This window comes from Granulicella sp. L60, assembly GCF_009765825.1.
Taxonomy (GTDB): domain Bacteria; phylum Acidobacteriota; class Terriglobia; order Terriglobales; family Acidobacteriaceae; genus Edaphobacter.
In genome coordinates, this window is record NZ_LMUR01000001.1 from 56,919 (window position 1) to 144,990 (window position 88,072).

78 protein-coding genes and 1 pseudogene (1 of these 79 running past the window's edge) are annotated in these 88,072 nt (G+C 57.4%); 39 read left to right on the forward strand and 40 right to left on the reverse strand.

The window, feature by feature from the left end:
- From GSQ82_RS00295 to GSQ82_RS00365, 15 genes are all read right to left on the reverse strand, one after another.
- Positions 1 to 271, reverse strand: the 5' portion of a protein-coding gene (locus tag GSQ82_RS00295; RefSeq protein ID WP_158790039.1) for a hypothetical protein. 32 nt of this gene lie to the left of the window's left edge; 271 of the gene's 303 nt are visible here — the first part of the coding sequence; it begins with the start codon at positions 269 to 271; the stop codon falls past the left edge of the window.
- Entirely contained in the window at positions 271 to 981 is a 711-nt protein-coding gene (locus GSQ82_RS00300) for a hypothetical protein (protein ID WP_158790040.1), read from the reverse strand. The genes GSQ82_RS00295 and GSQ82_RS00300 overlap by 1 nt, the downstream gene beginning before the upstream one ends.
- Positions 982 to 1,008: 27 nt before the next feature.
- Complete coding sequence (locus GSQ82_RS00305; protein ID WP_158790041.1) at positions 1,009 to 2,748, reverse strand: type IV secretion system protein; 1,740 nt, start codon at positions 2,746 to 2,748, stop codon at positions 1,009 to 1,011.
- Between the two features lie 7 nt (positions 2,749 to 2,755).
- Positions 2,756 to 3,658, reverse strand: coding sequence for a hypothetical protein (locus GSQ82_RS00310; RefSeq protein WP_158790042.1), 903 nt, complete (start codon positions 3,656 to 3,658; stop codon positions 2,756 to 2,758).
- 11 nt (positions 3,659 to 3,669) lie between these two features.
- Positions 3,670 to 4,521, reverse strand: coding sequence for a hypothetical protein (locus GSQ82_RS00315; RefSeq protein WP_158790043.1), 852 nt, complete (start codon positions 4,519 to 4,521; stop codon positions 3,670 to 3,672).
- Positions 4,518 to 7,166, reverse strand: coding sequence for a VirB4 family type IV secretion system protein (locus GSQ82_RS00320; RefSeq protein ID WP_158790044.1), 2,649 nt, complete (start codon positions 7,164 to 7,166; stop codon positions 4,518 to 4,520). Before GSQ82_RS00320 ends, GSQ82_RS00315 begins: the two co-directional genes overlap by 4 nt.
- Positions 7,167 to 7,357: 191 nt before the next feature.
- Positions 7,358 to 7,702 carry a hypothetical protein gene (locus GSQ82_RS00325; RefSeq protein WP_158790045.1) on the reverse strand — a complete coding sequence of 115 codons (345 nt, stop codon included), beginning with the start codon at positions 7,700 to 7,702 and terminating at the stop codon, positions 7,358 to 7,360.
- Between the two features lie 3 nt (positions 7,703 to 7,705).
- On the reverse strand, positions 7,706 to 8,161 hold the full coding sequence (locus GSQ82_RS00330; RefSeq protein ID WP_158790046.1) for a hypothetical protein: 456 nt from the start codon (positions 8,159 to 8,161) through the stop codon (positions 7,706 to 7,708).
- A 9-nt stretch (positions 8,162 to 8,170) separates the two neighbouring features.
- Positions 8,171 to 8,833, reverse strand: a complete 663-nt coding sequence (locus GSQ82_RS00335; RefSeq protein WP_158790047.1) for a hypothetical protein — start codon at positions 8,831 to 8,833, stop codon at positions 8,171 to 8,173.
- A gap of 11 nt (positions 8,834 to 8,844) precedes the next feature.
- On the reverse strand, positions 8,845 to 9,276 hold the full coding sequence (locus GSQ82_RS00340) for a hypothetical protein (RefSeq protein ID WP_158790048.1): 432 nt from the start codon (positions 9,274 to 9,276) through the stop codon (positions 8,845 to 8,847).
- Between the two features lie 766 nt (positions 9,277 to 10,042).
- A complete protein-coding gene (locus GSQ82_RS00345) occupies positions 10,043 to 11,320 on the reverse strand; it encodes a hypothetical protein (RefSeq protein ID WP_158790049.1) in 1,278 nt (425 codons plus the stop codon).
- 15 nt (positions 11,321 to 11,335) lie between these two features.
- Entirely contained in the window at positions 11,336 to 12,277 is a 942-nt protein-coding gene (locus tag GSQ82_RS00350; RefSeq protein WP_158790050.1) for a hypothetical protein, read from the reverse strand.
- 5 nt (positions 12,278 to 12,282) lie between these two features.
- Complete coding sequence (locus tag GSQ82_RS00355) at positions 12,283 to 12,756, reverse strand: lytic transglycosylase domain-containing protein (RefSeq protein WP_158790051.1); 474 nt, start codon at positions 12,754 to 12,756, stop codon at positions 12,283 to 12,285.
- Positions 12,753 to 13,673, reverse strand: a complete 921-nt coding sequence (locus tag GSQ82_RS00360) for a MoxR family ATPase (protein ID WP_158790052.1) — start codon at positions 13,671 to 13,673, stop codon at positions 12,753 to 12,755. Before GSQ82_RS00360 ends, GSQ82_RS00355 begins: the two co-directional genes overlap by 4 nt.
- A 1,146-nt stretch (positions 13,674 to 14,819) precedes the next feature.
- On the reverse strand, positions 14,820 to 15,893 hold the full coding sequence (locus tag GSQ82_RS00365) for a tyrosine-type recombinase/integrase (RefSeq protein ID WP_158790053.1): 1,074 nt from the start codon (positions 15,891 to 15,893) through the stop codon (positions 14,820 to 14,822).
- Between the two features lie 365 nt (positions 15,894 to 16,258).
- Between GSQ82_RS00365 and carA the strand changes: the two genes are divergently transcribed.
- Together carA and carB are read left to right on the forward strand one after the other, a co-directional pair.
- A complete protein-coding gene (gene carA / locus GSQ82_RS00370) occupies positions 16,259 to 17,395 on the forward strand; it encodes a glutamine-hydrolyzing carbamoyl-phosphate synthase small subunit (RefSeq protein WP_158790054.1) in 1,137 nt (378 codons plus the stop codon).
- 69 nt (positions 17,396 to 17,464) lie between these two features.
- Complete coding sequence (gene carB, locus GSQ82_RS00375; protein ID WP_158790055.1) at positions 17,465 to 20,758, forward strand: carbamoyl-phosphate synthase large subunit; 3,294 nt, start codon at positions 17,465 to 17,467, stop codon at positions 20,756 to 20,758.
- Between the two features lie 47 nt (positions 20,759 to 20,805).
- Here carB and GSQ82_RS00380 read toward each other — a convergent pair whose 3' ends face one another.
- Positions 20,806 to 21,288: a hypothetical protein gene (locus tag GSQ82_RS00380; protein WP_158790056.1), complete on the reverse strand. Its 483-nt coding sequence runs from the start codon at positions 21,286 to 21,288 to the stop codon at positions 20,806 to 20,808.
- Between the two features lie 137 nt (positions 21,289 to 21,425).
- Here GSQ82_RS00380 and GSQ82_RS00385 point away from each other — a divergent pair, with 137 nt between their 5' ends.
- Positions 21,426 to 22,481, forward strand: a complete 1,056-nt coding sequence (locus GSQ82_RS00385; protein ID WP_158790057.1) for a dihydrodipicolinate synthase family protein — start codon at positions 21,426 to 21,428, stop codon at positions 22,479 to 22,481.
- Between the two features lie 15 nt (positions 22,482 to 22,496).
- Here the strand turns inward: GSQ82_RS00385 and GSQ82_RS00390 are convergent, their stop codons facing one another.
- The 6 genes from GSQ82_RS00390 to GSQ82_RS00415 form a co-directional block, all read right to left on the reverse strand.
- On the reverse strand, positions 22,497 to 23,510 hold the full coding sequence (locus GSQ82_RS00390; protein WP_158790058.1) for a tol-pal system YbgF family protein: 1,014 nt from the start codon (positions 23,508 to 23,510) through the stop codon (positions 22,497 to 22,499).
- An 84-nt stretch (positions 23,511 to 23,594) separates the two neighbouring features.
- On the reverse strand, positions 23,595 to 24,365 hold the full coding sequence (locus tag GSQ82_RS00395; protein ID WP_158790059.1) for an OmpA family protein: 771 nt from the start codon (positions 24,363 to 24,365) through the stop codon (positions 23,595 to 23,597).
- Between the two features lie 75 nt (positions 24,366 to 24,440).
- Positions 24,441 to 25,823 carry a Tol-Pal system beta propeller repeat protein TolB gene (gene tolB, locus GSQ82_RS00400; protein ID WP_158790060.1) on the reverse strand — a complete coding sequence of 461 codons (1,383 nt, stop codon included), beginning with the start codon at positions 25,821 to 25,823 and terminating at the stop codon, positions 24,441 to 24,443.
- A 91-nt stretch (positions 25,824 to 25,914) separates the two neighbouring features.
- Positions 25,915 to 26,526 (reverse strand): TonB family protein, encoded by a 612-nt coding sequence (locus GSQ82_RS25480; RefSeq protein WP_371417144.1) that lies wholly within the window; start codon positions 26,524 to 26,526, stop codon positions 25,915 to 25,917.
- Positions 26,527 to 26,716: 190 nt separating this feature from the next.
- Positions 26,717 to 27,130: a biopolymer transporter ExbD gene (locus GSQ82_RS00410; RefSeq protein ID WP_158790062.1), complete on the reverse strand. Its 414-nt coding sequence runs from the start codon at positions 27,128 to 27,130 to the stop codon at positions 26,717 to 26,719.
- 2 nt (positions 27,131 to 27,132) lie between these two features.
- Positions 27,133 to 27,912, reverse strand: coding sequence for a MotA/TolQ/ExbB proton channel family protein (locus GSQ82_RS00415; protein ID WP_158790105.1), 780 nt, complete (start codon positions 27,910 to 27,912; stop codon positions 27,133 to 27,135).
- A gap of 155 nt (positions 27,913 to 28,067) precedes the next feature.
- On the opposite strand from GSQ82_RS00415, the gene recN reads away from it, so the two are divergent.
- The 8 genes from recN (at position 28,068) to GSQ82_RS00455 (ending at position 37,741) form a co-directional block, all read left to right on the forward strand.
- On the forward strand, positions 28,068 to 29,762 hold the full coding sequence (recN, locus tag GSQ82_RS00420) for a DNA repair protein RecN (RefSeq protein WP_158790063.1): 1,695 nt from the start codon (positions 28,068 to 28,070) through the stop codon (positions 29,760 to 29,762).
- Positions 29,763 to 30,133: 371 nt separating this feature from the next.
- Positions 30,134 to 31,147, forward strand: a complete 1,014-nt coding sequence (locus tag GSQ82_RS00425) for a 4-hydroxy-3-methylbut-2-enyl diphosphate reductase (protein ID WP_158790064.1) — start codon at positions 30,134 to 30,136, stop codon at positions 31,145 to 31,147.
- 29 nt (positions 31,148 to 31,176) lie between these two features.
- Positions 31,177 to 33,210 carry a squalene--hopene cyclase gene (gene shc, locus GSQ82_RS00430; protein ID WP_158790065.1) on the forward strand — a complete coding sequence of 678 codons (2,034 nt, stop codon included), beginning with the start codon at positions 31,177 to 31,179 and terminating at the stop codon, positions 33,208 to 33,210.
- A gap of 60 nt (positions 33,211 to 33,270) precedes the next feature.
- Positions 33,271 to 34,410: an adenosyl-hopene transferase HpnH gene (gene hpnH / locus GSQ82_RS00435; protein ID WP_158790066.1), complete on the forward strand. Its 1,140-nt coding sequence runs from the start codon at positions 33,271 to 33,273 to the stop codon at positions 34,408 to 34,410.
- A 5-nt stretch (positions 34,411 to 34,415) separates the two neighbouring features.
- The gene (locus GSQ82_RS00440) at positions 34,416 to 34,862 is read left to right on the forward strand and encodes a hypothetical protein (RefSeq protein WP_158790067.1); all 447 of its coding nucleotides are present in this window, start codon (positions 34,416 to 34,418) and stop codon (positions 34,860 to 34,862) included.
- Positions 34,863 to 34,949: 87 nt separating this feature from the next.
- A complete protein-coding gene (gene hpnA / locus GSQ82_RS00445; protein WP_158790068.1) occupies positions 34,950 to 35,960 on the forward strand; it encodes a hopanoid-associated sugar epimerase in 1,011 nt (336 codons plus the stop codon).
- Positions 35,957 to 36,637, forward strand: a complete 681-nt coding sequence (locus GSQ82_RS00450; RefSeq protein WP_158790069.1) for a phosphorylase — start codon at positions 35,957 to 35,959, stop codon at positions 36,635 to 36,637. Before hpnA ends, GSQ82_RS00450 begins: the two co-directional genes overlap by 4 nt.
- 3 nt (positions 36,638 to 36,640) lie before the next feature.
- On the forward strand, positions 36,641 to 37,741 hold the full coding sequence (locus GSQ82_RS00455) for a zinc-dependent dehydrogenase (protein WP_158790106.1): 1,101 nt from the start codon (positions 36,641 to 36,643) through the stop codon (positions 37,739 to 37,741).
- Positions 37,742 to 38,127: 386 nt separating this feature from the next.
- Here the strand turns inward: GSQ82_RS00455 and GSQ82_RS00460 are convergent, their stop codons facing one another.
- The 3 genes from GSQ82_RS00460 to GSQ82_RS00470 all read right to left on the reverse strand — a co-directional run bounded on the left by GSQ82_RS00460 (position 38,128) and on the right by GSQ82_RS00470 (position 43,217).
- On the reverse strand, positions 38,128 to 38,586 hold the full coding sequence (locus tag GSQ82_RS00460; protein ID WP_158790070.1) for a hypothetical protein: 459 nt from the start codon (positions 38,584 to 38,586) through the stop codon (positions 38,128 to 38,130).
- A gap of 205 nt (positions 38,587 to 38,791) precedes the next feature.
- Positions 38,792 to 40,180 carry a sigma-54 dependent transcriptional regulator gene (locus GSQ82_RS00465; RefSeq protein ID WP_158790107.1) on the reverse strand — a complete coding sequence of 463 codons (1,389 nt, stop codon included), beginning with the start codon at positions 40,178 to 40,180 and terminating at the stop codon, positions 38,792 to 38,794.
- Positions 40,181 to 40,232: 52 nt separating this feature from the next.
- Positions 40,233 to 43,217, reverse strand: coding sequence for an ATP-binding protein (locus GSQ82_RS00470; protein ID WP_158790071.1), 2,985 nt, complete (start codon positions 43,215 to 43,217; stop codon positions 40,233 to 40,235).
- Positions 43,218 to 43,595: 378 nt separating this feature from the next.
- On the opposite strand from GSQ82_RS00470, the gene GSQ82_RS00475 reads away from it, so the two are divergent.
- On the forward strand, positions 43,596 to 44,474 hold the full coding sequence (locus GSQ82_RS00475) for an alpha/beta fold hydrolase (protein WP_158790072.1): 879 nt from the start codon (positions 43,596 to 43,598) through the stop codon (positions 44,472 to 44,474).
- A gap of 229 nt (positions 44,475 to 44,703) precedes the next feature.
- Here the strand turns inward: GSQ82_RS00475 and GSQ82_RS00480 are convergent, their stop codons facing one another.
- Positions 44,704 to 45,405, reverse strand: coding sequence for an alpha/beta hydrolase (locus tag GSQ82_RS00480; protein ID WP_158790073.1), 702 nt, complete (start codon positions 45,403 to 45,405; stop codon positions 44,704 to 44,706).
- 64 nt (positions 45,406 to 45,469) lie between these two features.
- Between GSQ82_RS00480 and GSQ82_RS00485 the strand changes: the two genes are divergently transcribed.
- Together GSQ82_RS00485 and GSQ82_RS00490 are read left to right on the forward strand one after the other, a co-directional pair.
- Positions 45,470 to 46,510 carry a M20/M25/M40 family metallo-hydrolase gene (locus GSQ82_RS00485; RefSeq protein ID WP_158790074.1) on the forward strand — a complete coding sequence of 347 codons (1,041 nt, stop codon included), beginning with the start codon at positions 45,470 to 45,472 and terminating at the stop codon, positions 46,508 to 46,510.
- Positions 46,511 to 46,519: 9 nt separating this feature from the next.
- Positions 46,520 to 47,137, forward strand: coding sequence for a YdcF family protein (locus GSQ82_RS00490; RefSeq protein ID WP_254061314.1), 618 nt, complete (start codon positions 46,520 to 46,522; stop codon positions 47,135 to 47,137).
- Between the two features lie 12 nt (positions 47,138 to 47,149).
- Here the strand turns inward: GSQ82_RS00490 and GSQ82_RS00495 are convergent, their stop codons facing one another.
- Entirely contained in the window at positions 47,150 to 47,524 is a 375-nt protein-coding gene (locus GSQ82_RS00495; protein WP_158790075.1) for a DUF3592 domain-containing protein, read from the reverse strand.
- Positions 47,525 to 47,593: 69 nt separating this feature from the next.
- Here GSQ82_RS00495 and dnaE point away from each other — a divergent pair, with 69 nt between their 5' ends.
- Positions 47,594 to 51,136: a DNA polymerase III subunit alpha gene (gene dnaE, locus GSQ82_RS00500; protein WP_158790076.1), complete on the forward strand. Its 3,543-nt coding sequence runs from the start codon at positions 47,594 to 47,596 to the stop codon at positions 51,134 to 51,136.
- A gap of 58 nt (positions 51,137 to 51,194) precedes the next feature.
- Here dnaE and def read toward each other — a convergent pair whose 3' ends face one another.
- Positions 51,195 to 51,791, reverse strand: coding sequence for a peptide deformylase (gene def / locus GSQ82_RS00505; protein ID WP_158790077.1), 597 nt, complete (start codon positions 51,789 to 51,791; stop codon positions 51,195 to 51,197).
- 196 nt (positions 51,792 to 51,987) lie between these two features.
- Here def and GSQ82_RS00510 point away from each other — a divergent pair, with 196 nt between their 5' ends.
- The 5 genes from GSQ82_RS00510 (at position 51,988) to GSQ82_RS00530 (ending at position 56,667) form a co-directional block, all read left to right on the forward strand.
- The gene (locus GSQ82_RS00510) at positions 51,988 to 52,842 is read left to right on the forward strand and encodes an acetyl-CoA carboxylase carboxyltransferase subunit alpha (RefSeq protein ID WP_158790078.1); all 855 of its coding nucleotides are present in this window, start codon (positions 51,988 to 51,990) and stop codon (positions 52,840 to 52,842) included.
- Between the two features lie 35 nt (positions 52,843 to 52,877).
- Entirely contained in the window at positions 52,878 to 53,915 is a 1,038-nt protein-coding gene (locus tag GSQ82_RS00515; RefSeq protein ID WP_158790079.1) for a CPBP family intramembrane glutamic endopeptidase, read from the forward strand.
- Positions 53,916 to 54,041: 126 nt separating this feature from the next.
- The gene (locus GSQ82_RS00520) at positions 54,042 to 55,175 is read left to right on the forward strand and encodes a hypothetical protein (RefSeq protein ID WP_216846974.1); all 1,134 of its coding nucleotides are present in this window, start codon (positions 54,042 to 54,044) and stop codon (positions 55,173 to 55,175) included.
- Positions 55,176 to 55,381: 206 nt separating this feature from the next.
- On the forward strand, positions 55,382 to 55,561 hold the full coding sequence (locus tag GSQ82_RS00525; RefSeq protein ID WP_158790080.1) for a hypothetical protein: 180 nt from the start codon (positions 55,382 to 55,384) through the stop codon (positions 55,559 to 55,561).
- A 194-nt stretch (positions 55,562 to 55,755) separates the two neighbouring features.
- Positions 55,756 to 56,667 (forward strand): dimethylarginine dimethylaminohydrolase family protein, encoded by a 912-nt coding sequence (locus GSQ82_RS00530; RefSeq protein WP_158790081.1) that lies wholly within the window; start codon positions 55,756 to 55,758, stop codon positions 56,665 to 56,667.
- Positions 56,668 to 56,856: 189 nt separating this feature from the next.
- On the opposite strand, the gene pyrF is transcribed toward GSQ82_RS00530, so the two are convergent.
- From pyrF to GSQ82_RS24830, 4 genes are all read right to left on the reverse strand, one after another.
- A complete protein-coding gene (gene pyrF / locus GSQ82_RS00535) occupies positions 56,857 to 57,600 on the reverse strand; it encodes an orotidine-5'-phosphate decarboxylase (RefSeq protein ID WP_254061315.1) in 744 nt (247 codons plus the stop codon).
- A gap of 22 nt (positions 57,601 to 57,622) precedes the next feature.
- The gene (locus tag GSQ82_RS00540) at positions 57,623 to 58,036 is read right to left on the reverse strand and encodes a hypothetical protein (protein WP_158790082.1); all 414 of its coding nucleotides are present in this window, start codon (positions 58,034 to 58,036) and stop codon (positions 57,623 to 57,625) included.
- A gap of 37 nt (positions 58,037 to 58,073) precedes the next feature.
- A complete protein-coding gene (locus tag GSQ82_RS00545; RefSeq protein ID WP_371417145.1) occupies positions 58,074 to 59,504 on the reverse strand; it encodes a PAS domain S-box protein in 1,431 nt (476 codons plus the stop codon).
- A gap of 65 nt (positions 59,505 to 59,569) precedes the next feature.
- The gene (locus GSQ82_RS24830) at positions 59,570 to 60,058 is read right to left on the reverse strand and encodes a hypothetical protein (protein ID WP_254061317.1); all 489 of its coding nucleotides are present in this window, start codon (positions 60,056 to 60,058) and stop codon (positions 59,570 to 59,572) included.
- A gap of 194 nt (positions 60,059 to 60,252) precedes the next feature.
- On the opposite strand from GSQ82_RS24830, the gene GSQ82_RS00550 reads away from it, so the two are divergent.
- From GSQ82_RS00550 to thiS, 4 genes are all read left to right on the forward strand, one after another.
- A complete protein-coding gene (locus tag GSQ82_RS00550) occupies positions 60,253 to 61,134 on the forward strand; it encodes a sugar phosphate isomerase/epimerase (RefSeq protein ID WP_254061321.1) in 882 nt (293 codons plus the stop codon).
- A gap of 168 nt (positions 61,135 to 61,302) precedes the next feature.
- Positions 61,303 to 62,094 (forward strand): bifunctional hydroxymethylpyrimidine kinase/phosphomethylpyrimidine kinase, encoded by a 792-nt coding sequence (thiD, locus tag GSQ82_RS00555; protein WP_158790084.1) that lies wholly within the window; start codon positions 61,303 to 61,305, stop codon positions 62,092 to 62,094.
- Between the two features lie 223 nt (positions 62,095 to 62,317).
- Positions 62,318 to 62,668 carry a hypothetical protein gene (locus GSQ82_RS00560; RefSeq protein WP_158790085.1) on the forward strand — a complete coding sequence of 117 codons (351 nt, stop codon included), beginning with the start codon at positions 62,318 to 62,320 and terminating at the stop codon, positions 62,666 to 62,668.
- A 43-nt stretch (positions 62,669 to 62,711) separates the two neighbouring features.
- A complete protein-coding gene (gene thiS / locus GSQ82_RS00565; protein WP_158790086.1) occupies positions 62,712 to 62,939 on the forward strand; it encodes a sulfur carrier protein ThiS in 228 nt (75 codons plus the stop codon).
- A 22-nt stretch (positions 62,940 to 62,961) separates the two neighbouring features.
- Here the strand turns inward: thiS and GSQ82_RS00570 are convergent, their stop codons facing one another.
- Positions 62,962 to 64,158: a glycosyltransferase family 4 protein gene (locus tag GSQ82_RS00570; RefSeq protein WP_158790087.1), complete on the reverse strand. Its 1,197-nt coding sequence runs from the start codon at positions 64,156 to 64,158 to the stop codon at positions 62,962 to 62,964.
- A 188-nt stretch (positions 64,159 to 64,346) separates the two neighbouring features.
- Between GSQ82_RS00570 and GSQ82_RS00575 the strand changes: the two genes are divergently transcribed.
- On the forward strand, positions 64,347 to 64,859 hold the full coding sequence (locus GSQ82_RS00575) for a YceI family protein (RefSeq protein WP_158790088.1): 513 nt from the start codon (positions 64,347 to 64,349) through the stop codon (positions 64,857 to 64,859).
- 26 nt (positions 64,860 to 64,885) lie between these two features.
- Here the strand turns inward: GSQ82_RS00575 and GSQ82_RS00580 are convergent, their stop codons facing one another.
- Complete coding sequence (locus GSQ82_RS00580) at positions 64,886 to 66,172, reverse strand: ROK family transcriptional regulator (protein WP_158790089.1); 1,287 nt, start codon at positions 66,170 to 66,172, stop codon at positions 64,886 to 64,888.
- Positions 66,173 to 66,335: 163 nt separating this feature from the next.
- Between GSQ82_RS00580 and GSQ82_RS00585 the strand changes: the two genes are divergently transcribed.
- Positions 66,336 to 67,694: a DegT/DnrJ/EryC1/StrS aminotransferase family protein gene (locus GSQ82_RS00585; RefSeq protein WP_158790090.1), complete on the forward strand. Its 1,359-nt coding sequence runs from the start codon at positions 66,336 to 66,338 to the stop codon at positions 67,692 to 67,694.
- Positions 67,695 to 67,719: 25 nt separating this feature from the next.
- On the opposite strand, the gene GSQ82_RS00590 is transcribed toward GSQ82_RS00585, so the two are convergent.
- Together GSQ82_RS00590 and GSQ82_RS00595 are read right to left on the reverse strand one after the other, a co-directional pair.
- A complete protein-coding gene (locus tag GSQ82_RS00590; RefSeq protein ID WP_158790091.1) occupies positions 67,720 to 68,619 on the reverse strand; it encodes a sugar phosphate isomerase/epimerase in 900 nt (299 codons plus the stop codon).
- 95 nt (positions 68,620 to 68,714) lie between these two features.
- Positions 68,715 to 69,872: a Gfo/Idh/MocA family protein gene (locus GSQ82_RS00595; protein WP_158790092.1), complete on the reverse strand. Its 1,158-nt coding sequence runs from the start codon at positions 69,870 to 69,872 to the stop codon at positions 68,715 to 68,717.
- Between the two features lie 293 nt (positions 69,873 to 70,165).
- Between GSQ82_RS00595 and GSQ82_RS00600 the strand changes: the two genes are divergently transcribed.
- From GSQ82_RS00600 to GSQ82_RS00625, 7 genes are all read left to right on the forward strand, one after another.
- Positions 70,166 to 73,543 (forward strand): TonB-dependent receptor, encoded by a 3,378-nt coding sequence (locus tag GSQ82_RS00600; RefSeq protein WP_158790093.1) that lies wholly within the window; start codon positions 70,166 to 70,168, stop codon positions 73,541 to 73,543.
- A 153-nt stretch (positions 73,544 to 73,696) separates the two neighbouring features.
- Positions 73,697 to 74,476 carry a biopolymer transporter Tol gene (locus tag GSQ82_RS24625; protein WP_254061318.1) on the forward strand — a complete coding sequence of 260 codons (780 nt, stop codon included), beginning with the start codon at positions 73,697 to 73,699 and terminating at the stop codon, positions 74,474 to 74,476.
- 71 nt (positions 74,477 to 74,547) lie between these two features.
- Positions 74,548 to 75,540, forward strand: coding sequence for a PD40 domain-containing protein (locus tag GSQ82_RS00610; protein ID WP_158790094.1), 993 nt, complete (start codon positions 74,548 to 74,550; stop codon positions 75,538 to 75,540).
- 72 nt (positions 75,541 to 75,612) lie between these two features.
- Positions 75,613 to 75,771: a hypothetical protein gene (locus tag GSQ82_RS00615; protein ID WP_158790095.1), complete on the forward strand. Its 159-nt coding sequence runs from the start codon at positions 75,613 to 75,615 to the stop codon at positions 75,769 to 75,771.
- A 532-nt stretch (positions 75,772 to 76,303) separates the two neighbouring features.
- Complete coding sequence (locus tag GSQ82_RS25320; protein ID WP_256370025.1) at positions 76,304 to 76,438, forward strand: hypothetical protein; 135 nt, start codon at positions 76,304 to 76,306, stop codon at positions 76,436 to 76,438.
- A gap of 367 nt (positions 76,439 to 76,805) precedes the next feature.
- Positions 76,806 to 78,734 (forward strand): PDZ domain-containing protein, encoded by a 1,929-nt coding sequence (locus tag GSQ82_RS00620; protein WP_158790096.1) that lies wholly within the window; start codon positions 76,806 to 76,808, stop codon positions 78,732 to 78,734.
- Positions 78,735 to 78,744: 10 nt separating this feature from the next.
- Complete coding sequence (locus GSQ82_RS00625) at positions 78,745 to 78,903, forward strand: hypothetical protein (protein WP_158790097.1); 159 nt, start codon at positions 78,745 to 78,747, stop codon at positions 78,901 to 78,903.
- Between the two features lie 121 nt (positions 78,904 to 79,024).
- On the opposite strand, the gene GSQ82_RS25485 is transcribed toward GSQ82_RS00625, so the two are convergent.
- On the reverse strand, positions 79,025 to 79,318 hold the full coding sequence (locus GSQ82_RS25485; RefSeq protein WP_174243012.1) for a hypothetical protein: 294 nt from the start codon (positions 79,316 to 79,318) through the stop codon (positions 79,025 to 79,027).
- Here GSQ82_RS25485 and GSQ82_RS25490 point away from each other — a divergent pair.
- Positions 79,312 to 79,497, forward strand: coding sequence for a hypothetical protein (locus GSQ82_RS25490; RefSeq protein WP_158790111.1), 186 nt, complete (start codon positions 79,312 to 79,314; stop codon positions 79,495 to 79,497). The two genes, GSQ82_RS25485 and GSQ82_RS25490, sit on opposite strands and share 7 nt — an antisense overlap.
- A 68-nt stretch (positions 79,498 to 79,565) precedes the next feature.
- Here the strand turns inward: GSQ82_RS25490 and GSQ82_RS24470 are convergent, their stop codons facing one another.
- Positions 79,566 to 80,054, reverse strand: coding sequence for a hypothetical protein (locus tag GSQ82_RS24470; protein WP_174243013.1), 489 nt, complete (start codon positions 80,052 to 80,054; stop codon positions 79,566 to 79,568).
- A 332-nt stretch (positions 80,055 to 80,386) separates the two neighbouring features.
- Positions 80,387 to 80,743: pseudogene (locus tag GSQ82_RS00640) on the reverse strand (SDR family oxidoreductase); the annotation flags it as partial.
- A 561-nt stretch (positions 80,744 to 81,304) separates the two neighbouring features.
- Between GSQ82_RS00640 and GSQ82_RS00645 the strand changes: the two are divergent.
- The 5 genes from GSQ82_RS00645 to GSQ82_RS00665 are packed head-to-tail and all read left to right on the forward strand — an operon-like array spanning position 81,305 to position 87,197.
- Positions 81,305 to 81,724, forward strand: a complete 420-nt coding sequence (locus GSQ82_RS00645; RefSeq protein WP_158790098.1) for a hypothetical protein — start codon at positions 81,305 to 81,307, stop codon at positions 81,722 to 81,724.
- Positions 81,721 to 83,226 carry an ATPase domain-containing protein gene (locus GSQ82_RS00650; RefSeq protein WP_158790099.1) on the forward strand — a complete coding sequence of 502 codons (1,506 nt, stop codon included), beginning with the start codon at positions 81,721 to 81,723 and terminating at the stop codon, positions 83,224 to 83,226. The genes GSQ82_RS00645 and GSQ82_RS00650 overlap by 4 nt, the downstream gene beginning before the upstream one ends.
- A 14-nt stretch (positions 83,227 to 83,240) precedes the next feature.
- Complete coding sequence (locus GSQ82_RS00655; protein ID WP_158790100.1) at positions 83,241 to 85,556, forward strand: EAL domain-containing protein; 2,316 nt, start codon at positions 83,241 to 83,243, stop codon at positions 85,554 to 85,556.
- Positions 85,534 to 86,811 carry an ATP-binding protein gene (locus GSQ82_RS00660; RefSeq protein ID WP_371417143.1) on the forward strand — a complete coding sequence of 426 codons (1,278 nt, stop codon included), beginning with the start codon at positions 85,534 to 85,536 and terminating at the stop codon, positions 86,809 to 86,811. Before GSQ82_RS00655 ends, GSQ82_RS00660 begins: the two co-directional genes overlap by 23 nt.
- A complete protein-coding gene (locus GSQ82_RS00665) occupies positions 86,808 to 87,197 on the forward strand; it encodes a response regulator (RefSeq protein WP_158790102.1) in 390 nt (129 codons plus the stop codon). Before GSQ82_RS00660 ends, GSQ82_RS00665 begins: the two co-directional genes overlap by 4 nt.
- Positions 87,198 to 87,530: 333 nt before the next feature.
- Here the strand turns inward: GSQ82_RS00665 and GSQ82_RS00670 are convergent, their stop codons facing one another.
- Positions 87,531 to 87,767, reverse strand: coding sequence for a hypothetical protein (locus GSQ82_RS00670; RefSeq protein WP_158790103.1), 237 nt, complete (start codon positions 87,765 to 87,767; stop codon positions 87,531 to 87,533).
- Positions 87,768 to 88,072 lie beyond the last annotated feature (305 nt).

Consider the following 88,072-nt stretch of genomic DNA (forward strand, 5'->3'; position numbering starts at 1 on the left):
GGTTTCCTCCTTGAATTTCTGCTTCAGCGCGGAAGGCGTTCACCACGTAGATGACACCGGCTTTCTGCTGAAAGGCTTTGATCAGCGCATCGCTCTCCGTCTGAGCTTCCTCTCCCAGCTCTGGTTTCTGGGGCGACGAGCCTTCCTTTGCCAGGAAAAACCGGGCGATCTCTTCTGAGCCGCGCGACTTCCGTCCTTTTCGACTGCTGGCGTTTGCGGGCAGTTGTTGTGGCGACCGCGGCTCTACTGTCTTTTGCTGGACTGTTTCCATCAGTGTCCCTCCTCACTTGTTTCCGTCTGGTCCGAAGCCGACAGGACGGCGTTCCTCCGTTCCCCATCGATGGGGTGCTCGCTGTATTCCGCGATCCAAAGGCCATCTGGATTGACGTCACTTCGTTTGTCCGCGACCAGCCGAATGCGGTACTCGTTCACGAAGTGGTCTGTGACCTCACTCCCCTTGCTGACGTGATGCACGTCCTTCACCCCATAGATCAGGTAAGTGAGAGGCTCGCCAGCTACAGGGGCGATCTCGCGGAGATGGAATACCGACTGAATTTGGTCGTCGTCGATCTTGCCGCGCACATTGTCGTCGGACATTGCCTTAATCGTGATGCCGCGCAGATTACGCGTCATCCGATTCAACGCCGCCGCCCAGTGATCATCCACGTTGGCTGGACTGTAGTTGAGGTAGTCCGCGAGGAAGCGTTTGACGAAGACCTCCGTGAGGTAAGGATCGCCAGCGGAACTCATGGTCAACGGGGAGGACTGCCCAAGTACGGCAGCTTCGCCGTTCGCTATTCGGATCACAGTAGGGGGCTTGATACGCACCACAACGGCAAAGCCCACCGCAACGATTGCGAGTGCGGCCATGAGAAAAGCGAGCACCCACGCTCGGTTGGCATTGGCAAGGCGCGCACCATCCATCTCGTAGTACTTCGGACGGGCATCCAGGTCCTTCGTTGTCACTTCTGTAGCGGACATAACTGTTCTCCTTCTCTCATGCGAGGTCTACGCGGATTCGTTGTTGTTAGGACTTTCCCTCGAGTGTGTCTTCTCGTACGCCTCTGAGAAGTTCGCACCGACAGCCTTGGCGCTCTGGCGAATCGTGGAAGCGGTGTTTGCGACAGCGGCACTCGCCGCACTGCTTACGGCCTGCACCCCTGCTCCTACGGTCTCTCGAGGATGCGTGACCGCACTCGCGACCTTCGCTGCTGTTGTCGCTGTCTTCACCGCAGCATTCGTCGCAGTACCTGCGATTTGCCCTGCTTTGGCGCCGATCCTACCGGCTGTTTCCACAGGGTTCGCTACTCCGGTCGCGATTGCTCCAGCGGCTCGGGCTCCGCCAACTACGCCCTGTGTTGCGAGCCGGGCCCCATGGAATGCACCCCATGTGGCTAAACCGTGCGGACGCATCAACGCGGGCGACGGACCGTGGCCACCATGGGTAGGTTGGCTTTGTGCGGACGCCCTGGCTGACGTGGCTGGTTGAGTCATTCGACCGGAAGCCGCCTGGGAGTCCGAGCTCTGCTGACTATTAATACCGCCTTGAACGCTCTTGTCCCCCTCGCTACTCTCGGATACATGTCCGTTATTTAATGCTTCGCTGAAGCTTCCTCGGATGTTGTCTGCCACATGTTCTCCTTGAGAAGTCGGAGAAGATGACGGCGACGTCGACTGCCTCACCTGCGCAGCGGGAGCAGTTCTCTGGGGAGCCGTTGGCTGATTGTTTCCTCTGCCTGGAGAAGTACTGGCCGACGAAGTTGACGATCCGTTGGTGGAGCCTTGGGCCCCAGAACTTGCGCCGGTGGAACTAGCGGCAACACCAGCACCAATCCCTTCCGCTGCAGCGATCCCTGCGGTCAAGGCAGTAGCGGCGGCTCCGAGTAATGTTCCAGCAGTCGCGCCTACTTCACCACTGACGATTCTCTTCGCAATGAATGGGATCACCGCAATCGCAAGCGAGTAGATGATGCTTGCGGCGCCGATCAGGAAGGACCCCTCAAGATTTCCCAGCCCACCGAGAAAGTTGTTCTGGCTCAGCATCTGCCCAACCTGTCCCATCTGGACTGCGCTGAGCAAGGCACCGAAACCTCCATACAAGATCGGCCAAGCGTTCCAGATGAAGACATTCTCGACATACGCCTTGGCAAGACGGTTGGTCGCTCCAAGCGGCATGAGCGCAATCACGATCGGGCCGAAGATATACAGTACCGACCCATAAAATATGTAGAAGAATCCGAAGATCGCGATTACGAACGGATAGAGGATATAGGCCACAAGGATCAATAGCCCGTCGATCAGACCAGCCATAGACCCCGTGACCAGACCCCACATCTGCTGAACTCCATCCTGACTGTATTGGGTGCTGATGTCGTTCTTCCAATTGTCCAAAAGATTGCCGACGCCTGTTGCGTTGCCAATCCAATTGCCGGCATTGACGAAGCCTTGGTTGACCGTGGTGAAGATCGCGCTGTAGTTCATGACGACGACTGCCGTAACGACATACTTGATCAGGCTGACGCCGAGCCCCCGAACATCGCCGCCATGCAGGGAAGCCTGATACACCTGCCAAAGGAACCCGATCAGCAGGACCACATAAGCTACGTTTTGCATCCCCGACGTAATGCTGGTCGAATTAATCCCAGATATGGCCTGAGTCAGGAAGCTCTCAAATAAGCTCAACTGCGTTCCCTGAAAGAATGCAAGAGCCGCTATGCCGGGATGAACGTGAATGGTCGCAAACATCATGATGACTTCACCTGTTGGTCAGTGTTCCGGTGACGACGCTGTTATGGTTTGTGCTGTCCGAGGTCGCGAGTTTCGCGATCCCGCTCTGGTTGGCAAGATCGAGGCCGCGTGTTCTCATCAACTCGGCAAGAGCTTCCTGGGTATAGGCATTGGCGCGCACAACCCACACATCTGCCTCCGCCTCAATGATTGGAGCGCTTCCGGGAGCGGCCTGCTGGATCTGCTGGCCCATCTGGGTCGCCTCGGTCAGTTCGGTCTCCGCGAGGTTGTCAATCTGGAGCGCTCGCTTCATCGCGTCCTGAGCTTGGGCGTCCGTCATGTCGGTCATGGTTCGCACTTGAGGAGATGCGGTGTTCTGAGCCATCACCACGCCGTATACCGATTGATACTGGGAAGACACGGTCGGCACATTGTTGGCATTACGGGAGAGTAAAGTTGTCTCGAAGCTTTGCGACTGAGGCAAGGTGGCACTCGACACATTCACGTGGAACATATTGTTAATGTTGGTGAATTGGCTTTCGAACTGCGTCACCATGCTCTTGGCTTGGTTGATTGGGGTCAGCGGATACATGACCTGCTGTTCGTAACTTGCAATACTTTGCTCGGATTGATTGATGGTCTTGAGCGGAGCCGCCATGTAGGTGCTCATGAGCGACTGCATCTTTTGCAGTGCTGCGATGATTGCAGCGGTGTCGATGCCAAATTGTCCGTTCGCATGCTTCGGCAGGATGATCAAAAGGCCGAGAGCTACTACCGCAGTCTTCAGTAGAGTCGGCCGATACCAGCGATGCTGAGGCAGGGTGCCGCCGAAACTGGAAGCCGTCTTCGCGGCTTCTAGAGATGCGTGCTCCCGACGCATCCAGAAGAATGGCTTGCGCCGCTTGGTTGGGTTTTTCTTCAAATCCGTCATACAGGTTCTCCTCAGTGATTGGTGAGTGCTCCGGTGACCATGCTGTTGACGCTCCCTGATGCTGTGGCCCTGCTTTTCACGAGGGCGTTATCGTGGGCGATCCGTCCTGCCTCCTGGCGTAGTTGAGCTGCCAGCATCTTTTGCATGTAGGCTTGGCACCTTAGGTTGGCTATTTGGGCTTCGGCCGTCAGAAACGGGTTGGAGCCAGGGGTACTCGTGGCAACCTGGTTCTCCATAAGGTTTGTTGCCTGCAGGGTGACGTCTTGGGCCTGATCCGCAATAAGCGTGGTCTTTAGATTTTGCTGGCTCAGCGCGTCATCCATGTCCATCATCACGCGGTCCTGGGGCCTCGCGGCATTTGCCGGAGGGACGGCTCCGTAGTTCGTCGTGAAGCTTGTCTGCAGGGACGGAATCTGTGTCGACAGACGGCTATGCAGGAGCGTTTCAAACTGCTGCGGTCCGGGCAGAACTGCACTGCTGAACTTTGTCGTAAAGATCTGGTTCATCTGATTGCGGTAGGTATTGATAGAGTTCGAAACGAATCCGCGCGCTTGATTCAGAGCGGCCAGAGGCCACATCGTGGTTTGGTAGAGCTGCTGAACCTGCTGCTTGATCTGGTTGATAGCCTTAAGCGCACTACCCATATCCGTCTGGATGGAACTGAAGATGGAGTCGAAGACACTGAGGAACTGTCCGTGAGCCAGACGCGGGACCGCGAAACATACCTCCACAACGAGAATGGTTACCGCAAGTCGCTTCTTCCACCAGGACGATCTGGATATTTTGCTGGCACCCGCCGTCTCCCCGGCGCACCCAGCCCTATTGAGGGTCAACTCGGTCGTGGTCATCGTTTCGTCATTCATCGGATTAGTCCCTCCAGTACTTCACCCGAGCGCTCTTCGGGAAGAGGAGCGAGCTCTGCCAGGCCGCGCGGGTAGGATTGGGCCAGGGCTTCATATGCAGACAGCAATGGCATATCGTCGTGTTTCCTCATCCACCACTTTCGATAGGTGCGTTCCCGCGGATAGGTGGTGGTGATCCAGTAGTCCACGGGAGTCGGGGCAATTCGAATGACATGCGTGGACTCGGCCTTTTCTCCGATGGCAATGAGGAACTCAGCGCTGTGGCCTTTCTTCGGCTGTGCGAATCCTTTGATCTGATTGATGGCCGTCTCATTCAAGTGCATGTGTTCGCGATGAGCGGTCATGTCGCCAGGCTGTTTGCCTATGATCTTCGTGCTGGCGTTCTTGGCGATGCCGATGCCATATGGATTGGGCTTAGCGGGCGTGCCAACAATCTGTTCCGGGGTCTGGCCGATTGCCCAAACGCTTGCGTATCGTTTGCGCGCCGTAAGAAAGTCTCGCTCGACGGTCGCCGCCAGAATGGGAGTGTCGAAAACAACCTTGCACTCATCGATCATGCTCAAGCTCGGATGGCCGCTCACGCCAGAAGTTCGATGGATTGAAGTGTGAGCAATCTGGAGGCTCATCGCGCCTTCGAGCCTGGGGTCGTTCTTCAGCTTGTCGATGTTGAAGTAGAGCCAGGGACTGTCGAGAGGGACTGTGGTAGGCCGATCAAAGAGCTTCGCATAAGGTCCCTCGTCCACCCAGGCCCGAAGTTTCGTCGCTGCTAAGCGTGCCATTTCGTTGATCTTCTGATTGCGATCCCGGTCTTGCCAATGAGCTAGTTCTGCAGCGAAATCCCCAAAGAGTGGAATGGGGTTGGAGGACTTTGAACTGCAACGCTTGTATGTCGACGTAATCGCGGCGAGTAACACGCTGTCCAATAGATCGATGTCCAGGTCCGGAGGTGTGTTCTCTCCCAACATGTGGCGGGTCAGGTTCTTTATGTATGAGACCTGGTCATTCGATGGTCTGAGTTCTCCCTTCGGGAGATCCCAGGAATTGATAGTTGCATCGCTATCCAGGGATACTTCGATCATTTGGCTGCCCATCAACTCGATCAAAGGGCGATAGGAATCCCCGCTCTCGATAATGGAGATCAACGCATTGCTCCGGGCCGCCATCAGCAATAGTTGTTGGGCCAAGAGGGTCTTGCCTCCTCCGGTTGTGGCCATAAGCAAACCATTCGCATCCGATAAGCTGGGATCGAACATGGAATATGGAATGAGCTGACGATAGGGTGTTTCGAACAGGATGAGTGGACTGCGACGGGTTCCTGTCCAAGGCATTTCTACCGGGACGAGATCGGCGACGTTCGACGTGAGCATGTCCTGATCGCGCTTATCTGGGTCACCCATTCCGGGCAGCGTTCCGAGAAAGATGCGACGCTTCGCGATCGTCTCGGTGACGGCTTTACCTCCGTTCATATGCGTAAAGCCGTTCAGCACCTCTTGGGTCCGGTTCGCTAACTCACGTTCCGCCTGCTCAAGCTCACCGAAAGTCGCTGCGTGCCGCGATGTCCGGACGATTACCGACAGGCTCAGTTTTGCCGTTTTGAGGGAACTCGAAATGATGTCGCGCTGAACCTGGAGAAGTTGCGCCTGCGCGACTTCGGCCTCGGGATTTACCTTGAAATTGCCATTCGCATCCTTCTGCGCAGCGGTCATCTTCTGTAGCCGCTTCTTGTATCCCTTGAGAACCTTCACCTGATCGGGGATGACAACCTGTGCATTGACGACCACCGGGAAGCCAAGCGTGGAGAATTTTTGCAACATTCCGGGGAAGGTAGCGTCTGGGAGTTCCTTGAGGCTAATCACGGAGTAGAGATAACCGTCGATGTTGAGGTAAGTTTCGGTCTCATTGAGGATGCTCGACTGAGTTACTTGTTCTCGAGCGCTGCGATAGACCAACATCTCTTCGCCCGGAACATAAGCGCGATGATCACGGCGGGTGGGATGCTGGGAATGTTTCAGCTCCTCGAATAACTCCTGGGTCGAAAGCCGGCCGGGACCCAGAGCCGCGACCTCCATCGAGGCTTCGACACCCCGGAGAATCGACTCAAACTCGGCCAGATAGGTCTCGTGCTCTTTGCGGGTGCGCTGAATCGCCTTCTTCTGGCTGACAGTGAAACCGCCGAGCTTCCTGTTTTGTTGCGCTGAGTGATACAGCTTAGCGTGAATCCGAGGGTCCCAGATGAAATAGATATGAAGCCGCGGCTCGAAGTAATAACCGCTTTGTTCCTTTTGCCGCCACATCCGAAGTCGATGCGCATCGAGGGCCATGACGTCCGCCCTGTCCATCCGTCGTTGGTCGACGTAACTGTCCAGCAGTTCTCCAAGGTGCTCGGAGATTTCATATCGGAACTGAACGCGCATGCTGACGTCAGGAACACCACGAAACAAAGCTTCGAGCTTCATTTTGGATTCGTTACGGTCTCTGTCCGTGGCAAAGTAGGAGAGCACTCCTGTCAGTTCATAACCGGCGACAAACGCCCCATTGGTCCGCACCATGACGTTGTCGCCCGCAGGCAGGTCGCGCAGGGGCAGCAATTCACAAACCGCAGGGGATCTGAGCTTCTTGTCGTGTTGTTCGTAGGTCATTGGCATGATCTTGATCCTCCTTGCGCCGTCCGTTCAACGCCGCGCATTCCTTCTTCTGCAATGGGAGCCAGTGGAGCGATGCCTTCGTGGAACCGGGCTGCGAACAGAAGGCTCGCGAAGACTGCTCGTGCGGCCTCCGGGTCGAGATGGATGGCGACAGATCCACTTCGTGTCATTTCGATCGAGGCTTGCATGATTCACTCCTCCTCACCGGCGACATAACTCTGAGTCAAATCCGAATCTCGTTCAAGTGCGCACCACGCCTTCGGAGAGAAGAGCGAGCGGACCAAGTCGGTGAGATAGCCCCGCGGCCGCCCGTACTTGAACAGCATCAGGAACGGGACGGCCAACGCTGGCACGACAAACTCCATGAAGACGTTGAGCGGCATTCCAAGGACATGCGAGTTGTCTCCGACGAAGTGGGCCAGCAGATTCATCAGCGCTGCCAGGGCAAGGACGAGAATCAAATCCTCGAACTCAAGACCCAAAAACGATACCTTCGTATTGAGGTTGCGATGGACTGGCGTCAAATCAAGACTCATGGACTAACCTCCTACCCCGTGTGCTTGCGTTACGAGCGACTCGGCAAGCCGCATCATTCCCGAAACCATGAGCGCTGCGACCGCGGCGACGAACTTCCTGATCCAGATCGATCCTGGATATATTTCTGAAACCACACCGGCCATGTGGAGTGCCATCGCAGCGAGTTGAGTCAGAGCGAACATGGGCAGAATTACGTTGGCCGTCCAGTTCACCAGGCTCATGCTCGCCATCCAGAAGGCGTCGGCATTGGTAGGGCCGGCATGCTGGACGAAGCCTTCCAGTGCGCGAAGCATTCCCGAACACATCAACGAGGCGAACCCGCCGTACAGTAGGTGTTCAAACGGGCTGCTCTTGCTGTAGCGATACACCGCGCCTGCGAAGAACATTCCGGCCATCGTCGGCATCATGGTGTTTCCGGCCCAGGAGGCGAGATTTGTGATTGCTCCGTTGAAACTCATCGTCAGCTCCTATGCCGCCATGGCTTGAAAGAGTGCGAGGAGACCACTCACACTCAGGAAAGAAATTGCGGCAAAGACCAAACGAGTCCAGGGTCTGTGCCTGACAAAATTGATGACCGCTCCCACGCAGGCGAGCCCAGCGGCCGCCGGCATAATCTGTCCGACCAGGTAGTTCCATAGGGAGGTCAGCATGTCGGTCGTGGCGTACTGACTTCCGTCGTTCCATCCCTGCATGAGCTGCATCGTGGCCGAAAGAGACATCAGGAAGAGAGCGGCTACGATCGAGGCGAGCGGGTTCTCGCCCGCAGCCCCATCTAAGCAAGCCTTGAGGACGTAGTACGCGGCGAGGATAGGCACGAACTTCGCGACGACAATCTGGTTGACGAAGTTGGTAAAGATCGTCTGCATGCTGGCGAGCCAACTTGTTCCGATCGATCCGCTTCCCGATGGGACCGTAATGCCTTGTGCCGCAATCCATGACAGAAGTTGTGGGAGCGTCAGGAATACGACGGTCCACAACACCCACTTTCCAGTTCGTCCATTGACATGAAAGTTGGTTCCTCCTTCGTGCCGCAGGCTCACTCCCGCTGCGGCCAGCGTGCAGAACGCAGCCGGCACGGCAAGACTGAGCAACAACTGAAGAAGGTCGGAAAGGAATTGCGGCACAGGCATCTCGGGCTCCTTTACTGAATGCCTTGCGCTTGAGTGATGAAGCCCTCAGCCATGCGTCCGAGACCGGAGATGACCATGAGTGCAACGCCTGACACTCCCCAGCCCATGTAGCCGCGGCCGCTCTTGAAGTGCCAACCCGCGACACCGAGACACGCAACCGCGATTACCGGAGCAATTACGTTGCAGCCCCAGTTCACGATGTTGAGAACTGTGCCTTCGACCGTGGTTGCTTGTTGGCCTTGTACGGCTTGTCCAAACTGGGGCGAGGTGCCGAGGTTCTGTGCGTTGGCGACGACCGGAACGAGGTCGCCGAGGAATATGGCTGCGAGCGCGAACTTGAGGGCGATATGCACCCAGTTCGGTTGCTTGGGGCGGTCAATGACGGTGTGAGTTGATGTGGCGGACGCTCGAGCAGGCCGCCAGAAGGCCAATGCGGTAGTCATACGTTTCTCTCCTGTACGCGGTTGCTCGGGGCATCCGTGTGTGAGAGAAAGTGCATCGGGTCCAGAACTCGGTCAAATCAATGGGCGCGATAAATTGGTTAGAAACCTATGTATCCCGTCGCTCGATAAAGCATTAGGAAAGAAGAATTAAACTGGAAGCGAATTATCGAAGCGGCATCGGGAGCTCGCATTGGCTCTTAACACTGTGAAATGCGTTGAAATCAAAAACTGCCGCATTCGACAATTGGGCGTCGTGCTTACTGACACACCTAGTCTGTCGTCGGGGCAAATATCACAGTGACACAATGAATGCGATGATGGGGCAACGCAAGCGTTGACACATTCGATCGATCAATGTGGCGTTTGGAGTACTAACCAATAAGATTCGATGATTCGTCGAATGCGATAAACACGCTTCATTGAATAGATAAGGCCTCTGGTATTCCATGCTGCTCCGTGACTAGCGGAGGATTGACTGCCCGCAATGAGTCCGGTGCCCAGGCTTGCAGCGGGGATAGAGCTATCCGATAAGTGCCGCACGCATCCGCTCCGCCACCTTGAGCAACTAGGCCCAGGCGAGATTGGGCATCCTGTGCAGTGACACAAATAGAACGATGATAGGGCGGATCCGGGTGGCGGCTCTGTCCCGATCTGCCATGCGCACGATACCCGAAGTCATCTGATGCTCGGCGTGCGCAGCAACGACAATAAGAAACCCCGGCAAGAATCGCCGGGGTCCACGGTCCAATGATTCTGATCAAGTATTTCAGGGGGTTTTCGTGTCGATCGGATGCAGCGCGGCCGTATTTTGCTCGCGCCTGGTGAAGACAACGTAGATCTTCGTATCTGCCGGCACCGAGACGACAACCTTGTTCGTGACCGCGAGATTCATCAGTTCTGTGTCTCCAGCGTTCCCGGCATTTTCAGCAATCCTCTCCCGGATGAGGTCATCCTCGGAGAAGCTGGAACTGGTGTTATTGCCAACGATCATCGCAGCTACGGAGCCGATGCCGGAGGCTGTTCGAACGAGGAAGTTTCGGCCTGTATTTTTTCCCGAGACGATCCCCTTGATCGGCGCAAGATCGAGGCCTATGCCTAACGCTTCGATCTTCTCCTTGTCGTCGTCCTTCAGGTCAATCTCGTCGAATTTGACGCTAACGAGGCCGCTGCGATCAGCCTGCTCCAAGTGACCGATAAACTTCGCGCCTGCCGGTATAACGACTCGGTCACCCACTGCGTACGTATACTGCGCTTCAGCGATAACAGGGGTCTGTACTGCGCTCGATATCTCAGTTGTGAGCTTCGCCAGGATTCGGGTTCCTGGGGCGAAATCTAGGACTGGCGTTGCCCCTTCCGACGTTCCGGCTCGGGAAGGTGAAGAGGAACTCTGGGTAAGATTCCTCACAAATACTAGCGAGGGCTCCTTCAAGGCATTCCGTTGTTGGGTTTGTGGCGCAGACGCCGAGCTTGTCTCGCCATAGGGTCTAGGCTCTTCCCAATGCTGTTGCGTATCGGCGAAGGATGGCACACTGCCGAGGTTCCCAGTCCCCGTAGAACCAGATGGACCTACATTCTGGGTGGTGGCTGAGAACTTGTTGCCCGGTGATCCCCCAGTGCTCGTTTTGGTGCGGTTAATGTCGTCCGGACTCAACTGGCCGCTTGAGTTGCTTTGCGTCGCACTGTGCACGGCGTCCATGAGCGGCGTCACGCTGCCCTTTGGGGATGTGCTCTGTTGCGTCGTGTGAGCGTTCCCTGGTGCTGTCGTTTTCTTTCCAGACGGTTTTCCAAGGAACATGGTCATGACAAAGAACATGACTGCCGCAAGCAGTCCGCCACCGATGAGCAGCATTTTGTTCTTGCCCAGTCCTGAAAGCTTTTCTACGTTCGCCCGGGTTGCGAACTGCGCGACAGGGCCAGTGGTCTGTTGAGCTTTCGTGGAAGTCCGGTCATGGTCAGGAATCTCTTCCCATGCGGGTTCTTTTGCCTGATCAAGGCCGAGCGGCTCTAGCCGAGGACCGTTTCCGTTGGTCGTATTCGATTGCATAGTAAATCGTCCTTTCTATCGTCCGTTGAGCGAGATGGGAGGGGTGAAGGGGAGTTGAACCAGAATCGGTTTGTCGACCTGATCGGCCTGCGCGATCTGCAGGAAAAGCTTCTCCGTCGATTGCTTGAAATTCGGGCGATCGAAGACGACCACTCCGTCGGCGCGGCCGCCCGGCTCTAAGCGCGTCGCGCTCAAGCGGTACTCGCTGATTTCGAGTTGGTCCGCGAGGATACCTTTCTTCTTTTTCTTCTTCTTCTTGTCGGCTGGCTCCCCCGTGATTTGGATCTGTGGAGGCACGATCTCGACCGGCTTATCGCTCGCATTGAAGATGGAGTAAGAAATCGCCGTCTGATTGCTCCATTGCCGTATGTCCCCAACCGAGGTTTTGATCTGTTGGCCCTCCCAGGATCTCCAGTCGGGAGCATTGACCAACTTTTGCAGTTCAAATTCTTCGTCGATTGCCGATAGTCCTTTGGGTGAATGACCTGGCTGGGATGTAGAAGCTGCTTCAGCCGAGGCGGCGTGCACGGCTTCAGGAGCGGAACCTGCTGCGATCAAGAAGCTTCGCGGGGCGTGATATTCAATCAGGAAATCTACAGGCTGAGCTGAGCTCGTGGCTCCATCGCTGACAAGTTCGAGCACGATATGCCGACCGGACTTCGTCGCGATGAGCAGATCGCTCTGAGAAGGCGTTCGAGCCAGCGGTTTCACGTACACGTACTCAGGCTCCCCCTCGCTGTGTTCGACCTTGAATGACCCTGGGCTGCCGACCACGACTGAGGTCACCTCTTCGGGCAGATGGATGATGGACTCAAACTCCGGGCGGAGGTGGAGCGTTGTAATCGAATCCTGTTGAAGGGTGAGTGTAATGACCCGGCCCGAGGTATCGCCACTGAGTGAGGCTGCTGCCTGGAGCGGAATAAGAAGTGAGATCGGAATAAGCCAACGAAGTTTCATTTATTTCATCTCCTTTGAAGTTGATTTGTCAGGGACTTTCGTCTGACATATTGCCGTCGCACTGCTTCCACATAAGCGACCACATCCGGATTGCGATATTCGAGGAGGCGTTTTCCGACCCACTTGTCGCCGGCGTAGTAGGCCGCGGCGACCAGACGCATCTCCCCGTGAAACTCCCACATCAACGTGGTCACGTAGCGAGTACCAGCCGCGATATTCTGCTCCGGATCGAATGGTTGTAACGCGCCGTAGCGTCGTGCGGTGGACGGCATCAGCTGCATGACCCCCATCGCACCTTTGTTCGAAAGAGCATGCGGATTCCAGTTCGATTCCACGTCGATAAAGGCACCGATGAGCTCCGGCGGTACACGGTACTGACGCGCATACCGCCCAACACATTGCTCTTCAAAGGCCTTCGGGGTCTGCGCGAGACCAACGCCCGGGAAAATAAGTGCGGCGAGGAGAGCAAGAAGCTTCATTTGACGACCTCCGGCCGCGTAGCCATGCGCTCGGCAAACCGTGCGCCGTCGTCGAGCAGGCTCTTGAAGCCTTCTCGCAACAACAGGTGTCGCCTATCCTTTTCTGTCTTCGCCAGAAACGGCAGCAAGACGTCGCGATGCTCTTCAGTAACTCGATCGGCCCCGAGAAGCTCAAGCGCGCGGGCGAAGTCGATCATCTCGGAGACCGATGGCGGTTTCTCGAGCGAATAGTTGCGAAACGATAGAGCGATGCCAGCCATCTCGCGGTGGAATGCCTCAGCCGCTTGGGGAGTGCGGCTCGCGATGATCTCGGCCTCCCTTTCGGGTGTCGGGTGTTCCACACGCACATACAGGCTGCGCCTGCGGATCGGGTCGCCTAATCTACGCTCCTCATTGCTTGTCAGCACAACGAAGGGGATGCTGCGCGCGTGAACGGTGCCGAATTCCGGAATGGAAAGCTGCCAAACGGAGAGGATCTCTAACAACAATGCTTCGAAGCCGTCGTCCACTTTGTCTAATTCATCAATCAGAAGGACACACGGCCGCTCACACTCGAGGGCCCGCATCAGCGGTCCGGCGCGAAAAAAATCTCGGCCAACGAGGCTGCTTTGTACGGATTTCCAGTCCTCGTGCTGCCCTTTCGAGAACTCCATATAAAGTCTCTGGAGACCCGAGTCGAAGCTCCCAATGGCCTGAGCCTCTGTTACACCTCGATAACATTGCAGCCGCTCGACGTGTGTACCTGCAGCCGCCGCGACCGACAGGGCGAGCTGCGTTTTACCCGAACCGGCTGGTCCCTCAAGTAGGAGCGGCTTCTTCAGCTTCGCGGCCAAGAAGACGACCTGGGTCATTACGGGATCGATGAAATAGCCGGTTGATGTGAGGTTGGTGGATAATTCTTCGAGCGAGTCAAACATTGCTGGTTCTCCTCGGCTCGTTGGGATCATGTGCAGGGTCTGGCGAGAAAACCGGTTTTTGTTCGCAGAAGGTCGCGCGTATGTCCTTCGAGATGTGACCCCAGATGACTGCCGCGGAGGAAACCCATAGGGCAAGTAGAGCGAAGAGGCCTACTCTAGCCCAGGGATCCCGACCCAAGGCCCGCCAGATGACGTTGGAATATCTGTTGAATACTGCAATATCTACAACCGTTAGCACGAACACGATCGCCAGCCTCATTGCCCGTTCTCGCATACTGTCCTCCTTAGAACGCGGGGCAAGAATGAGGTCGATTCAAAACTCGGTCAAATTTACGAATTCGATCTGTACGGAAGATGCGCGCAACGGTTCCTGAAGAAAAATCACTCGGCGTCTCACAGAGATGTGGTGAGGGCACTGGAGAATCTGTTTCGGAATTCTCAGAGCTGACTTATCTGTTGAGGTTTGTACCAAGTGAACAAATGGCTGCTCCGGTAGTTAGGCATGGCCAGAACCCGTGAAGACGAAATTTCGATTAGCAGAAATAACGATTTGAGTTACAAACAGGGCTTACGCTAGGCCTGTAGTCGTAGATAGACTCGTTGGGCCACCCGCGCGGGAATTCTTATCGAGGTGTAACGCCTCTTCTTTATGGTCTCTGGGCGATCAATCCTAATCACGCCTGGTTCGGTGTAGAAAAGCCGCCTAATCGTCCGATCGCTAAAGCCCCAGAGATTCGACAGCTCAAAAACGGTATAGTGCGTTTCCAGGACACCGCTGCTTTCTGGCGGAGTCTTGTCGGTTGGGAAGTTATTGCTTTGTCCTTGGTAGATTTGCACGGGAACCTCGAAGTTTCGCGACGGAGTCAGTTGAGGCAGGGCAGACGACCCAGCTTAAAACAGCATGTACGTCAGTTCCGCTTTTCGGTCAATTTGAGATCCTTTGAGGGTGGGAAGTCACCCTGGTGAAGCAGACCGAGAGGAAGGTAGGCCCGCCAGACGCGCCAAGTGAACCAGAGTGGACAGACTAAGCTGCCGCGCCTTATCGCACTCCGATTAGCAGCGTGCTCGGGCCGCAAACGGGAACTTAAACAATATCTATAAGGATCAAGCCTAAAAATTGATTCGAAATCGCAAATCGCATCGGCTTCAATGAATGTACGCCGTGGCCGGAAGCCGCACCTTACTCCTCAACTGAGCCGGCTGAACATTCGTGAACGTCGCGCCCATCCTTTGCATTGCCAACATCGCCTCATCTTCAAGCTGCTGCCTGCGAGCTCGCGTCCATTTTGCGTAATAGCGTTCCGTAGTCGCAACGGACTCATGGGTGAGCAGCTTACTCACTTTCGCTAGCTCCATTCCCGCCAGCAGCATCTCTACCGCAAATGTGTCCCGGAGCATATGGGAGCGAAAGTCGAGCGGTTCGCCGTCTTCATCTTTAAAATCCAGATAATTGTTGAGCCGATCTATTTTGCGCACCCACTTGTTGGTATTGACGCAAGGGGAGCACCTCCGAGACCAGAACCAATAATCAGGATGCTCTTCAGGTCGGCGCGGTAAGGCATTCAAAACGGCGACGACATGATCCGGCAGTATGAAATCAACCAGAGATTCCGAAGGCTTCCGGTTCATCTTTTTGCGAATCACTGCTCGCAGGCGATTGCCCGCGAGCGCTGATTTTGGGCAGTAGAGGACGTCCCCGACGCGGAGCCCTGTCCAGCGTTGAACCAGGAAGATCGCCCGGAGCCATTGCCCGATTTTTCCTGTCCTGTGTCGCGCCTCCTCGTCGAACTTGTACGTTGCGGCGAGCAATTGAACAAACTGATCCGGAGTCAGCGGCCATGTCTGGCTATGGTTCGGCGTGATTGACCTGAGCAGCAACGTCGGGTCGCGAGTGGTGTATTCCATTGCTGTAGCCCAGTAGAAGAAAGACTTCAGTCGGATCAGAAGGCTGGCTTGTGTGGCCAAAGCTAAGCGATTGTCCGCAACTTCGGCATCAGGGGTCCAGGAGGCACGCCATGCGTCCAACTGTGCGGGCGTCACATCGCTTACGTAAACGACGCCGGCTCTGTCGGCCCAGCGTTCGATTCGCCGACTGGTCGAACGGTAGGCGTCGATCGATGTTTCCGCAGGTCCTTTCATCCCGTTGATCCACAGCTTCAGAGCATCTTTCATAGGAGTGAGCAGGGGTTTCCGTTGGTCTGCTATTTTCTGCAATTCCATCTTTACCGGATCCCTCTTGTCCCGTTCACGCGCGGCGACGCGCTCGGCCTGCTCCCACGAGCGCGTCTTCGCCGATATATAGACCGTCTTTCCGTGCTCGCGAATGTAGAGGGATTTCCTACACTGGCACCGCTTCCAATGCGGGTCGCGCCGCTTCGGGCAGTCACCAGAATGGCGGGTGAAGACTGATATAGTGAACGATGAGATCGGTTCCATCGGGTTCATAGGCGCGGTCATTGTCGGGGTGAATCTGTTTTCATGCAAATTTTCAGCAAAATGATTTAGCGAAAAGCCAACCTGTTGATAATGAACGAGATGGAAGACTTCTGATAGAATCGATTAAATCCACTCCAACAGGAGAGGCAATGCAGGCAATACTGGCGCTGGAAGACGGGCGCATCTTTCGTGGTAAGAGTTTTGGCGCGCGAGCGGAGTGCTCGGGCGAAGTGGTCTTCAATACATCACTGACTGGCTATCAGGAGATCTTCACCGATCCTTCCTATGCAGGCCAGATTGTGGTTCTGACAAACCCACATATTGGAAACTATGGGACGACACCAAGCGATGCGGAGGCCTCACGGCCTTACATCGAAGGCCTGGTGACGCGCGAGTTTTCGCCGATGAGTTCGAACTGGCGATCGACCCAGGTGGCCGATGAGTATCTCGAACGCTATGGCGTGCCGGTGATCGGGGAGATCGATACGCGCGCGGTGGTACGGCATCTGCGGGCGAATGGCGTGATGCGCGGCGTGATTGCTTCGGGCGAGAGTCTTGATGTGGACGCTCTGGTAGCGACGGCGCGGGCGATCAAAAAGATGGATGGCACCGACCTTGCCAGCGGCGTGAGCACAAAGGTTGCGTACGAGTGGGACGCGAACGAGCCGAAGAATCAGACGGGCGACTCGCTTTTGACGGAGAACGAGGGCGGCGCGAAGCAGATGCATGTAGTCGCGTATGACTTCGGGATCAAAGAAAATATTCTGCGGATGTTGACGCGGGAGAACTGCAGGGTAACGGTGGTTCCAGCGAAGACCTCTGCAGCAGATGTCATGGCGATGAAGCCGGATGGAGTGTTCTTCTCGAATGGGCCGGGCGATCCGGAGCCGCTGGAGTATGCGGTCGAGAACGTGAGACAGCTACAGGGGAAGGCTCCGATCTTTGGCATCTGTCTTGGACACCAGATCTTCGGTCTGGCGCTGGGCGGCAAGACGTACAAGCTGAAGTTCGGACATCACGGCGGCAATCATCCGATCATGAACCACCAGACGGGGAAGGTTGAGATTACGGCGCAGAATCATAACTTCAACGTCGATCCGGACTCGCTGCCTGCGGATGTGGAACGGACGCATACGAATTTGAACGATCAGACGCTGGCCGGGTTGAAGCATAAGACGGACCCGATGTTCAGCGTGCAGTATCACCCGGAGGCTAGTCCGGGACCACATGACTCGCATTATCTCTTCAAGGATTTTCGGAAGATGATGGAAGAGTTCAAAAAATAGAGATTAAATGGCGCGGCTTTGGTCGCGCATTTTTTCGGCACAAGAGATTGTAAGAGGAAGAAAAAGAAGATGCCGCGTAGAAATGACATTGCGAAGATTATGGTGATCGGCTCGGGGCCGATTGTGATTGGGCAGTCGGCGGAGTTCGATTACTCGGGGACGCAGGCTTGTAAGGCGCTGAAGGCCGAGGGATATGAGGTGGTGCTGGTGAACTCGAACCCGGCGTCGATCATGACCGATCCTGAGGTGGCGGACCGGACCTATATTGAGCCGTTGAATGCGGCGTATGTGGAGGAGATTCTTCGCGTCGAGAAGGAGATGCTCGATCCGGATGTGTTGGGCACTAAAGGCAAGTTTGCGCTGCTACCTACGGTGGGTGGACAGACGGCGCTGAACCTTGCGGTGGATCTGGCGGATTCGGGTGTGCTGGACAAGCTGGGGATCGAGTTGATCGGGGCGAAGCTGGAGGCGATCAAGAAGGCGGAGGACCGGCTGCTCTTCAAGGACGCGATGGTAAAGATCGGACTGGACATGCCGCGGTCTGCGCTAATCAATAACATTCGCGATGGGTTGGAGTTTGCGGCGAAGCTCGGATTTCCGGTTGTGATTCGGCCTTCGTTCACGCTGGGTGGTTCGGGCGGCGGGATTGCGTACAACCGCGAGGAGTTGATGGAGATTCTTGCGCGCGGTCTGGACCTTTCGCCGGTGCATGAGTGCCTGCTGGAAGAGAGCGTGCTGGGGTGGAAGGAGTATGAGCTGGAGGTGGTGAGGGACCTGAAGGACAACGTCATCATCATCTGCTCGATTGAAAACTTCGATCCGATGGGCGTGCATACGGGCGACTCGATCACGGTGGCTCCGGCGCAGACGCTGACGGACCGCGAGTATCAGCGGATGCGGGACGCGGCGATTCGGGTGATTCGCGAGATCGGCGTGGAGACGGGTGGAAGTAATGTGCAGTTCGCGGTGAATCCGCTGAATGGGCGCATGACGGTGATCGAGATGAATCCGCGGGTTTCGCGGTCGAGCGCGCTGGCCAGTAAGGCGACGGGATTTCCGATTGCGAAGATTGCGGCGCGGCTGGCGGTGGGTTATACGCTCGATGAGATTCAGAACGATATTACGAAGGCGACTCCGGCGTGTTTCGAACCTACGATTGATTATGTCGTGGTGAAGATTCCGAAGTGGCAGTTTGAGAAGTTTCCCGGAGCGGATGAGAGCCTGGGGCCGCAGATGAAGTCTGTGGGCGAGGTGATGGCGATCGGCAGGACCTTCAAGGAAGCGATGATGAAGGCGGTGCGGTCGCTGGAGACGGGCAAGAAGGCTACGGCGAAGGATATTGAACCGCGGCGGCTGACGCAGAGGCTGGTGACGCCGCATCCGGAGCGGCTGAATTATATTCGCTATGCGTTTGAACAGGGAATGACGGTGCGTGAGGTTGCGCGCATGACGTCGATGGATCCGTGGTTTCTGTATCAGATGAAGCAGATTACGGATGAGATCAAAGCTATCGGTGGCGTGGCGATGGCTGACGTGACAGCAGAGCAGCTGAGGACGGCGAAGCGGATGGGAATCTCCGATGAGCGGCTGGCAGCGAGCTGGGGACTTGTAGGCGCGGAGGGTACGGCAGCGGTGCGTGCGCTGCGGAAGAAACTGAACGTGATGCCGGTGTACAAGATGGTAGATACGTGCGCTGGTGAGTTTGAGAGCTACACGCCTTATCTCTATAGTTGCTACGACGAAGAAGATGAAGCAGCGCCGACGAAGAAGAAGAAGATTCTGATTCTGGGTAGCGGACCGAATCGGATTGGGCAGGGAATCGAGTTCGACTACTGTTGCTGCCATGCGGCGTTTGCGCTGCGCGAGGATGGCTACGAGACGATCATGGTGAACTGCAATCCTGAGACGGTGTCGACCGACTATGACACGAGCGACCGGCTCTACTTCGAGCCGCTAACGCTGGAGGATGTGCTTGGCGTGTATGAGCATGAGGCTTCGTCGGGTGCAGAGATTGGAATGATTGTGCAGTTCGGCGGACAGACTCCGCTGAATCTTTCGCTGCCGTTGAAGAAGGCTGGGGTGCCGATTATCGGGACTTCGCCGGAGTCGATTGATCTTGCGGAGGATCGGAAGCGATTTGGAAAGCTGATTGAAGAGTTGAAGATCCCGCAGCCTGAGGGAGCGATGGCGACCAGCGTGAATGAGGCTGTGGCCGGGGCGAATCGGGTTGGGTATCCAGTGCTGGTGCGGCCTTCGTATGTACTGGGCGGGCGGGCGATGGTGATTGCCTATGACGACGAGGCGATTGTGAGGTACATGTCTACGGCGATTGAGTACTCGCAGGAGCGGCCGGTGCTGATCGACCACTTTCTGGAAGATGCGATCGAGTGCGATGTGGACGCTCTGTGCGACGGCGACGATGTGGTGATCGCCGGCATTATGCAGCACATCGAAGAGGCGGGAATTCACTCGGGCGATTCTTCGTGCGTACTGCCTGCGGTCGATCTTAGCGAGGATGTGCTGCAGACGATTCGGGAGTACACACGTAAGCTGGCGATGGCACTGAGTGTTCGGGGACTGGTGAATATCCAGTTTGCGATTCAACGTGGAACGGTGTTCGTCATCGAGGTGAATCCACGGGCCTCGCGCACAGTGCCTTATGTCTCCAAGGCGACGGGGATTCCGCTGGCGAAGATTGCATCACGCGTTATGGTGGGGCGGAAGCTGAAGGAGCTGCTGCCGGAGCAGGTGGCGAGTGGTAAGGATCTGGAGACTGGATCGCACTACTTTGTGAAGTCGCCGGTGTTTCCGTGGGGTAAGTTTCCGGGAGTGGACACGATACTTGGTCCGGAGATGAAGTCGACGGGCGAGGTGATGGGTGTGGCGGATAACTTTGGCGAGGCGTTTGCCAAGGCGCAGAGTGCGGCCGGGCAGGCACTCCCGCTGCAGGGTACGGTGTTTCTCAGTGTGAACGACCACGACAAGGAAGGCGCGGTCTCGCTGGCGAAACAGTTTGTGGAGATGGGATTCCACCTGGTAGCGACGCATGGGACGGCCATAGTTCTGGAGCAGGCAGGCTTGCATCCGGAGCGTGTGTACAAGGTGAAAGAAGGACGACCGAATGTCGTCGATCTGATCAAGGGCGACAGGATTCAGCTGATTGTGAATACGCCTCGTGGCCAGGATACATTCTTCGATGAGCAGGCGATTCGACGGGCTGCGGTGCTGGCGCGCATCCCTACGATTACGACTCTGGCTGCGGCTCGCGCGGCGGCGGAGGGGATCTCTTCGCTGCAGGATGGCGAGCTGAGTGTGATCGCGCTACAGACGCTGCATGCGGAACGGGTTGCTGCTGCGGTCTGAGGCGCTGGCGATCGCTTCAGCAGAGTTGTGCGGGTTGCCGTTGGAGCTTAGGGTTCGTACGCGAACTTCGCTCCGACGGCGTAGCCGATCATGGAGAGTGGGATCCATGCACCGACAAGCAGGCCATCTCCGCCCATGAGACCGCTGCCGTTGCTGATGGTGAAGAAGGTTCGCCAAAGCTTTTCGACGGCGCCGCAGGTCTCGCAGAGCCCGTTGCCGGTGGGGAGATCGAGCACCCAGACGCAGACGACTGAGAAGATAACGAGGCCGGAGATCCAGATGTAGCCTGCGATGTCGTTGTGATGAAGGCGGGCGAGAAGGAAGCCTCCGACCATAGGCACAAGCAGGGCAAGGATGGTTCCCACGAGCTTCGGTATCGGGGAGTCGGGGTCGGGATGGTTGAGAGACATGACGCAGATGGTGAGGGCGAGAAGCAGGAAGGCGATAAGGGTGTGGGCGAGAAACCAGAGGGCTTCGCGGCCCAGGTCGCCGAGCGACTTGTCTTGTGAGGTGTCTTGTGCGTTGGTCATGACTGTCTTAGCAGAGATTATCCCAAATGGATGAAGATGCGGCGGGGGAGTTTTACGTCTTTTGTGGCAGGGCGCTGTGTTGCCAACTTTGGCTGCGTGGGTTCGCATGGATTTGGGATCGCTCTTAGAATAGGAAGATGCTGCTTGAAGGGCTTCAACTACCACTGACCACACCGTTTTATTCTGACGGACGAGTTCACTTACTCAAGCTTGAACATAATGCGGAACGATACTCGAAGACACCGGCAGCCGGATTGGTGGTGCTGAGCGAGTCGGGTGAGCCGGGGATGCTGTCGGATGAGGAGACGCGCCTGGTGCTGCAGAGTGCGAGGGATGCGGCGGCAGCGGAGAAGGTGCTGATGGCCGGAGTGTCGCGCGACAGTGTTCTGGGTACGCTTGATTTGGCGGAGACGGCGGCGCGGTCTGGGTATGATGCTGTGCTGGTGAAGTTGCCGTCGGTTCTTCGTGCGGATGGACGAGGTGATCGGACGCTGGAGATGATGACTTACTTTCAGATGATCGCGGATCGGTCGGCGCTGCCTGTGGTGCTGGATAGCTCGGCTGCGATGGGGGCTTTGCCTGCTGAGGTCTTGATTGAGCTTGCGGGGCACCCTGGAGTGATTGGGGTGATTGACGGTGGCGGCACAGGGGAACGGGTAAGGCGGCTGAGGGCAGGAACCGCTATGGTGAAGCGCGACGTTGCCGTCACGATGGTTTTTGCGGCGGTGACTGGAAGGATGCAGGCGCGGGGCGAGGGTGAGGGTGGATTGATCTCGGCGAATAAGTTGACGGGTGGGGGCGCTGCGCTGGCGGTCGCTCCGGCGAAGATGGGTTTGAAGACGCGGAGCAAGGCTGTCGGATTTCAGATACTGGCTGGCTTGACGAATGGAATGCTGGAAGGGCTAAGGGCAGGAGCCGTGGGAGCTGTGCCGGGGTTTGCGGCGTCTGCTCCACAGGCGTGCTATGAGGTTCTGGCGGCGTGGAAGGATGGGGACGAGGGGCTGGCCGAGGAGAAGCAGACGAGACTGCTCAACGTGGCGAGAAGAGTGGAGGAGCAGTTGGGCGTGTCGGGGATTAAATTTGGGTGTGACTTGAATGGATATGCTGGAGGGGTGCCGCGAATGCCTTTGCTGCCTCTGACCGGGGAGGAACGGGCAGAGATTGAGGCGTTGATGCAGGGGTTGCGGAACTGAGGGTTCCACGAAGATCTAGTGTTTGGGTGTGACCGTGACGCCCATGCCGCTGAGTTTGCTGCGGGCCTGCATGGCCTCAGGCGAGTTGGGGAAGCGCTGGATGAGGGTGCGGAACTCGCGAATGCCGCCGTCGTTGTCTTTGAGGGCGATGAGTGCCATGCCTTTGTGGAGATGGGCTACGGGGACCTTGTTGCTGTCGGGGTACTGCTGGAGGACGCTGTCGTAGGCCTTGACGGCGGCGGGGTAACGGCCTCCGCGGTAGTCGATCTCCGCCTGGTAGTAAAAGGAGTTTCCTGAGAGAGGGTTATCGGGGTAGAACTTGGTCACGTCCGCGAACTCGGAGGCGGAGAGCGCGTACTTCGCGGACATGTAATCGCCGAGCGCGGTCTTGTATAGCTCGTCGGCGGGAGGAACGGCAGGGCCTTGGGTGGCAGCAGGGGCAGGGGCTGCGGCCATCGGGACGTCAGCGGAGGGTTTTCCTCTGCGAACGATCGGGGCCGGGGTGGGTGCGGGAGCGGCGGTTGGTGGATTGTCGGGAAGAGCAGCCGATGGCGCGGGTGTGGCGGAACTGCCGCCTGGTTGAGGCTGATTCTGAATGTTCTGCTGCTGGTTCTGAACGTCCTGCATGAGTTTTTGAATCGATGCGAGACGCGCCTTGAGTTCGTCCACTGAATCGTTAAGCGACTGGATCTGACCGGAGACCTGGTCGATCTTTCCGTTCTGGGCCTCCTGCTGCGTCTGCATCTGCTTTTGCATGGTGTCGATGCTGACGGCGATCTTGTTGACGGAGTCTGCACTCTGCTGGACGAGATCCTTCATGACGCCCATGCGTTCGTCGTTCGACTGCTGAAGGCGGGCGACGGCGTCCTGGAGCTGCTGGATCTGAGTCTGAAGCTGAATCATGTCCTTGCTGACGGCAAAGGCTGGCGCAGAGCAGAACACAACAGCGGCTAAGAGGGCGGCGGAGAGGAGACGAGCCGGCCTACGAATGAGGGCGGATGGGGAGGATTGATTGGATTGAGTGATCATAGGCGGCTGCGCTCGGCTTTCTAGAGTGAGACAGCCCCCGCATTGAGGAACTATGCGGGGGCTGGGCTCGAGTGAATGACAGGACTAGCGGTCCAAGGAGAACTGCGCGCGGCGATTCTGCTGCCAGCAAGTCTCGTTCTCTTCGGTGCAGAACTGCTTTTCCTTGCCGTAGCTGATGACGCGGAGACGGCTCGCCGGTACGCCCGCGGAGACCAGAGCGGTACGGGCGGCGTTGGCGCGATTCTCGCCGAGGGCCAGGTTGTACTCTGCAGAACCACGATCGTCGCAGTAGCCGCCGATGACGACCTTGATGGCAGGATGCGCGGCCAGATAGGACGCAGCCTGAGCCGTGGAGGTGGCGGCATCGGGACGGAGGTCGTAGCTGTCGTAGTCGAAGAAGATGTCCTGAACGTTCTGGTGGAAGGCGGCTTCGCTACCCATGTCACCTTCGGTCGGGGCAGGCGGAGCAGATGGTGCAACGGGCACGCGGACGGTTACACGAACGTTGGCTTCGGTGGTGCCACCATCGCCCTTCGCGGTGAGATGGAAGTTGGTGGAGTTCGAGGGGGAGACGGTCTGGGTGCCGTTGGAGTTGACCTCGCCGATACCGTCGATGGTCACGACGGTGGCGTTCTGGGTGCGCCAGTTCAGCACGACGGACTGGCCGAGATCGATGGCGAGAGGATCTGCCGTAATGGAGGCGGTGGGCGGCGCGGCGGGTGCTGCGGGCGCGGGCCCGAGAGCGTTAGGATCGACGCCGCTGGCTTTTTTGTGGCATCCGGTTGCTGCTGCGATTGCGATGAGTGCGGTGGTAATGACCAAGGTCTTGCGAATTTTTAACTGCGTGATGTTCATTCGATATGCTCCTGCAAACGGTAGTGATTCAAGGATCAAGGTTGCCTGCGAGATGTAGCCGCAGAGAAGGTGAAGTTACTTCCAGCTCCAGTTTGGCATGTCGCCACCGGCGCCGGTGAGTGCGCGTTTCTGGGTGCCGTCTGCGAGCATGGTCCAGATCTTCATGTGGGCTGCTTTACCGTCGGCGGTGTTCGCGTAGACGATGTGGCGGCCGTCGGGAGACCAGGAAGGGAAGTCGCAGCGGCCGGTGTCGTGGGTAAGTTGAATCCAGCGCTTGGTGGCGATCTCCATGACGTAGATATCCTGTCCGCCGGGCGCGCCGGGTCCGTACTTGCGGTCCCATGCAAAGGCGAGAAACTGTCCGTTGGGAGACCACGAGGGTGAGGTGGCATAACCGCCATCGGTCATGCGCTGCACGGCGGAGCCATCGGTGTCCATGATGTAAAGCTGGGGCAGACCGGTTCGTCCGCTGATCCAGGCAATCTGCGATCCGGTTCGCGGATTGAAGACGGGGGAGACGTCGGGACCGCGGAAGCTTGTGATGCGGCGCGCTAGACTGCCGTTGACGTCGGTGATCCAGATCTCGGGGTCGCCGGTGCGGGAGGAGGAGAAGGCGAGATCTTTACCGTTGGGCGCCCAGGCTGGGGAAAGGTTAGTGCCGCCGGTGGAAGAGAAGTTGACCATACGCCCGAGGATGAGCGAGTACATGCGGATCTGGAAGCCATCGCGTCCGAGAGAGGAGAAGGCCAGACGGCTGTTATCGGGTGCGATGCGCGGAGAGAGAGAGACGGTGCCGAGGTGGGTGATGGCGTGCTGATTGGCGCCGTCGTAGTCCATCTCCCAGATCTCTTTGTCAGGGCCTGCGATCTTGACGTAGTAGATCTTGGTCTCGGCGATGCCCTGACTGCCTCCGCTGAGACGGAAGATGATCTCATCGGCGAAGCGGTGGGCGATCTGACGGGCTGCATCTTCGGTGACGACGTCGGTGTATTGCTTGGCGAGAACCTGGGGATACTGGAGGTTCTTGGCGTCGAAAAGGTAGCCGCTGCAGACGATCTTGTCCGATTGGATGGCGAAGCTGCCGAAGGCCACCATGGCTGCCGAGGATGGCGGTGCAGCCCATTGCTGGAGGCTAATGTCTGCGGGTGAGCCGGGAGTGGACTGGGGAAGCAGGCTCTTAGAAACAATGTCAAATATGCCTGCGTTGGCCAAGTCGGAGTACAGGGTGGCGTCGAAGGTGGTTTTGAGACTGGCGGTCTGCGGATCTGTAGAGAGAGGCTTGAAGTCGGCCACCGCGATGCGGATGTTGGTGACGCCGCTTGAGGTCTCAGTCTTGAACCCTTCCTGAGCATGCAGTGTGGAGACCATGGCGAACAGGACGGTGAACAGGACGGGGATAGGTCCAAAACAATACAAACCGGCGCGCCGAATAAGGGACGTTCTTTTAAGACTAGACATTCTTTTCCATGTTAGACGCAAAAGGATGATGTGGGGGTGTATGAGCGGTGCTAAGGGTGGTAATCAAGGGAATACTCCGGTTGGGTGGGAATTACTGTGGATGGAGGTGGAAGGTGTACTCCACAGTGATGCGGTTGCCCTGCGGGAGTGGGCCGAAGCCGTCGACACGCTGGACGGCGCGCATGGCGGAGAGGTCTAGGGTAGGGGAGCCGCTGCGGGTCTCGACACGGACGTTCTCAGGGACGCCTTCGCGGTTGATGTCAAAGACGATGGTTGTGCTCTTGCCGAGTGAGGCTTTGGGGTCGGCTTCGGCGGTGTACCAGTTCTGAGCGACCTTGCTATTGACGATATTTACGTAGTAGGCGAAGCGTTCGCCGAAGGTGCGATCTTCGACGGAGACGCTGGCGGTGCCATTTTTGAGCTCCATCGTGGCCTGCGCGATGCGGATGCCGGCGGTCTCCCCCGTGACTGCCTTTGTTGGGGGAGGCGTGACTGGCTGGACGTGCTTGGGCGGAGTGGGCGTTGGCTTGTCGGCGGTCTTGATGGGTTTGGTGATCTTCTCAGGGATCGCGATCTCTTTAGGGCTTGGTGGAGGCTCGGTTCTCTCTTTGGAGATGACGGGAGCGGGGCTTGGCGCTTCGGAGGTAAGTACTCCGGTGTCCAGGGTGCGCTGGGTGGGTGGGAGCGGAAGCGAGGAGACCATGGTGGCCTGGATGGCTCCGGCGTTGGAGGAGTGTTCGCCCCAGTTAGGGCCGTGGGAGTGGAAGATAAACGCCCAGCCGAAGATGGTTGCGGCGACGAGGCCGTGCAGGACGATAGAACCGGCAAAGTTTCCGCCGAGGTTGTCGCCGTAGCTGCCGTTGGATTTGAGTGGAGTGGCTATGGCTCCGTCCTCATTTCTGTATCGGCTGGGTGACGATGCTGATGTTGGTGATGCCGGCCTGTTTGACGGCGTCCATGACCGAGGCGAAGGCTCCGAAGGGAACGCGCTCGTCGGCTCGAAGATAGATGATGCGCTTGGCGGGATCACCCTTGCCGGTGGTGCGCAGGAGGGTGGGAAGCTCGTTGACGTTGACGGGCTTGTCCTGCAGGAAGACGTTCTGCTGTCGGTCGATGGTGACGACCATCCGCTCCTCGGTGAGCTGATTGACGGTGCGTGTCTTGGGGATGGCGACCTCAACCCCGGACTGAAGCACCGGCGCCGTGAGCATGAAGATGAGCAGAAGCACGAGGACGACGTCGACCAGAGGGGTGATGTTGATCTCGGCGAGTGCGGTCTGGGTGCGTCCCTTGGCGGAGAAGGCCATTGCTAGAAAGACCTCCGTCTTGCCTCTTCCGGCTGCTGCTGCGCTGGAGGCGGCGAGACCATGGCTGCGTTTTCGATGGCGTTGAGAAGCTCGCGGCCGAAGTCGTCCATGCGTGAACCGAACTCGCGCAGACGTGCGGTGAGCTGGTTGTATCCGATGACGGCGGGGATGGCGACGACGAGGCCGGCTGCGGTGGTGATGAGAGCCTCGGAGATGCCGGGTGCGACGGCGCGGAGGGTGGCTGCGCCAGCGGTGCCGAGGCCGTGGAAGGCGTCGATGATGCCCATGACGGTGCCGAAGAGGCCGATGAACGGTGCGATGGCGGCGATGGTGGCGAGCCAGGTCATGCGGCTCTCCATTGCGGTGAGGGCTTCGCTGGAGGCGGTCTGGGCGGCGCGTTCGAGCGCTACGGGGTTGCGGGGAAGGCCGCGTCCGCCGTTCTGGCGCTGATACTCGTCGTAGATCTCGGCAAAGACGGCGACCAGAGGGCTGGGTTTGAACTGATCGGCGACGGTGGCGATCTCGCTAAGGCGGGTCGATTTACGAAAGGCGCGGATGAAGCGCTGGCTCTGGGTCTGGGCTTTGCCGAAGCTGGACCACTTGGAGAGCATGATGGTCCAGGAGAAGATACTGGCAAGGAGAAGGATGAGGAGCACCGCGAAGGCGACGGGCCCGCTGTTGTGAATCATCTCCACGAGGGCGCTGCTGTTGGCCGCCGCGGGTGGCGCGGCAGTTGGATCTTCCTGAAGGAAGTGCAGAGCGAGGGCGAGGGTCGAGAGCATAGTTGTTGTCCACCAGAGCTTAGTGTAAATCGTCAGTGCGCGAAATCCGGTGGGGAGCATCTGTCGTGGTGCGGGTTTCCGGTGTGCAGGATGGTTCATGACGAGAATCCGGTAAGGTTTGTTATTCTCGCGATACGTCTTTGCCTGGGGACCTTATGCTTTTGGAGTTGCGCGCGGAAAACTATGCGGTGATCGACCGTACCGTTGCTACGTTTGGGCTTGGGTTGAATCTCCTGACGGGGGAGACGGGCGCCGGAAAGTCGATTTTGATCGATGCGCTGGTGTTGCTGCTGGGTGGGAAAGCGTCTGCGGACTTTGTTCGCCATGGGGAAGAGAAGGCGGTGGTGGGGTGTGTCTTCGAGTTGACGCCGGGAGCAGCTTCGATCCTGGAGGCGAATGGCATCGACTCTGAGTCGGACCATATCCTGCTGCGTCGCGAGATTCTGGCGAGCGGCAAGGGGCGAGTCTTCATCAATAACCAGCCGGCGACCGTGGGTGTGTTACGGCAGCTTGCCCCTGAGCTGGCGCTGGTGCATTCGCAGGGAGAGACGCTGAGTTCGTTCGATCAGGCTCAACAACGGAGCCTGCTGGATCGCTTTGGCGGTTTGAGTACGGAGAGTGTGGCTGAGGCGTTTGCGGTGTGGCGAACGACTACGGACAAGTTGAACGAACTGCAGTCGGCGGAGCAGGACCGGCTTCGGATGGCGGACCTTTGGCGATTTCAGAGTAAAGAGATCGATCAGGCAGGACTGACGACGGAGGACGAGGATGTTCAGCTTGAGGCGGAGAAGCGTGTGCTGGGGAACGCCGAGAAGCTATACACCGCGGCGATGAGTGCGCATGAGTTGCTGTATGAGTCTGAGGGTGCGGCGGAGACGACCCTGGGTGCGGCGCTGAAGCATCTGGAGGAGCTGGCGCGGTACGATGCGCGGTTTCAGGAGCCGGCACAGCAGTTGAGTGCGGCGAAGGCGATTGTAGAGGACGTGGACGCCGAGGTACGGGACTTTGCGGATAATATCAACGCGGCGCCTGGGCGACTGGAGGAGATTGAAGACAGGCTGGCGGCGCTTGACCGGTTGAAGCGAAAGTATGGGCAGACGCTGGGGGATGTGATCGCGTTTGGAGCTGACGCTGCGAGACAGTTGGCCGAGGTTGAGAACCGGGATGCGCTGCTGGTTGAGTTGAAGGCCAAAGAGGCACAGGATGCGGCGGCGTATGAGGTAGTGGCAGGACAGATTACTACCGGACGGCTGGAGGCGGCGAAGCGTCTGGAGAAGCTGGCGGAGGCCCAGATCAATGACCTGGCGATGAGTACTCGCTTTCATGTTCGCGTGACGGCAGAGAAAGAAGCGCCGCACTGGACCGCACATGGGTGGGATCAGGTGGAGTGCCTGATTGCGACCAATGCCGGAGAGCCTTTGAAGCCGTTGCATGAGATCGCCTCGGGAGGCGAGATGTCGCGTGTGATGCTGGCGTTGAAGGTAACCGTCGAAGAGGCGGTATCGGGCGGGTCGGGGCGAAAGAAGAGGTCGATTCTGCCACGAACGCTGGTCTTCGATGAGATCGATATTGGCATTGGCGGTCGAGCGGCGGAGGCGGTGGGACGAAAGTTGAAGACACTCTCCAGGGGGCAGCAGGTGCTTTGTATTACGCATCTGCCTCAGATTGCTGCGTTCGGGGATCAGCACTTCCTGATCGAGAAGACAGAGAAGGGCGGACGCACCCAGACGAACGTTCGTCGGATGGAGGATGCTGAACGGACTCAGGAGATCGCGAGGATGTTGAGTGGGGCCAAGTTGACCGAGACGAGCCTGAAGCACGCGGAGCATCTTCTACAAGCCAGCCGATAACTCTCCTACACTACATCTCGCGGGATCGCCTTGGCATCCGACAGAGAGAAGTACGGAGGGAATGTTATGTCGAATGATTCCAAGAAGTGCGCGATGGATGGATGTGTCTGTATGGCGCCTGCGGGCGAGAAGTATTGTTCCGCGTATTGTGAGACGGCAAAGGGTGAGACCAAACTGGAGTGCGATTGCGGACATCCTGCGTGTGCCGGGCAGAAGCTCTAACAGGATCACTACTTGTTTAGGCGATGCAGCTTAGCCTCAAAAGTTCTACTTATTTCGGAACTTTTGGGGCTTTCCTCGTTTGTAGAGATGCACCTCGAATGGTTCAATTTGGGTTACGGTTTGAAGGTAGACGCGGTATACTGGAAGGCGTGACTACTACCACCCTTGACCATGCTGCAATAGACCAGAGCGGCACTAAAACGAAAACTAAGCGGGTTCTCCTTCTAAAGCCTCGCGGCTTCTGTGCAGGCGTTGTGCGTGCTATTGATATCGTGCAGATTGCGCTGGAGACCTTTGGTGCGCCGATCTATGTGCGCAAGGAGATCGTGCATAACAGCTATGTCGTAACTGACCTGGCGAAAAAAGGCGCGATCTTTGTCAACGAGTTGGATGAGGTTCCTGAAGGAGCACGGGTTATCTACTCTGCGCATGGGGTTTCTCCGGCTGTGCGCGATCGGGCGAAGGAGCGTGGGTTGAAGGTGATCGATGCGACATGCCCGCTAGTTACCAAGGTGCATGTCGAGGCGATTAAGTTTGCAAAGCAGGGATATTCGCTCGTGCTGATCGGCCATCGCGACCATGATGAGATTGAAGGAACGCAGGGCGAGGCGCCGGATGTGACCCAGGTTGTATCGACAGTACAGGAGGTTGCGGATCTGGTGGTGCCAGACCCCAATCGCGTCGCTTATCTGACGCAGACGACTCTGTCGCTGGACGAGGCGCGGGACATGATTCAGGCGCTCAAGAACAAGTTTCCGAACATCGTTGGACCGCACTCGCAGGACATCTGCTATGCGACGGAGAACCGCCAGGTCGCGGTGAAGAATGTTGCGCACGGAGCCGATCTTGTTCTGGTGGTCGGTTCGACGAATAGCTCGAACTCCAACCGTCTCGTCGAGGTTTCGAAGAATCTTGATACGAACTCTTACCTGATCGACACAGCGGATGCTATCCGACCAGAGTGGCTGGACGGAGTCGACACGGTAGCGGTAACGGCGGGCGCATCGGCTCCCGAGGTGCTGGTAAAGGACGTTGTCGAATACCTGCAGACGATGGGCTATGGCTCAGTAGACGAGGTGGAAGTGATGCCTGAGAATGTTCGCTTCGGTTTGCCGCCCGAGATTGTTCAGGCCATTGCATCGGCACCACCTGTTTCTAGATAACGGAAGACGCAGATAGAGAGTTTGTTTTCATGGGTACATTTTCAAGTAATCCGAATGGCGTTAAGCAGTCGGCGCAACCACGCTTTGGACGGATGGATCTGAGCCTGGAGCATGTCGCTGAAGGCATAGAGCGCGCGAAGGATTGGCTACTGAGCCTGCAGCATCCGGATGGATACTGGTGTGGAGAACTGGAAGCGGACAGCATGCTCGAATCCGACTACATCTTCATGCATGTTCTTCTGGGTACAGGCGACCGAGGCCGGATGGAACGGGCGGTCAATGAGATTCTTCGCCATCAGAACGAAGATGGCGGTTGGAGTATCTACCCGAACGGGCCTTCGAATATCTCGCTTGGGGTGAAGGCTTACTTTGCGTTGAAGTTGATGGGATGGTCGCCTGACCATCCCGTTCTCGTGAAGGCGCGTACCTGGATTCTTGCAAATGGTGGCGTGACCGAGGTCAATACCTTCACTAAGATCTACCTTTGTTTCATGGGACAGTATGAGTACGACGCGGTTCCCGCTGTGCCGCCTGAGCTCATCTTGTTTCCGAATTGGTGGTACTTCAATATCTATGAGATTTCGGCCTGGTCTCGTGCCATCGTTGTGCCGCTGTCGATCGCTTACGCGAAGAAGCCGTTCAAGAAGATCTCTCAGGAGCAGGGAATTGACGAGCTCTTCGTGGGTGGTCGTGCAAACGCAGATCTCCATCTGAAGTGGGATAAGAAGAAGATCTTTGGCTGGAGAAATATCTTTCTTGCGGCCGATCGTATCTTCCATTGGGCAGAACGTGTTCATATCCGTCCACTCCGCAAAGCAGCGCTGAAAAAGGCTGAGAAGTGGATGTTGGAGCGGTTTGAGAAATCAGATGGCCTCGGAGCGATTTACCCGGCCATGCTGAACGCTTTGATTGCGTTGGCGTGCCTCGGCTATACGTCGGACGACCCTCAGTTCATTCGCGCGATGGATGAGTTCGAAAAGCTTGGGATTGATAATCCGGAGGGTGAGCCTCACTATCCGACACCGACATTCCGCATGCAGCCCTGCGTCTCTCCCGTGTGGGATACCGCACAGGCGGTGTATGCATTGGGCGAGGCGGGTATCGCGAAGAACGATCCGCGCATGGTCAAAGCAGCGGATTGGCTTATGTCGAAGGAGGTTCGCAATAAGGGTGACTGGGCGATGAATATGCCTAATGTCCAGCCTGGCGGATGGTACTTCGAGTTTAACAATGAATTCTATCCGGATGTAGATGATTCCGCGCAGGTTCTGCTTGCGCTGAACTGCGTTACCCATCCGCGGGAGCGCAACCAGCACGACGTGTCGCAGCGAGCGCTGGAGTGGATCTTTGCAATGCAGTGCAGGAATGGTGGCTGGGCGAGCTTCGATAAAGACAATACGAAGATGATCTTCCAGTACATTCCCTTTGCAGACCATAATGCGATGCTGGATCCGCCGACGGTTGATATTACCGGCCGCATTCTGGAAATGCTCGCCAACTATGGATACACCCGGCGCGACAAGCGGGTGGAGAAGGCCATTCAGTTTGTTCTCGACGAGCAGGAGACCGACGGGAGTTGGTTTGGGCGCTGGGGAGTCAACTACCTGTATGGGACATTCCTGGTATTGCGTGGATTAGAGGCGATTGGCGTGTGGAATCACGAGCCTCCGGTTCAGCAGGCGGCGGAGTGGATTCGCATGATGCAGAACGCGGACGGCGGTTGGGGCGAGACTTGCACCAGCTATGACGATCCGACGCTACGAGGGATTGGACCGAGCACACCATCGCAGACTGCGTGGGCAGTTCTTGGACTGCTTGCTGCTGGAGATACACGAAGCGACTCGGTAGCCAAGGGTATCCGCTGGCTGGTGTCGAAGCAGACGGAGACCGGGACCTGGGACGAATCTGCGGCAGGCCGCAACAATGAAGCGATCTATACCGGTACGGGTTTTCCGCGCGTGTTTTATCTTGCTTACCACCTGTACCGTGACTACTTCCCGCTGCTTGCGTTAACGACGTACAAGCGCGCCATGGAAAAGGAAGCGGCAGCAACCGCAGCGTAGTTCAGTAACTTTCAGTAAAGCGCGATGGCTGCGCAAACTTTTTGATGGAGGAGACACCGGATGGCAGTGCCAGTCTCGCAAGCTTGGACGGTTGCAACTTATGTTTTGAAGCAGAAGCTCATGGGCCGGAAGAGGTATCCGCTCGTGCTGATGCTGGAGCCATTGTTCCGCTGCAATCTGGCGTGTGCCGGCTGCGGGAAGATCCAGTATCCTGCCCACATTCTGAAGACGGATCTGTCGCCCGAAGAGTGCTTCAAAGCAGTCGAAGAGTGCGGCACGCCTATGGTCTCGATTCCTGGTGGAGAGCCCCTGCTTCATCCCCAGATGCCAGAGATTGTCGCCGGCCTAGTAGCGCGCAAGAAGTACGTCTACATGTGCACTAACGCTCTTTTGCTGAAAGAGAAGCTGCACCTGTTCAAGCCGAGCAAGTATCTTTCGTTCTCTGTCCATGTTGACGGTCAGCGCGAGCATCATGACTTTTCCGTCTGCCGCGAGGGCGGCTATGACATCGCGATGGAAGGTGTTCGTGCCGCGGTTGCGGCTGGCTTTCGCGTAACCACGAACACCACCTTGTTCGACGGTGCGGATCCGAACTCGGTGCGCGCGCACTTTGATGAGTTGATGGAAGTGGGTGTGGAGAGCATGATGGTCTCTCCCGGCTACACCTACGACAAGGCGCCGGATCAGAATCATTTTCTGGGCAAGGCAAAGTCTCGCAGAATGTTTCGCGCGATTCTCTCCAACCGCAAGAAGACCTGGCGCTTCAACACGCATCCACTGTTCTCGGAATTTCTGATGGGCAAGCAGAACTTCGAATGCACACCGTGGGGCATGCCGACGTTTTCGATCTTTGGCTGGCAGAAGCCGTGCTATCTGCTGCAGGATGGCTACGCCGACACGTTCAAGGAACTGATGGAGACGACGGAGTGGCAGAATTACGGCGCAAAGAGCGGCAATCCGCAGTGCGCGAACTGCATGGTGCACTCTGGACACGAAGCTTCCGCGGTGGACTATAACTTCAGTTCGCTAAAAGGCTTCTTGATTACGGCGTCGAAGTATGTGTTCCCTTCAACGTATCCGGATGAGGGCGCGCAGAAGCTGTTGAACGAATGGCGGCCAGAGCACACCGGTCCGCTGGTTCAGATTCAATCCCCGTCCGCTGCGACCAACAGCGAACTGCAGTCGGTTTCAGGAGATTAGGCGTTATGGCGACAGAGCAACAGGAGCACCTAAAGATCGAACAGCTGCGGCACCAAAGTGCGGATGAGCTAGATCATATCGAAGGCCGCGAGCGGGAGAACCTTGAGGGCTGGGTTCCGGCGCTGGCCACAGACGCGGAGGTTCGTGAGGCGCTCGAGAAGGCCTTTGACTATCGCGGCGATATCACGATCACGCGGAAGGACGGATCGCAGATCACCGGCTATCTCTTTGATCGCCGTTCCGGTTCATCACTCGTAGATTCCTTCGTCCGCATCATTCCATCGAATGCACCGACGAAGGTGAACGTCGCCTACTCAGATATTGCTGCGCTTGCATTCAGCGGCAGAGACACAGCTGCGGGTAAGACCTTCGAGGCCTGGGTAAAGAAGTACTGGGACAAGAAGGCAGCAGGCGAGAAGAATATTCAGATTGAACCCGAGAAGCTGGACTAAAACTGGACTTAGATGGATCTCGCAGAGTAGCTTTAGCGGGCCATCGATTTAAGTACAATCGCGGGATGGGTGGGGAAAGAGCAAGCAGTGCGCGTATTTATTACGGGAGCGACGGGCTTCGTGGGGGGCCACGTTGCGAAGGCTTATGCGGCAGAGGGCGCGAGTCTTCGGCTCTTGACGCGGCAGACAAGCCGGTTGGACTCGCTTGCAGGTGTCGATGCCGAGATGGTGACCGGGGATCTGCGTGAGCCGGAGAAGCTGAGGTCGGCACTGACGGGATGCGATGCGCTGGTTCACGTTGCAGCGGACTATCGTCTTTGGGTGCGCGATCCGGACCAGATGTATGCGGCAAATGTGGCTGGAACGCGAGAGCTGCTGAAGCTGGCTCGTGAGGTCGGCGTGCAGCGAGTGGTGTATACGTCGAGCGTTGCGACGATGGGCTTCAAGGCGGACGGCTCTATCGTGAATGAGGACTCTCCGGTGGCGCTTGGAGAGATGATTGGTCATTACAAACGATCGAAGTTTCTTGGAGAGGTGGAAGCGATACAGGCTGCCAAAGCGGGCCAGCATGTGATGATTCTGAATCCGACGACACCAATCGGCGCGGGAGATGCGAAGCCTACGCCAACGGGCCGGATCATCGTTGACTTTCTGAACAAGAAGTTTCCTGCGTATGTTGATACCGGATTGAACCTTGTCGATGTGGATGAGGTTGCTCGTATGCATGTTGTGGCGCTTGAGCGCGGGACTCCCGGAGAAAGGTACATTCTGGGGGGAGAGAATCTGACACTGAAGCAGATTCTCGACCGCATGTCGACGATTACTGGTCTGCCGTCGCCTACGATGAAGGTGCCTCATAGCGTGGCGATGGCGTTTGCGTTCTTCGATGAGACCATTACCGGTAAGCTGCTGGGTAAGGAACCTCGCGCGACGGTGGAGGCTGTGCGGATGGGTAAGAAGATGATGTTCGCTTCTTCGCTGAAGGCAGAGCGTGAGCTTGGCTTTCGTGTGCTGCCGGTTTACCACTCGATGCGGGCGGCGATTGATTGGTTTGTCACACACGGTTATGCGCCTGCCTTCGATGCGCGCCAGTCATGAGAGAGTGCCCGGCTATCATTGCGGCTTTGCCGAGAGAGGTGGAGCACCTGGTTCGCGGCTGGCAGGTGCAGAAGCTTCCGGGCAGGGTCACGGTGTATACGAATGATTTTGCGGTTACCGTCTGTGCCGGCATGGGGGCTGCGCGGGCGTCGCTGGCGGTGCAGGCGGCTCTGTCGGTAAGGCAGGTTACGGCGTTGGTTTCGGTGGGTTTGGCTGGGGCTTGTGATCCTGGGCTTCGGGGGGGGGATATTGTGCGTGCGGGTGTGGTGATCGATTCCCAGTCGGGCGAGCGCTTTATGGACTCGCGGTACAAACAGGTGCTGGTAAGCGCACCTGTGATTGCCAGTGTTCAGGAGAAGCGGCGGTTGTATGCGTCGTACTCCGCCAGCGCGGTGGACATGGAGGCTGCGACTGTCGCTCGCATGGCGGAAGCGCATGGTCTGCAGTTTCAGGCGATCAAGGCGATCTCGGATGATGCTTCGTTTGAGCTTGAGGAGCTTGGCCGCTTTGCTACGCACGATGGACAGTTTCGAGAGGCGGCGTTCGCAATGTACTCGGTTGCGCGTCCTCGTCTTTGGGGGAAGTTGGTTGGGCTTGCAGGAAATAGCAAGGCTGCGGTGCAGGCTTTGACGGCGGAGTTGGAGACGCAGATAAACTGGTACAGACAGAGAGATTAAATGATGCAGACCGAAGAAGTGCGGGGAGTTGAGGCAGTGCAGCGTGTTCCGGCGACGATGCGGGCGGCGGTGTACCGGGGCGTCGACGATGTTCGGGTGGAGACGGTTGCGGTTCCGGAGATCGGGGCGGGTGAAGTCCTGGTGAAGATTCATACCTGCGGGATCTGCGGGACCGATTTGAAGAAGATTCATACGGGATCGCACGATGCGCCTCGCGTCTTCGGGCATGAGATGGCTGGGACAATTGTGCGGGTGGGTGATGGAGTAGAGGGCTTTGCGGTGGGCGACCGGGTGATGGCGTACCACCATATTCCTTGCGGCGAGTGCTACTACTGCAGGAAGAAGACATTCGCGCAGTGCGAGGTTTATAAGAAGGTTGGGTGTACGGCGGGGTTCGCTCCTTCGGGTGGTGGATTTGCGGAGTACATCCGGGTGATGGACTGGATTGTGCAGCGCGGCCTGGTGAAGATTCCGGATGAGATTCCGTTCGAGCAGGCGGCGTTTCTCGAGCCGGTGAATACTTGTTACAAGGCGGTTCAGTTGCTCGATCTTCAGCCGGATGAAACGGTGTTGGTGATTGGGCAGGGGCCGATTGGGGTGCTGCTGGCGGCGCTGGCTCGGAAGACCGGGGCTACGGTGTTGACGAGCGATCTTTATCCAGAGCGACATGCGATTGCGGCTAAGTTTGGGCTTGACCGTCCGCTGGATGCGCGGGGGGATGTGGTGGCGGCGGCGAAGGCTGCGACCGAGGGGCGAGGGGCCGATGTTGCGCTGGTCGCGGTGGGAAGCGATGCGCTGATCCGGGTGGCGATGGATGCGGTGCGGCCGGGTGGGCGCGTGATGCTGTTTGCTTCGACGCAGCATGGTGAGGCTCCCTTCGATCCGGCGGCGGTTTGTATGGACGAGAAGACGTTGATGGGGTCGTACAGTGCTTCGGTGGCGATTCAGGATGATGTGACTCGGCTGGTGTTTGAGGGATATCGGGATGGCTTCGATCTGACCAACCTGATCTCGCATCGGTTTTCGCTGGAGGATGCGGTTGCGGCTATCGATCTGGCGTCGCATCCGCAGGCGGATTCGATGAAGATCGTGATTCAGCCTTAGGGTTATCCGTTCCGCGCAAGTACCCCTCCCACCTACCTATATGGTGCAAAGTCTTGTATCTATTAGGTTTAGCTTCGGACTTTGAGGGCAAACTATTCATTATAAAGGGGTCACTTTTGCAAAGTATTCATTATTCAATGTTTAGTAGATAACGCTTTAAACAGAAGAGCCCCAGCTACCAGCTGGGGCTCTTCTGTTTGTTCTATATACAGTATAACTCTACGGTGGAAACTAATGCGTATCTCGGATACTACTGAGTTGGAATGAGATAGATGGATCGTATAGTTGACAGGATTTTTTGTGCTGGCCTCGGCCAATCTTCCACAGATAGAGGCCCGCTAGTTAGAGCGGACCTCTATCTGTGGAAGACGACCTCTTAACTACTTCTAGCGATGACCGCCGCCACCGTGGGCACCACCGCCGCCAGGTCCGCCGTGGCCCGAAAATCCGGCGCTGTGTTCGCCGCCTGGATCGTGGCCTGCGTTGCCTACGTGGCCCTGACCATCCCGAGCTTCGTTACCCTGGAAGTGGCTGAAGGGCTGTGCTCCGCGTCCCGGCATGGGTCCTGCGTAACCGTGGTGAGGATCGTAGCGGTTATCGACGTGGCCATAGAAGCCGTGCGGGCCGTGGAACCACGGACCTGCTCCGATGAATAGGCCGCCAGTAAACCAGTCCGGCCCGTAGTAGCCGTAGGGAGCGCAGTCGTACGGGGCGTAGTCAAAGTATCCATAAGGGCACGCCGGTGCTGCTCCGATACTGACGGCTATCTGAGCGGGTGCCACGGACACGCTGCTCACCAGTGCCACAGTGAGAACAGAGAAAGCAAACCACTTCCATCGGGACATAGAGATCTCCTTGATTCTGTTAGTTAGAGGACCAAGGAGAGCTGGGAGTTGTTTGTTTGGAGTGATTTGGTTGGATCGTTATGGGAGGGAAGTTCCCAATCGGGCTAAGCCATCTTTCTGCGAGGCTGCGTGAGAAGACAACAGCAGATCCCTGCGGGGATGACAAGTAATTGGGCAAAAAAGGAGTACGCACAAGGAGAGGGATTCAGTCGCGGGTGCGTTTTTTGACTTCGACGCTGAGGCGTTTGATCTTCTGGTTGAGTGTGGAGAGGGGGATCTTGAAGTACTCGGCGGCTTCGGTCTGGTTCCAGTGGCAGCGCTCGAGGCGGTCGGAGATGATGCGGCGCTCGATCTCTTCCATTAGGTCGAAGAGGCTGGCGTTGGGCTGGTGGTCGAGCAGGCTGGCCGAGTAGGTGCTGCCGGTGAGCTGGGTGGGAAGCAGGTCGGGCGTGATGGTGCCGGAGGTGGAGAGGACGACGCCGCGCTCCATGGCGTTTTCGAGCTCGCGGACGTTACCGGGCCACTCGTAGTCCATCATGATGCGCATGGCTTCGGGCGAGAGGGCGCGGTCGCTGGTGCCGTTCTCTTCGGCGTAGAACTTGAGGAAGTGGGCGGCGAGCAGGGGGACGTCCTGGCGGCGGGAGCGGAGGGGCGGGAGTTCGAGGCTGATGACGTTGAGGCGATAGAAGAGGTCTTCGCGGAAGCGGCCTTCGCGGACGGCGTCCTGGAGGTTGACGTTGGTGGCGGCGATGATGCGGACGTCGACCTGAATCTCCTGTACGCCGCCGAGGTGCATGAAGCGGCGGTCCTGAAGGACGCGAAGGATCTTGGCCTGCATGTCCATGCCCATGGTGCCGATCTCGTCGAGGAAGAGTGTGCCGCCGTTGGCGACTTCGAAGAGGCCTTTTTTGGCGGTGACGGCGGAGGTGAAGGCGCCGCGGACGTGGCCAAAGAGGGTGGATTCGAGCAGCTCTGAGGGGACGGCGCCGGTATTGACGGGGACGAAGGGACGGTCGCGACGGGGCGAGTTGGCGTGGAGGGCTTTGGCGATGAGTTCTTTGCCGGTGCCGCTTTCTCCTTGAATGAGGACGGTGGAACGGCTGGGAGCGACCTGGGCTACGAGGTCGAAGAGGCGCAGCATGGGTTCGCTTTTGCCGACGATGTTCTCGAAGTTGTAGCGCTGCTTGAGGGTGCGTTTGAGCTGGACGACTTCTTCTTCGGCGCGATGGCGGGCGACGGCGGCGCGGATGTCTGCGAGAAGTTTTTCGTTGTCCCAAGGCTTCTGGACGAAGTTTTCGGCGCCGGCGCGGATGGCGTCCACCACGTTGCCCACGGTGCCGAAGGCGGTGATCATGATGACGGGAAGGTTGGGCTGCATCTCGACGATGCGGGGCAGGAGTTCCATGCCACTCTCGCCAGGGAGGGCGAGGTCGAGGAGGAGAAGGTCGTACTCGTTGGTGGCGAGAAGATCCATGCCGGAGGGGCCGTCGGCGGCCATGCTGATAGTGAAGCCTTCGAGGGTGAGGAGGGTTTCGAGCGATTCGCGGATGGCGGCTTCGTCGTCGATGATGAGGATGCGAGGATCGCCGACCATGCGGGCGGGGCGCTGGAGATGATGCGGTTGTTCGACGGTGGCTGCGGGTGTTTCAGACATGAAGCGTCTTTCTTTCGGCATCTTCGGCCGCGGTGCGGGAGGCGGTGGGAGGATCGGCGATCAGCGCGGGGCGAGTTCCTGAAGAGGGGAACTCAAGCTGGAAGGCGGTGCCGACGCCGGGCTCGCTTTCGACGTGGATCTTGCCGGCATGCTCCTGCATGATGCCGTAGCTGACGGCGAGGCCGAGGCCGGTGCCTTTGTGCTCGCCCTCCTGCGGCTTGGTCTTGGTGGTGAAGAATGGGTCGTAGATGCGATGGAGATGCTCGCGCTCGATGCCGCTGCCTGAGTCCTGAATGCGGACGAGGACGCGGCCGGAGCCGTTGAAGGTGGCGATCTTGAGGGTGGCGTTGGGGAGGCCGAACATGGCGTCCTTGGCGTTGAGCATGAGATTGAGGATGACCTGCTGGAGCTTGCCCTGGTTGCCGTGGATACGGGCGAGATGCGGATCGAAGTTGGTTTCGACGCGGATCTGCGAGGTCTTGAACTGATGCTCGAGGAGGGTGACGGTGTCGCGGAGCAGGGCGTTGAGGTCGAGCGGGGTGAACTCGGTGCCGCTGGTGCGGGAGAAGTTGAGCAGGCCGTTGACGATCTCGGAGGCGCGGAAGGTCTGCTGGGTGATCTTTTCGAGGACCGGGGCGAGGCGCTCGTCGTCGCGCATGTGCTTGGTGAGCATCTGGGTATAGCTGGAGATGACGGCGAGGGGAGTGTTGACCTCGTGGGCGACGCCGGCGGCGAGGAGGCCGATGGAGGAGAGTTTTTCTGCCTGGGTGAGCTGGGCTTCGAGGTGGATGCGGTCGGTGATGTCGTCGACCAGGATGATGCGGCCTACGGCGATGAGGTCGCGGGTGACGAGCGGGGCGATGGCGATGTTGGCGATGCGGGCCTGGCCGTTGGGGAGGGTGAGGCGGAACTTGTAGAGGGTGTGGGTGCCCTGTTCGTTGCGCACGGAGTTGAAGCGGGAGACGAAGTCCGCGGGCAGGATGGCGGAGAGCGGCTGGTGGAGGACTTCGCCGCGAGGCCTGGAGTACATGCCCTCCATCTGGGTGTTCCAGCTCTCGATGCGGTCTTCGAGGTCTACGGCGAAGACGCCGATGTTGATGGACTCGACGATGTTCTCGTGGAACTCCTTGAGGCTCTCGAACTCGGTGATTTTTTGTTCGAGGCGGCGGTAGAGCTGGGCGTTCTGGATGGCGATGCCGATATAGCCGGCGAGGGATTCGAGCAGCTCCATATCTTCGCTGGAGAGGAAGTCGCCGTCGTCGGTGCGGCCGAGGCCGATGACGGCGACGGTGCGGGTGCCTCCGCCTTCGCGGTTGGCGACGCGGCAGGGGAGGTAGTAGTTGAGGTCGAGGCGGCCGGCGCTGTGACGCTGGGCTTCGGGAAGGCGAAGGACCTGCTGGGGGTTCTCGAGGAAGATGTGGTTGTTGGCGTCGGGGCGGTCGAAGTCGAGGAAGCGGACGTCGAGGGCGCGGAGGTCGGCGGACTGGAGGTTGGTGAGGCCGTGGGAGGCGGCGAGATCGAAGTGGCGTGCGCTGGAGTGGGCTTCGCCTTCGGAGGCGAGGAAGACGGCGACGCGGGTGACGAGGAGGGTCTGGGGGAGACGCTCGACGATGGAGTCGAGGAGGGCGCGGAGGTCGGTCTGGGAGTTGATGCCGCGGCCGAACTCGACGAGTGTCTCGCGGTAGTCGAAGCGCTTCTGGTCGAAGACGCGGTCTACGCGGGCCTGGATGGCGCGCTTGAGCGGCTCGAAGACGATGCCGGTGATGATGATGCCGGCCATGAGGCCGTAGATGCGAAGGCCGGGCAGGCGGGTGTGGACGAGCTCCGCGGTGACGGCGACGATGCCGAAGTAGAGGCCGACGAGCGAGGCGGTGGCGAGGGTGTAGGTGACGCCGCGCTTGAAGATGAGGTCGACGTCCATGAGGCGGTAGCGGACGATAGCCCAGCTGAAGGTGAGCGGGATGATGACGAGCGAGAGTCCGGCCAGCCGGGTGAGGTAGGTGGGGACGTACCAGTCGGCGAGGTAGGGGATGACGTTGAGCAGGGTGAAGGGAATGACCGCGATGAGGGTGCCGCGGGTGAGCCACTTGAGCTGCTGGCGCTCGAGGGCGGACTCTGCCCAGCGGTAGCGGAGACGGAAGACGATGGCGGCGATGACGTAGTAGAGGGCCAGGTAGCCGAGGTCGATCTGGTCGAGACGGTGGAGCAGGACTTCGGTGGCCGACCAGAAGTGGATGGCGGTGTACTGCAGGCCGATGAGGAAGATTCCCGGGATGTAGAGGAGGCCGCTGAGGAGGCGTCGGCCTAGGCGGTTGCGCTGGTGGGAGGCGAAGTTATCCGAGAAGCTGACGGCAAAGTGGAGGAAAAGGGCTGGCTGGAGGGCCTGCGCGCCCATGTTGCCCCAGTAGATGAACCAGTCGAAGGTGCCTGGCTGGCCGGTCGCTCGGAAGCTATAGAGGACGAACGAGGCGAGGCAGAAGATGTAAAAGTGGATGGACTTGGGCGCGGTCCAGCGTCGGAAGAGGACGTAGATGCCGATGCAGAGGTAGACGAGCGCGATGAAACGGAAGCCCTGGTTGATGGAGCGATCTTTGGGCTCCAGGATGACCTGAATGTCGAGGCGGGTAGCTCCGTTGAGGTCGATGGAGTGGGGAACGGGGCGGAGGATGGAGTAGGTGGCGTGGGCCCAGATGCCGCTGCGGAACATCTCCCGGGTGAGAGGGGCTACGCGGGGGGTGGGCTGGTCGTCTATGCTGACGAGGATGTCGCCGGTGCGGATGCCGGCGCGGTGGCCGGGGGAGTCTGCGGGGACGCGTTCGGCTCGGAGGCCACCCGAGGCTTCAATCCACCAGATACCGTCGGTCGGGACGTCGAAGCTGTTTTCCTGCTGAAAGTTAAAAGCTGCGAGAACGCATGCCGCAACCGTGGCTAAGGCAAGGACGATGGCCAAGACACGGGTTTGAACGGCATTCTTCATGGGGAGAAGTGCATTAGGTTATTAGCTTAACGTTAAGCATCTGGACAACCAAACCCAAAATGGGCCTGAATGCACCAATTCGAGGTCAATTTGGTGTTTCTTTATACAGAAAATCATATCCCATTCCGCAATTTTACGAGTGAGGATAAGTTAACCGTACGGAACTTCAGGTGATTCGGTTCGAAGTTGCGTCGTTTCGTGGCGTGAATCATGTTGGCGATGCAGATTTCTCGGAGAGAGAATCAACGGTTTCTACGATCCACGTATTTATTTTGAATTTTATTTTTTTTATTCTTTTCATGATTCTGTAACATAAAAATCTGGCTATGGTTCGGGAATTGCGCGGGACCGTAGCTAAATCAGAAGAGGTGGCAGCAGGTGAACGGACGTACTGAGATCGAAGAGGCTTACGTGTTGGTGGACGGGGTGAAGGTCCATTACGAGCGCGCCGGTTCGGGTCGTCCTCTGATTCTGCTGCACGGTTTAGTAGGTTCGGCGCGGAACTGGCGGCGCAATATCGATTTCCTCTCTCGTGATTCGAGCGTGTACGCTCTCGATCTTTGCAATATGGGTGAGTCGGAGCGGGTTCCGGGGCTGGATGCTGGGCTTGCGGCGACGGCTGACCGACTGGCCGCCTACATGGATGCGCTGGAGATTCCTGAAGCAGATATCGCGGCGCACTCTCATGGCGGTGCGGTGGCGATGATGTTGGCGGCGCGGCATCCGGACAGGGCGCGGAGCTTGATTCTGTTTGCTCCGGCAAATCCGTTCTGCGATCTTGGGCATCAGTTGATCCGGTTCTATCAGACTCGCTTCGGGGTGTGGTTTGCGCGGAAGATTCCGGCGTTGCCACGACGACTGAAGGCGACGGCGTTGAGCAGGATGTATGGCGATCCTTCGCGGGTGTATGAGGGTGCTCTCGAGGGCTATATCGAGGGGCTGCATATTCCGGGGACGATGGACCACGTGATGCAGATTGTGCAGCGCTGGTTTGTGGATATGGGGCTGCTGCGTTCGGCGTTGAGCGAGCTGGCGGCGAAGCCTACGCTGCTGATCTGGGGCGATCGCGATCGGGCTGTGGGGTTGCCGTCGGGACGTGAGTTGCAGAAGATGTTGACACAGTCGAGGCTGATGGTGCTTCAGGGCGTCGGGCATATTGCGTTTGAAGAGATGCCGGAGATCTGCAACCAGGCGATGAGGGAGTGGCTGTCGAATCCTGTGTTGGCTGATCTGAAAATGCCAATTAAAGCGGCTTAAAAGATTAAACAGATAGGTCCTGCCGGACGGGCCTACTGCTCGTGGGGAGGTCACTTCGTGACTTGTATACCTGTCGTGGCAGGATCATCTTCTATGAGCCTTGCGTTGCTCGGCAATGATCATTCCGACCAGCGGGAGGACCTTTGCTGATGATGACTGCGTGACCGGTATACGCGTCACGAAGTGACCTCCCCACGAGTAGTGGGCCCGTCCGGCAGGACCTATCTTTCTAGAGATTGAACTGATTGTGTAGCCAGTCGCAGATGTGCTCCTGCATGACGTTGAGCTTGGCACCGAGTGAGTTCGGCGATGGCTGAAAGAAGTGGTCGGCTCCTTCGACCCAGAAGAGTTCTTTTGGCTGGGGTGCTCGCTCGAATACACCCTCCATGACATCGCGTGGGCCGTACTCGTCGTGATCGCCGCTGATGAAGAGCTTGGGCTGAGTGCACTGGGGAAGGAAGCCGTAGGTGTAGTCGCGGCCTGCGGTGCGGACGGGGACACCGAGACCGATGAGGCCTTTGACGCGTGGATCTCCGCAGCAGGCGCGGAGTCCTACATTGGAACCGAAGGAGAAGCCAGCGAAGAGGATGGGCAGGTGAAGATTTTGCTCGAGCCAATCGAGGGCGGCTTTGACGTCATCCTGTTCGCCTCGGCCCTCATCGTGCGCGCCTTCGCTGAGGCCGGTGCCGCGAAAGTTGAAGCGAAGGACGGGAAGGCCGAAGGAGGAGAAGGCCTTCATGGCGTGATAGACGACCTTGTTGTGCATGGTGCCGCCGCCAGCGGGGTGCGGGTGGCAGACGATGGCGGCGTAGGGTGCGTCGTCGCGGCCGGTGTTGAGGAGCGCTTCGAGGTGGCCGGCAGGGCCGCGAAGATCGTCGATGGATCGGATCTGTGAGGATGTGTTTTGCGGTGTCGGGATTGCTTGGGTCATCGTCTTTAGTTTATCGGGTGCAGTATTACTTTTTATTTATATGCGATCACGTATGCTGGAATTCATGGCAATTGACCCGATTCAACTGACGAAAGAGCTTGTCGATATTGAGTCCACGACGTATGGCGAAGGCGCTGCGGGAGCGTTTCTGTATGAGTATCTGTCGGCGCAGCGGTATGCGGTAGAACGGATGGATGTGGCGCAGCCGGATCGGACGCTGACGCCGGGAGCGGGGACGGGGGAGCGCTTCAATGTGTATGCTGCGCTGCCGGGAGTGACTCCGGATGTGGTGCTTTCGACGCACATGGATACGGTGCCTCCGTTCTTCGGTTGTACGGAGGATGATGAGTTTTTGTATGGCCGCGGAACGTGCGATGCGAAGGGGATTATCGCGGCGCAGGTGGCGGCTGCGGACCGACTGCGCGAGAGCGGCGTGAAGGTTGGGCTGCTGTTTGTGGTAGGCGAGGAACGCGACTCGGCGGGTGCGGCGGTGGCGAATACACGGCCGAAGGGGTCGCGATTTTTGATCAACGGCGAGCCGACGGATAATCGGCTGGCGCTGGCGTCGAAGGGTGCGCTGAGGGTGGAGCTTCGCGCGAAGGGACGGATGGCGCACTCGGCTTATCCGGAGCTGGGCGAGTCTGCGATCGATAAGCTGGTGGAGGCGCTGCATGATGTGCTGGCGCTGCCGCTGCCGGTCGAGCCGGAGATTGGGCCATCGACGTTGAACATTGGATTGATCGAGGGTGGACGTGCTCCGAATGTGATTGCAGATAAGGCGGAGGCACATATTCTGGTTAGGCTGGTGGGGCCGTCGGAGGGGATCAAGCGATCGATCATTGAGGTGGTGGGGGATCGGGCGGATGTGATGTTCAGCCTGGATCTGCCGTTTGTACGGATGCGGAAGGTGGGGGCTCTGCCGACGATGGTGGCGAAGTTTACGACGGATATTCCGAAGCTGACGGCGTGGGGCGAGCCGTTTCTGCTGGGTCCGGGGTCGATCCATGTAGCGCATACCCCGAAGGAGAAGATCGCGAAGAAGGAGCTACTGGAGTGCGTGGATCTGTATGTCGATCTGGCGACGGATCTGGTGGCGAAGGGCTAGGCGGCGCGGATGAGGCTTGGGGGGAAGCTACTGGTTGGTGTGATTGCGATGATGACGATCGCGGTCGTCTGTGCTGCGTTTGTCTATCGAACGATTCCGAATCACAACGCTGATTTGAATCACTTCGATACGTTGATTGTGCTGGGAACTCCGGCTAACGCGGATGGGACGGCGTCGGCGGAGCAGCGGGAGCGCACGTTGGAGGGGGTTCGCGAGTTTCAGGCGGGCGTTGCACCGTATGTGATCTTCACTGGAGGGGCGGCGCATAACCGGTTCGTCGAGGCTCATGTGATGGCGGCGCTGGCGATGGAGCGGGGCGTTCCGGCGAGTGCGATCTTTGAGGAAGGCCGGGCGCAGAATACGATCCAAAACATTTTTTATAGTGAACAGATCATGGCGGCTCATCACTGGGCGAGCGCGGAGGTTATTAGTTCGCCGAGCCATCTGCCTCGGACCGGGCTGATTCTGCAGCACTATACGTTTGCGTGGCGGACTCATGCTGCGCCGTGGCCAGCGGAGTATACGTGGTGGGAGCGTGGGGCGAGGTTTTGTCTGGAGGCTGAGTACTGCCTGAAGCTTCGTGTGTTTGGTTTTCCGCGGACGCCTTATCTGCCGCGTCATGTCTGATTTGCGTAATGGCTAGCTGGAGATGATGCGGAAGGGAAGTGTGGATGCGTTGTCTTCGGCGAAGACGGCGGTCTCGTCGGGGTTGGCGGGGTTGTAGCGGATGTTGATGGTGGGGTTGCCCTTGGCGTTGGTCTCGGCTTCGCGGTGGACGAGGGCGATGCTGCGGAGGTAGCCGCCGAAGTACTCTCCGTTGACCTTGAAGTGGAAGCCGGCTTCGATCTGGTAGGGGGCGCCCGTGGTGGCGACGTCATCGTCGGCGGTGAGGACCTGCCAGTGGTTGATCTCGGCCTGGATGATGGGCCACTGCGCGGCGCGGGCGAGTCTCTGTTCGCGTTTGCGGCGGAGGAGGGTGCGACGGATCGCATCGATGGGGAAGATGCCAGCCATGGTTCATGATTCTAATACGAAGGTTTGTACCACGTTTTCCTAGGGGTGTAACGGAACTAAACTAGGGGTATGGCAGCAGAGTTTACCCACCTCCATCTTCATACCGATTATTCCCTTCTTGACGGCGCGTGCGATGTCGACAAGCTGGCTGGGCATTTGAGCAAGCTCGGACAGAAGGCAGCGGCGATGACCGACCATGGAAATATGTATGGCGCGGTGCACTTCTTCGACGCAATGCAGAAGAAGGGAGTGAAGCCGATTCTCGGGTGCGAGCTTTATCTGTCCGAGGCGGCAGATCATCGCGAGATGAGTGGAGGGTACAAGCACTTTCTGGTGCTGGCTGAGAATGAGATCGGGTATCGCAACCTCGTGAGGCTGACGAGCGAGGCGGCACTACATGGGTTTTATCGCAAGCCGCGGGTGTCGAAGGAGTTTCTTGCGAAGCATACGGAGGGGTTGATCGGTTTCTCCGGGTGCTTGGCGGGTGAGGTGAATCAGCACCTGATGGCCGGGAAGTATGAGGAGGCCAAACGGACGGCGGGTGAGTTCGAGACGATGTTTGGGAAGGGTAACTTCTTTCTTGAGATTCAAGATCATGGGCTGGAGCCGGATAAGGGCGTCTGCGATGCGCTGTTCAAGCTGGAGCGCGATCTGAATATTCCGCTGATCGCGACGAACGATAGCCACTATGTCGAGGCGGATGATTCGCGCGCGCATGAGATTTTGCTGTGCGTGCAGACTGCGGGCAGCATGAACGACCCGAAGCGGTTCAAGTTCGACACGCAGGAGTTTTACATCAAGAGCGCGGAGGAGATGCTGCGGACGTTCGCGCAGAATCCCGAGGTGTGTTCGCGGACGATGCAGTTTGTCGATCGCTGCAATCTGAAGATGACGAAGGTGGACAATCCTTTTCCGGACTTTGCGGTTCCGGAGGGCGAGACGCTGGATAGTTATTTTGAGCAGGTGTGCCGCGATGGGTTGCAGATGCGGCTGGATACGGCGGTGTCGCATCTTCGCAGCAGGGGGCTGTTGCGAAAGACGATTCCGGAGTATCACGCTCGGTTGGATCGCGAGCTTGGCATCATCAAACAGATGAAGTTTCCGGGCTATTTCATGATTACCTGGGACTTTATCCGTTATGCGCGGGAGCAGAAGATTCCGGTGGGACCGGGGCGTGGATCGGCGGCGGGTTCGCTGGTGGCATATGTGATGCAGATTACGGATATCGATCCGCTGCAGAACGAGTTGCTGTTTGAGCGGTTCCTAAACCCGGAGCGGATCTCGATGCCGGATATCGATATCGACTTCTGCATGAATCGCCGGGGCGAGGTGATCGAGTATGTGACGCGGAAGTATGGACGCGACCAGGTGGCTCAGATCATCACGTTCAATACGATGGCGGCGAAGGCGGCGATCAAGGACGTTGGACGCGCGCTGGATATGCCGTACGGCGAGGTGGACCGGATTGCGAAGATGATTCCGACGACGATTGGAATCACGATCGATCAGGCGATGAAGGATTCACCGACGCTGATGGGCGCGTATGAGAGCGATCCGAAGGTGAAAGAGGTGATCGACGCGGCGCTGCGACTGGAGGGTCTGGTGCGCGGTGCGGGCGTGCATGCGGCGGGTGTGGTGATTGCGCCGAAGCCACTGACAGAGCTGGTTCCGGTGACGCGGGCGAAGAACGACGATATCGTGACGGCGTATGACATGAAGGCGGTTGAGAAGATGGGTCTTCTCAAGATGGACTTCCTGGGGCTGACGACGCTGACGGTGATCGACGATGCGCTGAAGCTGATTAAGCAGACGACGGGCAAGGATGTCGATATGGCGACGGTGCCGCTGGACGATGTGACGACGTATGAGCGGGTGTTTCATAGGGCTCTGACGTCGGGGGTGTTTCAGTTTGAGTCGGGCGGGATGCGGGATGTGCTGCGGCGGTACAAACCGAATACGGTGGAGGACCTGACGGCGTTGAATGCGCTGTATCGTCCGGGGCCGATTCAGGGCGGGATGATCGATGAGTTCATCGAGCGCAAATGGGGACGTAGGGCTGTTGCCTACGAGCTCCCGGAGCTTGAACCGATCCTCTCCGAGACTCTCGGGGTGATGCTCTACCAGGAGCAGGTGATGCAGATCTCGAACCGGCTGGCGGGCTTCTCGCTCAGTCAGGCCGACATGCTGCGTCGCGCGATGGGTAAAAAAGATGCCGCCGAGATGGCCAAGCAGAAGATCAAGTTCATGGAGGGGGCGGCCGAGAACAAACATCCCAAAGCGATTGCCGGAAACATCTTCGACCTGATGGCGAAGTTTGCCGAGTATGGATTTAACAAGTCGCACTCGGCGGCGTATGCGTTGCTGGCGTATCACACGGCGTGGCTGAAGACCCACTATCCAGTGGAGTTTATGGCTGCGCTGCTGACGAGCGAAACTTCGAAGCCGGAGAATGTGGTGAAGTATATCTCCGAGTGCAAGGAGATAAATATTCCGGTGGTGCCTCCGAATGTGCAGATGTCGGATGCGAACTTTACGCCGATTCAGATGGAGACGGGCAACGCAATTGGGTTTGGATTGGCGGCGATTAAGAACGTCGGGCATAACGCGATTGAGTCGATCATCACGGCGCGTGTGGCGTTGCAGGCGGAAGGGAAGAGCGGGTTCTCGAGTCTGTGGGATTTCTGCGAGAAGATAGATCTGCGGCTGCTGAATAAGCGGGTGCTGGAGTCGCTGATCAAAGCCGGGGCGATGGATGCGTTCGGGGGACGGGCACAGTTGTGCGGTGCGTTGGATAAGGCGATGGAGCGGGCGCAGAAGTCACAGCGCGACGAGGCTGCGGGACAGCATGGGTTGTTCGGAATCTTCGACGATGGAGCGAATCAGTCTGCGGGTAACAGTCGTGAGGATGATCTGCCGAGTGTTGCGGAGTGGGATGAGCATACGCGTCTACAGAACGAGAAGGAGGTTCTGGGATTCTTTGTCTCGGGGCATCCGATGGATAAGTATCGCGAGAAGCTGCGGAATATGAAGGTGGTGGATACAGCGACGGCGTGCGAGATGAAGCCGGAGCCGCAGACCTTTCGGCGTGGACGCAATGAAGAGCCACAGAATGAGATCTCGATTGCGGGTGTGATTACGGGGTTGAAGGTGGCGAAGTCTAAGAAGTCAGGCGAACTGTATGCGCAGGCCTGCCTGGAGGACACGGTGGGGAAGATCGATCTGATCGTGTTTCCACAGTCGTACGAGAAGCTGGCGGAGAAGTTGAAGATCGATGTTCCGGTGGTGATACGCGGGGTTCTACGTGGTGAAGAGGACTCGGCGCCGAAGCTGGCGATCTCGAATATACAGGCGCTGGAGGATGTGAAGATCAAGCTGCCGGAGTCGCTGCGGATCAAGGTGCCGCTACATAATCCGGACGCGGCGTTGCTGGAGAAGCTACACGCGGTGTTGCTGGGAGCGCCGGGGAAGGGCAAACTGCTGTTGGATCTTGAGGAGCCGGGAGAGTTTTGCGCGGTACTGGAGCCGCATAATTGTTTGGTGGCCGCTGACCGATTATTTATCGATCAGGTGGAGGAGTTGGTGGGGCGCGGGGGAGTTCGCATCATGGATTGAGCGGCGCGAAGGACTCCCGTTACAGATGGAGAGAGCCCTTCGTGCGAATCCAGTTTGTCTACGCGGGACGTTGGAGTTCTTTGGTAGCCTCCGTCTTCGAGGCCGGGCTCAACGTGTGGCGCTGGTAGTTCTCAAGGGTTGTGAGGCTGGCGGGTTGCATTAGATCGGTGTAGAGCCTGCCATGCAGATGGTCGATCTCATGCTGGAGGATGCGTGCATACCAACCCTCCGCGTGGATGACGCATGGTTCGGCACGCTCGTTGAGGCAGTTGACTCGCACGGATAACGACCTTGGGACTGCGGCCACCAATCTTGGAATGCTAAGACAGCCCTCGAAGAATATAGTCTCAGGGGGCGTAAGAAGCTCTATCTGAGGATTGATGATGACATGGAAGTCAACCGGCTTTCGCTGCCTCTCCTGCAGTTGGGCCTCTGTTATTCCTTTGAAATATTCGATTTTGTCTTCGATGACCGCGATCTGCAACGACTCGCCGATCTGAGGAGCCGCGAGACCGACTCCCGGTGCATCCCGCATTGTCTCCCGCATATAACCGATCAGATTTTGGATGGTATCGCTGGCGACCTCTTCGGATGTCAGCTGCCGCGCCACCTTTCGCAGCACGGGATTTCCTACTTCGTAGATTTTTAAAAGCACCTTTGTGAACTACCTCCACTTCGCGGTTCTGTTGCTTTGATCTCCGACTACGGATCAGTTGAGCAGCTTCGTACACTTAGAGATTTTACGCGATGGCTTGAAAGTAAAGGGTCCGCCGTAATTACGTCACTGCAGACACGATTATGCCGTTCATCGCATACAATCGATAGAGAATAACGAAGCATCAATTAATACAATGGCAGAACACGAAACAGTCAGATCGGCGCACGCCCCGGCAGTCGTACCAACTCCCGAAGCGTGGACGAAGACGGAGCTTGCGCGACATCCTCAGCGCCCCTATCCGATGGACTTCATCGAAGCACTCTTTACCGACTTCAGCGAGATCCACGGCGACCGCGCCTTTGGCGACGATGCGGCGATGAGCTGCGGGATGGCCAACTTCCACGGCGAACCTGTGCTGGTGGTTGGGAATCTGAAGGGCCGCACGCTGAAGGAGCGAGTGGCACGGAAGTTCGGCAGCCCCGATCCTGAGGGATACCGGAAGGCGCTGCGTGCGATGAAGATCGCGGAGAAGTTTGGACGGCCGATCTTCACGTTCATCGACCTTGCCGGTGCGAATCCCGGTATCGGCGCGGAGGAGCGCGGACAGGGCGAGGCGATCGCAAGGAATCTGCTGGAGATGTCGAGGCTGCGTGTGCCGACGATCGCGACGATTACGGGCGAGGGCGGCTCGGGCGGGGCGCTTGCGCTGGCTGTGGCGGATCGCGTGCTGATGCTGGAGAATGCGATCTACTCCGTGATATCACCGGAGGGATGCGCGTCGATTATGTGGAAGGACGCGACCAAGAAACAGCAGGCGGCGGCAGCTCTCAAGTACACGGCGATCGACGTCAAACTGCTGGGATGTGTGGACGATGTGTTGCCGGAGCCGGAGGGTGGGACGCAAAACGATCCTGCTGCGGCGATGGCGATGGTGGACGAGAAGTTGCGGTATCACCTTGCGGGCCTTCGTGCGCTGCCGGTGGAAGAGTTGCTGGAGCAGCGGTACCTGAAGTTTCGCAATATTGCGCAGTTTTACACGACCGCTTAGCATCGGCGGTACCGAGCACCCTGGAGTAGCTAGAGTTGCATGCGTTGGATATGACATCGTCAGGCCGCCGCTCGGAGCGCACGCTTCAGCTTGCACTCTTTTTTACGTCGGGTATCTGGTTTCTTGCGTCGGATGCGCTTGCAGGACGCGCGGCGCGGGGGATATGCGAACGGTTTTCGGTACCGCTTGCGCGGCCTCTGCTTACTTCGCTGTTCCTGCTCTTTTTGCTGGCCGTCGGATTTTCGATGCTGCAAGCGATTGGGAAGCAACAGGCTTCTCTGCGCGAGACGCTTGGACTGCCTAAACGAGCGACAGCCGGGCAGGAGTGGTCGGTGGGCGCGGCGTTGGGCTGGGGCATGGTGGTGCTGGCGGTTATTCCAATGGCGCTGGCGGGGGCGTTCTCCATTCAATTGTGGTTGCAGCCGCGTGCGTTTGGGCTGCTGCTGTTGAACCTGGCGACGCTTTTGGTTGCGGCACTGGCGGAGGAGATTGCGTTTCGCGGATATCCTTACCGCCGTTTGATTGAGGCGGTTGGGCCGGTGGGAGCGACGGTTGGCCTGTCGCTACTGTTCGGATTTGGACATGCGTTCAATCCGAATGCGACGTGGACGAGCGTGGTGGTGACGGTGCTGGCTGGGCTGGTGCTTTCGCTAGGATGGCTGCGGACGCATGGGCTTTGGCTTCCGTGGGGGCTGCACTTCGCGTGGAATGCGAGCATCGGCGTCTTGTTTGGGCTGCCGGTGAGCGGTATGAATGATTTTTCCAGCGTCATCCAGACACGGACCTTTGGGCGGTTGTGGCTGACTGGCGGCGATTATGGGCCGGAGAACGCGGTGTTTACGGCGGTCGCGCTGGTGATTGGGATTGCCGTGTTGGTTCGCGTCACGCGCGGCTATGCGTGGGATTACACGTTCAAGCCGATAGTGCCGGGCGGATATCCTACGGAGGTTCAACCACCTGCGGCGCATGTTGCGATGGAGCAGGAGGCGAGGACGGCGTCGGCGGGGGCGCTGGTGCAGATTATGCCGACGACCTCGCAGAGCAGATCGCTGAACGATGAGCCGAAGTCCTGACCGGAACCTCTGGTCCAGGTCTCTTTACAAACTCTGTAAATATCTTTCGTTTCGTGGAACGGGCGCAGATGGGCCTTGTCAAATGCGAAGAGAAGGCGCAATCTGTTCTGTATCTGAGGTGCTCCCATGGCACTGCATCCATACAGATCGATCTTGCTTGCGGGTAGTTTGACGCTGCTCTCTTGCTCGGCCCTGCACAGCCAGGTGTTTGTTGTTGGAGAGAAGTCTGCAACGGCGGATATTAAGACGGACTTTACTCCTACGAGTCTTCCACTTCCGGATCAACCGATGACCGAGAGGGGACGACGCGAGTTGGTTCGCAATCTTGAGGCAGAGCAGGGCTTTGCGCATCGTGCGCTTCCGATGGGCGCTGGACTGACGCTGCGTGCGAATGGGCCGCTGGCTCCGGGGCCTGCGGAGTACAGGAAGATGATCTTCGAGAAGGGTCAGTCGGCTGGGCCTGGAGATCGCGTGATTATTACGGCGATGGAGATCAAGCCGGATCGGATCGTGCTGGATTTGAACGGCGGGCCTTATCTGAAGCATCGATTTCTGCGGCATGTGCAGTTGAATGACGCTCCGGTGACTTCGGGCGATATGAACGACAGGGCTACAGGTTCGCGGATTACGCTGGTGTTTGAGGGACATGTGCCGGAGATCTCGGCGCCGGAGGTGAAGGCGTTGCTGGAGCCGGTGGTCGATTTCGGGGTTAAGTCTTCGGAGCAGGCGTATGCGGATACGCTGACGCCGGTTTTGAAGGATGCGATTGCGGCGCATGACGTCCTGGTGGGGATGAACCATCGGATGGTGCTGGCTGCGTTGGGTGCGCCGGAGAATAAGATGAGGGATCAGCCGAGCGGAGATGCGAGTGGGGGCCGCTACGAAGAGTGGATCTATGGGCATGTGCCGCAGACGATTCGGTTTGTGCGCTTTGTTGGGGACCGTGTGACGTTGGTGGAGATCGCTGCCCTGGGTAAGCCGATTGAGATTCATGATAAGGACGAGATGGGTGGTTTTGAGCAGCCGGTGCCGACGCGGGAGATTGCGTTGGGCGACCGGAAGTCGGAGGGAGGGGAGAATAGTGCTTCCTCGCCTCCTACGCTGTTGAAGCCGGGTGAGGCTCCGGCTGCGGGTGCTCAGAATAACAAAGTGCAGTTCCCGACGGACAGTCAGTCGGGGGCGACGCCTGCAGCGCCTGCGACGGCTCCGAAGATGACGACGCCGGCGAGTGAATATGCGTCGGCTGTTCCTCCCTTGTAAAGGCCGCAGTCGTGTAGAATTACAGGAGAGCCTCGATCGCAGTTCTTCTCCTCCGATTCCCGCCGCGGCAAGTCCCGGACAATCTTTACGAGAAGTTTCGGATGGTTCGACTTTGTCTGCCCGCAGGTTGGCAGGTGGTCGAGACACCCAGCGCGCGAGCCAACCTATCTGTAACAACGTTCGTATTATTAGGGAGAGCAAGCATTATGGCGAAGATTGCCAAGACCGGCGACCGTAAGAAGGTCATGGACCCGAACAAGAGCACGGATTGTCCGAAGTGCTCCAAACCGACACGTATTGTAAAGCGCGTCAAAGACCGCGAGCGCGGCACCCCTGGCGGTGTCTATATCTCGTGCTCGGCGTGCGATTTCTTCGAGAAGCTCTAAGAGTATCGTAAATTCCTAACCGCAGATTCTAAAGCGCACTGATTTCTAAAACACACGATCGAGGGCCCTTCGGGGCTCTTTGTCGTGTGCGTTGGCGTGCACCAAAGTTGTACCCATAATTTACGCTGCAGCACTTGACGATCGTTAGTTAGGAGGGGCAGACTCTACGCTGGAAAGTAGGAAAACACGTTTTTATGATTACTGGCTCACTCTCTTCCCCCTCCGTCTCAGGTTTTTCTCCCCTCCCTCACTTCAATCGCCCCACCTATCTGATGTGTCCACCGGAGTGGTATGACGTGGACTATGTGATCAACCCGTGGATGGCGGGGAATCTGCATCGGCCGTCGCGGGATACGGCGTTTATGCAGTGGAAGGGGCTTTATCAAGAGCTTCGGCGGATTGCGGATGTGAGGTTGCTGCATGCGCGGGAGGGGTCGCCGGATATGGTGTTTGTGGCTCATGCGGCGTTGGTACAGCATGGGTTAGCGGCGGTATCGAGCTTCGCGCATCCGCAGCGGCAGACGGAGGAACAGCCTCTGCGGCAGTGGCTGCAGGAGGCGGGCTTCCTGCTTTGGGAGACGCCTCGGGAGACGTCGTTTGAGGGCGAAGGGGATGCGCTTTTTGATGCGAATGGCGGGCATCTGTGGGCTGCGCATGGGGTTCGGACGTGCCAGATCAGCCATCGGCATGTGGCGGATGCTTGGCATGTTCCGGTGATCTCGCTGCACCTGGTGGATCCGCGGTTTTATCATCTGGATCTTTGCTTCGCACCGTTGAGCGGTGGGTATCTGATGTACTTTCCGGGGGCGTTCGATGCGGCTTCACTTGATAAGATCAAAGCGGCGTACGCGGCGGATAAGCGTATTGTTGTTAGTGAGTTAGAGGCTACACAGTTTGGCTGCAATGTGATCAACGTGGGGCGGAATATCCTGATGGGAACGGTGGGAACGGACCTGGCGGAGCGGCTGCGGGGACGGGGCTTTGAGGTGACCGAGCTGCAGCTTGGCGAGTTTGAGCGCGGGGGCGGGTCGGCTAAGTCGCTGGCGCTTCGACTGAGCGATATGGGTGTGACCCATGGGGTTTCGGCGGGTGAGCCGGCGGTCTAGTTTCGGAGATTATGTGCAGTTTTTTCTGACGCGGTGGATGGGCGTTTTTGCAGGGGTTTTTGCGAAGATTGCCGTCCGCCGCGTGATTTTTTGCTGGTGAGTTGGTGGTGCTTGGTGTGGTGAAGCTGGTGGGTTAGCGGACGTGTTTTTGGGGTGCGTGGGGTACGACAGGTTTTCGGACTTTATTTTTTAGGCGGTCGTCTTTGGGGCTTGCTCGATCTCGGTGAGGATGGCGCGAGCGGCGGCGGCGGGGTCGTGTGCCTGGGTGATGGGGCGGCCTACGACGAGCATGGAGGCTCCGTGGGCGATGGCCTGAGCGGGGGTGGCGGTACGCTTCTGGTCCTGGGTGTCGGCGCCGGTGGGGCGGATGCCGGGGATGACGAGCAGGGTGGAGGGATGGAGTTCGGCGCGGAGGGTACCGACTTCTTCGGCGGAGCAGACCATGCCGGTGATGCCGCAGGACTGGGACAGCTTGGCGAGGCGGAGGACCTGATCGGCGGGGGTGGTGGAGATGCCGATGCCGGTGAGCTGGGTGGAGTCCATGCTGGTGAGGACGGTGACGGCGAGGAGGCGTGGAGAGCCGGGGCGGGTGGCGGCTTCGGCGGCGGCCTGCATCATGGCGGCTCCGCCGAGGGCGTGGATGGTGAGGAGGGAGGCTCCGGCCTGGGTGACGGAGCGGACGGCTCCGGCGACGGTGTTGGGGATGTCGTGGAGCTTGAGGTCGAGGAAGACGTTGAAGCCTCGGTCGCGGAGCTGGTGGACGATGCGGTTGCCGGCGGCGTAGTAGAGCTCCATGCCGACCTTGAACCATTGGCAGGTGTTGTCGAGGCGGTCTACGAGGGCGAGGGCTTGTTCGGCGTCGGGGAGATCGAGGGCGACGGCGAGGCGTTGGCGTGGGGTGTCGGTCTGGATTGAGGTTTGGTTGGGGTCCACGGATTTAGTTTAGCTGTTCTTGTTAGGTGATGATCGGAATGTGCACGTGTAGTGCAGCGGCGAATACGGGAGCAACAGCAACGACAAGAGCAAAGGCAATATTTAGTCGCTTTGGCTTCGCCTTTTGCTCCGGCCTTCGGCAGAGCGGAAACCGCTTTGCGGTTGGCTTATACGCGGGGCTAAAGCCCCGCTCTATCCCAAAGGCAACGACAACGATAGATGCAACGACAATGACAATTGCAACGATAACAGCAATTGCAGGAGCAAAAGCAATAGCAACAACAACAGCATGCAAGGGCAAACAATTGCAACGACCAACGACAACGACAAAAAGCAATTGCAACAGCAACAGCAATTGCAACAACGAAAGCAATTGCGATGACGAAGGCAATTGCAACGGCAAAGGCAATTGCAATGACAAACGCAACGGCAACATTTGGTTGCTTCGGCTTTGCTTTTGTTTCGGCTGCGGATTAGGGGGTTGAGGGGGTGTCGTACGTCGTGGATAGCGGCAGGAAGACGCTCACTGTTGTTCCATGACGCGATGGGTCAGTCTGGCTTTCGATCGTGATGTGGCCGCCATGAGCTTCCACGAATTGCTTTGCGACGAAGAGTCCGATGCCGGTGCCGATCGTACTGCGGGTGGTAAAGAACGCTTCGAAGACTTTGGGTAGATGATGAGGTTCGATTCCGACGCCGTCATCCTGAATTGTCAGAACGATGCCGTGAGGGAAGCTCTGAACATCTTCCACTGAGACAGACAGTACGCCACCTGCAGGCATCGCATAGATCGCGTTCATCAAGAGGTTCGAGATGACCTGCATCATCTCGCCGCGACGGAGCACGATCTTTGGGAGCACGGGAAACGATGTTCTGAGCTCGATATTGGCTGCGACACAACGAGGCTCGTAGATAGAGATGGCATGTTGCACGATCTCTGTGAGCGAGGTGCTTCTTGCAGAGGCGTGTTCCCGGTAGTAGCCGAGGGTCTGTTTGGCGATGTGCGAGACGCGGGAGAGTTCGCTTTCGGCGGTGTTGAGGTAATCGGCTCCCTCCGGATCGGTGACTTTTGGCCGGAGGAGGTAGAGCAGGTTCATCACCGACTCCAACGGATTATTAATCTCGTGCGCGATGGTCGCCGCCATTCGACCTGTCGCCGCAATCTTTTCGGCCTGTAGGAGAGATTGCTCGAGCCGCTTTCGTTCAGAGATCTCGCGCAGAATCTTGGATGCGCCGATAACTTGTCCATCTTCGTCCTTTACAGGCGAGACGGTGAGAGAGACTTCGATGAGTTGACCGCTCTTGGTGAGACGTACGGTCTCGAAGTGCTCGACCCGCCGCCCGGCCCGAACCTGTTCGATGATCGTCTTCTCGTCGGAGTGAAACTCTTTCGGAATGAGTTTGAGAATGGACTGACCGATCATCTCGTCCGCGGAGTATCCAAAGACACGAGTTGCCGCGGCGTTCCAGCTGGTAATGATGCCGTTTAAATCCTTGCTCAAGATGACGTCATCGGAGGATTCGACGATGGCCGCGAGTTCAGCGAGTCGTTTGGAGCTGTCTCGTAGTATCTCCGCGTCTCGCCTGCCGTGGGTGATGTCCCGTATTGTGCCGAGGATGACTCCGGGCGATCCGCCTATATCCGACTGAAGCTGCCCTTTGACCTCAATCCAGCGCAGAGTTTTGTCGGGAAGATGGATCCTGCCTTGAAAGTAGAGTGCCTCGCCGTTCTGCAGGGTCGCTTGTACGGCGTGTTGGAATTCTTCTCGATAGTCGGTGTGGACCACGCTGTTTAAGAAGGCCGCACCATTGACCAGGCCATCTCCCGGCGTCCGTCCGAAGATCTCGTACATGCGGTCATTTTCCCAAGTGCCGCGGTCTGCCACGGTGTCCCACACGAACACCCCCAACTTTGCGACCTCAGTTGCGAGCTTCAGCCTCGTCTCACTTTCGTGAAGCCTTCGGGCTCCTATGACGATATCCGTCGTGTTGCGGAAGGCATCGTAGACGCCGGCGATTCGCCATTTTCATAGACGGGTATGAGGGAGTAGCTGAAGTAATGGTCCTCGATGATTCCGTTGAGCAGGATGGGGATAAACATGTTGTCCCGTACTGTGGTCCCGCCACGGTAGAAGCACGCTGCGAGGTCGGCGCTGACCAGACTCCATGCCTCGTGGAAGATATCGCGGTAGAGGCCGCCGAGTGCGGTGGGGTGCTTTCCCGTCAGGGTGGGGATGGCGGCGTCGTTGTAGAGGAAGACCATCTCCTCGCCCCAGGAGAGGATGGTCGGGAAAGGGGAGTGCAACATGAGATTGACAGTTGCGACGAGGGTCTCGGACCAGTCTTCGATGAAGCCTAGTGGTGTCGCAGCCCAGTTGTGGATACGGATGCGGTCGGCCATCTCGGAGTTTCCGGTAATCAGGCTGTTCGCGTGTGCTGTCAGTGTGGATGCATTCATGGAGTTAACGGACCGACGGCGGTCGATGGCTCTACTCATCCTAAAGCAATTCCCAGATGGACATACTGGTGTTTGAAGGGATGCTCGATTCGGACTCAGAGGCGTGCTGCGGTAGGGCTTGCAGGAAGCTTGTTTTAGAATGATCGGGCTGTGTGGCGGGATGAGTTTGTTGTTGCGAGGAGAGCAGAGTGAAGATGGATCGTCGTGAGTTTGCGCGTCTGGGTGCTTTGGCTGTGGCGGCTGGAGTGCAGGTTGGGGGCGTTGGTTCTGCTTTGGCTGCGGCTTCTTTGTCGCCTTCGTCATCTGCTTCGCCTGCGTATGGGGTGCAGCTTTATTCGGTGAGGGAGATTTTGGGGAAGGATACGGCGGGGGTGCTTCGGGCTATTCGGAAGATCGGATATACGGAGGTGGAGCTCTTCTGGGAGGTGTATGGACACTCGGCGAAGGAGCTTCGGGCGATGGTGTCGGATGCGGGGCTGACGGCTCCGTCGGGGCTGTTTCACTTTGAGGGGCTGGAGTCTCGCATCGAGTTTGCGGCGGAGATTGGGATGAAGTACATGGTGTGTCCCGATATTCCGAAGATGTATACGGGTTCGCTGGATGGGATGAAGAGGGCGGGTGCGGAGTTCAATCGCCTGGGGGAGCGGGTTGCGGCGGGTGGGCTGCGGCTTGCGTACCATAACGCGAATCCGGAGTTTCGTCCGTGGGAGGGGACGAATCTATTTACCGCGCTGATGGATCATACGAATCCGCAGCTGGTGGGTTTGGAGATTGATTGCTACTGGGCGGTGCAGGGTGGGCAGGATATGAATGCAATGCTGGAGAAGTATAGGGACAGGGTTCATCTGCTGCACTTGAAGGATCGGACGGCGAATGCGACGGTGTCGTATGTGCAGGAGACGCCGCCGGGGCACTTTACGGATGTGGGGAAGGGAACGATCGATTGGCCGTCGATTTTGCGGAAGGCGCGGGCGCAGGGGATTCAGTACTTCTTTGTGGATCAGGATGGGTCTTCGCTGCCGGAGTTGGAGAGCTTGAAGGTGAGCTTCGATTATTTGAAGACGCTGCGGGCTTAGGGGCTTTGTAGAGGATGATGTCCTGCCGGGCGGGCCGCCTGCTCGGCGGGAGGTCACTTCGTGACTTTTGTGCCTTGTCGTGGTGGGGTGATTGGCTCGGCCTCGCCGAGGCTCGGCAATTGGCGGGATCGTTATGGTCTCGCTCTTCTTTTTTGAGAGGATGGGTGGATGCGGACGGTTTTGGCTATTGCGGGGTTCGATCCCTCGTCGGGTGCGGGTGTAACGGCGGACCTGATGGTGTTTGCGGCGCATGGGATGTTTGGGACGTCGTGTGTGACGAGCCTGACGGTGCAGTCGACGGTGGGGGTGATGGGAGCTTCGACGGTGGCGGCGGGGCTGGTGCGGGAGACGCTGGATTGTCTGCAGGAGGATCTGCCGGCGGCGGGGATCAAGATCGGGATGCTGGCCACGGCAGAGACGGTGGGGGTGGTGGCGGACTTTCTGGCTGGGCTGCGGGTGCGGGTGCCGGTGGTGCTGGACCCGGTGGTGCGGTCGAGCTCGGGCAGGGAGCTGCTGGATGCGGAGGGTGTGGCGGTGATGCGGGAGAGGCTGCTGCCGCTGGTGGATTGGGTGACTCCGAATATGGATGAGCTGGGGGTGTTGACCGGGAGGGTGGTGGGGCGGCGGGAGGAGATGGAGGAGGCTGCGGTTGCGTTGCAGGGGATGGGACGGGGGTTGAGTGTGGTGGCTACGGGTGGGCATCTGGAGGGGCCGGATGACCTGGTGGTGGTGGGTGGCGAGATGCGGTGGTTGGCGGGAGAGAGGGTTGCGGGAAGGGCGACGCATGGGACAGGATGTGCGTTCTCGAGTGCGCTGCTTTGTGGGGTTGTGGAGGGGGTGGAGGCCTTTGAGGCGGCGCTGGGTGCAAAAAAATATGTGGCGGAGGCGATGCGAACGGCGTCGCCGATGGGGCGCGGACGAGGACCGCTGAATCACCTTTGGACGCTCAACCGAACGTAGGGGTTGAGTTAGCGTTGGGGGCTCTGCATCTTTGGTTTTGGTCACGTTCCGGATGGGGGATGGACTTGGTGTAGACGTGGCACATCCGTGTTATGGCGTGGGGGTGGCATGAGAAGTTTTACTTGGACCGAATCCGGCTGTGTGATCTTTTTGGTCTTCAAATCCTGGGTAAAGCCTATGGAGTGAAGCGCCGATAGGGAAGTGGACGGAGGAATTAAGTTCTATGTCTACAGCAGCTTTTCCGGGGTCAATTAACCCCATCGCGATGCAACGAAGAATGCGCTCGGTGCCCAGCCTGTCGAAGGCGGATGCGGCGGCGAGTGTCGATCTGACGATTCACCGGATTACGAAGACGCACCATGGGCGGACGTTGCTGACGCTTGGCCATGCCGCGGAGTACCTTGCTCACTCACGCCGATTTCAGATTGATGAGACGGAGGATTCGAGCGCGGAGGCGATTCATATTCTGATGGAGCTTAGCCGTAGCGTGTTCGATGAGTTTGCGGAACAGATTCCGGTGAGCCGGAGGGTGGAACGATGGTTGACGCAAAGTGTAGTTGGGTTGTTCTGCTGATCCGGTAACGGTGACGGGCGGTACCTGCTAGGCTTGAAGTGGTATGTCACTGACACTGATGATGAACGGCCAGGCTCGTACGTTTGCGACGCTGGCAGAGGATTCGAACCTGGAGCAGCTGGTTGCTGAGCTTGGATTGAAGGGCGACCGGGTAGCGGTGGAACATAATGGAGAGATCGCTCCGCGTGCGAGTTGGGGACAGACGGCTCTGCATGAAGGGGACCGGCTGGAGGTGGTTCACTTTGTCGGTGGCGGGTGTGGGAGCGAGTGAGCTAACAGGTTCGTTAGGTAGATTATTGAGCTGGATGGGCGGCGGCTAGTTGGTGGAGGAGAGTCTCCCAACGGTCGCCGTAGTCGTTCCAGCCGCCGAGGAGATGGACTCGGCGCAGGGCGGCTTGGCTCATGTTTTGTTGGAGGGCGGGGTCGTCGGCTAGCTGCTGCATGCGTTCGGTGAGGGCGGCGGGGTCGCGTATGGGGACGATGAAGCCTTCGACGCCGTCGGTGAAGAGGTCTTCGCCGCCGGTGTTGGCGGAGCAGAGGACGGGACATCCGCAGGCGAGGGCCTGGCCCTGGACGAGGGCTAAACCTTCCTCGATGCTGGGGAGGACCATAACTTGGCTGGAGCTCATGAGCTGGGCGAGGCGGCTTTGCGGGACGGGACCGAGGAAGTCGACTTGATCCTGTGGGAGGCTGCGGAGGACGGTCTTGATGTCGGGGTGGATGGAGCCGGCGATGCGCAGGCGTTTGTGGCTGTGACGGAGCTGGGCGAAGGCCTGGAGCAGGTAGGGGACGCCTTTGCGCAAGGAGACGGAGCCGGCGAAGAGGACGTTGAATTCATTGTTGAGATTGGTCGGGCTGATGGGTTCGCTGCGTTGGAATTGTTCGAGGCGAACGCCGTAGGGGATGACGTGGACTTTGCCGGCGGGGACGCCCATCTGGAGGAAGGAGCGGGCGGCGAAGCTGGAGGGTACTGTGATAGCGTCGGCGATGGCGTAGATCTGTTCTTCGCGGAGGGTGTCGCGTGGGTCGGAGACGCGGCGGGATACGTTCCAGCGGCGGTACTCTTCGGAGACGATGGTCTCCTGAAAGAGGTGGTGGGAGGAGCCACGGTCGCAGATGAAGCGGCCTCCTCGTGCTTGTAGCTCGCGTCCGGCTTTTAGGCTTGAGCCGGAGATGCCGATGAGGATGTCGGGAGACTCGGGCGCGGGGATGCGGCGGAGACGGCGGGAGGTCCAGGAGTCGAAGGTGAGAGCATTGGCATAACTCATTTGGTCTAAAGACCATGAATGAGAGATGCCGAAGCGCTGCATGAGAGTTTCGGAGGTGTGGATCCAAGGGAAGGTTTCGATGAGGTCGCGGGGCAAGCCTTCGCGTTTGAGGCGCATCCAGGGCCAGGTGGAGTAGATGCGCTGGAGGTGTCCGCGACGGTGGAGCTGGCGAGCTAGCTCGAAGTGGTGGAAGACGCCAAAGACCGTCTGTACGATGCGCATGGCAGCCCGGGTGGGCGAGTCACCTCAAGGCTCATCGTAACAAACGGCGGTGGCGCTTCTTTTAATACGCGGTAGCTTTTTCTTGACAAGGGGCGTGGGAGCGTTCAAACTCGGGCACCATGCGACCAGCGATTCTATGCCTTCTGGCACTTGCCTTGATCCCGCGCCCGAGCCAGGCGCAGGTTCCTGTGTTCACGACGACTCCGGACCAGAGCAGCATCAAGTTTTTTGTGAAGGCGTCGGTGGCGCTGGAGGGTGTGTTTAATAAGTGGAGCGCGACGCTGAAGTTCAAGTCCGCGGATGTGACGACGGGTGTGCTGGACATACGGATTGCGGCGGATACAGTGGATACGGGAAGCGGCATGAAGGATGGCAAGCTGAAGAGTAAGGACTTCTTCGATGTGAAGAATAATCCGGAGATTACGTTCAAGTCTACGAAGGTTGTGCAGACGAGTCCGCTGACGTTCGACGTGATTGGGAACTTTACGATACGGGGGGTGTCGAAGCCGGAGACGCTGAAGCTTACGGTGTCGGGCAAGGGAACTGGCGAGGGCGCGATCAAAGGCTCGATGGCGTTCGATCGGAAAGATTATGGGATGACGAGTGGCATACCGTTTGTGAAGATTGCGGATCGGGTGCAGGTGGATGTGGATCTGCAGGTGAAGCAGGTGAGTGGGCCGAGGCTGGTCTACAAAGAGTAGAGGTGGTCTGCGTACGAGATCGTTGGCTAGCCGGCTTTACGGTCCATGCGGATGGGAGTTCGGCGGGGCTTACTGAGTCCGGCCATGTTGAAGTAGATTCCTTCGACAAGGCGCGCTGCTATTAACCGTGCTGCGCCGCGTGCTCCGGCGCTTCCGTCGAGCGTCGAAACTTTGATCTGAACATCGTTCACGGATTTTTCCATTGCGCGCTGGCGGATCGTGGATTGAACACGATCGATAAGAAGGTTGGGGGCTGCGCGGAAGGCTGCGCCACCAAAGACCATTGCGGCAGGGTTCAGAAGATTCACGAGGTCTGCTGCCGCTGCGCCGATATGAGAGGCCGCTTCGCTCAAGATCCGATACGAGAGGCTGTCGTTCTCCTGTGCGGCTGCGGCGATCAGCTCAATCGTAATCTCGTCGAAGTTGTATCCCGGCATCTCGGTGATCTTTGTGGATACACCGCGACGAATTGCAAACTTCATCGATTCGATCATGGTCGTTCCAGAGGCGACTGCCTCTAGACATCCGCTGCTTCCGCAGCAGCAGAGCGGACCATCTTCATCTACCGTAATGTGGCCGAACTCGCCGGCGCTGCCGCCGTGACCTCGATAGAGACAGCCACCGATAAAGATTGCTGCGCCGATTCCTGCGCCGACATCAACGTATACGAAGTTTGAAAAGTCGCGGCCGGCTCCGAGGAACCTCTCCATGACGGCTACGGTGCGGACGCTGTCTTCGAGAAGGACAGGCACGCCAAACTCCTGCTCCATCCTGGCGCGAAGGGGCATGTTCTTCCACTGCTCTATCTGTCCGGGGCGAGGATAGGAGAGAACCATGCCGCGTTCTACGTCGATCACACCAGAGAAGCCTATTCCGATTCCGCGTAGCAGACTTGCGTCGAGATTTGCTGAGGCTATGACTTCATTCACAAGAGCGAAGAGGCGGGAGAGAACATCTTCCCGGCCCTTGGACATCTCACTGGGCACGGTCTTCGATGCGAGGACTTCACCGTTTATGTCGGTGATGCAGATCCGTAGATTGATGGTGCCAAGGTCGATGCCCGCGACGTACGCGAGATCGGACTTCATCGTCAGCCCGACGCGCTTGCGTCCTGCGCCTTTGGCTGCGCCGCGATCTTCTACAAGCAACTGGAGTGAGATGAGCGAGTTGACGATGCCAGTGATGGCGGCTGTCGAAAGGCCGGACAGCTCGGCTAGCTCCACACGCGAGATCTTTGGCGTCGCATGGATATGACGAAGCACGGCCAGCTCCGTCTGCATGGATTTCTTCGCGGTGGTGAAGTCTTCAGTCATGGTTGCGATTGCTGCATGAGAACTTTTATACGAAGGACATCTCGGCAGCAAGATTATTTCATCATACAGAGGCTGGTGCGCTACGCAGCCTGCCGTGGCTTGACTTGAGCTGTCACGAGGGCATAAAAACGATCTAGACCCGAACCTCCTCATCGAGAACGCATTGGTTGCAGGCAAGGTTCCCGCCGTAGCTAAAGGATGGTTCCGCAAAGTGACGCACAGGCCCCCGTTTCAACCGATACGAAAGAGTCCGCTGCCGGACGAGTTTCCCGGCGTCCATCGTATGGACTTGGATGAAGAGGACGCAGTACTGAGGGTGTGCCGCAGCCGGTCGCTTTATCGCTACTATGGGGTCGATCCGCAGGGTGAGGTGGACGCGTTCGAACGGGAGTTTAGCGCATCTCTAGGCGTGCGGTACGCGTTGGCGGTCACGAGCGGTACTGCCGCACTCCATACTGCTCTTACTGCGCTGAGAGTTGGGCCGGGGCAAGAGGTTATTGTTCCTGCGTATATGTGGGTCTCCGTTATAGCCGCGGTGGTCAACCTTGGCGCGATTCCTGTGCTTGCCGAGATTGATGACACGTTCTGCCTCGATCCGCGGTCTGTTCGCAGTCTTATTACTCCTCGCACGGCGGGCATCATCCTGGTCCACATGAACGGCGCTCCGGGAGATGCACCAACGCTGGCAGCGATTGCGCGGGAGTATGGATTATTTCTGCTCGAAGACTGCGCTCAGTGTGTTGGCGGTTCCATCGACGGGCAGAAGGTTGGAACGTTCGGCGATATCGGCATCTTCAGCTTCCAGATGAACAAGAATATGACGAGCGGGGAGGCAGGATGCGTGGTTACGAATGACGAGGCGCTCTACCGCAAGGCGCTTTCCTCGCATGACTGCGGATACTCGCGAGGAGAAGACGGCCTGCTGAGGTTGGAGGATGAAGCATCGTTCGGGTGGGGCAGGGGATCGCGCATGGACGAGCTGCGGGCAGCGATTCTTCGAGTACAGCTGCGGCGGCTTCCTGAGGTGATCCAGAGCATGCAGCACAGTAAGTACCGTCTGCGTGCGCTGCTCGAAGGATATGAGGAGGTTCAGCTGCGGCGCGTCCTCGATACTGCGGGCGATACCTCTTGCTTTCTTCTCGTCGTGCTGCCTGATGCTGCTATCGCTCGGGCTATCAACGAACGGCTTCGTGCGCATGGGATCGTGACGTCCTCAGCGGAGACAAGCAACGTCATTCTTGAAGACTATGGGATGCATATCTACTTCAACATTCCTGCGTTGCAGAGGAAGATAGGCACTGACCTGCGTGGAACGCCGTGGACGCTGGTGGAGAACCGCGACTCTGTCTACAACTACGCGCGGGGTGCGTGTCCGCAGTCGGATGATCTCTTTTCAAGAACACAGCTACTCGTCATCCCGTCGTGTTTGTGCGATCAGGACGAGGAAGATCTTCTGGCGGCTTTTCGCGAGGTTCTCGAAGTTGTGCTCTCGCCTGACGTGCACGCGAGTGTGTCCCGGTAGTTCACGTCAGGCAGGCAGTTCATTGCTAAGAGAATGAGTTGAGGAAGTCGAAGTCTACTTTGGCTGCTTCGAGTTGAGGCACCGTGTACGGACCTTCTTCTTCGGCGAAACAGTGTTCGATGCCGGCGCGACGACCCTCTGCGAAGACTCGATCGTATTGAATGAACCCCTTGCCGAGCTCTGTTCCTTTTGGACGATCCGGTCCGCGCAGGTCGGTCGTGGGGTGGGGAACGGGCATGAAGTCTTTGATGTGCAGCATGCGGAAGCGCCCCGGATACTTCTTCATGTAAGCGACGGGATCGGCACCTGCAACCGTCATCCAGCCACAGTCGATCTCAAAGTAGACGAGGCTGGGATCGGTCTCCTGCACGAGAACATCGTAGCCATAGCGGCCGTCGCTTAACTTTTCAAACTCGTAGTTGTGGTTGTGGTAGGCATACTTCAGGCCAGCGGCTTTTGCTTTCGCACCGATTTCATTCATTTTTTCGGCGGTTTTCTTGAATCCGTCCAGACCCATCAGATCGAGCTTTGTCGGAGCGCCGCCTGTAGACGCGGGCGCGGCGTGCGATGGCGCGTTGAAGTCGCGAAGTACGGAGCTGGTTGCATAGGTTGCACCGAGGATCTGCGCGTTGTTGAAGAGGGAATCGACGTCGGGCTGAATCAATGGCAGGTGTGCGCTGGGACAGACGAGTCCGGCATCGTCCAGAAGTGCGCGGAACTCTTTCGCAGTGTATTTTCCGAAGCCAGCCGTCTCCACCTCGCGATAGCCGATCTCATGGAGCTTCTTGAGTGTGCCTGGAGCGTCTTCTCCCAACGGCTTGCCGACAACGTAGAGTTGGATACCGATTGGGAGGCCCATGGGTTTCGCCCACGCCGGTAGTGCACTGAGGGCGAATGAAGCGGCTCCGCCTATACCTGTGTTCATCAGAAAATTTCTTCTTGAGATCAAACTCATCAGCTACTCCTCTTTGTGGTCGTGCGTGTGTGGGGCTATTTACAGATCGACAACGTGGATCAAAGTTATTCTCGAACGCGTGTCCACACGCCGCCCTGCTCGTAGCTGTTCAGCATCGCTTCGATGATGCAGCATACTCTGTGCCCACCAGCGAAGTCACATATAGTGGGGGGCTTTTCGGCTGGTGCGGCATCGTTGCGAATCCAGTAGTAGGCATCGGCGATAACGTTGCAGAAGGCGTCTGACCAGCTTTCATGATGGCCTGCGGGCAGATGGGCGTATCTTCGAGCATCCGTGCTCATCAACGATGGATCTTTATCCATTACGCTGTTTGCACTGTCGTGCGAGCCGATCCATAACTGGTTCTGTCTCTCCTGCTCCCATCGCAGGGAACGCGCGCGGCCGTTGATCTCCAGTTGCAGATCGTTTTTGTGGCCTGGCAAGACCTGTCCTACTTTTAGGACGCCGCGTGCTCCATTGTCGAATCGCAGGAGAACGCAGCCTAGATCTTCGCCTGTGACTTGTTTCGGCGTTGTCTCTGCGGGGTGCTCTTTGGTAAAGGCCTCGGCGGATGCGCCGCTCGAGTACCTCACCTTCACGGTTGTCGAGATGTCAGCCAGAACTGACTCGATCCGCAGGCCGCTGACATGCTCCACGAGGTCGCACCAGTGCGAACCGATATCCGCGAGTGCGGAACTCTTGCCGCCCTTCTCCGGATCCATCCGCCACGAGTACACGTAGGGGTCCGTCATCCAGTCCTGCAGATATTGACCGTGGAGATAGACCAGTTCGTCGAGTTCGCCAGAAGCGATCATGTGCCGCATCTGCTGCACCAGGGGATTGCCGCGATAGTTGAAGGTTACGACGTTGGCGACACCTTTGAGTGCTGCCGCGTTGCAGAGTGCCATCGTCTCCTGGCTTGTCAGGGCGAGGGGCTTGTCGGAGATGATGTGTTTGCCTGCATCGATCGCCGCCATACTTACCCGGGTATGCATGTGGTTGGGCGTCGTGTTGTGGATCACGTCGATCCTTGGGTCGGCGATGAGATCTTCGAAGTTGTCGTAGGCAACATCGACCTTTAGCTCCTTCGCCTTTTTCTTTGTGGAGGTCATATTTGATCCTGCAATCGCGATGACTTCCACATCCCCAAGCCGGCGAACCGCGTCGATGTGATGGGCCGCGATAAATCCGGGGCCGACTAACCCCATTCCTATCTTCTTCATACCTCTCCTTGCCGTGGCATTGTCCCAGCCAGGACACTATAGAACTCTGCGTTTGCGTGCACCAGACAATCAGGCGAAAGAGGTCATCTTCGCTACCACTTCTTGAGCCTGGCAAGCTCTGGAACGAGAGCTCTGAATTCGTTCAAATCATTTATGTAATTCAAATATGAATCTATAAATGGATACATGTGCAGATAAAGAGATGTCAAGATTCATTTGTGAACTTATTCTCTTGACAATTTTCCATTCGATTCGCTAGTGTCGTCACTGCACCATTCCGGAGACCAAATAGCATGTTTATTGATAAAAAGGGGAGAGTGTCTATATGCCTCTCTTCAAGCACTACAGGCCCCAGTTCCTCCGCAGAGCTCCTTACCGTCCCGCCAACCATCTCTTTCTTCCGCACAGCTAAATCGCTTACTACATATTTGAAGCAAAGACGGTCGCTCCGCCCTGTGCTGGCGCTCATCGCACTCGTGGCCATGCTGACTGGCGCCGCCTTCGCCCAGACGACCACCGGATCCATCTTCGGTACGGTTTCCGATCAGAGCGACAGTGTCATCAGCGGCGCGGCGGTCACCATTACCGATATGAAGACGGGCATCGCTCATGCGACGCAGAGCAATGACTCCGGCAACTACTCGTTCCCCTCGGTTCCTGCCGGCGACTACATCGTCTCGGCACAGGCAAAGGGGTTCGGCACCGAGACGCAGAAGGGTCTACATGTCGACGTGAACCAGAGTGCGAATGCCACGTTTAAGCTGTCGGTCGGCTCCAATACAGAGAGCGTCACCGTCAACTCCGGCTCTACGCTCGTGGATACCCGCGAATCTCAGCTTGGCGAGACTGTCGACCAGAAGCGCATCGAAGATCTCCCACTCAATGGACGCGACGTCTATAGCCTTGTGCAGTTGATTCCTGGCGTTACGAGCTACTCCGCACAGTCGGCCGGTGGAAATCAATACGGCACAACCTTTAGCGTGAACGGCACACGCACGAATCAGGACTCGTTCTACCTGGATGGCGCCTTCGATACATCGCTCTTCATCACGGGCGGCAATCTCATTCCGAATCCGGATGCGTTGCAGGAGTTTCGGCTGCTTACGAACAACTTCGACGCGGAGTACGGACGCTTTCCTGGTGGTGTGGTCAACGTCATCACGCGCTCGGGTGGAAATGCATTCCATGGATCGGTGTACGACTACTTCCGCAACAGCGCGCTCAATCTGAAGAACTACTTCAACACGACCATCACGCCGCTCAAGCAGAATCAGTTTGGCGGAACGATCGGTGGACCCATCCTCCACGACAAGGCGTTCTTCTTCGGTTCGTATGAAGGTCTGCGCATTGTGACGCCGACCATCATCGCGTCCAACAGTTTGATTACGCCGACAGCGGCTGAGGCGAGAGGTGACTTCTCCGCGCTCAGCCCCAGCCAGCAACCCATGGTCAGCCCGGGCGTTCCTTATAGCTGCAATGGTGTGCAGGGCGTTATCTGTCCGAATCTGCTCGATCCGGTCTCTCAGAATATTCTGAAGTCGGTTCCACTGGCGGATCCTGTCACAGGTCTGACGCCGCAGCAGTCTGCGTCGGGAAACACCACTGCCAACCAGTATCTGGCGCGTATCGACTATCAGATCAGCAGCAGCCATCAGCTGTCCGGCACGTTCTTCCAGTCGCGCAGCAACAACACCAACCCAAACCAGGGTGGCAATCAGATCCTCAGCTATAGCGGCGGTCAGAGCACGGACAACCAGACTAATATCGCCATCAGTGATGTCTGGACGATCTCGGCCAACAAGCTCAACACCTTCAGACCCTTCTACACACTGAACCATCTCAACCTCACCAATCTCTATTCGGGAAATACGTGGTCTGATCTTGGTAGTCAGGTAGGGCTTGGCGCGCTGCCTGCAACCCAGCCTCAGATTGCGATCAACGGCTACTGGACCATGGGCATGGGATCGGGCGGACCTGACGATCTGCATCAGCAGTCGTTCGGTGCGGAAGATACCTTCGACTGGAGCCTGGGAAATCACTCGGTCAAGCTGGGAGGGTCTTACTTCTGGAACCGCTATGCGGAGCAGGGAGAGTATCTCGGAACGGGCGAGGCCACCTTTACCGGATTCGCTACAGGAAACGCTCTCGGCGACTTCCTGCTGGGCCGGGCAAATACCTTCCGCCAGAACAACGGCGCAAGCCACAGCCTGCACAATCCTGCGCCCGCGCTCTTCGCGCAGGACGACTGGAGAATTACGCACCGCCTCACTCTCGATCTCGGCTTGCGCTGGGAGGTATTCGCTCCGTTCGTCGGTCAGAAGAACTTTGGAACCTTTGTTCCTTTCGAGCAGTCGACCCGCTTTCCCTCCGCGCCGCTTGGGCTCCTGACGGTTGGCGACCCCGGCGTGCCGGACGGCATTATGAAGACGCAGTGGAAGGCATTCTCGCCGCGTGTTGGATTCGCGTATGACGTCTTCGGTACCGGCCTTACGTCTCTTCGCGGTGGCTACGGCATCTTCTATGCGTCGCGTGCGGTGAGTCTCACCACCAATCCCGAACAGCAGCCGTTCATCCTCGACAACACCATTGGCGATACGCCGAACCTTGTCCAGCCTTATGGAACCGGTGGCGATCCGTTCCCTTATGTTGTCGATCTTCAGAATCCTACCTTCCACTCCGGCGGTACGCTCAGCGGCCTGCCTCCTAACGCCAGCTCTCCCTATGTGCAGGAGTACAACCTCACCCTGGAGCAGCAGTTCGGTCAGTCATGGGGCCTCAGGATCGCGTACGTCGGCAGCCTCTCGCGTAAGTTCTTTGTCTCGCGTGACGAGAACGAGCCAGCCTATGTTCCTGGCGCAAGCACCTCGACGGCTGGTCTCAATGCACGACGTCCTTATGAGCCCACGCCGTCCACGTATGTCTTCGGCTCTATCGTCGAGAACGATCCTGCGGGCAATGCGAACTACAACGCACTGCAGGCTACTTTGACGCGGCGATTCACCCATGGCTTCTCGCTGCTTGCGAGCTACGTCTGGGCGAAGTCGATGGACATCACCTCTGTCGATCCTTCCAACATCACACTCACGCTCTCCAATCAAAACGACATTGGTGCTGACCGAGCACGGTCTGACTACGATGTGCCGCAGCGCTTCGTGGCCTCTTATCTTTGGGCCACACCTACCGTCCATCGCTTCGGGTTCGTCGGAAAAGATATCATCAGCAACTGGCAGTTGAATGGGATCACGACGCTCAGCACCGGCACTCCATTCACCGTCACTTCCGGCGTCGACTCCAACCTGGATAGCGTCCTAACCGATCGTCCGAACACCGTCGGCAATCCTTTGCTCGGTAGTGGAAGAAGCCGGACGGATAAGATCCATCAGTTCTTCAACACCGCGGCCTTCGCACAGGTTCCTGCAGGCGTTCCCTACGGCGATACGCGCAGAAACTCACTCATCGGACCGGGAACCATCAACACGGACTTCTCGGCCTTCAAGAACATCCCGGCGTTCAAGGAGTCCTTTGTCCAGTTCCGCGCCGAGTTCTTCAACCTGTTCAACAACGTCAACCTGACCAATCCAAACAGCACGCTTACCAGCCCGCTCTACGGGCAGATCAGCGGATCGGCGAATGCACGCATCATTCAATTCGCACTCAAGTACAACTTCTAGTGTTGATGCGTACTCTGCTTTGTCGCTTCGGGGGCAGTGCAGAGTACGCAGATTTACTCTAGAGATGCAGAGCTGGGCACCGGGCGCGTGAAGCGGGTACTCTACTCTGCAGCAAGTAAAACAGTTCATGCGCACATCGCATTGGAGGACATATTGAATCGTCACAATCTCTTAGGTTCGGCGTTTCTGCTCGCTGTCGTCGCCACCTCTGCCGCCACGGCGCGCGCCCAGACGTCTACTCCGGAGGTGCCGGACTGGGCACAGCCGGGCTCTCCCACACACGTCCAGGTGCCGCCGCCGACTGATTTTCATCGGCCGGCCAAGACCTCCGAGACGCCCATCGGAATCTTTCAAGGACAGTCCGACATTGGGAGCGCCGTCGTTCCGGGTAGCTCGACCTACGACGCTGCAACCGGCCAGTACACGATCAACTCTGCGGGCTATAACATCTGGTACACACGCGACGAGTTCCGTTATCTGTGGAAGAAGATGTCCGGTGACGTCTCTCTCGCTGCCGATGTAACGTTCCCAGACGCGAACGGTTATGGCGACCGCAAAGCAGTGCTGATTATTCGGCAGAGCCTTGACGACGACTCCAAAGAAGCGATGCTGGGCGAACATGGCGTTGGCATGATCCACCTCGCCGACCGGGCTGACAAGGGCGTCATGATGGCCGATATGCAGTATCGCTTTGGCGGGACACTTGCGGGCGTCAAAGCGAAGCGCGTCGGCATTGAAAAGCATGGAGACTCGATTGCCATCTTTGTCAGCCTCAAAGGGGAACCGATGCACCAGTTCGGGCCGCCGCTGACTCTCCACTTCGATGGGCCGTTTTATGTCGGCATCGGATTCTGTTCACACCTGCCAGCCAAATCTGATACTGCCGTTCTCTCCAATGTTCTTCTCGAAAATGCAGCCGGCAAAGTGAAGTAGTTCCAGATGCATCGTCGCTACCATCGCTTTATCTCTTACGCCTTCCACACCGGAAGAGGAGTGCAATAAATATGAACGTTCTCTCGACCCATCTGCGATCGTCTCGCAAGCGCACTGCGATCGCTATCCTTGCTGCTGCTCTGATTGCACAGGCCTCTCCTGCATACGCGCAGGGCTCCGAGCCTCATCTTCGCAGCCGTGTCTTCATCTACGATCTGCGCGACGGTTCTTCGCATCTCGTCTACACCGCAGACAGCATCTGGGAGGCTCCTAACTGGTCGCCCGACGGAAAGTATCTCATCGCAAACTCTCGCGGCAGTATCTACAAGTTTGTCCTAAAGCAAGATGGAACCGCAGAGCCGCAACGGCTCGCACTGACCGATGACTATCGTTGCAACAACGATAAGGCGCTCTCGCCCGACGGCACGAAGCTCGCGTTTTCAGCCTCTACCGCCAGCAGCAAAGGTTCCCAGGTCTTTCTTGCGGACGCTGATGGCAATAACGTCAAACTGATGGCTGCTGAGTCACCCAGCTACTTCCATGGTTGGTCTCCTGACAATAAGACTCTCGCGTTTGTCGCGCAGCGCAATGGAAGCGGTCAGTACGACATCTACGGAATGCCCGCAGCAGGCGGACCGGAGACACAGCTGAACTCGAACGTGCATCAGGATGACGGTCCTGACTACTCGCCCGACGGCAGATGGATCTACATCAACTCCGACCGTTCGGGGAAAGAGGCTGTGTGGCGCTTTCCGGCAACGGGCGCAGGCCAGAACGACGAGAAGGCACAGATGGTCATCAGCGATGGTCTCGAAGATTGGTTTCCGCACATCTCGCCCAATGGTAAGAAGATCGTGTACATCGGCTATCCGGCGGGCACGGCTTCGCACAATCCGCGCAACGTCCATGTTGAACTGAAGCTGGCCGAAGTAAAGCACGACAAGGTCTCGGCTCCAAAGAAGACGCTTGTGGAGGCTGTTGGCGGCCAGGGCACTATGAACGTCAACTCCTGGGCTCCGGACTCCATGCGATTCGCGTATGTCACCTATGAAGCTTTGCCATAGATTGGATGTGCATTTTTCGCAAAGGCCCACGTCACCGTGGGCCTTATCTTTTGGGACGCGAAGTTCGGCGGCATGGAAGCAAGTGAAGCGCAGAAGCTGCGTGTGCTGGAAGACGAGAACGAATGGCTCACGCTTTCCCCATCTCTGCTTGCTTCAACACGCACACAACATGCTCGGTTGAAAAATGCTTCATACGAGGACGATCGCATTGGCCGCCATCACGATCAGTAGAGGTATTCCGTCTCAACAGGAATCCATGCTTCTCAAATTCTTCACTCAACTAGACTATTGTGGCCCACTTGGGATGACGGTTTGTGCTCCCATAGCCCTTGTTGGGTGCGTCAGGAAAGGATCGTGATACGAATTGGCCAATTTGCTGGGCAGGATTTCTACGGCGTCTCGCATTTCGGTGCTTCTTTCATCTTCGAGCCGATGGGATATGCGCTTGGGAACCTAGTGACGACTTATGAGTCCTTTGACCCGCCGTCCACACCGGCGATGAAACTACGAGTCATGCCCTTAACGCACTTCTATGCGAAATCGATGGTATTCGCAGCCGACCGGTTCCCGTACTCCCACGGACAGGAGATTTGCTCCGCAATGTCGCCGGCAAGGGTGAACTTGAGAATTTTCGCAACGGTAGCGTGAGGCGTCGGCTCACCCATCACAAACCCTGCCTGGTCGACAGCCCACTTTGCGACGGGAGACTTATTGCTACCCTCCACATCTAGACGAACTTGACGGCCATCGCCTTCGAGAACTCGTGAAAGATGTGCTGGTGAATCCGCTGTACCGGGAACAGGCGAAGAAGTTCCAACTACAGATCGCTAAAACAAACCCACTCAAGAAAGCTGCCGACATCATCGAACGCGATGTTCATCTTGGATATGGCTCATGAGTAGATGCCCTCGCTCCGAAGGCATCTGTTCCTGTAAAAAAAGAGTTCCGTAACAGTCGCGAAATCGCCATTCTAAGTTGGTGCCACCGCATCCATCCCCGTTGTCCAAAGTTCATGTTTACCTTCCTGAGCCTGTATTCCGAATCCAGGAAGTGAAATGAGTGATTAGCCAGCAGATGTGGCATGCAATTTTGAAAATTTGAGACAATCACGAAAGACTCATTCCGTGGTTTTCCTGCACTATCGATAGTGAGGGATCATCCCACCAGTTCTTGCCTATTGAGTAAGAGATGGTACACACTTCAAGCTGCTTTTCTGCTCTGCCAGCAATGACTGAACGCTTACCGTTATCAAGGACGCTCCGCAAATGAACTTTCGCTTCACCGCACTGCCTCTCGCTCTCTTCATCATCAGCACTCCGTCTCTCCTCCAGTCCCAAAGTACTCCAATCCGCATCACCGCCGACCTCACCGATGCCACTCGCAAGCTCTATCATGCCGAAGTCGACATCCCCGTCACTGCCGGCACCGTCGACCTGACGACCCCAAAATGGATTCCTGGCGACCATGGCCCAACCGGCCCTGTCGATGCCATCACCGGCATAGTCTTCACCGGCAACGGTCAGACCCTCAAGTGGCGACGCGACGACGAGGACCTCTACGAGTTCCATGTCACTGTCCCCGCCGGCGTCACCACCCTGCACGCCCACCTCGACTGCATCGTCACCCGCCGCATCAGCCAGAAGATGGCCGTCCTTACCTGGGAGATGCTCCTCCTCTATCCCGCTCACACTCCCGTCGCAAAGATCGCCATTCAGCCGAACATCAAAGTTCCCGAAGGCTGGGGCATCGGTACCGCCCTCACCCCAACCGACGGCTACGACCCACAAAACCCCAAAGGTGGAACCACCCACTACGCCGCCACCACCGTCGAGCAGCTCGAAGACTCAACAGTCATCACCGGACAGTACTTCCACGAGTTCGCCCTCGCCCCCGAGATCACGCCCAGGCACTACATCGACGTTGTCTCCGACATCCCCGAAGACTCAACGCTTCGCCCCTCGGTCCTCGCCGAACTCAACAATCTCGTCCGCGAGACCGGAGCCGCCTACAACTCCCGCCACTACAATGCCTACCACTTCCTCCTCACTCTCTCTGACGTAGCCGGCGTAGATGGCACTGAGCATAGCCAATCCTCCGACAACGGCTTAGATGAAAAAGGCTTTGCCGACGACGCCGACCAGCTCGGTGAAGCCGACCTCCTCGCACACGAGTTCACCCACTCCTGGAACGGCAAATACCGCCGCCCCTTCAACCTCTATCAGGACGACTTCGAGAAGATGCAGCAGGGCTCGCTCCTCTGGGTCTACGAAGGCCTGACCCAGTACCTCGGCAACGTACTCGCCGCACGCTCTGGCCTCAAGTCTCAGGAGCAATACCGCGGCATGCTCGCCCTCTCCGCCGCCAACCTCGAATACAAACCTGGTCGTGAGTGGCGCAGCACCGAAGACACCGCCATCGCCGCCAGCATCCTCGACCGCGGCGGTCCCACTTGGGCCAACTGGAAGCGCGGCCAGGACTACTATTATGAGGGCGAGCTCTTCTGGCTCGATGCAGACACCCTCATCCGTCAGAAGACCGACAACAAAAAATCCCTCACCGACTTCCTCCACATCTTCCTCGGCAAGGGCGGCAACACCGGCCCGCTCATCGTCACCTACAACCGCGACGAGCTCATCGCCGACCTCAACCAGGCCCTCAAGTACGACTGGGCCACCTTCATCCGCGAGCGCATCGACGACATCAACCTGCACGCCGACCTCGCCGGAATCGAACGAGGCGGCTACAAGCTCGTCTTCACCGACAAGCCCAGCACAACTGAGCGCACCCTGGCCGGCACGGGCAACCGTCATGCCGCCGGCGTCGAACTTTGGTACTCCATCGGCATCCGGCTGCGCGGCGAAGGCGTCATCTCCGACGTCCGCTGGAATGGCCCCGCCGACAAAGCCAAACTCTTCCCCGGCCAGAAGATCATCGCGGTCAACGGCAACATCTTCTCCAGCGATGCCCTCAGAACCGCTATCAAACAGGCGAAGGGAACCTCCGAGCCCATTCACTTCATCCTGCAGAGCGACACCTTCGTCACCACCGCCGACATCGACTACCATGACGGCGAACGCCACCCCACCCTCGTCCGCGTAGACGGCATCCCCGCCTATCTCGACGACATCACAAAGCCCCTGACCCCACCCCAAAAAATATCGGACGAGAAGAAAGATAAAAACTCAGTCGAATAAATCACTCAATTTGCCAAGAAGCGCCGCCCTGCGTGTGAGTCCGGAGTACTTTCGTGCGCTGGATATTCCGGTAATACGCGGGCGAGGCTTTACGGACGAGGACAGTACGGGCGACGCGCCGCTGGTGGTGCCTGAGCCGGCTGGCAGCGGCGAAGCTGTTCTCGGGTGAGGATCCGATTGGGAAACGGATTCAGCCGTTCGGCGTGCATGCCGAACGGCTGAATCACGGTGACGGGCGTGGCGGATGACGCAAAGAACAGCGGGCTGACGAGCGATGAGCAGCCTGAGATTTACTTCCTGCAGAGGGCTGTGGCTGACGATTGGACGAGCAGGCATGCGTTGCTGGTGGTTGCTTCGGCGCTGCCTGAGGCGACGGTAGCGGGATGGGTGCGTGTAATCTCGATCCGACGGGTTCCGGTGAAGATAGAGCCGCTGACGGAGACAGTGAACAGGCTGGCGGACAGGCCGCGATTCGAGACGGCGCTGTTGGGATTCTTCGCGTTGATGGGGCTGGTGATGGCAGTCGTGGGAGCTTGCGTACCTGACCAGCAAGCGGACCCAGGAGATTGGGGTACGGATGGCACTGGGTGCAAGACGGGCGAGCATTCTGACGCTGATTGCATGGGACGGACTGCGGATGGTGCTGGCGGGCGGAGTGCTGGGACTGGCGGCGGCGCGATGTCGCCAGAGAGATCGTATGGCGCAAATGAATCCCGGTGGCCGCGGGTCGTCCGGAAGAGCGGCCCTTTCCGTTCTTTACTGATGCCGGCAGCTGCGATGTACTCTTCGAGGTAGTGATCGAGATTGTGATGCGTCGGCATCTCGTGCTCCTTACCCCCTTTTTCGTGAAGCCGCACCCAGCCGCGCCGGCCTTGGACGAAGTAGTCTTCCACCCGCATCGAGACCGCAGCTCCCATCGCTGGTCGAATAGACGAAGAGGACGTTAAACGAACGTTGCTGGGATGGGATGGTCGAACACCGACGGCGCGCAGGTAACGACCTGTCCGCATTGAACAAAAAGAGCTTACCGATTCTTAATCGTGCGCTTGATGTAGCAAAAGCCATCGAAACCGGACCTAATTGTCTATGCATTCCATCAAATTGACCTGACCAGAACTCAAGCTGACCTGCGTCGTTGAAAAATGCGATAGCGGCGGCATCGCACTCATGAGTTGGTCGCTGCATGTACTCCTGATTAAGTAATTTCATAGAGCTGACACCCTCCATTCCCGAAAGTCGTAACGATGCATTCGCTGCGTCGATAGCGTTTCGTCGACGGGTGGATTCGGGCTCAGAAATAGCTAATTCAGGAGTCGCCATCTCATCCTCCAACTTGCCGACATCTTATTTTTACGAGTTTGATGCACCTGTTGTCTCAAACTTCTGACCCGAATGTTCTCAGATGCTGAGCATTTCTGGTTGCCAAATTCGCTCATACTTACCTTCGACCGAGTGCTTTGGCCTGTACTCACCAGCCGAGGTTCTACAGTGCCGGGCGATGGGTAGACAGAATGAGACTGGCCGTTACCCGGACACATGAACGCATCACTCGCCTGCATCATCCCGTTGGAGTTCACCCTGCGCAAGTAAACGCAAAAAATGGCAATGGCGTTTAGGAGAATGCCATCGCCAGATCACGCGCGTGAACACTACTATTCGCTAGGGATGGCAATGCTCATCCCGCCGTCCTCCATGACCATGGCGCCCACAATAAAGCTGGCCTTGTCTGACGCGAGAAATGCGATGACCTCGGCAACTTCCTCTGGCTTAGCAGAACGCTTGATGGGTGCGTTCCTGCCATGCGTTGCGAGAAGCTCGCGACCATCTGATCTGAAGGTATCTAGGAGATTGGCAACCACGTCACCTGACCCCACACCATTCACCGGATGCCTTGTCGATTGCCTCCACGGCGAGGTTCGCGTGAGTTGCGCAAGCGCTCCCTTGGCGGCATAGGCGCTGACACCGGGAAAAGTTTGAAAGCAGGCATACGATCTGATGCTGATAATGGCTCCGCTTGTTTGGAATCATTGCTTTAAGGGCTTAACGGGAAGAATCCAATAGGGATCGTGGCTGCGCTTCGGTTCAACATGCTGTTATTTGTGTCTACTATCCCCACTTCATTTGAATGTTCTGGGAGTACTTGACGCAATCAGGACATCATCAAATGATGCGGAATTGTTGGCTGTTTTTCTACGCTGGGCACAGCCTGTATGCAAAGTATTGCAGTGTCGCAAGGGGATAATTCTACTCATCTCAATTAAATTGAAGTCGGATCAATGTTTTATGGCATCCTATGTCATATAACCGACAATCGGATCAAAACATCCGAAGTGCCGAAGCGATTAAACTGGCCTGTGGAGGAGCTTCCCTCCAGGTCTCAGACGCCTATAGGTGTTCTCTCCAGTGCAGGGAAGTTACCGGGAGAGAAAAGCTGGTGTCTGCACTCCGACTGAACGAAGCAGAGCGATGGCGCGGCGCCGAACAGGTGTTTCGCGGAACGTATGCTCGCACGACCCGGCTCTTTCGTTTGACGCCATTGAAGGTGTCCCGAATGAAAAAGTGCATCAACGATGAACCGGAACGGAATCAATCCAAAGATACGGGATCTTGCTCAGAAGCTACTTTCTTTGGAAAGTCCAGCGAAAAACCTTAGCGATGCAAATATCTTTGCGGCGCTCATGGTCAGTGAAAAACTGCGTCGTCCCCTAAGCACATTGGCCGGGACCGCAGGTTTTCGTTCGCTCCTCATGCGTGCTCTGACGTTGGCAAAGCGTGAAGCGCCAGGACTTGATGGAGTGCAGGTCAAAGAGGATGGTTCGCTCGAAGGTCTAAACGGTGAAGAGACGGAGGCAGGCACCGTGCTCATCGCCCATCTAGTTGGGTTACTGGAGACTTTCATTGGCGAACCTCTCACGCTGCGCTTGTTGAACGAGATATGGCCGAAGCTGTCCGGCGTCGATACGAATTCCGAGGGGAAGGAATCAATATGAAAGAGCACAAAGGCGTCAGGATCAACAAATTGCCATCGGGGGTTCCTGGGCTCGATGAGATCCTGGGCGGGGGACTTCCAGAGTTCTCTTTCAACATCGTCGCCGGCGCACCGGGATGTGGAAAGACAACGCTGGCGCATCAGTTTATCTTCGCCAATGCCACATCGGATCGTCCGGCGCTGTATTTCACCGTTCTTGGGGAACCAGCTCTCAAAATGCTGCGATATCAGCAGCAATACAGCTTTTTTGACGCGGAGAAACTGAACAATGCCGTGCACTTCATCAATCTAAGTAAGGCTCTCGTAGATGGGGGACTTCAGGGGGTACTCAAAGAGATATCCCAGCAGGTGGAAGCCTCTGACGCTCGAATCGTTGTGGTGGACTCGTTTCGGAGTGTGTTACGGAGTGAACAGCACGACGGTCGCGAGATGGCAGCGCAGATCTTTGTTCAGGAGCTGGCCTTGCTGCTTACCAGCGCGGAAGCAACGACGTTCCTTATAGGAGAGTATGGAGAGTCGGAGATGCAGGATAATCCGGTCTTCACGGTGGCAGACGGTCTCTTCTGGCTTTATCAGCAAGTCGAGCGGAACTCCGTCGTGCGGAAGCTGCAGATCATGAAGCTGCGTGGGCAGATGTCAGTGCCGGGGTTGCACACGTTTCGTATTACGGATTCAGGTCTGCAGGCCTTCTCTCGAACGCTTGGGCTTATGGCGAGGAAGCCGAAGGCTGCCATAAAGAAGCGCCTCTCCACCGGCATAGCCGCACTGGACGAGATGATGGGAGGAGGCATTCCTCAGGGGGATAGCCTGTTGATCGCGGGACCGTCTGGCACGGGCAAATCGCTGATGGCAACCCAATTCATCGCTGCCGGCATACGTGCGGGAGAGCCCGGCATTGTGGCGGTCTTCGAAGAGCGGCCGGAGGAATACGCCGGACGTGCAGCGACCTTCGGACTCGACCTTGCGACGCCGCTGAGACAAGGTGATCTCGAAGTGATTTACCTCCGTCCTCTTGACCTTTCCGTCGACGAGATGATGCAGGAGATCCTGGATGCAATCGAGCGTACAGGTGCAAAGCGACTCGTCATCGATTCACTGGCTGGTTTTGAACTCGCGCTTGCGCCCGGATTTCGCATCGATTTTCGAGAGTCGCTCTACCGCATGATCTTTGCGTTGACCGGTAAGGGCATCACCGTCCTGAGCACGCTTGAGATGACTGAATCATTTACTGAATTGCTTTTCAGCACCTATGCCATCTCGTTCTTGACCGACGATATCGTTCGGATGCGTTATGTGGAGATTGACGGGCAGCTTCGGAAGATCATGATGGTAGTCAAAATGCGAGGTGGTGCACACAGTTCAGACATCCGCGAATATCGTATTACCTCGGACGGGATCGACATCGGCGACTGCCTCAAAGACTATACGAAGCTCATTACCGGGCTCCCCACTCGAACGAAAGGCCCTGGCATTGTTGAGAAATCCAGCGACTTCACAACGTGAAGCAGAGGTGATCGATGGTAGCAGAGCTGCAAAATACCATACAACCGGAAATATCCCTCCTCAGAATGAGCTGGTTTGCGATAGCCGATGGCTCCCCTTTGCCCATGGCCGAGGTAGAGGGTGCCGAGCACATTCTTCGTTACGTCAATCCTGCTTTTTGCCGGTTCACGGCTATACCGAAAGAAAAGTTGATAGGGCGTGCTTTTTCGGACATCGCGCCTGCAGAAGAGAAGTGTCTAACCTCTCTTAATCTCGTGTATGCGGGTGGGCAAGCCATTACTCACATCGAAGACGAGCAGTCTGCCTTCAATCCTATGTATCGGTCCTATTCGATTTGGCCTGTTCCTACGGGGGATAACAATCCGTTGGGCATCATCCTTGTCGTGACTGAAACGATCTCCCTCCACTGGGAAGCTGTAGCTATGAATCAGGCTTTGATGACGGGCTCGGTGCGCCAACATGAACTCACCGAAGAGGCCCAGAATCTCCTTGAGCGCTTGCGAGCGGAGATGTTGGTAAGTAAGCAGGCCCATGAGGCGCTGATAGGCAGCCAGAAACGGTATCTGGACCTCTATGAGTTCGCCCCAATCGGCTATCTCACTCTTGACGCCAATGCGCTCATCTCAGAAGTCAACCTGAATGGTGCCCTTCTGCTTGGGGAAGTGCGAACCCATTTGCTTGGTCGCCGCTTCGTTCAATTCGTGGCTCCGCACGATCTCAAACGCTACTGTCTGCTGTTCAAGAGAGTTGCTAAACAAGGAAAGCGGCAGACGTTTGATCTGGCGCTTCGGCGCGGCGATGGCTCTGTCTTCCACGCCCAACTTGATTGCGTGCGGGCCCTTGCGGAGGGCGCAGACCCTCTTGTGCGCATCACCATCGTTGATATTACCGAGCGGAAGCGGACGGAGACGGAGATCGAGCACCTGGCATTCTACGATTCGCTCACTCAGTTGCCCAACCGGCGGTTTCTGTTAGGCCGGTTGCAAGCAGCGGTCACTGACTGCGCCCATACGCTGCGGCACGGCGCCATTCTTTTTATCGACCTTGACGGGTTCAAGACGCTAAACGATACGCAGGGCCACTTTGTCGGCGACCTGCTGCTCCAACAAGTGGCGCTCAGGCTTTCAGCCTGTGTTCGGGAGGGCGATACCGTGGCTCGTCTGGGTGGCGACGAGTTCGTCGTCATGTTGGCGGATTTGAGCAGACACCCGATGGAGGCGTCGACGCAGACACAAAAAGTCGGAGAAAAATTACTCAAAACTCTCAGCGAGCCTTACTTGCTCGCCGGTAGCGAATATCGCACGTCCGGCAGCATAGGGGCGACATTGTTCAACGGAGGACAGGATAGTTTGGAAGATCTGCTGAAGCGTGCCGACCTCGCCGTCTATTGTGCGAAGTCGGCTGGCCGCAACCGGCTGCGCTTTTTTGATCCGGAGATGCAGATTGTGGCGACTACCAAAGCAATACTGGACGCGGATTTGCGAAAGGCACTACAAGAGAGACAATTTGTCCTTTTTTATCAACCTCAGGTAGATCACGACGGCAGACTAACAGGCGCCGAAGCTCTGGTTCGCTGGAGACATCCAACACGCGGCCTCGTTTCTCCGGCAGAATTCATTCCATTCGCAGAAGAGAGTGGGCTGATCGAATTCGTCGGACAGTGGGTTCTCGAAACTGCCTGCGCTCAATTAGTCGCCTGGAGCGCCAATTTAGCAACCGCGCATCTCAGATTGGCAATCAATGTGAGCGCCCACGAATTTTGCCATCCGGAGTTTGTGTCACGGACATTAACCGCGATTGACCGTTTCGGTATCGACCCACGGAAGCTGATGCTCGAGCTAACAGAAAGCGCAATGTTCACCACCGTTGATGAAACGCTCGCAAAGATGAATGCGCTGAAGACTCGAGGGGTGCGCTTTTCTATAGACGATTTCGGCATCGGCTATTCGTCTCTGACCTATCTCAAAAACATGCCTCTGGACCAGTTGAAGCTGGACCGCTCCTTTATAGCGGATGCACTTACGAATCCAAATGACGCAGCGATCGCCCGAACGATCATCGCTTTGGGAGAAAGCCTGAACATTGAAGTTATTGCCGAGGGGGTGGAAACCGAGGGGCAACGGAAGTTCCTCGCGCTCCACGGCTGCCATGCCTACCAGGGCTTTCTCTTCGGGCGTCCCGGTCCGATTGAGGATCTGCTGCGAATGGCCAGAGCAGAATCGATGGCGAGAGCGGTCCATAAACCTGTTCTTATCCAGAAGAAACCAACTATTGGACAACACAACCGAAATAAAGTGAAGGCGATCGATGGCAGCCGACCAGGCAAATAATCGGAAGCAGCCGCCAACCGGGTCGGGTCTGGACCAACCTGTCACTGAGGGGTCGCCCATGCCCATGGCAGAGTTGGAGACGGGGACTCATATCATTCGATACGTCAATCCCGCTTTCTGCCTGCTCGCAGGTAAAACCAAAGAAAAATTGATAGGGAGCGACTTTACCGATCTTACAGCTGCTGGAGAGGACTTTCTGTCCCTCTTCCGATGGGTTTGTCGAACCGGAAAATCCGGAACCCATACCGGCACCGCACATTCAGCTTCCAATCCTCTGTACTGGTCCTATGCGATGTGGCCAGTGTTTGCGGCAGACCACCGCACACTTGGAATCGCCATTCAGGTGATAGAAACAACATCTTTTCATCAGGATGCGACCGCAATGAACCAGGCATTACTGTTGGGTTCGGTGCGTCAGCATGAACTAACGGAAGTAGCTGAGCTTCTAGCCACCAAACTGCAGTCCGAAATCGTCGCGCGAAAAAATACGGAGGCGGCCCTGATCCGCAGCGAGAAGCTGGCTTCGGTCGGGCGTATGGCCGCCGTCCTTGCACACGAGATCAATAATCCCCTGGCGGCGGTCATGGGCATAGTCTACCTAATGCAAAATACTGATAATTTGTCCGCATCAGTCGCCGAAAATCTGGAAAGGGCCGACGGGGAGTTAAAGCGGATTGCTCACATCACCCGGCAGACGCTCGGCTTTTATCGTGAATCGCTGCACCTTGCAGCATTCTATGTTGCTCCTCTGCTTGATTCAGTTCTTGACCTGTTGAAGTCCAGGATTCAGTCGAGGTCGGCTATTGTCGAGAAGCAGTGCGATGCAGAGCTCCAAATGATGGCGATGCAGGGAGAGGTGCGGCAGGTCATCTCCAATCTTTTATTGAACAGCCTCGATTCAATCGACAGCGCTGGTAGGGTCGTGTTGCGGGCTTCCATCTCGACGAGCCCTACTGATCGAAGTCAACGTGTGAGAATTACCGTCTCCGACAATGGTCAGGGCATCGGTGAATCCGTGCTGTCTCAGATCTTCGAAGCATTCTTCACTACAAAGGGAGCCATCGGAAACGGTCTTGGTCTATGGGTAAGTAAACAGATCGTCGATAAACATGGCGGGTTTATCCAGGTCCGAACTGCGACGGTTGGACCCCAACTGGGAACAACATTTTCGGTGATTCTGCCTATGGATGCCACTCGGCCTGAACGCATAGGCGAATCTCCTGGCAGTGATCATCATATTGAGGAGGAACAATGACGCTGGATGAAGTGACGATTCTGATCGTTGATGACGAGCCAATTCTGCAGGAAGTCTGTGCTCTCTGGCTAAAACGGGGCGGTTATCAGCAGGTATTAACAGCGTCGAATGGATTGGAGGCGCTGGCGATCCTCGAAAAGCGAAAGGTCGACGTGCTGATCACTGATGTTCATATGCCGAAGATGGATGGGATGATGCTAATCAGAACGATTCGGGAACGCGGATTTTCTATTTCTGGCGTTATCTCTATGAGTGCTTACACGGACGTCGATCTCGCGGAGCTGTCCAGCCTCGGCGTGAAGAAATTTCTGGAAAAGCCGTTTACGTCGGAAATATTGTTGGAGGCTGTCACGGCGAGTCTCTCCGAAGAAGTTTGGCAGCAATGAGATGTGATCGCCTCATAGCTGAAACAAGCATCTTGAACTAAATTGCGTCCATTCCACTACTACCGGTTCTCTGAGAGCGAGAGAGGCTGCTCAGCAGTAGAGGTTAAGGTTCTCGAAAATAGACATTGAAGACACAGGATCGGCTTCGCATGATCTGCTTCCTTGCTATATCCGCCTGTTCTCCAAAGAACATATATTTCTTTTCCATCTCAGTGACGACATCAGGATGTCGTTGAACCTCCTGGTGATGAGTTTTTCTGCCATCGATCATTTCAATAACTTGAACCAAATCAGACGAAAAGCATTGGAAGGTAAGGAGAGCATCTCGCGGCTTCATAGTGCCGACACACTGAGAATGCCGGATCCTAATTTCAATTCAGACTCAAGAATCTCTGCCTGCTGGCCGAGGATTCTTTCTCGGTACATCTCCTGAAGACCACGCAGGCAAGACATTTGCTCCAATGAAATCGAGGCTTCATCCTGTTTATCTATGTAGATTCCGATGGATTCGATATCGTGCTGAGACTCGTCGATCTGATCTTTGATAAGATTAATCGCTGATTTTGGCATGAGTTGCTCCGCGGCCAAATATGCTATGCCGTCCACTACTCGCATGCATAAAGAGCGCCTCGAGGAATGGTGGCTAAAGGGGAAATCTTTCATTTAAGCGAATGGAGGCGTCTGGCAAGCTTCCAATGGCTGGTGTTCCAATACATTGGATGTAGAGTGATTGAGTTTCGTTGTAGCCTTCCAACGCGAGCTATTTGTAATGTTCTGACTTGGGCGAGTCCAGATTCTCGATGAGTGATAAATCGCCAATGCAGTGCGCCGGGATAAACCGGCATGAAGCAGGGAATGCAAGAGTCCTACGAGAA

What these genes read in the sequence shown, in the direction of transcription:
- GSQ82_RS00300 (WP_158790040.1), bottom strand. Translation starts at nt 981, where the DNA reads ATGTCCGCTACAGAAGTGACAACGAAGGACCTGGATGCCCGTCCGAAG.
- GSQ82_RS00305 (WP_158790041.1), bottom strand. Translation starts at nt 2,748, where the DNA reads ATGATGTTTGCGACCATTCACGTTCATCCCGGCATAGCGGCTCTTGCA.
- GSQ82_RS00310 (WP_158790042.1), bottom strand. Translation starts at nt 3,658, where the DNA reads ATGACGGATTTGAAGAAAAACCCAACCAAGCGGCGCAAGCCATTCTTC.
- GSQ82_RS00315 (WP_158790043.1), bottom strand. Translation starts at nt 4,521, where the DNA reads ATGAATGACGAAACGATGACCACGACCGAGTTGACCCTCAATAGGGCT.
- GSQ82_RS00320 (WP_158790044.1), bottom strand. Translation starts at nt 7,166, where the DNA reads ATGCCAATGACCTACGAACAACACGACAAGAAGCTCAGATCCCCTGCG.
- GSQ82_RS00325 (WP_158790045.1), bottom strand. Translation starts at nt 7,702, where the DNA reads ATGAGTCTTGATTTGACGCCAGTCCATCGCAACCTCAATACGAAGGTA.
- GSQ82_RS00330 (WP_158790046.1), bottom strand. Translation starts at nt 8,161, where the DNA reads ATGAGTTTCAACGGAGCAATCACAAATCTCGCCTCCTGGGCCGGAAAC.
- GSQ82_RS00335 (WP_158790047.1), bottom strand. Translation starts at nt 8,833, where the DNA reads ATGCCTGTGCCGCAATTCCTTTCCGACCTTCTTCAGTTGTTGCTCAGT.
- GSQ82_RS00340 (WP_158790048.1), bottom strand. Translation starts at nt 9,276, where the DNA reads ATGACTACCGCATTGGCCTTCTGGCGGCCTGCTCGAGCGTCCGCCACA.
- GSQ82_RS00345 (WP_158790049.1), bottom strand. Translation starts at nt 11,320, where the DNA reads ATGCAATCGAATACGACCAACGGAAACGGTCCTCGGCTAGAGCCGCTC.
- GSQ82_RS00350 (WP_158790050.1), bottom strand. Translation starts at nt 12,277, where the DNA reads ATGAAACTTCGTTGGCTTATTCCGATCTCACTTCTTATTCCGCTCCAG.
- GSQ82_RS00355 (WP_158790051.1), bottom strand. Translation starts at nt 12,756, where the DNA reads ATGAAGCTTCTTGCTCTCCTCGCCGCACTTATTTTCCCGGGCGTTGGT.
- GSQ82_RS00360 (WP_158790052.1), bottom strand. Translation starts at nt 13,673, where the DNA reads ATGTTTGACTCGCTCGAAGAATTATCCACCAACCTCACATCAACCGGC.
- GSQ82_RS00365 (WP_158790053.1), bottom strand. Translation starts at nt 15,893, where the DNA reads ATGGAATTGCAGAAAATAGCAGACCAACGGAAACCCCTGCTCACTCCT.
- carA (WP_158790054.1), top strand. Translation starts at nt 16,259, where the DNA reads ATGCAGGCAATACTGGCGCTGGAAGACGGGCGCATCTTTCGTGGTAAG.
- carB (WP_158790055.1), top strand. Translation starts at nt 17,465, where the DNA reads ATGCCGCGTAGAAATGACATTGCGAAGATTATGGTGATCGGCTCGGGG.
- GSQ82_RS00380 (WP_158790056.1), bottom strand. Translation starts at nt 21,288, where the DNA reads ATGACCAACGCACAAGACACCTCACAAGACAAGTCGCTCGGCGACCTG.
- GSQ82_RS00385 (WP_158790057.1), top strand. Translation starts at nt 21,426, where the DNA reads ATGCTGCTTGAAGGGCTTCAACTACCACTGACCACACCGTTTTATTCT.
- GSQ82_RS00390 (WP_158790058.1), bottom strand. Translation starts at nt 23,510, where the DNA reads ATGATCACTCAATCCAATCAATCCTCCCCATCCGCCCTCATTCGTAGG.
- GSQ82_RS00395 (WP_158790059.1), bottom strand. Translation starts at nt 24,365, where the DNA reads ATGAACATCACGCAGTTAAAAATTCGCAAGACCTTGGTCATTACCACC.
- tolB (WP_158790060.1), bottom strand. Translation starts at nt 25,823, where the DNA reads ATGTCTAGTCTTAAAAGAACGTCCCTTATTCGGCGCGCCGGTTTGTAT.
- GSQ82_RS25480 (WP_371417144.1), bottom strand. Translation starts at nt 26,526, where the DNA reads ATGGTCTCCTCGCTTCCGCTCCCACCCACCCAGCGCACCCTGGACACC.
- GSQ82_RS00410 (WP_158790062.1), bottom strand. Translation starts at nt 27,130, where the DNA reads ATGGCCTTCTCCGCCAAGGGACGCACCCAGACCGCACTCGCCGAGATC.
- GSQ82_RS00415 (WP_158790105.1), bottom strand. Translation starts at nt 27,912, where the DNA reads ATGCTCTCGACCCTCGCCCTCGCTCTGCACTTCCTTCAGGAAGATCCA.
- recN (WP_158790063.1), top strand. Translation starts at nt 28,068, where the DNA reads ATGCTTTTGGAGTTGCGCGCGGAAAACTATGCGGTGATCGACCGTACC.
- shc (WP_158790065.1), top strand. Translation starts at nt 31,177, where the DNA reads ATGGGTACATTTTCAAGTAATCCGAATGGCGTTAAGCAGTCGGCGCAA.
- hpnH (WP_158790066.1), top strand. Translation starts at nt 33,271, where the DNA reads ATGGCAGTGCCAGTCTCGCAAGCTTGGACGGTTGCAACTTATGTTTTG.
- GSQ82_RS00440 (WP_158790067.1), top strand. Translation starts at nt 34,416, where the DNA reads ATGGCGACAGAGCAACAGGAGCACCTAAAGATCGAACAGCTGCGGCAC.
- GSQ82_RS00450 (WP_158790069.1), top strand. Translation starts at nt 35,957, where the DNA reads ATGAGAGAGTGCCCGGCTATCATTGCGGCTTTGCCGAGAGAGGTGGAG.
- GSQ82_RS00455 (WP_158790106.1), top strand. Translation starts at nt 36,641, where the DNA reads ATGCAGACCGAAGAAGTGCGGGGAGTTGAGGCAGTGCAGCGTGTTCCG.
- GSQ82_RS00460 (WP_158790070.1), bottom strand. Translation starts at nt 38,586, where the DNA reads ATGTCCCGATGGAAGTGGTTTGCTTTCTCTGTTCTCACTGTGGCACTG.
- GSQ82_RS00465 (WP_158790107.1), bottom strand. Translation starts at nt 40,180, where the DNA reads ATGGTCGGCGATCCTCGCATCCTCATCATCGACGACGAAGCCGCCATC.
- GSQ82_RS00470 (WP_158790071.1), bottom strand. Translation starts at nt 43,217, where the DNA reads ATGAAGAATGCCGTTCAAACCCGTGTCTTGGCCATCGTCCTTGCCTTA.
- GSQ82_RS00480 (WP_158790073.1), bottom strand. Translation starts at nt 45,405, where the DNA reads ATGACCCAAGCAATCCCGACACCGCAAAACACATCCTCACAGATCCGA.
- GSQ82_RS00485 (WP_158790074.1), top strand. Translation starts at nt 45,470, where the DNA reads ATGGCAATTGACCCGATTCAACTGACGAAAGAGCTTGTCGATATTGAG.
- GSQ82_RS00490 (WP_254061314.1), top strand. Translation starts at nt 46,520, where the DNA reads ATGAGGCTTGGGGGGAAGCTACTGGTTGGTGTGATTGCGATGATGACG.
- GSQ82_RS00495 (WP_158790075.1), bottom strand. Translation starts at nt 47,524, where the DNA reads ATGGCTGGCATCTTCCCCATCGATGCGATCCGTCGCACCCTCCTCCGC.
- dnaE (WP_158790076.1), top strand. Translation starts at nt 47,594, where the DNA reads ATGGCAGCAGAGTTTACCCACCTCCATCTTCATACCGATTATTCCCTT.
- GSQ82_RS00510 (WP_158790078.1), top strand. Translation starts at nt 51,988, where the DNA reads ATGGCAGAACACGAAACAGTCAGATCGGCGCACGCCCCGGCAGTCGTA.
- GSQ82_RS00520 (WP_216846974.1), top strand. Translation starts at nt 54,042, where the DNA reads ATGGCACTGCATCCATACAGATCGATCTTGCTTGCGGGTAGTTTGACG.
- GSQ82_RS00525 (WP_158790080.1), top strand. Translation starts at nt 55,382, where the DNA reads ATGGCGAAGATTGCCAAGACCGGCGACCGTAAGAAGGTCATGGACCCG.
- GSQ82_RS00530 (WP_158790081.1), top strand. Translation starts at nt 55,756, where the DNA reads ATGATTACTGGCTCACTCTCTTCCCCCTCCGTCTCAGGTTTTTCTCCC.
- GSQ82_RS00540 (WP_158790082.1), bottom strand. Translation starts at nt 58,036, where the DNA reads ATGTTGCCGTTGCGTTTGTCATTGCAATTGCCTTTGCCGTTGCAATTG.
- GSQ82_RS24830 (WP_254061317.1), bottom strand. Translation starts at nt 60,058, where the DNA reads ATGAATGCATCCACACTGACAGCACACGCGAACAGCCTGATTACCGGA.
- GSQ82_RS00550 (WP_254061321.1), top strand. Translation starts at nt 60,253, where the DNA reads ATGGATCGTCGTGAGTTTGCGCGTCTGGGTGCTTTGGCTGTGGCGGCT.
- thiD (WP_158790084.1), top strand. Translation starts at nt 61,303, where the DNA reads ATGCGGACGGTTTTGGCTATTGCGGGGTTCGATCCCTCGTCGGGTGCG.
- GSQ82_RS00560 (WP_158790085.1), top strand. Translation starts at nt 62,318, where the DNA reads ATGTCTACAGCAGCTTTTCCGGGGTCAATTAACCCCATCGCGATGCAA.
- thiS (WP_158790086.1), top strand. Translation starts at nt 62,712, where the DNA reads ATGTCACTGACACTGATGATGAACGGCCAGGCTCGTACGTTTGCGACG.
- GSQ82_RS00570 (WP_158790087.1), bottom strand. Translation starts at nt 64,158, where the DNA reads ATGCGCATCGTACAGACGGTCTTTGGCGTCTTCCACCACTTCGAGCTA.
- GSQ82_RS00580 (WP_158790089.1), bottom strand. Translation starts at nt 66,172, where the DNA reads ATGACTGAAGACTTCACCACCGCGAAGAAATCCATGCAGACGGAGCTG.
- GSQ82_RS00590 (WP_158790091.1), bottom strand. Translation starts at nt 68,619, where the DNA reads ATGAACACAGGTATAGGCGGAGCCGCTTCATTCGCCCTCAGTGCACTA.
- GSQ82_RS00595 (WP_158790092.1), bottom strand. Translation starts at nt 69,872, where the DNA reads ATGAAGAAGATAGGAATGGGGTTAGTCGGCCCCGGATTTATCGCGGCC.
- GSQ82_RS00600 (WP_158790093.1), top strand. Translation starts at nt 70,166, where the DNA reads ATGTTTATTGATAAAAAGGGGAGAGTGTCTATATGCCTCTCTTCAAGC.
- GSQ82_RS00610 (WP_158790094.1), top strand. Translation starts at nt 74,548, where the DNA reads ATGAACGTTCTCTCGACCCATCTGCGATCGTCTCGCAAGCGCACTGCG.
- GSQ82_RS00615 (WP_158790095.1), top strand. Translation starts at nt 75,613, where the DNA reads ATGGAAGCAAGTGAAGCGCAGAAGCTGCGTGTGCTGGAAGACGAGAAC.
- GSQ82_RS00620 (WP_158790096.1), top strand. Translation starts at nt 76,806, where the DNA reads ATGAACTTTCGCTTCACCGCACTGCCTCTCGCTCTCTTCATCATCAGC.
- GSQ82_RS25490 (WP_158790111.1), top strand. Translation starts at nt 79,312, where the DNA reads ATGGCACTGGGTGCAAGACGGGCGAGCATTCTGACGCTGATTGCATGG.
- GSQ82_RS24470 (WP_174243013.1), bottom strand. Translation starts at nt 80,054, where the DNA reads ATGGCGACTCCTGAATTAGCTATTTCTGAGCCCGAATCCACCCGTCGA.
- GSQ82_RS00645 (WP_158790098.1), top strand. Translation starts at nt 81,305, where the DNA reads ATGAACCGGAACGGAATCAATCCAAAGATACGGGATCTTGCTCAGAAG.
- GSQ82_RS00650 (WP_158790099.1), top strand. Translation starts at nt 81,721, where the DNA reads ATGAAAGAGCACAAAGGCGTCAGGATCAACAAATTGCCATCGGGGGTT.
- GSQ82_RS00655 (WP_158790100.1), top strand. Translation starts at nt 83,241, where the DNA reads ATGGTAGCAGAGCTGCAAAATACCATACAACCGGAAATATCCCTCCTC.
- GSQ82_RS00660 (WP_371417143.1), top strand. Translation starts at nt 85,534, where the DNA reads ATGGCAGCCGACCAGGCAAATAATCGGAAGCAGCCGCCAACCGGGTCG.
- GSQ82_RS00665 (WP_158790102.1), top strand. Translation starts at nt 86,808, where the DNA reads ATGACGCTGGATGAAGTGACGATTCTGATCGTTGATGACGAGCCAATT.
- GSQ82_RS00670 (WP_158790103.1), bottom strand. Translation starts at nt 87,767, where the DNA reads ATGCCAAAATCAGCGATTAATCTTATCAAAGATCAGATCGACGAGTCT.